The organism is Nonomuraea sp. 3N208 (genome assembly GCF_052245935.1).
GTDB lineage: Bacteria > Actinomycetota > Actinomycetes > Streptosporangiales > Streptosporangiaceae > Nonomuraea.
In genome coordinates, this window is sequence record NZ_JBQQBR010000016.1 from 110,106 (window position 1) to 224,025 (window position 113,920).

The window sequence follows — 113,920 nt, forward strand, 5'->3', positions numbered from 1 at the left end:
GCGTCCCCAATCGCGGGTCGACGTTGTAGAAGTCGGTGATGTCGTACCCGTCATCCCGGTTGGGGGTCGGGAAGAACGGCATGAGCCAGAGGCAGGTCACGCCGAGCCCGGCGAGATAGTCGATCTGCTGCGTCAGCCCGCGGAAGTCGCCCACGCCGTCGCCATTGCCGTCCTTGAACGTCTCCACGTCCAGGCAATAGACGACGGCGTTCTTCCACCAGACGTCAGAGGTGTACGTCAGTCGCATCCGCTCCCGCTACCCGCGACGGATGCGTTCAGGCGAGCACGCGGATCGAGTCCTCCACGAGCTGCCAGAACCGCTCGACATCCAGCCCGGTCGCCACGTGCGCGTTGGGCTCGCGCTTGAGCTTGTCGATCAGGTCCACGCTGGTCGCCCCCGCGGTCTCGGTGCCGTGCAGCTCGATGTCGAGCCTGGTCCGGACGGTGGTCACGGTCGCGGGCTCGGCCACCAGCGCCACCGCGATCGGGTCGTGCAGGGGCGCCTCCGGCATGCCCTGGTCGCTCTCGTACGTGGCGTTGAAGAAGGTCAGCAGTTCCATGCCGAACGCGGCCGTCTTGTTGCCGATCGCCCCGATCCGGGCGATGACGTCCTTGGTGACGAGGGCCTGGTGAGTGACGTTCAGGCCGATCATGGTGAACGGCGGCCCGGCGCCGAGCACGATGGACGCCGCCTCGGGGTCGCACCAGCAGTTGAACTCGGCATACGGCGTCACGTTGCCCCGCCCGGTGGACCCGCCCATCCAGACGATCTCGCCGATCTTCGACAGCCGGTCCGGATACGTGCGGACGAACATCGCGATGTTCGTCAGCGGCCCGGTGGCGACGATCGTAACGTGCTCGTCGGCCGCGTCCACGGTGTCCCTGATGAGCTCGATCGCGGGCCGGGGATCCGCCTCCACGGTCGGCGGTGGCAGCTCCGGCCCGCCGAGGGCGTTGCCGCCGTGAATCCACTCGGCCGGCGACAGGGCGCGGACGAGCGGACCGGGGGCGCCCGGCGAGATCGGCACGTCCGTGATGCCGGCCAGCGAGGTCACCACCCTGGCGTTGTAGGTGGTGTGGGCCAGCCGGCCGTTGCCGCCGACGGTGGTGATCGCGCGCAGGTCGATCTCCGGGTGCCCGGCGGCCAGCCAGATGGCGAAGACGTCGTCGTGTCCTGGGTCGCAGTCGAGGATGACCGGGATCGGCACCTGAGCCTCCCTGCTGTGCGGTTTCGGTCATGGTATAGATCGGCGTGTCGATCCCGGCAGACCTCGTTCGTGTAGGTAGGGAGTCACCTGGGAGGGAAGACATGTCATTCACCGACGAAGAGATCGCGTACCTGCAGTCGCAGCCGCTCGCCCGGCTGGCCACCGTGTCCGGCGGCGGGCAGCCGGACGTGGTGCCGGTCGCGTTCGAGTTCGACGGTACGGGCTTCTGGATCGGCGGCTCGGGCGAGGAGGTGCTGCGTACCCGCAAGTTCCGCAACCTGCGGGCAGGCAATCTCCAGGTCGCCCTGGTGGTCGATGACATGGTGTCGTTCGACCCGTTCATCGCGCGTGGCGTGCGGGTCTACGGCGAGGCCGAGCCGCCGGTCGAACGGGTCGGCATGGTCGGCCCGGGCCTCTACACCCGGATCACGCCGACCGAGTCGTGGAGCTGGAACATGGCGGGCGAGCCGGTGGGCGAGACGTGGTATCCGTCGCGGCGGGCCGTGCACATTAAGCCTGTCGGGGACGGCTGAGCGTCAGGCGACCTACTTGGCAGCGGCGGCACGATCCCCTTGCCGGGCAAACCCTGCCCGTGCTGACGTTTGGACCGATCCATATGCGAGCTCTCTGAAACCGGCCTAGCATCCCGGGGTCCGGGGTCGCCGCCGCGAAACCAAGGCCACGGACCGCGGCGGCGGCCCATTGCCCATCCGGGAAATCAGAGGAGCAACGTGACGATTTTAGTGACGGGCGCGACCGGCAACATCGGCCGTCGCGTGGTGCATGGGCTGGTGGGCGCCGGCCAGCGGGTCCGCGCCATGGTCCGCGACCCGCTGGCGGCCCGCCTCCGCCTCCCCGAGGGGGTGGAGCTGGCCCTCGGGGACTTCACGCGGCCGGATACCTGGCCGGGCGCGCTGGCCGGGGTCTCGCGCGTCTACCTGTTCCCCTTCGCTCACGGGACCGGGTTCGTGGAGGAGGCGGCCGCGGCGGGCGTGGGGAGGTTCGTGGTGCACTCTGCCGCGGCCGCCGGGTTCGCCCCCTCCGACGACCCCAGCGCGCTCGGCCGCCATCTAGAGGAGGAGCGGCAGGCCCATCGAGGGCTGGAGCTGGTGGTGGAGGCCACCGGCAAGGAGTGGACGCACGTGCGTCCCGGGCTGCTCGCCGCCAACGCTCTCGGCTGGGCGGAGCGCATCCGAGCCTCCCGGGTGGTACGCGAACCGTACGGCCGGTCCGGCTACCCCCTGGTCCACGAGGCGGACGTGGCCGAGGTGGCGGTCGCGGCCCTGCTGACCACCGACCACCTCGGCTCCGCGTACACGATCACGGGTCCGGCCAAGGTCACGCAGGTCGAGCAGGCAGCGGCGATCGGCGCGGCCATCGGTGCCGAGGTGCGCTTCGAGGAACTGACCCCAGCGCAGGCCCACGCCCAGTGGCTAGTGGACGGCTACCCACCGGAGGTCGCCGACTGGCTGATCGAGCTGCTCGCTGATGCGGTCGACGGTCCCGGCGCGCTGCCGCCGACCACCACATACGAGGAGATCATGGGACGTCCACCGCGCACGTTCGCCCAGTGGGCCCGCGACCACGCGGCGGACTTCATCGGGGAGGCGGCATGACGATCCTGGTGACCGGAGCGACCGGAGCCGTGGGCCGACAGGTCGTCGCGGAGCTGCTCAAGACTGGCCGCCCCGTACGCGCCCTGACCCGGCGCCCTGCCACCGCCGCTCTTCCGGGCGAAGTCGAGGTGTATGAAGGCGACCTGGAACACCCCGAATCGCTGCGGGCGGCCCTGGCAGGCGTGGAGCGGCTGTACCTGTTCCCGGTGCCGCATACCGTCGCCGAAGTCGTCGCCCTGGCCGTGGAGTCCGGGGTGCGACGGATCGTGGACCTGTCGGGCGCCGGGGCCGAGGACGAGACGTTCGAGGACGGGTACCACGTGGTGGAGCGGGCCGTGGAGGCGTCGGGCGTGGACTGGACCCACGTCCGCCCGGGCGAGTTCGCCGGTAATTGGCTGGACTGGGCGCCGTCGATCCGCGCCGAGCGGGTCGTGCGGCGTCCGTACGGCGCGGCGGTCACCCAGCCCACGCACGAGGCCGACGTCGCCGCCGTCGCCGCCACGGTCCTCGTCGAGGACGGCCACGCGGGGCAGACGTACACGTTCGCGGGGCCGGAGGCGCTCACCGTCGTCCAGCAGGTCGAGACGATCGGGGCGGCCATCGGGGAGCGGGTGCGCTTCGAGGAGCAGGATCCGGTGACGGCGCGGGAGCAGTGGGTTCGGGACGGCTATCCGGCGGAGGTGGTGGACTGGCTGTTCGGCATGTGGGCCGACGCGGCCCGCGATCCCGCTCCGGTCAACGAGGACTGGGCCGCGGTCGTCCCCCGCCTCACGGGGCGTCCGGGGCGGACCTTCGCGGAGTGGGCCGCCGAACGCGCCACGGCCTTCAGATAGGGCCTCCCGGCGGGGGTACGGAGGCGGAGGTTCACGCCTCCGTACCCCCGCCGGTAAGGTCGGCCGCATGTACTCGACGCGGGTCTCTCAGTACGTGAATGCGCCGCGTTCAGCCGTTTACCGGGCACTCGTGGACGCGGACGCGATCGCCAAATGGCGGGTGCCGGCGGGCATGAGCAGCCACGTCCACGAGTTCGACGCCCGCGAAGGCGGGTCGTTCCGGGTCTCACTCACCTACGACGTGCCGGGGCCGACCGGCAAGTCGGCCTCGCACACCGACACCTACCATGGCCACTTCGCGGAGCTCGTTCCGGATGAGCGGGTGGTCGAGGTGCTGGAGTTCGAGACCGCGGATCCGGCGCTGCGCGGGACCATGACGATGACGACGACGCTCACCGAGGCCGGTGCCGGCACCGAGGTCGTCATCGTGCACGACGGGATTCCCGACGGTGTGCCTGCGGCCGACAACGAGACGGGCACGCGGATGGCGCTGGCGAACCTGGCCGCCCTCGTCGAGGGAAGCCCTAGCCCCTGACCATTTCGGACTCCGATGACCGCCGGGTCGCGCGGGGAAGCGTCAGCGCGGCCAGCACGCCGGCCACACCGATCGCGGCGGCGACAAAGAGGGCCGACCGGAGCCCATTGGCGGTGGCGGCGCGTACCGCCTCCCCGGTCAGGCCGGTGAGGTCGCGGTCCGCCACGGCGACCAGGACGGCCAGGCCCGCGCTGCTCCCCGCCTGCAGGACAGTGGAGGAGAGCCCGGAGACCGCGCCCTGCTCACCCGGGGCCACGCCGGTCGAGCCGAGGATGAACATGGTGTTGAACGACAATCCCGCGCCCAGTCCGAAGCAGACGAGGCCGGCCAGCAGGCCCCCATAGGATCCGCCGACGGACAGGCTCAACGCCAGCACCACAGTCCCTGCCACGCCCACGAGCACGCTGAGGGTCAGTGTGCCGCGCAGTCCCAGGCGCGGGATCAGCCGCTCACTGATCAGATTGCCCGCCGTGATGCCAAGTGTCGGCCCGAGGAAGGCCAGGCCGGACTGCATGGCGTCGTAGCCGAGGACATCCTGGAAGTGGAGGGTCAGGAAGTACGGCACGCACTGCAAGGTCAGGCCGTAGACGAGGATCGCGCCGGCCGCGGCGCTCGTGTGCCTGTTGCCCAGCAGCCGCAGCGGCATCAGCGGATTGCGGCTGCGGGCCTCGATCGTCAGGAACGCGGCGAGCAGCGCTGCCGCGGCGGCGAAGGACGCCATGGCGCCTGCAGAGGTCCAGCCCCACTCGGCGCCGTGCGCGATCGCGAACACCAGCCCCGTGATGCCCGCGGTGCCGGTGAGTGCACCAGGCAGGTCGAACCTGCCCACCCGCCGGCCGGTGTCAGATGTCAGCACGGCGAACGCCGCCACGGCGCCCGCCGCGGTCAGCGGCACGTTCACGAAGAAGACCGCCGGCCACCCGAACACGGCGGTCAGCAGGCCGCCGAGCAGCGCGCCGAGGCTGAGTCCGCTGGCACCGCAGACCGCCCACACGGTCATCGCCCGGTTGCGGGCCGGCCCCTCGTCGAACATGGTGACCACCAGCGCCAAGGTGGCGGGCATCAGGACTGCGCCCCCGAGCCCCTGCACCGCCCGCGCGCCGATCAGGAGACCGGGAGAGGCGGCGAGCCCGCCGAGGAGCGAGCCGACGCCGTACAGCAGCATGCCCAGAACGAACATCCGCCGCCTTCCGACCATGTCGGACAACCGGCCCCCGAGTAGTAGGAAGCCGCCGAAAGGCACCGCGTAGGCGCTGACCACCCACTGCAGCGAGTAGGGGGAGAACCCCACGTCTCGTGCGATCTCCGGCAGCGCGACGTAGACAATGGTGAAGTCCAAGGCAGTGATCATGCTGCCGAGGCCCAGGAGTACGAGAGGGATCAGGGATCGCATGCCGGACAGCCTGATCGCGGTCCCGGATCCCAGCCAGTCTCGTGTCTTGACTACTCAAACTTTGCTTAGGCTGGGTTGATGTGGATCGTGAAGCCGAACTGAGCGAGTTCCTCAAGTCCCGCAGGGCGCGGCTGCGTCCGGAGGACGCTGGTGTGCCGTACAAGAACCACGGAACGCGGCGGGTGCGCGGGCTGCGCCGCGAGGAGCTGGCGCTACTCGCCGGGGTGAGCGTCGCCCACTACACCCGGCTGGAGCAGGGCCGCAGCCAGAACGTGTCGGCCGAGGTGCTGGATTCCATCGCCGACGTGTTGCGGCTCACCGCGGACGAGCGGACCTACCTGCACGCACTGGCCCACCCGGCACACCGATGCCGCGACTGCCCGCAGACCCCGGTGCGACAGGGGCTGCAGCGGCTGCTGGACTCCATGATCCTCACCCCGGCCTTCGTCCTGGGACGGCACGCCAACGTGATCGCCTGGAACAGGCTGGCCGCGGCGGTCTTCGCCGACTTCGCCGCCATCCCCGAAGATCGCAGGACGATCGCTCACCTGATCTTCCTGGATGCGGAGATCAAGCGCATGCACGGCGAGGGGTGGCCGCACCTCGCTCAGGAACACGTGGCTCAGCTCCGGCTCCTGGCCGCGCGTTACCCCAAGCACCCGCAGATCATGGAGCACGTCGATGTGATCTGCAGCCGAAGTCCCGAGTTTCGGGCCCTCTGGAACGAGCACCACGTGGCCGCCGCGACGCACCGCGACTACATCCTGGACCACCCGGTCGTGGGTGAGCTGCGGCTGTCCGCCGAGCTCGTCGGCCTGCCCGGCGACCCGGAGCTCCAAGGGATGGACCTGTTCGCCGCCGAGCCCGGCTCGGAATCAGAGGACAGGCTGCGTCACCTCGCCGCCACCACCACGCGCGAGCCGTCCAACGCTCCCGTCGCGTAAGTGCTAGTGGCCGTGATCCGAGGTCTGGCCTACGGAGGGGGAGGCGGGCTCTCCCACAGGACGCAGCCAGGAGCCCTCTTGCGCGCAGCGCCCCGTCGCGGAGACCCATGCGCTTAGAGAAGGGTGCGGCCGGTGACCTCGAACTTGGCGAGGGCCTCGTCGATCCTGGCCAGGGTGTCCGGGTGGAGGGTCAGGTCGGCGGCGGCCAGGTTCTCCTCGATGTGGGACGGGGTGCGGCTGCCGGGGATCGTGGCCACGTGCTCGTCCTGGTGCAGGAGCCAGGCCAGGGCGATCTGGGCAGGGGTGATCCCCAGTTGGGCGGCCAGGGTGCGGATGGGGGCGTAGCGGTCGTTGTTGGCCGCCAGGTTGTCCGCGGAGAAGCGAGGGGCGTTGTGGCGGAAGTCGCCCTCACCCAAGGACTGGACTGTGCCGGTCAGGAAGCCTGTGCCCAGCGGGCTCCAGGCCACGATGCCGACGCCGAGTTCGCGGGCCGTCGACAGGAGGTCGGGGTCCACGGGGCGCCACATCGACCACTCGTTCTGGACGGCCGTCACGGGGTGTACGGCGTGTGCGGCCCGCAGTTGCGCGGCCGTCACGTTGGACAGGCCGACGTGCTTGATCAAGCCGTCGCGCACCAGGTCGGCCATGGCGCCGACCGTGTCCTCGATCGGCACGCCCGGGTCCGGGTAGTGGGCGTAGTAGAGGTCGATCACGTCGGTGTCCAGGTTGCGCAGGCTGCGCTCCGCGTAACGGCGGACGAGGCGGGGCTCGGCGTTCACGCGTAGCTCGCCGAAGGCGAACCCGACCGGCTGGGACCGGCTCGGCTCCCCCTCCGGGATCGCCAGGCCGAACTTGGTCGCGACCACCACCTCATCCCTGCGGCCCTTGATCGCACGGCCCACCAGGCGCTCGTTGTGGCCGTCCGCGCCGTACGCGTCGCTGGTGTCCACGTGGGTCGCGCCGCCGTCCAGGGCCGCCTTCAGCGCCGCCGCCGCGCGGTTGTCGTCGATGTCGCCGTAGATCCCCGGAGAGAGCACCATGGCGCCATAGCCGATGGCGGGGACCTGCAGGTTTCCAAGCTGGCGTGTCTTCATGGGTCCGAGTTTGCGGCGGATGGAGGTGCGGCGTCCAAGACCTCTTGTGATAACCAGTGGTTATGGACGTGCATCTGCGGGAGTTGCGCTATTTCGTGGCGGTGGCCGAGGAGCTCAACGTGACGCGGGCGGCCGAGCGGTTGTTCGTGTCGCAGCCGGCCCTGTCCAAGCAGCTCAGGGTGCTGGAGCGGCAGCTCGGGTTCCAGGTGTTCGAGCGGGTGCACAGCGGGGTCGCGCTCACCCGGCAGGGTGAGGTGTTGCTGCCGATCGCCCGGGAGCTGCTCGAGCGGTGGGCGGCCGGGCTCGAGGACGCGCGGGCGGCCGCCCCCACGGGGACCTTGGTGATCGGGATGCAGACGGCCGTGGGGCGCGGGTTGCAGCAGGCGGCGTTGCGGCGGTTCAGGAAGGCGATGCCGGGGTGGGAAGTGTCGTTGCGGCTGGTCGGTTGGGACGATCCCAGCGGCGGGCTGCTCGACGGCTCCTCGGACGTGGCGTTCATCTGGTTGCCGGTGCCGGCGGGACTGAGCACGTACGTGCTGGCGACCGAGGGCAGGGGTGTGGCCATGCCCGCCGACCATCCGCTGGCCGAGCTGGAGGAGGTGCCGTTCGCGGCGCTGCGGGACGAGCCGTTCATCGCGTTGCCCGCGGCGGCGGGGCCGCTGCGGGACTTCTGGCTCGGGCTCGACGCGCGGGACGACGAGCCGGTCGTCGGGGTCACCGCCAACACGCCGGAGGAGGTGTTCGAGGCCGTGACCAGCGGGCTCGGCGTGGTGTTGGTGGCCGAGGGGAACGCGGCGCTCTACAACCGGCCCGGGATGGTGTACCGGCCGGTGGCGGGGCTGCCGCCCGGGGAGCTCGCGATCGCGTGGAGAGACGCGGACAAGAGTTCACAAGTCGCGGCATTCATCGACGCGCTACGGCAGGTCGCCACTAAGGTCTGACGCGACATCGGATCCCGCAGAAGGGCGACTCCATGAGCGACTACACGATCACCTTCGACCTTATCGACGCCGACAACGACGGCCGCATCTCCGCCGACGAGCTCGTCCGGCTGATGGAGGTGCTCGGCCAGCCGGTGACGTTGGAGGCCGCGCAGGAAGGGGTGCGCCGGCTCGACAAGGACGGTGACGGGCTGATCAACGTGGAGGAGTTCGGGGCCTTCATTCAGAAGTGACGGCGATAGCAACCAAGCATTTGCTCGAAAACCTCTGTCGCCTACGTCACAATGGCGACAGGAGGGACGATGGCCATCAAGAGTGACATCAGCGAAAGCCGTACACCCGCGGACATCGTGACAACGCTCAGGTCGGGCATCGGCCGGGTTTCCGACGAGGTGATCAAAGAGATCCAGACCCGAATCCCCGAGTACGACCGGCCGGACGACGAGCTCTACATCAAGGTCGTCAGGATGGCGGTCGAGCAGGCCATCGAGGGCTTTCTCGACCGCATCGAGCACCCGGGCGCCCCATGGGATCCGGAGCCGTTCCGCATGATCGGCAGAGGGGAGGCGGCCGAGGGGCGCAACCTGGAGTCGCTCCAGGCCGCGATGCGGCTCGGCGCTCGAGTCGGCTGGCGACGGCTGACGGAGATCGCCGGTCCGCTCGGGTTGTCCCCCCAATCCCTGTACGACCTGGGCGAGGCCATCTTCGTCTACCTCGACCAGCTGGCGGACGCGGCGGCCGAGGGGTTCGATGAGGCCAGGGCACATGCCGCGGGCGAGATGGAACGCCGCCGCAACCGCCTCCTCGACCTGCTGCTCAGTCAGCCGCCCGCCAGCCAGGAGGCCATCGCGGACCTGGCCAAGGCGGCTGGGTGGCGGCTGCCGAGAACGGTGGCCTGCGTGGCGCTCGACGACCGGCCACCTGGCGCCTCCGCGCTGAACGGCGTCCACCGCGCTCCCGCTCGGCCCGGCGACCGCCGGATGCCCGCGCTGCCGCCCTACGTGCTGGCGGGGCTGGAGCGGCCCGCGCCGTGCCTGCTGGTGCCCGATCCGAGTGGGCCCGGCCAGGCGCAGATGCTGGAGCAGGCGCTGCGCGGACGCTGGGGCGCCATCGGGCCGGCCGTGCCGCTGGCCGCCGCCGCGACCTCGCTGCGCTGGGCACGGGAGGCGCTGGAGTTGTCACGGCGCGGCGTGCTGCCGCGCGGGCTGCTGCGGTGCGAGGACCACATGTCGACGCTGGTGGTGTTCAAGGACGAGGAGCTGGTCAGCGCCCTGGCCGAGGTACGCCTCGCGCCCCTCGCCCATCTGCGGCCCACCCAGCAGGACCGGCTGGCCGAGACGTTGCTGGCCTGGTTGCGGCACGGCAGGGGCGCGGGCGAGGTGGCCGCCCGGCTGCACGTGCACCCGCAGACCGTGCGGTACCGGCTCCGGCAGCTCGAGGAGCTGTACGGCGATCAGCTGGCCGATCCGGACATTCGTTTCGAGCTGGAGATCGCGCTCCGGGCTCGGCAAGCGGTCATCGGGAGCCGCCGCTGAGGGCCCTCTGCCGTGAGTGGGCGCTGACCGAATGGTCGCGGAAGAGCCTCAGGCGGTGCTCGCCGATGCGCTCGCGCAACGCGTGGTCCTCGACGCCGAGATCCTCGCCTGGGGCGAGAGCCAGCACGCCGACCTTGCCGACGTGCCGGTTCAGCTGCACGGCACGCGCCGCCTCGGCGACCCGCTCCAGCGGGTAGACGGCCGACAGCGTGGGGTGGACCAGGCCGAGCGAGATGAGCCGGTTCACCTCGTGGCACTCCTGGTAATTGGCGCCGTGGGAGCCGATGATGCGCTTGAGCTTCATCCACAGGTGCCGGTTGTCGTACTCGTGGGCGTACCCGCTGGACGATCCGCACGTCACCACCGCGCCGCCGCGCCGGGCCACGTACACCGAGGCGCCGAAGGTCTCCCTCCCCGTGTGCTCGAACACGATCGCCGGGTCCTCGCCCACCTGCCGCCTGATCTCGGCGCCGAGCCTGCGCCAGCCCTTCTCCTCGCCCAGGTCCTCGACCTGCGACCGGTCCACGACGTGCGCGCAGCCCATCCGGCGCAGCAGCTCGGCCTTCTCCGGGGTGCTCACGACACCGACGGGGATGCCGCCGCCGTTCCTGACGAGCTGCACGCCGTATCCGCCGAGGCCGCCTGTCGCGCCCCACAACAGCACCACGTCGCCCTGCTTCATGCGCGCGCCGCGCTCGCCCACCAGCATCCGGTACGCGGTCGAGGCGCACAACATGTTGCAGGCCGCCTCCTCCCAGCTCAGATGCCGGGGCTTGGCGAGCAGCTGGGTGGCCTTGACCACGGCGAAGTCGGCCAGGCCGCCGAAGTTCGTCTCGAAGCCCCAGGCACGCAGGTCGCCGGCCAGCATGCCGTCGTGCTGGATGACCGGGTCCTCGCCGTCGATGTACGCGGGACTGGTGACCACCCGGTCGCCGATCCGCCAGCGCCGTACCGCCCGGCCGGTCCTGACGATCACGCCGGCCGCGTCCGAGCCGAGCACGTGGGCCGGCAGATCGTGCCGGGGATCGGTGCGCCCGAGCCGCTCCAGGAACGCGAACGTCGGCACCGGCTCGAACATCGCCGACCACACCGTGTTGAAGTTGATCGCACTTGCCATCACCGCGATCAGCACCTCGTCGTCGGCCAGCTCGGGCATCGGCACCTCGCCGACGTACAGCGTCCTGCGTACGTCCTTGTCCGGCTCCTCCTGGCCGAAGATCCCCACGTCGTCCTTGCGGATGTAGGCGGCCCGGTAGGCGGCAGGAACGTCCAGGCGCGCCAGTTCGGCGGGCTCCGCGCCGGCCACCACTGCCTCGGCGAGTGTCATAGGACTTCCTTCAGGTGCTCGGCGATGACCTCGACGTGCGGGGGGTCGAGCAGGTTGAGGTGGTGCGACCCGGGGATCCCGACGATCTGCAGATCGGTGGTGTACGGGGCGAAGCCCCTGGCCGGGTCGTTCTCATGCACGTACCGGGGGTCCTCGACCGTCCACGGGGTGGGGTCCGTGGAGCGGTACAGGACGACCCGGCCGGGGTACGGGCTGGGGCGATAGCGTTCAAGGGCCCTGGTGTCCTCGTGGGAGGTCAGCTGGTGGCGGAGGACGGCGGGGCTCAGCCGGTCGAGCACTCCTGATTCGGCTATCCGGGCTTCGGTGAGGTCCAGCTGGGCCTGTTCGTCCAGCGGGAGCAGCTCGGCCGGGTCCAGCTCGATCTCCGCGCCGTAGGTCCTCCGTAGATATGCCGCGAAATCCGCGTATCTCCGGGCGTTGATCTCCCGCTTCGCGGGCTCGGGGACCTGCTCAGGCAAGCCAGAGTCGATCATGGCGACGAGTTCGACGTCGTCCAGTCTCTGGGCGATCTCGAAGGCCAGAATGCCGCCGAACGACCATCCACCCAGCCGGTACGGCCCCGCGCAGGTGTCCCTGATGGCCTCGGCGTACCGGGCTGCGCGCTCGGGGATGTCCAGGGAACCGTTCAGGCGCTCCAGACCGAAGACGGGGACGGGGAGGCGGTCGGCCAGCAGGGCGTAGACGCCGGTGGTGCCGCCCGCTGGATGCGCCAGGAAGATCGGCCTGCCTGGTTTGCCGGTGGTCAGGGGCCGGACGACGCCGCGCGTGGCCTCCGCCTCGTCGGCCTGCCTGATGGCGTCGGCGATCTCGGCCGCCGTCCGCGGAGTGCCCGGACGTGGCGGGGCGGTGCGGAGTTCGCGGGTCAGGAGCTCGAGGACGGTCCGCGCCAGCGCACCGACGCTTGCCCCTTTGAGCAGCGGAGCCGTGGGGACGGTCACGCCGAAGTCGTGCTCGATGGTGCCGCGCAGGCGGGTCGCGGCCAGGGAGTCCAGGCCGAGGTCCGTCAGCACGCTGTCGCCTCCCAGGCGGGCCGCGTCGATCCCGAGCACGGCGGCCGCGCGGTCCCGCACCTTCCCCGACACGACGGCCAGCGCCTCCTCGGGCGGCAGGCCGACCAGGTCCGGTGCGTGCTCCACGGGGATGCCGGCGATTTCGGAGAAGTAGGGGATGCGGGAAAGGGCGGGGAACAGCGTGTGAGCTCGGGTGGGGTTCAGCTTGACGACACCGGCCGGCAGGTCGCGCTGGATCAGCGCTTCCAGGGCCTCCAGACCCTCTTCCGCCGTCAAAGGCTCCACGGCGGGCGTGACAGGGGCGGCGGTCCCGGCCCAGGGACCCCAGTTGATGCTGATCGCCGGCAGGCCATCCGCCCGGCGCCGCTCGCACAGCGCGTCCAGCCAGGCGTTCGCCGTCGCGTAGGCCGCCTGGCCGGGGGAGCCGAGCAGGCCTGCGGCCGAGGAGAACGCGACCCACCAGTCGAGCTCCAGATCCTTGGTCGCCTCGTGGAGGTGCAGGCCGCCGGTGACCTTGGCGGCACACACGTGTTCGAGACTGCCGGGGTCCAGGTCCGTGATCAGACGGTCGTCCAGGATCCCGGCCGCGTGTATGACGCCGCGCAGCCGTACCCCGCCTTCGGTGGCGGCGGCGACCAGGCGCTCGGCCGTGCCTGGAGCTGCGAGGTCGCCCGCGATCACCTGGGCGATCCCGTCGGCGGGCCGCTGCGCGCGGCCGTTGAGCACGATGCGCGTGGCGCCGCGTGCGGTCAGCCAGCGGGCGGCGATCCGGCCGAGATGGCCGTAGCCGCCGGTGATCACGTACGCGCCCGGTCCCACGACCGGGGCCGGGCGGGCCTGCGGGAGCGGGATGCGGCGCAGGCGGGCCGCGTAGCGTGTCCCGTCGCGCCAGGCCACCTCGTCGTCGGCCGAGTCGCCGGCCAGCTCCGCGGCCAGGTCGGCGAGGTCGGCGAAGTCCACGAGGGTGGCGCGGGTCTCGGGGTGCTCCAGCGCCAGCACCCTGACCAGGCCCCTGAGCGCGGCGGGACCTGGATCCGGCGGCTCACCGTCCCACACGGCCTGTGCCCGCTCTGTCGCGATCGTGATCCTGGAGCCCTGCCTGGCCAGTCCGGCCACCTGGAGCATGATCCGCTGGACGCCGGCCGGGTCGAGGTGGCGGGGCACCAGGACGAGGGTGTTCGTCGCGTCATCCGTCCCGGCCACGAGGGAACGGAGGCGGGCTGCCCGCGCATCCCCCTCATCGGCCAGAATGAGCCACGCGCGGGGCGCGCCCGCCTCCGCCGGTGGGGCGTTGACCCACGTGCGGGTGACGAGCTTGGCGTCCAGCCTCGTGGGGATGGGCCCAGCGGGCAAGTTCGCGGTCTCGGTCCCTGAGAAACTGCCGTCCAGCGCGACGGTGGCCGTGCCGTACACGGTCCAGGCGCCGGCGGCGTTCTTGGCGGAGAGCTCGATCGTGGCGTCCGACAGCGTGATCGTCACCTGGGCGGGCAGCGGGAGCAGGCCCAGGAGCGTGACGTCGCGCAGCTCGGCCTCCCCGTGCACGTCGGTGGCCGCCGCCTGGGCGAGCCTGGCCAGGGCGGCCGGCGGGAGCAGGGGATGGCCGTCACGGTGCCAGTCCTCTGGCGGCAGCCGCCAGGGGGCGCCGGTGAGGTCGTCGAGCGTGGTCGTCCATGCGTGCCCGGCCGGGGTCTCGACGTGGGCGCCGAGAAGGGGGTGCCCGGCCGGCGGGCGGTTCGGCGCGGCCCAGTGCCGTACGTGGTGCCACGGCGAGTGCGGCACGTCCACCACGCGCCCCTGAGTTCGCGGCACCACGGCCGTGGCCGCCGCCGCCACCTGGTCGTAGAAGTCGCCCTCCGTGATCAGGGCGGCCGGGGGAAGCGTGTCGCGGAGCGCACCGGACAGCAGGGGGCGCGGGCCCAGTTCCGTGAACAGGCCGTGACCGTCCTCGGCGGCCGCCCCTACGGCCTGCATGAGGCGTACGGGACGGCGCAGCCCGGCGGCCCAGTACGCGCCCTCGAACACCGGCACCTCACGAGGATCCTCAAAGACCGGGGAGTAGTACGAAATTTCGGGCTTGCCGCCCACGATCCCCGCCAACTCCTCCCTGAGCCGCGGAAGCAACGGCCCGACCTGCGGCGAATGCCCAGCCCCCTCGGCCGTGAGCGTGCGCGCGAACAACCCCCTCGCCGCCACCGACGCCGCGAACTCCCCCACCCGCTCCGGATCCCCGGTCACCACGGTCTGCGCCGGGGACGAGTACACGGCCACGTGCAGGTCATCCGGCACCGCGTCGGCCCCGACCTCGACGACGGCCATGGCCCCGCCTCCGCCCAGCTCGCCCAAGAGGCGGGCCCTCCGGCAGACGACCCGTACGGCGTCCCCGATCCCGAGCCCACCGGCCACCACCGCCGCCGCGACCTCCCCCATCGAGTGGCCGATCACCGCGGCAGGCTCGAACCCGTACGCCCGCCACGTCTCGGCCAGCGCCAGTTGCGCGGCGAAGATGATCGGCTGGAGTGCTGCCACGCCCTCTGCGGGCGCGTGCACGTCGATGCCCGCCTCGGCGCGCAGCAGGGGCGCCAGCAGGTCGATTGTCCTGCGGTAGGCGGGCTCGGAGCCGTAGAGGTCCAGGGAGGGCGGGTGTGGGCTGTAGCCGCTGAAGACCCAGACAGGACCGGCGCTCCGCCGCCGGCATGGCTCGGCCCGGACATCGGTGACCACTCGCGGCCGGATGTTACGGAGCTTGCCGGCGAACTCCCTGCCGTCCCCGGCGACCACCGCGGCGGCCACCCGCCCGCGAGGCGCCCGCCTGGCCAGCGTGTGGGCGACGTCCGCGAGATCGGCGGGAGGCCGCCAGGCGGCCAGGGCGCGGGCGTGCCGCTCGACGCGTTCCGGGGTGGTGTCGGTGAGCAGGAAAACGTGTTTGGCCCGGTCGTCCGGGCGCACCACGGGGGCGGATGTCCAGGCGTCGAGGACGACGTGCGCGTTCGTGCCGCCGAACCCGAAAGCGGACACCCCTGCCCGGGCGTCTGCCCGTGGCCACGGGGTCGGTGCCGTGACCACCTGCAGCCGATCCCATGAAATATGTGGGTTCGGCCGCCGGAAGTGGAGGCTCGGCGGGATCACGCCGTGGTGCAGGGCAAGGACGGTCTTGATCAGCCCGGCGACCCCGGCGGCGGCTTCCAGGTGGCCCAGGTTCGTCTTGGCCGAGCCCAGCAGCACGTGCGACGGGATGGCGGCGGCGATCGCCCGCGCCTCGATCGGGTCGCCGAGCAACGTCCCGGTACCGTGGGCCTCGATGTGGTCGGGCCCCCGATCCAGGCCGCCGTAAACGTGCTTGAGCAGGGACTCCTGGGCCTCGGGGTTGGGCGCGACGAGGCCGTTGGACCGCCCGTCCTGGTTGATCGCGCTCTCGCGGATCACCGCCAGCACCCGGTCCCCGTCTCGTACGGCGTCGGAGAGCCGCTTGAGCACCACGACCCCGCATCCCTCGGCCCGCACCATCCCGTCCGCCGAGGCGTCAAACGCCTTGCACCGGCCGTCGGAGGAAGTGCCGCCGCCCCGGTCGAAGGCCACCGTGACCAAGGGCGACAGCAGCAGGTTCACGCCGCCGGCCAGCGCCAGGTCGCACTCGCCCGAGCGCAGGCCGCCGACCGCCAGATGGACGGCGACCAGGGACGAGGAGCAGGCGGTGTCCACGGCCATGGAGGGGCCGCGCAGGTCGAGCAGGTACGACAGGCGGTTCGCGGCGATGCTGAGCGCGGCGCCTGTGGCCGTCCACGCGTCCACGGCGGCCAGGTCCGCGCCGGTCAGGTAGGCGTACTCGGTGGCGGACAGGCCCGCGTACACGCCGGTCCGGGTGCCGGCCAGCGACCTCGGCGCCACGCCCGCGTGTTCGAGCGCCTCCCAGGCCGTCTCGAGCAGCAGCCGCTGCTGTGGATCCATGGCCGCCGCCTCGCCCGGCGCGATGCCGAAGAACTCCGCGTCGAACCCGGCCACGTCCTCCAGGAACCCCCCATGGCGGGTCGTGCCCGCCAGCACCTCGCGCGTGCGCGCCGACCCGTCGTCGAACGCCTCCCACCGCCCCGCGGGCACCTCGCCGACCGCGTCACGCCCCTCGATGAGCAACTCCCAGTACGCCTCCGGGTCGTGCGCGCCGGGCAGCCGGCAGCCGATCCCGACCACGGCCACCGGCTCCCCGACCGCGGCCGGCGGCGTAGGTGTCTCCTGGGGTGCGGACAACGCGCGAGCGAGCAGGTTGATCGTCGGGTGCTCCCACACGATCGTCGGACTCAGCTCGCGGCCGAGCAGCTCGCCCAGCTCACCGGCCACGGCCACCGCCTCGCGCGAGGACAGCCCGTGCTCCTCCAGCGGCCGGTCCGGATCCACCTGCCCGCCGAGCCGGTCGGTGAGGAAACGCCGGATCTCACCTTCATCAGGTACGTCCACGCAACACTCCCCTGCTGCCGAGGCCGGAGTGATCGGTCAACATACCCACCGGCGGACGGCGGCGGGCAGGCCCGTACGGAACAATCCTCGGTCGGGATTTGTCACGCCGGTGATAACCACAGCGGGATTTGTCCGGCAGGGCACAACGGGCGGCGGGATTTCGTTGCGCCACGTCATAGCCGCCCGGTCGCGCACGCCCCTACCCTCGCCTGCACCCACAGCGAAGGGACCCTCATGCGTGCCCTCCTGGCACTGGTGACACTGCTCCTGGTCAGCGCGAGCCCGGCCCACGCCGCCGACCCTGACAGAGAGGGGGACTGGTCGTTCGCCCCCGACGATGAGCGGCCGTCCACCGGGCAGAAGGCGCCGCCGGGCTACGCCCCCGGACAGCCGGCGCTGCCTGGGCCCGCCCGCGTGGTGAGCGAGCGCCGCCTCGACGCCCGCACGCTGGACCTGCTCATCTCCTCGCCGTCCGTCGGCCGGCTGACGCCGGTCCGCCTGCTCCTTCCCCAAGGCTGGGCGCGGGGCGCGAAGCGGATGTGGCCGGTGCTGTATCTGCTGCACGGCGGCGCCGACGACTACACGTCGTGGACGCGCATGACGGACGTGAAGACGTTCACCGCGAACCTGGACGCCCTCGTCGTCATGCCGGAGGCGGGCCGCGCGGGCAACTACTCGGACTGGCACAACGGCGGCAGGGGCGGCAGCCCGGCATGGGCGACGTTCCACACCTACGAGGTGCGGCGGTTGCTCGAGATCGGCTATGGGGCCGGGAACCGCCGGGCGGTGGCGGGCCTGTCGATGGGCGCTTACGGCGCGATCAAGTACGCCGCCCGCTACCCCGGCATGTTCCGCTTCGCCGGGGCGTACAGCGGCATCCTGGCCACCCGGCTCCCCGGCATCCCGGCGCTCATCATGAACGCCCAGTCCGCCGAGAAACAGGACCCGCTCGCTCTATGGGGCCACCCGAAGCGCGACAAGCAGGTGTGGGCCGCCAACGACCCCGTGGCCCTCGCCCCGAACCTCAAGGGGGTGAGCATCTACCTCTCCAGCGGCACCACCAGCTTCCAGGGCCCGCTGGACCCGCCGGGCTCGCCGTGGCATCCCGCGCATCTGGGCGAGCCGGTCTCCGCCTACACCGGCAAGGCTCTGAGCAGGCGGCTCAAGCAACTGGGCATCGAGCACACGATCCACCTGTACGGGAACGGCACCCATACCTGGCCGTACTGGATCAGGGAGTTCAAGAGGTCGTATCCCATGATCGTGGCGGCGCTGGGGCTGCGTTCCGGGTAGGGCCAGGGCGCGTGACACCGCGCTCCCGGCCCGGTCATGCTAAGCGGCGTGCAGGTACACCTGGCCGAATACCTCGGACAGGTTCTTGAGGTCCGTGGCCAGGTCGACCTCGGGGTTGGCCGGGTCGTAGATGGTGGCCAGGCGGGCGCGGACCGAGCCGAGCTTCTTGAGCTGGTCCCAGGTGGCGTTGGCGGCCCACTTCTCGCCGTATACCCGGGTGACCTGGCCCTGGTCGTTCTGCCAGCGGGTCCACAGGGTGACCGTCTCCGCGGCGTCGTCCTGGAGCGGGGCGGCGATGCGGTCGGTGATGGCCTTGGTGGCCTGCTCCTCGGTCAGCGGGGCGCCGGCGAAGCTCGCGTCCTCGATGGCGATGTGGGCGTAGGCGTCCCAGGCGCGGCCGCGTACCTGGATGGCCTGGTTACGCTGGGCCTCGGCGGCGTCGATCTTCCAGGTGGCGTACTCGGTGCCCAGGTGGCCGCCGTCGAGGGCGAGCTGGTCGAGGTAACCCTTGGCCAGCCAGACGCCGATACGGTCAGGGTCGAGCAGCGGGTACTTCTTGGCGATCTCGGCCTTGCAGCCGTCGCTGGCGCCGCAGCCGAGAACCGGCACCAGCGTGTGCGCGGCCAGCTTCTTGCCCGGGGCCAGGCCGCGCAGCGCGGTCGCGGCCTCGACGACGAACTTGTCGAGCTCGTCCGCCGTGGCGAACGTCTGGTTGTAGCCCAGCTGCGAGGTGAAGCGGATGCCGATGACGCCGGGCTGCGCGGCGGCCAGCGCGGCGACCTTCTTGGCGGCCTCGGTGAGGTTGCCGGCCTTGTAGTCGTCGGCCAGCTCGGTCTCGATCCACAGGCGCATGCCGGTCTGGGCGGCGGCCTGCGCGGCCTGACCGGCCGGCGTCTGCTGCGCGGCGCTCTTATCGGCGGCGGTGAGGCCGTCGGGGTCGACGTAGCAATCCTCGCCGTTCTGGCATTCCGGCGTGCCGCCGTCCTCGGCCCCGTCAACGTCCGGTGCGCCGCCGTCGCGAGGCTCGCCGTCGCCTTCGGCGCCGGTCTCGCACTGGTTGCCCGGCTCGGTGCAGTCCACGGTGATCGGGCCCATCGGGCCGGCTTCCTTCAGGTTCTCGCCGTCGTTGCCGAGCCAGAACTTCGCGATGTCCGCGGCTTCCTCGGGGGTGGCCATCCAGGTGCAGACCACGTACGCGGGGGTGTCGTCGGCCAGCAGGTCGTTACAGCTGCGCGGGTCGTCCGCCGACCACGCTGGAACGCCGACGCCCAGGAACGAGAGGGCGAGTCCGATGACGAGGAGCTGCCGCAGCCGCTTTCGCATGGCACCTTACTTCCAGGGGGTGATCGTGGGCATATGCACCATATCCGGACGATCAACAACGTTCAATCAGATCGACGGCCTTCTTCACGCCGTTCTCAACGCGCAGTAGCCGACCCAGTTGCGCTGATTTTTCGCGATATTTCGGTACGGCGCGTAGCCGTACCGACAGCGCGCCCCGGCTGAGCCGCCCGATCGGCAACGGCGGCGGCCCGGCCCCGAGCGCGGCCACCCTGTGCCCCCAGAAGGGCTGGTCGGAGAAGAACGGGCACACCACGCTCGGCACCCCCGCCGCCAACGCGGTCGCCGTGGTCCCGGCCCCGCCGTGGTGCACGACGGCCGCCATCCGCGCGAACACCGCGTCGTGCGCCACCTCCCCCACCGGCAGGATGTCGTCGGACGTCGCGACCGGCAGCCCCTGGACGACGCCCCGCACGCCGGCCAGCCGGAGCCCCGCGACCACTTCCTCGGCCACCCGCTCGGGCTCGCCCGGCACCATGCTGCCGAACCCGACGAACACGGGCGGCGGCCCGGCCGCGAGAAAACCCTCGAGGTCGCCGGCCCCTCCCGTCCCCGCAATCCTCCAGTAACCGGTGAGGTGCACGTAAGCGGGCCAGTCCCTGGGCCGGGACACGACCAAAGGGCTGACCCCGCACAGGACCGGCACCCGATCCCGCCGGTCGGCCGCGAACGGGCTGCCCCGCATCGGCCCCAACCCCAGCACACCGGCCCGCAGCCGGTTGACCATGCGCCCGAGCACCAACCAACCAAGCCGCTCGACGACCGCGTAGCTGGCCCGGTTGCCCAGCCGCCCGAGGGAGACGAGCGGCACGAGCGGGTTGGGGAACTCGCCGGTCGGCTCGCTCGGCTGGAACTGCACGATCAGGTACGAGATGCCGTAGCGCTCCCGGAGATGTCTGCCGAAGGCGCCAAGGGAGGGGGCGAGGACCAGGTCGGCGCCGGCGCAGGCGGTGTCGACCTCGGCGACCAGCTTGGCTGCCAGAGGCTCGAGGACGGCCCTGAGGCCGCGGACGAACCCTATGGGCCCGCTGCCGAGCCAGGCCTGCCCTTCCACGCTCTCCAGGACCGCCATGGGATCCACGCCCAGCGGGGCGAACGACACCTCGGACCCGGCCAGCGCGGCGTAGCGGCCGGAGGCCACCAGCGTCGCCTCGTGCCCGCGGCCGGCCAGCTCCCGGGCCAGCGCGGCGCACGGCTGCGTGTCCCCACGCGACCCGAGCGCCAACACCGCCACCCTCATCGCGCCACGTCCCCGTGCGATCCGAGCGCCACCCTCATCGCGCCGTGTCCCCTTTTCGGTCCGGAGGCCGGCGTCTCCGCGCTCATGGCAGCGTCGCCCGGCTGACCAGCGCTCCGACCAGTACCAGCCCGGCCGCGACCAGCAGCCCGGTGGCGTACCCGGTGGCGAAGCTGCCGGCGGCGTGCACGATCACGCCGACACCGGCGATCCCGAACAGGCCGGAGATCTCCCGGCTCACCGAGAAGACAGCACCCGCGACCCCTGCCCGGGCCTGCGGCACCGCGCCCAGCACCGCGGACCCCAGGGGCATGGTCAGCGCCGAGCCCACCCCGATCGCGCAGACCGCGGGCAGCAGCCGCTCCCACCCGTCGCCCACCTCCAGGGTGGCCGCGACCGCCATCCCGCCGGCGACCAGCGTGAGCCCCAGCGCGACCGTGCGCCCGGCGCCCAGCCGCCGCTCCACCGCCGGCGCCACCGGCGTGACCAGCACCACCAGCAGGGCCAACGGCACGAAGGCCAGCCCCGAGCCGGTGGGCGTGAACCCCAGCACGCCTTGCAGGAAGATCGCCGTGTAGAAGAACACGCCGTTGACGCCGAGCCCCCAGAGCACCTGCGCCACCACACCGCCCGCGAACGCCCCGACCGTGAAGAGCCGCAAGTCCACCATCGGATCGGCGGCCCGCCGCGCGGCCACCGCGAACACCGCTCCGCTGCCCGCGCAGACCAGCAGGGCGGCGACGACGGCCGGCGAGTCCCAGCCGTGCTCCCCGCCGTGGATCAACGCGAACGTCCCCGACGCCAGGAACGCCACGGAGGCCACCACCCCGGGCACGTCCAGCGCCCGCCGGACCACGTCCGACGCGGGCACCGCCACGGCGGCCAGTGCGATGACCGCCACGCCCATGGGCACGTTGACGAGGAACACCCAGCTCCAGTGCGCGTGCTGGCTCAGGTACCCGCCCACCACCGGCCCGAGGGCCAGCGCCCCCGCGCCGGACGCCATCCACACCGCCACGCCCATGGACCGCTGCCGCTCTTCCCGCCCGGCCAGCACGGCGAGCGTGGCGGGCAGGATCATCGCCGCCCCGGCTCCTTGGGCCAGCCGGGCGGCGACCAGCAGGTGGATCGTGGTGGCCAGCCCGGCCCCGAGCGAGGCGGTGGTGAACGCGGCGAGCCCGGCCAGAAGCACCTTCCTGTGCCCATAGACGTCGGCGAGCCGGCCGCCGGCCGGCATGAGGCCCGCGAACGTCAGCAGGTAGCCGGTCGCCACCCATTCCAGGGCGGACAGGCGGGCGCCCAGGTCGTGCTGGATGCTGGGGAGCGCGACGGTGACGACCGTGTTGTCCAAGGTGGTCAGGAAACCGGCCAGCCCGACGACCAGGAACAGCGGTCCTGCCGTGGCCGGTCCCCGCCGCCGGGTGACGGCCGGCACGCTCACGAGTCCACCTCCACCCACGTCCAGCCGCGGCCGTCCGCAGTGGCCCGCACCACCCGGGTACGCCCCGCCGTGACCTTGACCCACCGCGGCCCGTCCTCGCCTTTGGCGGGCGTCTGCTCAGTGGGGGTGGAGTAGGGGTGCTTGCGGAAGGGCTTGACCGGGACCAGCTCGGGCCCGTCGTGCGCCACCAGCGGCTCGTGCCGCGCCGCCGATGGCTCGTGCTCTGCGGCCAGCGGCACCGGATCGGTGTCCACGCCGAAGACGGCCGGCCGCCCGTTGACGGTCACCGCCGGCCCCGCGTCATCCGAGTCCGCCACCGGACCAGCCCATCCGCCGCCCGTTCCTGGCTCGAGCGCCCGCCGGGACACACGCGCCTCCTGGGGCACCTCGGCGGCGGGCGGCGGGAGGGCGGAGCGGCGTGGGGAGGATGGCGGCGGGACGGCGGGAGGGCCCGCGACCGGTCGCGCAGGCTGCTCGCGGAGCTCCACACGCCGGTGAAAGGCACGCAGCGGGCGGGGCAGCCACCAGTTGGCGCCGCCCATCAACCGCATGGTCGCGGGCACCAGCAAGGCCCGCACGAGCGTGGTGTCCACCACGATCGCCACGAACAACCCCACCCCGAGCAGCTTCACGATCGTGATTCCCGCCGTGGCGAACGCCCCGATGACCACCAGCAGCAACAGCGCCGCACTGGTGATCACCCCGCCGGTCTGCTGCAGCCCGGCGGCCACGGCCGCCGCGTTGTCCCCCGTACGCAGCCATTCCGCCCGCACCCGCGACAGCAGGAACAACTCGTAGTCCATGGACAACCCGAACACCACGGCCAAGATCAGCACCGTCACCGTCGCCTCGATGGACCCGGTGGAGGTGAACCGCAGCACGGATGCCAGATGCCCGTCCTGGAAGGCCCACACGATCACCCCGAACGACGCGCCGATGGACAGCACGTTCATCAGCAGCGCCTTGAGCGGCAGCACCACCGACCCGAATGCGGCGAACAGCAGCACCCCCGTCACCGACGCCACCACCAGCGCCATCCATGGCAACGTGGCGCCCAGGCTGTCCATCAGATCCAGCTGGGCGGCGGTCGGCCCGCCGACCACCACCCGCCGCACGTTCGGCTCGGGTGCCAGCTCCCTGATCGACTTGACGAGCGCCTGGGCCGCGTCCGACATCGGGTCGGCGTCGTAGCGGACGGCGAGCCGCACGGCCCCGTTGTCCTGCGACAACCCCGCCACATCGACCCCGGTCACGTGCGGCAGCCGCCGCAGCCGGTCGGCCAGCGGCTTCACGTCGGACGGCGTCACGGGCGTGACCGCGCTGATGGGCGAATGGCCCTGGCCGAGCGGCCCCGGGACGGCGGGCGACTCGGTGAAGGAGCGCTCGACCAGGACGTGGACGTCGACCGCCGCCATGGAGTTCCTGGCGAAGTCCCCGTCCACGACCTCGGCCACGCGTCGGCTCTCGGAGGCGGCGGGCAGCACCCGATGATCCACGTTGCCGAACTTGACGTGCAGGAACGGCAGCGCCAGGGACACCAGCACGACGGCCACGGCGAGCAGGTACAGCACCGGCCGGCGCATCACGCTGGACGCGAGGGCGTGCCACATGCCGCTGTCGCGCCGCCCGTACCCGAACTGCGGGGTGATGCGGAGGGCGTCCACGCGCCGCCCGAGTATGCCGAGCACGGCAGGCAGCACGACCAGCGCGGCCCCCATCGCCACCAGCACGACGGCCGCCGCCCCGAGGCCGATCGAGCGCAGGAACATCTGCGGGAACAGCAGCAGCCCCAGCAGCGCCGTGGCCACCGTCAGCCCGGAGAACGCCACGGTGCGCCCGGCCGTGGCCATGGTCCGCACCACGGCCTGCTCGCTCGACGCCCCGCCCCTGATCTCCTCCCTGAACGCCTTGAGCACGAACAACGAGTAGTCGACGGCCAGGCCGAGCCCCAGCATGGTGACGACGTTCAGCGAGAAGACGGAGACCTCTGTGACCTCGGTGAGGAGCCGCAGCAACACCAGCGCGCCGAGCACCGCGAACAACCCCACGAGCAGCGGCAGCCCGGCCGCCACCAGGCTCCCGAACACGATGACGAGCAGCACCAGCAACACCGGCATGGAGATGGCCTCGGCGCGAGCCAAATCTGCGGCGGTCTGGTCGTTGAGCTCCTTCAGCAGCGGCACCGACCCGCCGACCTCGACGTAGAGGTTCTGGACGCGCCTGAGCCGGTCCGCGACGGCGGCGTAGGCGGCCTGCTTGTCGCCTTCGAGCGTGACCAGCGCATACGTCGACCGCCCGTCCTCCGACACCATCCGCTTCGACCCGGTCGTCCAGTACGTGGCCAGCCTGCGCACGTGCTCCCCCGGCAGCGCCCGCAGCGAGTCGTGCACCGCCTTCTTGTACCGCGGGTCCCGCGCCTTGACCGTCGGGTGCCGGTAGAGGACGACCACGTCGGCGGCGTGACCGCCGTACCAGTCGTCGTTCCAGCGGGCGGCGGTCGTGGAGTCAGCGCGCGGGTCCTCGAAGCCGCCGTCGGCCATCCGCCCGAACAGCTCCAGCCCCAGCGGCGCGGCGAGGACGGCCGCCACCAGGCTCAGCACCAGCAGCGTCCACCTGCCGCGATAGACCAGCCGGCCCCACCGGCACAGAGCGGATTCAAACAAGGGCGCCCTCCAGGTACGCCCGCAGGCACGCGCGCCGGGCGATCTTGCCGCTCGACGTCCGCGGCACGGCTCCGGCCTCGGTCAGCACGAAGTCATGCACTGATAAATCGTGCTTCGCCCGGACGGCCGCCCGCACCGCCCGCCCGACCTCGACCGCGTCGGCCGCCACCCCGCAGCGGGCGGACCGCTCGGCCACCACGACGAGCCGCTCGGTCTCCTCCCCCGGCACCGCGAATGCCGCCACACGGTCCCGCCGCACCGCCTCGTGGGCCTCCTGCACGGTGACCTCGATGTCCTGCGGGTAGTGGTTGCGCCCGTCGACGATGACCAGGTCCTTGATCCGCCCGGTGACGTACAGGTGGCCGTCGTGCAGCACGCCGAGATCGCCGGTCCGCAACCACTCGCCGCCGAAGACCTCCGCGCTGCGCTCAGGGTCGCGCCAGTAGGCGCGGGCCACGTTCGGCCCCCGCACCCAGATCTCGCCCACCCGCCCGCCGGGCAGCTCGCCGGCCGAGCCGACGATCTTGATATCCTGCCCGTACGGCCGCCCGCAGGACACCAGTCTGCTTGGCTCCCCGTCCACGCACGGCACGGCGATGCCCTGGCGCAGGGCGTCACGGGAGAAATCGCGCACCAGGGGCGGTTCGTCGCGGCCGATCGCCGACACGAACACCGTCGCCTCGGCCAGCCCGTAGGCCGGCGTGTGCGCTTCCGGCCGCAGCCCGCACCCGGCGAAGGCGGCGTTGAACACCTCGATGGCGGCCGGCCGGACCGGCTCGGCACCGTTCAGCATCACCCGCACCCCGGACAGGTCCAGCCCGCTCTTGTCCTCGGGCCGCACGCGGGCGGCGGTGAACTCGTAGGCGAAGTTCGGCGCGCCGGTGAACACGTCGTCGTACTCAGACAGCAGCCGCAACCACCGCACGGGGCTCATGACGAACGCCACCGGGTCCATGAACACGGCCTGGTTGCCGCCCATCATCGGCATCGCGATCGTGGCGACCAGCCCCATGTCGTGGAAGAGCGGCAGCCACAACACCGCCACCGACGTGCTTGGCCGGGCGCGGAACGCTTCCCAGAGCTGGGCGGCGTTGGCGGTGAGGTTGCCGTGGGTGATCTCGACGCCGGCGGGCGCGCGGGTGGAGCCGGAGGTGTACTGCAGGTAGGCCAGGTCGCCCGGCCTGATCGCCTCCGGCTCCCACTCGTCGGCGAGCAGGTCGGAGACGGTGTCCACAGTGATGACAGGCACAGAGGCGGCGGGCATGCGGGCGGCGGGCTCGGGCGCTGTGAGCATGGCGGCGGTGGACCCCGGCCCGGTGGCGAGGAAGTCCGTGACGCCGGGCAGCGCGGCCGTGGTGGTCAACACGACGGCGGGGTCGGCGTCGGAGAACGCCCTGACCAGCCGCTCGGCGTGCCCCGGCAGGCCGGGCGCGAACAGCGGCACCGCGACAAGCCGTGCGTACATGGCGCCCAGCACGGCGACCACGTAGTCCAGCCCTGAGGGGGCCAGCACCGCCGCCCGCTCGCCCGGTCCGGCGAACTCGCGCAACCGCACGGCCAGCGCCCTGGCCTTGAGGTCGGCCTGCCCCCAGGTGTACGTCCGGCGGGAGCCGTCCCCCAGGAAATCGGCGAACGTGTACGCGGGCGCGCGCGGAACCTCCCGCGCCCACCGCGCCACCTGGGCGATCAACGTGTCCGGCATGCCGAGTCCCCTCGTTTCAGGGACCTAGCAAATTACGGGAGAAGGACGGCTGGATTCTTGCCCAACGCCTGCACATTCCTCATTCGGTCTTGTTACGGGGTGACAAGAAGTACGGCAAAATAAGGGAGTTTGCCTGTCCTAGGGGGTTCACGCAGGTGCACAGCTATGTACGCGATCTCGGCCTGCTCCGGGATCGCCGGTTCACGCTGCTCCTGACCGCCAGGACGATCTCCGTCCTGGGCAGCGCGTTCGCACCCGTGGCCCTGGCGTTCGGCATCCTGAACCTGCCGGGCGCGGACGCCACGACCCTGTCGATCGTGCTCACCGCCGAATCGCTCCCCATGATCGTGTTCATGCTCGTCGGCGGCGTGATCGCGGACCGGCTGCCGCGGCAGCGGGTGATGATGGCCGGTGAGTTCATGATGGCGGCGGCGTTCTTCGCGCTGGGGGCCATGCTGCTGGCCGGCTGGACCCCGCTGCCCGCGCTGGCCACGGCGGCGGCGGTGGCCGGTGTGGCCACGGCGATCACGTTCCCCGCGCTGACCGGGATCATCCCCGAGGTCGTGCCGCAGGACCGGCTGCAGACCGGCAACGCGCTGCTCGGCCTGGGCGCGAACGCCTCCCGGGTGGCCGGGACGGTGTTGGGCGGCGGCACGGTGGTGTTGTTCGGCGGTGGCTGGGCGCTGACGGTCAGCGCCGCCATGTTCGCGGTGGCAGGCGTGCTGATCGCGCTGCTGCGGCTGCAGCAGGGCGTGCGGGCCGCGGGCGCGGGGCACTCGGTGCTGGCGGACCTGCGCGACGGGTGGCGGGAGTTCCGCTCGCGGCAGTGGATCTGGGTGGTGGTGGCGCAGTTCTCGCTGCTGGTCATGGCTCTCCAGGCCGGGCACGGTGTGCTCGGGCCGCTGTGGGCCAAAGAGAACATGGGTGGCCCGGCGGTATGGACGGCATTCCTCGCGGGCGAGGCCATCGGCATGATCGCCGGAGTGCTGGTGTCGATCCGGCTGCGGCCGAGCCGGCCGATCCTGGTGGCGGTGCTGCTCTGCCTGCCGACCGCGTTGCCGTACGTGCTGCTCGGGGTCGACGCGCCGATCTGGGCGATCGTGGCGGGCGCCTTCGTCCTCGGGGTCTGCTTCGACGTGTTCGGCGTGTTGTGGCAGACCACGATGCAGCGGGAGGTCCCGGCCGAATCGTTGTCGCGGGTCAGTTCGTACGACATGCTCGGGTCGCTGATGTTCGGGCCGATCGGGCTGATGCTGGCCGGTCCGGCGTCGGAGCTGTTCGGCACCCAGGAGTCGCTGCTCGGCTGCGCCGTGCTCATCGTGGTGAGCACGCTGGGGGCCCTGCTGGCCCCCGGGGTGCGCAACCTGCGCGCCGAACCTCGACCGCGACTCGGGCCGGTTCAGACAGAGGCGAAGTAGGCGTTGGCCCTGGGCTGGAACATCAGCGCCATCGCCCCGAGCACGGCCGCCACGTGCAGGATCCGGCTGGCCGCGAAGACCCACCCCACAGCGTCCAGGCCGGCGGCGGCCTCGGCGATCGACCCTCCGTCCAGCAGCCACCGAGCGGGCTCGATCACCAGCGACAACGTGCCGAACACCCCCAGCGTGCCGGCGAGCGTCCACCTCGCCCAGTTCTGGCCGCGCCGGAGCCGCAGCGCCAGGAAGATCGCGCCGGCGAAGACCGCCAGCCGGAATCCGACGCCCGGCAGCAGGCCGGCCAGGGCGGACGTGCCTTCGAGCAGCTCTCGGGTGACCATCAGGGCGGCCTCGAACACGCCGAGCGCGACCGCCGACAACCAGAGCATGGCCGCCGCGTGCACGACGGGCGGCGGGCCGGCCGGCGCGGGGTCGCTTCTGCGCAGCCCGGTGACAGTGCTCATGACAGGTACCTCCATAGGTCCGGGACGTGTACCTCGAAGTCTCCGCCGCCGAGCCGCACCGATCATGCCCGCCGTCCCCCCAGTTCAGGTGGGGTGCGCCCTACCCGCCGTCAGACGATGATCAGCCGTACGACGACGCCTGCGCAGTTGCCCGCCACGCAGATCCGCACCGGGACCTCGGAGATGCCCGGCGTGGCGGGCACGCCGCCCACGTGGCCGTCAGGGCCGATGGTCACGCCCTGGGGCAACCTGGTGTGGTCGTTCACGGAGAAGGTGGCCACGACGCCGGGCGGGCCGCCGCTGATGCCGATCTCGCCGTCCAGCGGGGCGCCGACCTTGCCGGGGAAGGTCAGCTGGCGCGGCACCCACGGCACGTTGCGGAGCACCACGAGGGTGACCTCCTGCTCGCGGCACGTCTGCCCGGCGCACAGCTGAACGGGAACGACGTAGGTGCCCGAGCGCTGCGGCGTGCCGGACAGCCGGCCGCCCTGGTCGACCTGGACCCCGACGGCAAGGTACTTCGCGCGGAACGCCAGGCCCTTGGCCGTGGGCAGCAGCCGGCGGCTGACCTCGATGCCCTCGGTGACGTAAATGGTGTCCTCGACCAGGTGGCGTTCTGGGGGTTCCGTAGGAGTTTGCTGCGCTGTGAGCGTCATGGGGATGGAGATCGACGGCACTGCGGCGGTCAACACGCACACGGCAAACCCGGCAAGCAGAAACACCCACCTTTGCCGCATCGCTACCCCCTGGCTTAGCTACTCCCCTACGTACCCCCTTCACCGCGTGTTCATGGCCTCACTCCGCGAGACGGGCTCGGTCGCCAGACGCCGCGTCAGAGATAAGTCACAGATAATCAGTCACATGGCAGCTGAATCCGCTCAGACCCTCGAGCGCGGGCTTCGCCTGCTCAGACTGCTTGCCGACGGCAAGGGCGGGCGGACGCCCACTGAGCTGAGCGGCGAGCTGTCGCTGAGCCGGCCCGTGGTCTATCGGCTGCTGACGACGCTGATGAACGAGGGCTTCGTGCGCCGGGACGCCGAAGGGCGGGTGCATCTCGGGTTCGGGGTGCTCGTGCTGGCCCAGGCCGTGCAGCCGCTGCTGCGGGCGGCGGCGCTGCCGACGTTGCGGCGGCTGGCCGAGGAGGTGGGCGCCACCGCGCACCTGACCGTGGCCGAGGGCGACGACGGGCTCGCCGTCGCGGTGGTCGAGCCTTCCTGGACCGATATGCACGTGGCCTACCGGGAGGGCGCGCGCCATCCGCTCGCGAAAGGCGCGGCGGGCCAGGCGATCCTGGCGCTCCGCGGCGGGCGTGACAACTACGACGACTACTTCGTCACGGAAGGGCAGTTGCAGGAGGGTGCGCGGGGCGTCGCCGCCCCGGTGACCGGGCTGCCGTGGCTTGAGGCCTCCGTGGGGGTGGTGACGTTCGGGCCGCTGGAGGAGTCGACCGGGCCGCGGGTGGTGGCGGCCGCCGCCGAGCTGTCCGCGGCGCTGGGTTGACATCTCCCTACCCATGGCGGACGGTAGTCACATATAAAGGACACCTTCGTCCGATAAGCGGACACGCAGGGGAGGGGCCGATGCCGTACTACCGGGTCGTTGGGGAGGTGCCGCGTAAGCGGCACGTGCAGTTCAGGCGGCCGGACGGCGGCCTCTACGCCGAGGAGCTGATGGGCGAGGAGGGCTTCTCGTCCGACTCCTCGCTGCTCTACCACCGCTATCTGCCGACCGCGATCGTCAAGGCGGAGGCGGTCGAACCCGGCACGGAGACGCGCCTGGAGCCCAACCTGCCGCTCTCGCCGCGCCACTTCCGCACCCAGGAGCTCGCCAGCGCCGGCGACCTGGTCACGGGCCGCATGGTGCTGGCCGGCAACGGCGACGTCCGATTGTCGTACGCCACCAGCGACCGGCCGAGCGAGCTCTACCGCAACTCCATGGGCGACGAATGCGTCTACGTGCAGCGGGGGCGCGTGCGTTTCGAGTCCACCTACGGCGTGATCGAGGCCGGTGAGGGCGACTACATCGTCGTCCCGACCGGAACGATCCACCGGTGGGTGCCGGAGCCCACGGGCGGGCCGGTCAACGTGCTGGCCATCGAGGCGGCCGGGCACATCAGGCCACCCAAGCGGTACCTGTCGCAGTACGGGCAGTTCCTTGAGCACGCCCCTTACTGCGAGCGCGACCTACGCGCCCCCGCCGAGCCGCTCGTCGTCGAGGGCGAGGAGGTGCCAGTGCTGGTGCGCACGCGCGGCGGGCTGACCAGGCTCGTCTACCGCAACCACCCGTTCGACGTGGTGGGCTGGGACGGCTACCTCTATCCGTTCGCGTTCAATATCAACGACTTCGAGCCGATCGTGAAGAAGACGCACGCGCCTCCGCCCGTGCACCAGACATTTGAAGGGCCCGGGTTCGTGGTGTGCTCGTTCTGCCCGCGGCCGCTCGACTACCACCCCGAAGCCATCCCGATCCCATACAACCACCACAACGTGGACTCCGACGAGTTCATGTTCTACGTGGGCGGTGACTACTCCGCGCGCGCGGGCTCGGGCATCGATGTCGGCTCGATCTCGCTGCATCCGGCCGGGTTCACGCACGGGCCGCAACCCGGCGCGGTGGAGGCGGTGATCGACGCGGTCGCACGGGGCATCACGACCACGAGCGAGATGGCGGTGATGGTGGACACGTTCCGCCCGCTCGACCTCGGCCAGGGCGCGCTGTCCTGCGAGGATCCCGGCTACGCGTGGACATGGGCACGATGACTCTCTACACGGCATTGGTGGACGACGCGGGCCTGTTCCCGCCGACGTCCCTGCACATGGACGAGGCGCTCGCCCGCTACCAGCGGGACGTGGAGCGCGGCAACCCGGTGCTCACGCACCGCTTCCTGTGCCCGGCCAGCCGGCTGGACCGGCTGCGCGGCAAGGACTACCGGCCGCGGCGGATCGGGCTGATCGTGGACACGCCCGAGTTGCCCCCCTTCGACGACCTGCCGGTGGACATCGTCGAGATGCCGCTGCCCGACGGCACGTCGGTCGCGGCGCTGGCCGATCGGCTCGGGCTGCCTGACGGGGTGCGGCTCTTCGCCGAGGTCGCCCCGGGCAAGATGGCCATCACCGTGCCCGACGGCATGGGGCTGAAGGTCCGCTGCGGCGGCCTGGCGGCCGACGCCTTCCCGCCGGTGGAGCATCTCGCGATGTTCCTCAAGTTCTGCGCGGACAACGAGGTGCCGTTCAAGGCCACGGCCGGGCTGCATCACGCCGTACGCCACTTCGACCCGTCGCTCGGCGTGGACCGGCACGGGTTCCTCAACCTGGCGCTGGCGGTGTGCGAGGCCGTCGAAGGACGCGATCCCGCACCCGTGCTGCGCGCCACCGACGTGGGGCATCTCGTACGCGTGGCGCAGGCCGTACCGGAGGAGACCGCGAAGCAGGCGCGGCGGCTGCTGGTGAGCTACGGCTCGTGCAGCACCAACACGCCCGTCGAAGACCTGCGCACGCTTGGACTGATCGAGGAGGATTCGTGAGTTGGGGTGTCGGCAACTTGCCCTACGGGGTGTTCTCCTCGCCGGGAGAATCGCCCAGGGTGGGCGTACGGTACGGCGACCGAGTGCTCGACCTGACCGCCGCGCTGCACGACGAGGTGTTCGCCGCCCCGTCGCTCAATCCGTTCCTGGCCAGGGGCCGCGCGGCCTGGCACGACACCCGGACGCTGATCAGGAACAAGCTCACCGATGACCTGGCGGTGACCGAGCGGCACCTGATCCCGCTTGAGCAGGTGCGGTTGCACATGCCGTTCGAGGTGGCCGACTACGTCGACTTCTACTGCTCGCTCGACCATGCCAGCAACGTCGGCAGGATATTCCGGCCCGACACCGAGCCGCTGCTGCCGAACTGGCGGCACCTGCCCGTCGGATACCACGGCAGGTCGGGCACGGTCGTGGTGTCCGGCACGCCGGTCAAGCGCCCGCACGGGCAGCTCGGGGCAGGCAGGTTCGGGCCGTGCGAGAAGCTCGACTTCGAGGCGGAGCTGGGGTTCGTGGTCGGCGTGCCGACCGAGCTCGGCACGCCTGCCGGGGCGTTCGAGGACCATGTGTTCGGAGTGACGCTGGTCAACGACTGGAGCGCGCGTGACGTGCAGGCGTGGGAGTACCGGCCGCTCGGGCCGTTCCTGGCCAAGTCGTTCGCCACGTCGATCTCGCCGTGGGTCACCCCGCTGGAGGCGCTGCCCAGGATCCCAGGACGCCCGCAGGATCCGGAGCCGGCCGCTTACCTGCGCAGACAGGGCGACTGGGGGCTGGACATCTCCGTCGAGGTCCTGCTCAACGGGGAGGTCGTGTCGCGACCGCCGTACGCGACCATGTACTGGACACCCGACCAGATGCTCGCCCACATGACCGTGAACGGGGCCTCGCTGCGTACCGGCGACCTGTTCGCCAGCGGCACGATCTCGGGGCCCAAGCGCGGCGATCGCGGCTCACTCATCGAGCTGACCTGGAACGGGACCGATCCGATCAAGCTGGCGAGCGGCGAAGTCCGCTCGTTCCTGCAGGACGGCGACACGGTGACCATCCGGGCCACGGCTGGCGACCTGACTTTGGGGGAAGTTTCCGGAACTGTCGTATAGGTGACTCAGTGTGCTCGATCGAGGACTGAACGCTACCCTTGGAACGCCTCCCCGGTCCATCGGAAAGCAGGATTCACCACATGCGGCGTGTCGGAGCTCGGGCGATACTCTGTGTCGCCTTCCTCCTGATCTGCGGCTGCAGCCCCGTGACGGCAGAGGCGCCCGTCACGGCGCCGGTCGTGCACATCTCCCCAGCGCTCGACAGCAAGCGGGCCCGGCCCGACCGCGGCCTGATGATCAGCGCGTCCGGCGGCACGCTCAGCAACGTCCAGGCCTATGAGGGCGGGGAGCCCGTGCCGGGCAGGCTCGACGGTTCCCGTACGATCTGGCGCTCCGACTGGACGCTCAAGCCCGCGGCCGAATACACGGTGACCGCCACGGCCGCGGCCCCGCGCGGCCCCGCCACGGTGGCGATGGGCCGCTTCCGCACCCGCCCGGCCGAGCGCACCTTCGGGATCGTCGCGACCACGCCCCTGCCCGGTGAGACCGTCGGCACCGGCATGCCGATCATCATCGACTTCGACACGCCCATGACGGACAAGGCGGCCGTCGAGCGGGCACTGGAGGTCAAGAGCGGGCAAGCGGTCGAAGGCGCATGGCGGTGGACAAGTGACACCCAGGTGGTCTACCGCACCCGCCGCTTCTGGACGCCCAGGCAGCGGGTCACCGTCACCGCCCACCTGGCCGGCCTGCGTCTGCCCGGCGGCGTCTACGGCGCCACCGACTCCACCTTCGCCTTCACCGTCGATCGCGAGCAGACCAGTGTGATCGACACCAGGACACACCAGATGGTCGTCGAGCGCGACGGCGCGCTCGCGCAGCGCATGGCCATCAGCGCCGGCATGGCGACCACCCTCGAATACACCACGACCAGCGGCGTGCACCTGACCATGGACAAAGACAACCCGGTCCGCATGGTCTCCCCCGGCCGGCGAAAAGGCGAGCCCGGTTACTACGACCTGATGATCGACCACGCCGTACGCATTTCCAACAGCGGCGAATACGTGCACGCCAAGGGCAATGTGTGGGCCCAGGGCCGGGAAAACGTCAGCCACGGCTGCATCAATGCGCGGCCTGACCAGGCCGCCTGGTTCTACGCGACCTCCCTGCGCGGCGACCCGGTCACGATCACCGGCACCGACCGTGAGCTCGGATGGAACAACGGATGGGGTTTCTGGCAACTCCCGTGGGAGAAGTGGATACAAGGCAGCGCGCTGAGTGTCGCCGATTCCCCAGGTGGGTGGGTGCCGTAGGGCTGAAACCAGGATTACGGTAGAGGAAGGGGAACCACCCACGCGCATAGGCCCGTTTACCCATCAGGAGGGCCGGACATGGATGAATGGATCATCTGGGTAATCCTCGCGGTCGTGCTCGGCGTGGCCGAGTTGTTCACCTTCACGGCCGCGCTGGGGCTTCTCGGCGCCGCGGCTCTCCTGACCGCCGCGACCGCCGCCATCGGATTGCCCGTCCCCCTGCAGTTACTGTTCTTCGCCGTCTCATCCACAGCCGGTCTGATCATGATCAGGCCGCTGGCGATGCGTCATATCAGGCAGCCGCAGTTGCAGCGGTTCGGCGTGGATGCACTCGTCGGCAAACCCGCCTACGTCGTCTCGGAAGTCACCGGCCGTGACGGGCGGGTACGCGTCGGGGGCGAGGAGTGGTCGGCGCGCGCCTACGACGAAACCCTGGTGATTCCCACGGGGGCGACCGTCGACATCATCGAGATCGAGGGCGCGACAGCCCTCGTCTATCCCCGGGAGTGAGTCATGGATGCGCTCTTGCTGGTCGGACTATTCGTCATCCTCTTCGCCGTGCTCACCGTGCTCAAGGCCGTACGGATCGTCCCGCAGGCCCGGGCGCGCAATGTCGAGCGCCTCGGGCGCTACCATCGCACGCTCAAGCCTGGGCTCAACTTCGTCATCCCGTACATCGACCGCGTCTATCCCATGATCGACCTGCGTGAGCAGGTCGTGTCGTTCCGCCCGCAGCCCGTCATCACCGAGGACAACCTGGTCGTCGAGATCGACACGGTCCTCTACTTCCAGGTCACCGATCCGCGGGCGGCGGCGTACGAGATCGCCAACTACATCCAGGGCGTCGAGCAGCTCACCGTCACCACGCTGCGTAATGTCGTCGGCTCCATGGACTTGGAGAAGACCCTCACCTCGCGCGACACCGTCAACAGCCAGCTGCGCGGCGTCCTCGACGAGGCCACCGGCAAGTGGGGGCTGCGCGTCAACCGCGTCGAGGTCAAGGCCATCGATCCGCCCAAGACCATCAAGGACGCGATGGAGAAGCAGATGCGCGCCGAGCGGGACAAGCGGGCCGCGATCCTCAACGCCGAGGGCCAGCGCCAGTCGCAGATCCTCACGGCCGAAGGCGACAAGCAGAGCCGCATCCTGCGCGCCGAAGGCGGCCGCACCGCGGCCATCCTGGAGGCCGAGGGCCAGTCGCGCGCCATCGACCAGGTCTTCCAGGCCGTGCACCGCAACGACCCGGACCCGAAGCTGCTGGCGTACCAATACCTGCAGATGCTGCCGCAGCTGGCGCAGGGTCCGGGCAACACGTTCTGGGTGATCCCGAGCGAGGTCACCTCAGCGCTGCAGGGCGTCTCGAAGGCGTTCACCGAGGCGCTGCCGCAGTCAGCGGCCACGAGGCAGGAGGCCCCGGAGAGCACAGCTGCCGAGGAGGAGGCCGCCAAGGCGGCGGAGGCCGCGGCCGAGGCGGTCGCGGACGCTCAGGAGGCGGAGAGCCCGAACGGGCCGCGCCAGCTCACCCAGGGCGTCCAGGAGCCTTCCCCGTTCCCCGACCTGGAGCGGGAGACGAAGGAGTCCGAGCGCTGAGGTTCGGATGAAGGAGCGTCTGGCACGCGCATGGTGCGCGTGCCAGACCGCGTTCTCGGTCGGGCGGTTGGTCGACGCCGTGGCGGCGCAATGGGCGGTCAGACCTGCCCGGCGTCGAAGTACGCGGCCAGCTCCGCGTCCAGCGGCGGCACGTCGTACGGCATGCCCTCGTTCCGCAGCGACATCGTGGCCATATAGCCCGCCGCCACGCTCATCCTGGCCGCCACTGGAGAGGTGTCCGTCGCTCCGCCTTCCCGGACGAACCTGCAGAACTCCGCCACGATCTGCGCGTCCGCGCCGCCATGCGACCCCTGCGCGGGAGGCACCTGGTACGCGATGTCGCTGTCACCCCGGTAACCGGAAGGTCCCGTGTTCCAGACCTTCACCACGTCGCCGGGCCCGTCACCGAAGTTCTCCAGCCGCCCCTCCGTGCCGATGACCGTGTAGTTGCGCACGTAGTCGGGCGTGAAGTGGCACTGCTGGTAGGCGGCGATGACGCCGTTGTCGAGGCGCATGTTCATCACCGACACGTCCTCGACGTCGATGACGTGGTGCAGGTCGGTCCGTGAGGTGGGCGGCCACTCGTACTCCTGGAGCCATCCCTCGGGGCGCGGCGTGCCGGGCGGGCGGCGGGGCAGGTCACCGTAGACCATCAGGTCGCCGAACGCGTTCACCCTGGTCGTGTAGCCGCCGGCGAGCCAGTGGATGACGTCCAGGTCGTGCGCCGCCTTCTGCAGCAGCAGGCCGGTGGTGCGGGTGCGGTCCGCGTGCCAGTCCTTGAAGTAGTAGTCGCCGCCGTAGGACACGAAGTGGCGTACCCAGACGGTCTTCGGCTCGCCGATGACGCCCCTGCGGATGATGTCGCGCATGATCCGGACCACGCCCATGTGGCGCATGTTGTGCCCCACGTACAGGCGGGACCCGGTGTCACAGGCTGCGCGCAGGATGGCGTCGCAGCCCTCCACGGTGATCGCCATAGGCTTCTCCAGGTAGACGGCCTTGCCTGCCTGGAGGCAGTCGATGGCGAGGCGCTCGTGCGTGTCGTCGGGGGTGTTGACGACGATCGCGTCCAGGTCACGCCGGTCGAGCAGCTCGCGGTAGTCCCCGGTCAGGAACTCCGCCTCGAACCTCCCTGCCTGCCTTTTGAGCACCGCCGGGTCGGAGTCGCACAGCGCGGTCACGATCGACCCCTTGCCCGGCCGGTGCGCGGTCAAGGCGAGGCTCTTGCGCAGGCCGAGGCCGATGACTCCGATGCGCAGGTCTTCCACTGGTGTCCCTTCCGAGAAAAACCATCAAGCGCGAACGGGGACAGCGGCCCCTCGCACGCCTCCGGTTCGTACCAGGCCGATCTGGAGGCTAGTCCTCATTTGTGCAAATAACTAGGCTGGGTCGCGCAGTTCTGCGCATGATTCGTGCATCATGCCAGTCGACAACCAAGGCGTGACAGAAGATCGATCTGATTGACCAAGGGATCTTCGTAGAGAGCAAGCGCGCGGTGTGGTCGAGCGCGAGGCGCACTGCCCCGAGCGTGATGTACTCGCTGCGCGGCGGAGCCGCGTGAAGCTTAGCTGTGGGGGCACTTAAGAACTCCTCGATGGACATAGGCCAGGGCGTGCGGGCACAGTGCGTTAGGTTCGTCCTAGGGGGAAAGGGAGCCATGAAAGCACTGGTCAAGGAGAAGGCCGAGCCTGGCCTGTGGCTGGTCGACGTGCCGGAGCCGGAGGTGGGTCCCGGCGAGGTGATGATTCGGGTCCTGCGGACCGGTATCTGCGGCACCGACCTGCATATCCGTAAATTTGATGACTGGGCGCGGCATACTCTGAAGCTCCCGCTCATCGTCGGGCACGAGTTCTCCGGCCATGTGGTGGACGTGGCGCCGGGCGTCGAGGACATCCGCGTGGGCGACCTCGTCAGCGGCGAGGGGCATCTCGTCTGCGGCAAGTGCCGCAACTGCATGGCGGGCCGCAGGCACCTGTGCCGCAACACGGTCGGCCTCGGCGTCAACAGGAACGGCGCGTTCGCCGAATACGTCACGCTGCCCGCCTCGAACGTATGGGTGCACCGCGTCCCCGTCCACCCCGACGTGGCGGCCATCTTCGACCCGTTCGGCAACGCCGTGCACACCGCGCTGTCCTTCCCCCTGGTCGGCGAGGACGTGCTGATCACCGGGGCCGGGCCGATCGGGCTGATGGCGGCGGCCGTGGCCGCGCACGTCGGCGCGCGCAACGTGATGATCACCGATGTCCACGACGAGCGCCTGGACCTGGCGGGCAAGCTCGGCGTCTCCCTCGCGCTGAACGTCACCAGGTCCTCCATCGAGGAAGGCATGCGCCAGCTGCACATGCGCGAGGGCTTCGACGTGGGGCTGGAGATGTCCGGCAACCCCGCGGCGGTACGCGACATGATCGCGCACATGACGCACGGCGGGAAGATCGCCATGCTCGGGCTGCCGGCCGAGGAGTTCGCCGTCGACTGGGCCACCATCGTGACCTCGATGATCACCATCAAGGGCGTGTACGGCCGGGAGATGTTCGAGACCTGGTACAACATGTCGGTCCTGCTGGAGAAGGGCCTCGACCTCAGCCCGGTGATCACGGACCGGTTCTCGTACGAAGACTTCGACGCCGCCTTCGACACGGCCGCCAGCGGCCGTACGGGCAAGGTCATTCTGGACTGGAGCAGAGGAGCTCAGTCCGAGACAGCGAGTAACGAGGGAACGAGGGCCGAAGCGGCCGCGACCATGAACAGGAGCGCCTGATGTTCACGAACGTGCGCGAGCAGCTGCGGACGACGCTCGACGAGATCACCGAGGCCGGGTTGCTCAAGCCCGAGCGCGTGCTCAGCACCCCGCAGAGCGCCCAGGTCGGCGTGGCCGGGCGCGAGGTGCTGAACTTCTGCGCCAACAACTACCTGGGCCTGGCCGACCACCCGGAGGTGGTCGAGGCGGCCAAGGAGGCACTGGACCGGTGGGGATTCGGCATGGCCTCCGTGCGGTTCATCTGCGGGACCCAGGAGGTCCACAAGGAGCTCGAAACCCGTCTGTCGGACTTCCTCGGCATGGAGGACACGGTCCTGTACAGCTCATGTTTCGACGCGAACGGCGGCGTGTTCGAGACGGTGCTCGACGCCCAGGACGCGGTGATCTCGGACGCGCTCAACCACGCCAGCATCATCGACGGCATCAGGCTCTCCAAGGCCCAGCGGTTCCGGTACGCCAACCGCGACATGGCCGAGCTGGAGGCCAGGCTGAAGGAGGCGGCGGAGGCGCGACGGCGGCTGATCGTGACCGACGGCGTGTTCTCCATGGACGGATATGTCGCGCCGTTGCACGACATCTGCGACCTGGCCGAGCGGTACGACGCCATGGTCATGGTCGACGACTCCCACGCCGTCGGCTTCGTCGGCCCGACCGGCCGCGGCACGCCCGAGCTGCACGGCGTCACCGACCGGATCGACATCATCACCGGCACGCTGGGCAAGGCACTCGGCGGGGCCAGCGGCGGCTACGTGGCCGCCCGCAAGGAGATCTGCGAGCTGCTGCGCCAGCGCTCCCGGCCATACCTGTTCTCCAACTCGCTCGCCCCCGTCATCGCCTCGACGTCGCTCCGCATCCTCGACCTGCTCGAGACCTCGAACGACGCCCGCGAGCGGCTGCGGGCCAACACCGCGCGCTTCCGGAGTGAGATGACCAAGGCGGGGTTCGACATCCTGCCCGGCGATCACCCGATCGTGCCCGTCATGATCGGGGACGCGGCCGCGGCTGCCGCCCTGGCCGAGCGCCTGCTCGAGCAGGGGATCTACGTGATCGGCTTCTCGTACCCGGTCGTGCCGCACGGCCAGGCCAGAATCCGCGTCCAGCTGTCGGCCGCCCACTCGGAGGAGGATGTCGACCGCGCCGTGCAGGCGTTCATCCAGGCCCGCGGCTGATCGCTCACCATCCGAGTGTGTGCGCGATCACGGCTTGCAGGTGAGTATTCTCCGCTGGGTGATAGACACGCGGCGGCTACGCACGCTGCGGGCGGTCGCCGACCACGGCACGGTCACCGCCGCGGCGGCCGCCCTGCACCTCACCCCCTCCGCCGTGTCCCAGCAACTCGTCGCGCTGGAGCACGAGGTGGGGCACCGCCTGTTCACGCGGGACGGGCGCGGCGTGCACCTCACAGCCGTCGGCAAGATCATGCTCGACCACGCCAACGAGGTCCTCGCGCAGCTCGAACGCGCCCAGGCCGAGGTGGCCGCGTACACGGCAGGCGAGGCCGGCGAGATCACCGTGGCCTGCTTCGCCACCGCGATCAGCGCCGTGCTCTCCCCCGCGATCAGCGTGCTGCGCGAGAGCGCACCCGGGGTCCAGGTACGCGTGCTCGACGCCGAAGGCGACCACAGCCTGGCCATGCTGCTGGACTCCGAGGCCGACCTGGCGATCACCGTCGAGTACCGCGGCGCCCCCGACGCCTCCGACCGCCGCCTGTCCCGCATCCCGCTGTACGCCGAGCCGTTCGACCTGGTGCTCCCCCATGACCATCCCCTGGCCGAATCGGCCATCCTGACCTCGCTCGCCGCCGAAACCTGGATCGGCCCCTATCCCGGCAATCCGGTCCACGACGTGATCACGTTCGCCTGCCGGCAGGCCGGCTTCACCCCGAACCTGGCGCACTGCTCCGACGACTTCCGCGCCGTGGTCGCCCTGGTCGGCGCCGGTGCGGGGGTGGCGCTGGTGCCGCGGCTGGCCCTGCGCGACATGGCGCTGCCCGGAGTCGTGATACGCCACACGCCGGGGCCCGAACGCCGGGTCTTCGCCGCCGTACGCAGGGGCGCGGACTCCCACCCCCTCGTACGCCCGCTGTTGTCAGCCCTCCGCACGGTGGCGGCCTCCCTCGGACCGGCATGAAACACCCCGCTTTATCCGGACATCTCCTCAGGTGTGTTCGCCCACTGGAAGGACCGTCGCATGGGGCCACCCGAGCCCGCACAGCGCTTCGAGGAGATGTATATGGCGCACTATCCCGCCATCGCCACGTATGTCCGGCGGCGCGCCGGCTCGCCCGACGACATCGCGGACGTGATCGCGGAGACGTTCACCACCGCCTGGCGCCGCCTCAACGACGTCCCGGCGGGCAACGGCGCCCGGCTCTGGCTGTACGGCGTGGCCAGGCGCGTGCTCGCCAACCACTTCCGCGCCGAGGAACGCCGGGCCGCCCTGGCGCTGCGGCTCCGCAAGGAGATCACGACTTGGGCGGCGTCGGCCGCCGGCCAAGACGTGGCCTACCAGGCGTTCAAGCGACTCTCCGACGACGACAGGGAACTGCTCGCGCTGGTCGCCTGGGAAGGACTCAACGGACCCGAGATCGCCAAGGTGCTCGGCTGCTCTCGCGGCGCCGCCAGGCTGCGGCTGCACCGCGCCCGCAAGCGGCTGGCCAAGGAGCTCGCCGACCTCGACATCGACCTGACCACGTACGGCTCACGAGCCGTCTCCCTCGCGGAGGGCCGCTCATGAACCAGGAGCTCGACCACATCGTGGCCCGATTCGCGGCCGAGCCCGTCGCGGACGTCAGCGAAGGTGCCCGCGAACTGCTGCGGGAGATCATGGAGAACGAGCCCGCGCCCGCCCTGCGGCGGACACCGCGATGGCCACGGCTTCGACCGGCAATCCCCGTGGTCGCCCTGCTGAGCGCCGCCATCGTGGCGGTGACCTGGGTGATGCCGAACGCCACCGCCACGGCGCTCGACATCAGGAAGGAAGACGGCTACTACGTCATCGAGATCAAGGACCTCTACGCCAACCCGAAGCTCTACGAGACCCAGCTGCGGACGATCGGCCTGGACATCACGCTCAGAGTGACGCCCACAACGACCGCCTTCGAGGGCCAGGTCTTCCCCGTCGGGCCGAACCACGCGTACCTCACCGAGATCAAAGGCATCTACCCGCCGGGCCCCTGCGACAAGCTGGACGGCTGCGCCATCGGCGTGAAGATCCCCGTCGGGTTCAAGGGCACCGCCGACGTCAGCGTCGGCCGCAAGGCCCGGCCGGGCGAGCGTTATCAGAGCACCACCTCGTGGGACGCCAAGGGCGAGCCGATGCAGTGTGTCCCGTTCGTCAACAAGACGGTCGCCGAGATCCGGCCCATCATGCGGGAGCGCGGGGTGAGCATCGAAGAGTTCATGATCATCGATCCGAACGGCAAGCCCGGCGACTTTTCGTTGAAGGAATCCGTGCCGGACTCGTATTACGTCGTCGGCGGCTCACTCAACGAACCCGGCAAGGCCATGGTCATGGTGCACTCGTCCCCGGCACCGCAGAAACGGGTGGACAACGCCGCCAAGCGGTGCGCGTCTCCTGATCTTCCCGGGCTCGATCGATCTTGACGATACCGTGAGCGCATGGGCCGAGGGACGCCGTACCGCATGCTGCTCGGGATGCCCGGGGTGCGTGCGCAGGCCGTGTTCGGCTTCCTCGCCCAGCTCACGCAGCAGGTTGCACCGGTGGGGATGGTGCTGGTCGTGCAGTCGGCGACCGGATCCCTCGCGCTCGCGGGGCTCTGTGTCGCGGCGTTCTCGGTCGGCGCAGGGGTGGCCAGGCCCGTCCAGGGCCGTCTCATCGACCGGCGCGGGTCGCGGTCGGTGCTGGCAGGGGCGGCGTTCATGCACGTCGCCGCGCTGGTCGCCCTCGTTGCCTGCGCGTCGGCCGGCTGGCCCGCGTGGACGTTCGTGTCGCTGGCGTGGATCGCGGGGGCCGGCCTTCCGCCAATCTCCGTAAGCATGCGGTTCGAGTGGGGCCGCCGCGTGGCGGACGAGGGGCGCACGGCCGCGTACAGCCTCGTGTTCCTGGTGCAGGAGCTGGCCATGCTCGTCGGGCCGCTGGTGTTCGGGCTGATGATCGCGGTGGCCTCGTCCTCGCTGGCGCTGGGCGTCGTCGCCGTGGCGGCCGGGTCGGGGACGCTGGCCTTCTCGCGGGCATTGCGGGCCGGGCGGACGCCGGGGGCGCGGCAGCGGGGGCGGGTCTTCGCCGATCGCCGGATGCTGGTGCTGCTGGCGGTGGTGCTGCTGCTCGGCGGGGCCTTCGGGGCACTGCAGGTGGGGGTGCCCGCGCTGGCCATCGCCCGGGACATTCCGGTGGCGACCGGGGTGCTGGTGGCGGCGCTCTCCTTAGGTGGTATCGCGGGGGCGGCCGCCTATGGTGCTCGTTCGTGGGGCTCGGCGGTCCAGGTGCGGCTGGTGGCGCTGATGCTGGCGCTCGGGGTCGCGCTGGCACCGCTGGCGGCCATCGATGCGCTGCCGGTTTTCTGGGTGGTGCTATGTGCGAGCGGGATGATGCTCAATCCGGCGCTGACGACGTCGTCGCTGCTGGTGGACGAGTACGCGACGGGGGCGCAGGCAGAGGCCTTCGGATGGGTGTCCACCGCCGTGAGTATTGGGAGTGCGGTCGGGTCGGGGGTGGCAGGGGTGGCCGGGGAACGGTTCGGCACCTCGGCCCCGTTCCTGGTGGCCTCGGTGTCCGCGCTGCTGGGCGCAGGCATGGCGACCGTCCTGCTGAGGCGCCGTCGCCGTTGAACGCGCTTCCTGCATACACAATCTGTTTACACATGGAGTAGACTCGCCATATGGCTATCGTGCGCACCTCAGAGGCGGCCCACGCCGGGCTCCAGCGGCTCGCCCAGCGGCGCCACCGCAGCATGGCCGCCGTCCTGGAAGAGCTGGTGGAGCGGGCCGAGACCGAAGAGTTCTGGGGCAGTCTCGGACGCTACTGGGAGGAGACTCCTGGCTATCTCGACGACGACGAGATCAAGTCCTGGATGGAGACCCCCGCCCCCGAGCCCGCCGACACTGAGGCGGAGCAGGCGTGAAGCGGTTCTACCGTGGCGAGATCTGGTGGGCCGACCTGGGCCAGCCTGACGGGCGCGTGCAGGGCTACCCCCGGCCCGTGCTGGTCGTCAGCTCCAACGCCCTGCACGCCCGCACTCGCGGAGAACTGGCCTGGATCGTGCCCATAACCACGCGCAAACGCGGCTGGGACGGGCACATCCATCTCGCGCCGGGAGCCGACACCGGCCTTGAGTCCGACAGCTACGCCATGACCGAGCAGCTCCGTGTGTTCAACGCCCGAGACTGGCTGGTGCGCCGCGTGGGCGCGGCACCGGCCGCCGCCATGGGGGATGTGTCGGCCGCCATCCGGATGCTGGCGGACCTGGTGTAGCGCGCCATCTGCTCAGGCGGCGCGGGCGCGGTTGAGCGCGTCGGTGAAGCGGGCGTACCTGTCCAGTTCCGCCTCCACGGGGTCCAGCACGTGCTCCTTGGCGACCTCTCCGATGGCCGCACGCAGGGCTCTGGCCGTACGCCGGGCCCGGCGCCTGCCGCCGGCCCAGGCGGCCAGCCGGGACAACACCGCGATCAGCACGCCGGCCAGCGCCCCGCCCGCCAGCAGCACCGTCGGCCACGGCACCGCACCGGCGGTCGGGAGCGGCGGCTGGGGCAGGCGCAGGTAGTCCATCCCGAACAACACACCCAGCCACAGGGCGCCGGCCGCCATACCGCCGAACACCAGCCACTGCAGGACGTTCACGGCCCGCCACCACTTGGGGCGCCTGGTGGCGACGACGGATGTCGTAGCCACGGCCCGATCCACCGCGTCCGCCAGATCCTCGGAACGGGAACGCGCCGCCTGCCGCACCGCCGCTGCCCACGGCCCCAGCAGCCCCTCCGCCGCCGCCTCGCCGACGTCCCTGATCGCCGTCTCGGCCTGCGCCCGCTGCATGGCAGACGCGGCCGGCACCGAGGTACGCCCCACAACCTCCCCGGCCTGCCTTCCCATCAGCTCCTTCGACGCCCGGCCGGCCGACCCGCGCGACGGGGCGATGCTGCCGATGCGCAGCCTGCGAAGCGGATCCGGCCGGAAGCGCCGGACCCACCGGGTCACCGGCCATCCAGTCGCGACGACGGCCCGATGCCGGTGGCCCTTCGCCACGGCCTCCACCACCAGCGGCACCCCCGCTGCCTGGGAGAGCGCGGCGGTGAGCGCCCGCCCCCATCCTGCCGTCCGCTTGGCGCGCCCGTTCTCCGCACGGCCGCTTTGCGCACGGCTGCCCTCCGCACGGCCGCCCTCCGCACGGCCTCGCTCCGAGCGAGCCCCCGCATCGGCGCGAGACGCCGCGCCCTCACCGGCCCTATCAAAGACCCCGCCTCCGCCGACGGCACCGGACACCACGACTTCCGCCGCGTCTGCGCCGGACACGGCCGACCCGGTCGCGAGATGATCGGCGGCGGCCGTGATGTCCGCAGCCAGGCGGGCGGACCACGCCTTACGGTGGGCGACGCGGTCCGCCAGCACGGAGCGGAGTTCGGGCAGGCCGGTGCCGGTGCGGGCCGAGACGGCGAGCAACGGCACACCGCCGAGACCGTCGTCGTCCAGCAGGCGGCGCAGGTCGCGTACGCACCGGTCGACGGCCCGCGGGGGCAGGCGGTCCACCTGGTTGAGCACCACCAGCGTCACGTCCCGGTGTCCGGCCAGCGGGCGCAGGTAGCGCTCGTGGAGTGCGGCGTCGGCGTACTTCTGCGGATCCACCACCCACACCAGCAGATCGACCATCTCGACCAGACGGTCCACTTCCAGGCGGTGGGAGAGCCGGATGGAGTCGTGGTCCGGGAGGTCCAGAAGTACAAGGCCGGACAGATCGGACAGGGTGGAGGTGGCGGCGTGGCGTTGCGGGATCTCGAGCCAGTCCAGCAGCGGGCCCGCGCCTTGTCCGTCCCAGAGAGCCGCCTGAGCGGTCGAGGTCGTGGGCCGGGTGACGCCGACGGTCGCCAGGTCCTCGCCGGCCAGGGCGTTGTAGAGGGACGACTTCCCGCTGCCGGTCGCGCCGGCCAGCGCGGCCACTGTGTGGTCGATGGACAGGCTGCGGCGTACGCCGGCTCGTTGGGCGACCGCCCGCGCGCCCGACACCACCTGCTCGGCCAGCCGTCCCTCACCCAGGGAGGCCGCCTCCAGGAGGGCGGCCAGCCTGGACTCCAGCGAAGGGCCCTCCTTACGGCGCAGCAGCTTCACCGGCCCTCCTCCGGTGCCGTGCCGCCATCCGACGGCCGCGGCGGCCCTTCGGACGGCTCACCATCGGCGGGGTGCTGCGGCCCTTCGGACGGCTCACCATCGGCCCGGCGCTGCGGCACCTCATCGGCTGGGTGCTGCGGCACCTCGTCAGCCTGGCCCTCAGTCGAGCTCCGCGCCGTCCTGTCCCCCGGGCCATCGGCCGGGCGCCGCGCCGACCCGTCGGCCAGGCGCTGCGCAGGTGCATCGGCCGGACGTCCCGCCGTCTCCCCGCCCGGACGCCGCCCAGGCACATCGGGCGGACGCTCCGTCGCCTCCTCGGCCGCAGGACGTAGCGCGGAGTCGGAGTCACCGCCTGCGGGTGAGGCACGGCCGTGGTCGGACGTCAGGCCCGGGTCGCCCGCCGGGCCGGGGCCGGTGCCCGGGCTGGGGCCGGTGGCCGAGCCAGGGCCGGAAGCCGAGCCGGTGGCCGGGGTTTGGGCTGGGAGTTCGGTTGTGGGATGGGGATGTGAAGCGGGCGGTGCCGCCGTTGGGAGGTCCGCGCGGTGGGCACGCACCGACCGCAAGGCCGCGTGCAGCGCGCCCGCCGCGTCTCTCGGCGGCTCGATACGCTCCAGAAGATCGGTGAACCGGGCGGACTCCGCATCCAGCACCCCCCGCACCCGCTCACGCAGGTCTTCCCGCGCCCGCACCGTCAGCGTACGCACCGCCTGGTCCCCGAACACCGCCTCCAGCAACTTCTGCGACAACACGCTCGTCCCGCCCGCGATCCCCACCTCGATCCCGGTCAGCCCGCCGGTGGAGGCGAACACGGCCAGCATGAGCAGCAGCCCCGCCCCGTTCACCCCGAACGACGCCACCCGCGCCGTGGTCCGCTTCTCCGCCCCTTCGGCCCGCACCAGGTCCAGGACGTACCCCTGCCACCCCCGCACCACAGCCTCGGCCCGCTTGCCGAGGTCCGGCGAGGCGCGGCCGAGCCGGGCGGACTCGACGGCGCCGAGCCGTTCGAGCAGGCCGGGCCCGCCGGGGGCGGCCGACCAGCCTTCCAGCGCGCGCTCGGCGGCCCCGTCGGCGGCGCCCCTGATCAGGGTCTCGACGCCGCTCTCCAGGGCCTGCTTGAGCTGGACCTCCGGCACCCGCCCCGTGAAGAAGCCGACGATACGGTCGCGGAGCCAGCCCACCCGGGTCTCCAGGGAGCGCATGAGGTCGCCGGTGCCGATGAAGTCCTGCCAGCGGGCCAGCACCTCCCCCCGCAGCAGTGACCCGTCCCGCATGCCCTCGTCGAAGTCGGCCATCCCGCCGGCGTACGCGCCCGACACGATGGACCGCAGCCCGTCGAAGGCGGCCTGCTGGCGCGAGACGGCCGTGGCCAGCGCGGGCACCCTGGTGTCGAGGCTGTCGAGCGCGCCCGACAAGGTCTGGCGTACGACCCGGGCTCGTTCCGCGGCGTCGGCGGCCAGCCCAGCCAGCCAGGAGGCGATGGGCTGGACCGACGCGACCGGCAGCCGCGCCTTCTCGGAAGGCAGAGCCGCTTCGGGGACGGTGAACAGGCGGCTGCCGTCGAGGCCGTTCTCGGTGAGGAGGCGAGCGAGGTCGCGGGCTACCGGCTCGAGGGCGTCCGGCGGCACCCGATCGAGTACGACGGCCAGCGCGGTGCTACGTTCCCGTGCCGAACGCAGGAAGCTCCACGGCACCTCGTCGGCGTACCGGGCGGCGGTCGTGACGAACAGCCACAAATCAGCGGCGGCCAGCAGTTGGGCGGCGAGCTCCCGGTTCGAGGTCACCACCGAGTCGATGTCAGGGGCGTCGAGCAACGCGAGACCGTCGCCCAGAGCAGTCGACGTCACCACGCGCAACGCGCCGGGACCGGAGCCGGTGGCGCGGGACAGTCCCGGCAGCACGTTCTGGCCCATGAACCAGGCGCGGTCGGCGGGGCTGACCACGAGCGTGGGCACCAGCGTGGTGGGCCGCAACACGCCCGGCTCGGCCACGTCGGCCCCGACCAGCGAGTTGACCAGCGTGGACTTGCCCGCTCCTGTGGACCCGCCGACGACGGCCAGCAGCGGGGCGTCCAAGGCGCGCAGCCGGGGCAGCAGGTAGTCGTCGAGCTGGCCGGTCAGCTCCCGCAGCGCGCGCCGATCCGCCGACGTCTCGCCGATCGTCAGCGGGAACAGGTCACGATCGAGCGGCCGGCGCAGCGACTCCAGGGCGCCCAGCAGGTCCATAAGCCCACGTTAGCCCTGTTCTTCGCACGATCGGGATCGCGCCGCCCTTCCATGGCATTTCATGGGCATTCGGGGCTAGCCTGCGGGCGGCTCCCGCAGCACGTAACCGACGCTGCGCAGGGTGTGGATGAGCCGCGGCTCGACGTCGTCCACCTTGCGCCGGAGGTAGGAGACGTACGATTCGACGACCCCGGTATCGCCGCCGAAATCGTAGTTCCACACGTGGTCGAGGATCTGCGCCTTCGAGAGCACGCGCCCGGCGTTGACCATGAAGTAGTGCAGCAGCTTGAACTCGGTCGGCGACAGGCGGATCTGACGCCCGGCCCGCCACACCTCGCCGGCGTCCTCGTCCAGCTCCAGGTCGGCCACCTTCAGCTTGCTGGCGGGCGCGCCGTCCGAACGGGTACGCCGCAGCACCGCCCGGATCCTGGCCTGCACCTCCTCCAGGCTGAACGGCTTGGTCACATAGTCGTCCCCCACCCGCAGCCCGGCGATCTTGTCCTCGGTGGCGTCACGGGCGGTCAGGAACAACACGGGCGCGTCGATCCTCTTGGCCACCTCCAACCCGTCCAGGTCGGGCAGCATCACGTCGAGCACCACGAGGTCGGGCGAGGCCCGCTCGGCCACCTCCACGGCCTCCTGCCCGTCGGCGGCGGTCAGCACCTCGAACCCGGAATAGCGCAGGCTGGCGGAGAGCAGGTCCCTGATGCTGGGCTCGTCGTCCACCACCATGATCAGCGCCTCGCGGAGCTCGGGTTTCATCACCTACTTAGAGTGACGCAGCCACCTGAGGGTTAGCTGAAGGCTCACTCCAAGGCGAGTGGGAGTTCCACGCGGAAGGTGGAGCCGCGCTCTGGCGAGCTGTCGACGGTGACCGTCCCGCCGTGCGCCCGCACGAGGGCCCGCACGATGGCGAGACCCAGCCCGCTGCCCCGGTCCTCGGCCGAGCGGCGGCGGGACCTGGCGGAGTCGGCTCGGTAGAAGCGTTCGAAGACGTGCTCGACCTGCTCGGGGGTGAGGCCGGGCCCGCTGTCGACGACCTCGAGGAAGACCTTGTCCGTGCCGGCCCCGACTCTGACGATGATCGGCGAGCCGGCGTCGGTGTGCACGATCGCGTTGGTGACGAGGTTGCTGATGACCTGGCGCAGGCGTACCTCGTCGCCGGAGACGATCAGGGCCGCGCCCCCGACGACGTCCAGCTTGATCAGCCGGTCGGGCGCGAGAATCCTGGCATCCTGTACGGCGTCCGCGGCGAGCGCCAGCATGTCCACGGGCCGCATCTGCAGCGGCCGCTGCTGGTCCACCCTGGCCAGCAGCAGCAGATCGTCGACCAGGAGGCTCATCCGCCCGGCGGCCTTCTCCACGCGCTGCATCAGCTCGGCGGGGTCGGCGCCGGGGTTCTGCCTGGCGTACTCGGCGAAGCCCCGGATGGAGGTCAGCGGGGTACGCAGCTCGTGCGAGGCGTCGCCGACGAATTGGCGCATGCGGTCCTCGGAGCGCCGGGCCGCCGTCTCGGACGCCGACCGGGCGGCGAAGGCGGCCTCGATCTGGGCCAGCATGCCGTTCAGCGACTTGGCCAGACGGCCGACCTCGGTGCGAGCGTCGCCGTCCGGCACCCGCCGGCCGAGCTGGCCGCCCGCGATGGCCTCGGCCGTGCGCTCGATCTGGCCGAGCGGGCGCATGCTGCGCCGTACGATCGTGATGCCCACGACGCCCAGGATGAGCAGGATGCCGCCGCCACCCAGCAGCTCTATGAGCACCAGGCGCCGGGTGATCGCGTCGACCTCCTCCAGGTCCACCGCGACCACGAGCGTGCGTCCATCGACCAGGCTCTCCAGCACCCGCCACTCGCCGCGGCCCCTGACGGCGGACGTGGTGTAGGGCTCGTGGTCCGGGATGGGCGACAGGACCGGCTTGGGCTTCAGGTCGACGTCACGGTCGGTGAGCATGGGCACGAACTCGCCGCCGGGCTCCTTGACCAGGACGATCGCGTCGGACTCGATGAGGATGGGCCGGTCGGAGATCTCCAGGTCCTTCTTCCCGATCGCGATGACCTTCTTGTACATGCGCACGCTGAGGAGTTGGAGCTGGCCGTCCACGCGGTCGAGGAGATAGCCGTGCAGCACCGAGACGCTCACCAGGCCGATGAAGATCATGCCGAAGCCCAGCAGCGCCAGCATCGACGCGATCAGCTTGATCCTCAGCGGCAGGCCGCTCATCAGGGACTCGGCGGCAGGCGAAGGACGTATCCGACACCACGCAGGGTGTGGATGAGCCGGGGGCTGCGGTTGTCGATCTTCCGGCGCAGCACGGACACGTACGACTCCACGATGCCCACCTCGCCCCTGAAGTCGTAGTCCCACACGTGGTCGAGGATCTGCGGCTTGGACAGAACCCGCCCTGCGTTCGTCATGAAGTACCGCAGCAGCTTGAACTCGGTCGGCGACAACGCCACCGCGTTGCCCCCTCGCCACACCTCGTGGCTCTCCTCATCCAGCTCGATGTCGGCGAACGTCAGCCGCGGCGGCGCCGCCTGCTGCTCCCCGGACGTCCTGCGGAGCACCGCATGGATCCTGGCGACCACCTCCTCCAGGCTGAACGGCTTGGTGACGTAGTCGTCACCGCCGATCGTGAGCCCGCGGATCTTGTCCTCGGTCTCGTCACGGGCGGTCAGGAACACCACCGGCGTGTGCACTCCGCCGCCGCGCATCCGCTTGACGATCTCGAAACCGTCCAGGTCGGGCAGCATGACGTCGAGCACGACGAGGTCAGGGCGGTGCCGTTGCACGGCGGCGACGGCGTCGAGGCCGCTCTTGGCCGTGGTCACGTCGAATCCCGCGAACCTCAGGCTCGCGGCGAGGAGTTCGAGGATGTTCGGATCGTCCTCGACGATTAGCAGGTGTGATTCCATCACACCCAAGGATGCCCTCATCGGACGAGTGCTGGGACAATTCCGGCAATATGCCGGGCAATGGCCAGGCTGGACGTGGCGGCCGGGGAGGGCGCGTTGCGTACCAGGACCACGTTGTCGTGCACGTCGACCACGAAGTCGTCGACCATGCCGCCATCCCTGGCCACGGCCTGAGCACGGACGCCGCTGCGCGCCCGGATCAGATCGGCGGCGGTGAGCTCGGGAACGTAGCGCTGCGCGCCACTGAGGAAGGCTCCCTTGATCAGGGACCCGCGGACCTCCTTGAGCCCGGTACGCCAGTGGCGGCGGGCCAGACGCATGGTGCCCGGCCAACCAAGAATCTGCCGGAAATTTCGGATATTTCGCCACCCATAGCCCTCGTAGGCCAGCGCGAGCACCGCATTCGGCCCTACCAGCACCTCGCCATCCGTCTGCCGGGTCAGGTGGACTCCCAGGAACGGATACCGCGGATCGGGCACCGGGTAGATCAACCCGCGAACGAGATCCTTCGCCGCACCCCTCAGCGCATAGAACTCCCCGCGGAACGGGACGATCCTGACGTCCCCCGGATGCCCGGCCATCCTGGCCACCGAATCCGTCCCCAGCCCTCCGCACACCACCAGCCGGTCGAAAGTGAACCGCCGCCGCCCTGCCAGCACCTGCACGCCTGCCGGCCGCTGCCTGATCGCCCGTACCGGGTGCGAGAGCCGTACGGACCCGCCCAGCTCCACCACGTCCAGCGCGAGCCGGCGGGCGACGGCGGCGAAGTCGCAGATCGCGGTGTGCGGCGAGTGGATCGCGCCCACGCCGACCGCGTGCGGCTCGATCTCGCGCAGCGCCAGCGCGTCCAGCTCGGCGATGCCCGGCACCCCGTTGGCGCGGGCCCGCTCGGCCAGCGCGCTCAGCTGCGGCCGCTCGGCCCGCGTACTGGCGATCACCAGCTTGCCGACCTCGTCGTACGGCAGCTCGTTCGCGGCGCAGTAGTCCTTGAGCAGCGCCACGCCCTCCCGGCACAGCCTGGCCTTGAGCGAGCCCGGCGGGTAGTAGATGCCCGCGTGCACGACGCCGCTGTTGTGGCCGGTCTGATGGGCGGCGACGCGACCTTCCTTCTCCAGCACCGTCACCTCGGCGCCTCTGGTGGTGGCGAGCTCGCGCGCCACCGCCAACCCGACGATGCCCGCGCCTACGATCCCGATCTTCTCCGTCACATGACGATTTTCCGGCTAACCGGCCGTCCCCGCCATATCCAGGCCAATCGAACACCACCGCTCAGTCCCATGTGGGGTCCTGTGCCAGCTTCTCAGCGATCCGGTCGTGGAAGCTCTTGCGTGCGAGGGCCTGCTCGATGTCGGTGACGACCTGGGAGAGCGGATAGGGAATCTCAGCCTCGATGTCGGCGATGGCGGCCTCGGTGGCCCGCCACTCCGCCGCCAGGCGGCCGACGATGCTGCGGGCCTTGTCGGTGAGCGTCACCTTCTTGCTGCGCGCGTCGTCGCCTGCGACGGTCTCCACCCAGCCGGCCGCACGCATCGCGGCCACCTTCTGGCTGAGTGCCGAATGCGTCCGGTTGACTGACTCGGCCAGTTCGGTGATGGTCATCGGTCCGTAGGCGTGGAGCCGGAGCAGCTCCATCACAAAGCTCGGCTTGAGCTCTTTGATGCGCTTCTCGGAGTAGATCCGGGCGATGTCCCCGTCCATCGATTCCTGAAGAAGCCGCAGGGGCCGCCAGAGGCTCTCCTGAGTGGGATCGGGCGTATCAGCGTCGGCCATGAGGCCAATATATCAGTACTTATATAAGTGCTGTTGTTATATCGTGACCGTCTTTCCGGGACACGAGCTTTCCGGGATGCGAGCTTTCCGGGATGCGAGCTTTCCGGGATGCGAGCCTTCCGGGACACGAGACGAAGCCCCTACTAGGCCGTCAATCGAACGTGAGTACGATGACGATATGTATCTCCCGCCGGAGTGGCCGCCCGAGGTCCGTCCACCCAGCGTTCCCGACTGGGAGACCTCGGCCGTGGCCTGGCTGCTCGACGCCGTGCCCCCTGACTATAGGGCCCATGAAATTTTGAAACGCTACCCAATCGCCTTGGCCAGGATGGCTCTCCACCACGTGAACGCGGCGGTTGAAGCCGCTCGGGCGGGATACCGGAGCGCCGCGGTGGATCTCAAAGGCCAGCTCCCTCCTCATGCTGTCGAGGCGGTGCTCGACGTCTATCGCGAGGAGGGGCCACGTCTGGTCCGTCTGGCCCGCTCCATCACCGTCGTCGAGCAAGCCTTGCGGGGCGACATGTTCACCGCAACTATGCGCAACTTCCGATGAGGTAGCGACGCGGTCATCTCCGGGCAACGAACTTGATCAGGTAGAGGGTCTGAGCGGCCTGATGGACGAGTTCCTCTTTTCACGTTCCTTGCGGAGGTTGCCATTCTCAATCGTGAGCACGTTCATGGCGCGGGCGAAGACTTCCCCACGGGATCTAAGGTCTGTGGTCATGGCCTTCTCCCGTGCCCGGACCAAGGCGATCACCTATACGCGTGTCTGGGGTGGATCGCTGATCCTGGGGCTGATATGCATGATTCCCTTCGCCCGAGCCCACTCCTCGGGTATCCCGACGACAGCGAAGGTAGAGGATTGCCGCCTCGTCGATAGTGATGGCGCGGGCCCTGGAGACTCTGATCCGGTCTGCACCGGCTCCTGGGAAGTTGATGGTCAACAGCGCTCCGGGGAGGTCACCGGCCTGGGAGTGAGCGACCATGAGGGCAGCACCGTCCGAGCACGCGTGGTCGGTGACACGGCATACGTCGAAACCACGCGGGCCAGCCTGCTGGTTGGGTTCGCCCTGGTGGGAGGGGGTGTGGGGATCGTCCTTCACGTGGGTGTCTGGTTCACCTTCCGGAAGCATGAGAAGGAATCGTGAACCACGAGAAGCACGGGTTCCTGTCGCTTGAACCGCCGGGTGGACGCCCTGGCCCCGGACGAACAGATGCTGACCGTTCCGGAGCCGTAGGAACGCTACCGGCGCTCCTACGGCTCCGGCCGTCTCCCCACGTGCCGCCGTGTGCCGGCTCTGAGGTTTCGGCCGAGCCACCGCCGGTAGGCGATCACGGTGAGGGGCATTGCGTACGAGGCCATCCGTGAGTTTTGAGATCCGCCCCTTCCGTACCGAGATTCCCCAAGCCGACACCGATCACCTGCGCGACCGGCTGCGCCATACCCGCTGGAGCGGTGAGATCTTCTTGAGTTTGAGTGTGATCGGGCCGGGAGCGTCAGAGGTCGCGGTGAAGTTGGTGGTAGGTGCGAAAGTCGAAGAAGCGCAGGCCGTCGATCACGGTCCCGGACTTGATTTCCTGCAGCGTCCAAGGGTGGGCGGAGTAGTCGTCCACTGCAGCGCCGCCCTGTTGAAGGAGAAGCGTGACCAGTTGGTGAACCTCTGCGGTGCCGTCGATCCGCCCGGATATGTCGATCTGCACTGCCCAGGTGGGGCGGTGACCGAGGGCCGCTTCGAGAACCGTCACGTCGTCGGGATCCCAGTCGGAGAAGAGCCAGCCGGTCTGCTCGTCATCGATGTCGATGTAGAGGCCGGCCAGAGTCCACGGATCACGCTGCTGAGGCAGGTGTTGATCGAGTGTGGCGATGGTCTCGGCTCGCGCACCTGAGGGGAATACGAACACGCTGCGCATGAGCGAATCGTAGGCGCTTGGGCTTGTCGGCAGGAGTCCTGCTCACCCCCGCGGTCGCCCGTTGACCAAGGCGCCACTGGGCAGCTGAATACTTACCAATGTGGTGGTTATGGATGTAGTTCTGGAGACCTACGACGTGGTGGACTTCACGGCTTGGCCGATCGCTAAGCCACCCAGCGACCGCCTTCTGGTGCTCTCTAGCCAGATGTCGTCGGCCGAAGTCGGGACGGCTATAGCAGTCATCGTCAGCTACAACGGAATCTCGGTCGACTCTATCGGTGATCTGACCGCGGATCTCTTGGAAGAGCACCTGGCCGAAACCGGAGGCCTGATCGCTCCGGGCGGGCTACGTTTCCGCGACACCGCCACCAACATCCAGGTCGCGCCCGGCTGCTGCTTCGGCCTGGAGAGCTGGCGCGACTGGTGGGACGTCGTCCTCGGACAAGACCTCTGGCTCGGGCACGACCCAACGCCCCAGCTCGAACGCGGTGATCGGGTCATCTGGCTCCGGCAAAGCGACGAGGATGATTCCCAGCCCATCGAGGTCACCCTCGACGAACTCGCGACCCTGCTGATCGCAGCCCAACAGCAGCTCAGCGACTTCCTCAGGCTCGTCCAGCAGTGGACTATCAGCACCGCTCCCGACATAACCGACAGGCTCGTTTCGGCCCTCGATGAATACCTGAGAATCAACCAGTAACCCGTAGCCCGTTGCACACTTGTCCCTGGCACAGTGGAGCCGCATCCATCACGAGATGGAGACATGGGGCCAGATCCAGGGTTCGCGTCGACGGCGTCATCCAACGTCCGTTCAAGCACGGCCTCGTCCAGCGCGGGCTGCAGATCATCCGGGACGACCTGCACGCTCCGCGGTGCGCCTGATCGGCGACGACCTGGACCGCCTGTTCAACAGCGGGTTCCTGCACGGCGGCGGCCTTCGGGAACGGACCGGCGGGCTGCTCCAGCGCCGGCCGGACACCACGTCGAAGCCCCAGCCCTGTCCGTAGTGATCGGCGGCACGGCGCGGCCAGCCGGACGCGCCGGGGCCAGTGGTGTACGCCGTGGTCGAGCTGGTGTCGAGCGAACGGTTCAAGCCGGAGCATCGCCTCGACCACCACGATCCGCGTGCTGGTCTACGGCTTGCCCAGGTGCCCGAAGGGCTCGCCACCCGAACGCCCGGGCCGGCGGCGCTGGTGACTAGATCGGCTCCACGTACTCTGGCAGCATGCAGATCCCCGGCCTCGGCCCACTCCTCGAGGACAACGACCTGGGCTGGTATCAGAGCGAACCTATTCCCGTGCCGGTACTGGGCGGTGCGCCACGCCGCATCATCGTCGACGGCTATGTCGATGACCCCTCGCCTGAGGACTTCCACGCCGCGATTCGCGCATTCCTAGCGCTCAACCACTCGGCGCTGACCGCGGCGGCACCGTCGATCTTCGCCTACTACCGCGATGTCACCGACGACATCCTGGCCGCCGGCGACGACGACTGGTACGTCGAGATCGAAGGCCCACACCAGGTGCTCGACCACATCCGGTTCGGGAACGAACCCATGGTCTCCCGCGATTCGCACGGCGACCGGCACGTCTACGTGTCGCTGGAGTGCGAATGCGACTGGGAGCCCGAGCACGGCCTGCAAATCGTGTTCAGAGACGGTCGCACGGTGACCAAGGTCGGCCCCTACGACGGCCACCTGACCAACTCAGCCGCCTACGCCGATGACACCCTCGACAGGGTCGTGTACCACGCACCGCGCTGACAATCCCACTGCTCACCGGGAGCACGGCGCTCCGTACACCAGACCCGACATCCGCACGCCACGACGCACACCCTGACATCGGCACGAGTGCGCGGTCTGCGGCATGAGCGGATACTCGTCCTGTGAACATTCGAGCTGGTGAGGGTGCAGTAGAGATCCGGTTGGATTACGCCGAGGCGGAACGCCTCTGGAGTGCTATTCAGGTAGGAACCGAGCTCTCACGGGCCGAGTACTACATCCGGACCGGTCTATCCCAGCCCAACGTGCTTGAGATTCTGGACGTTCTCTGGGCGCGCGTTGACGAGTGCGTCGGCGAGGTATCGGTTCCGCTTGCTCCGGGACTCGAAGCTGAAGAGAACCCCCGGAGACCGAGACCACCTCGCCGACCAACGCCCCTCGCGGAGTAACGACCATCGGCACGACTGCGCGGACGGGCGGCAGATCCGGACGTTCAGCGGTGGTGCCGCGTGTGTTCGAACTCGGCGGGCGGGGAGCCTGCGCTGCTTGTCCCTTACCCGCCGTTCGATGCGATCGGGCATCGTGATGTGGTCGACTTCGCCAGGTCCACGAAATGACCTTGCTGGCGAAGTGGGAGGAACCGTTCACTCCAGTTGGGGCCAGTGCGCGGTGCCGTGCACCGGCAGGACGCCCTTGACGCGGCAGCCCATGGCGTCGATCGCGGCGAGCAGTGCGTTGCGTACCCGCGTGTCCTCCCCGGGTGGGTAGGCGACCCGGATCTGGTGCCCGTAGGCCGTCTCGTAGGTCAGCCTCCACTGGTCGCCGGCCGCGGCGAAGTGGTCCTGCCGGGCGCCGTCTGCGCCTTTGAAGCTGCCACGCGCGCTGGTCGGTGCCAGGTTTTCGCGCAGGATGCGGAGTCGCTCCTCGTACGGTGGCGCGCCTTCCGCTTCCGCCAGCTGCAGATATACGTGGACATCCTTGCGGTAGGGGTCGAACCAGGGACCGTCGACGTCCGCGCCGTTTTCCCGCTTCCTCGCCAGCAGATCCTCGATGAGCCCGGTGAGTACGGCGGCCACGCCACCTTCGGGGTACTCGAACTCGTCGTCGCGCGTCCAGTAGACGGTCTTCCAGCGTTCGGGGGAGCCGGCGGGCTCGGTCAGCCAGCACAGCGCCCCGCCGATCGAGTCGGATCCCCACAGGACCAGCCCACCGGGCTCGGGGTAAACGGGATGCGGGCTGTCCGCGCCCGCGTCGCCGAGGATCAGCTGCAGATCCTCCAGCCGCCCGGGGTTTTCCTTGATCATCTCCTCTGGGGCACAGCAGGAGAACTCGTCACAGAACGCGCCGCGCCCGTACCGCCGGGCGATCTCGGTGAACTCGCGGGGAAGGATCAGCCCGAGCGCATCCTCCACCCGCGTCCAGTCAGCATCGGTATCGATCGGCGCCGCGGGCGGCGGTACGAGCGCGAACAGCCTTTCGAGCTCCGTCATGACCGCAGACTATAGCCGCGGGATCTTGTCCAGCTTCAGATCATGGACGCACCGTGGGCTGCTGAAGTCGCAGTGGCCGGGCTCGGAGGCGTAGGCCGCGGCCCCCTCGGGCAGTGCCGCGCGCCCTGCCTATGGCCCAGGAGGGCTGCCCGGCCGCTTGGGGCTTGGCTCAGTTCGGCTGGCCTGGTTCACGTTCTCGGCCAGGAGGCCAGCGCCATTTCGGCAATCTGGGCCAGTTCGGCCGCGTCGGCCCCGTCCCGGGCGCGCTGTGACATTCCCTGGATGATGACGGCGAAGTAGCCGGCCAGCGCGCGGGGGTTGGCGTCGGCAGGGAGTTCACCTTCCTGCTGGGCCTTGTGCAGGCGGTCGCAGAGCACCACGAGGTTGGCGTTGCGCAGGTCGCGCAGGAAGGCCGCTATCTCGGCGTCCTGGACGGTGACGTTTGTGGCGGCGCTGATGGTCAGGCAGCCTGCCGGGTGGGAGGGGTCAGGGTAGATCGCCGCGGCCTCGCGCAGCATGCGGGTGAACGCCTGGTAGGCCGTGGGCTCCTCGCGCAGCGCGACGCCGATGAACGCGCCGACGGGTGAGCGGGCGTAGGCGTGCACCGCCTCCTTGAACAGCGCCTTTTTGTCGCCGAAGGCTGCGTACAGGCTGCCCGGCCGGATGCCCATCGCCTCGGTGAGCTCGTTGAGCGAGGTGGCCTCGTAGCCCCGCTCCCAAAACAGCCGCATGGCCGCGGCGAGCGCGGCGTCGCGATCGAATGTGCGCGGACGTCCCCGTGCCGCACTTGCCTGACCCATGCCCCACATTCTAGAGCGTTCACTCAAAAAGCCGTGCTAGCCTCTTTGTTGAGTAACCACTCAACAAATGGAAGGCGGACAGACTCATGGGCGCACGCGCACTTGACAACAAGGTCGCGCTGGTCACCGGCGGAAGCAGGGGAATCGGCCGGGCCATCGCCGAGCGGCTCGGCCGGGACGGCGCCGTCGTCGCCGTCGCCTTCGCCCGCGACCAGGCCGCGGCCGACGAGGTCGTGGAAAAGATCGGCAAGGAGGGTGGCCGGGCCTTCGCGATCCAGGCCGAGCTGGGCCGACACGGCGACACGGCCGCGCTCTGGTCCGCCTTCGACGATCAGATCGAACTGCACTCGTCCCGGGCAGGCGTCGACATCATCGTCAACAACGCCGGCATCGGCCGCAGCGTGGGCCTGGCCTCGCTCACCGAGGAAGGATTCGACGAGGTCTTCGCGGTGAACGTCCGGGCGCCGTTCTTCATCGTGCAGCAGGGGCTCAAACGGCTGCGCGACGGTGGGCGCATCATCAACATCTCCAGCGGCGCGGCCCGCCTCGCCATGCCCGAGATCATCGCCTACGGCTCCACCAAGGGCGCCCTGGACACCTTCACCCTCAACCTGGCCAAGCAACTGGGCCCGCGAGGTATCACTGCCAATTCGGTGTCCCCCGGGATCGTCGACACCGACATCAACGCAGAATGGCTGCGCGGCAACCCAGAAGCCCAGGCCCACGCCGCCTCACTGGCCGCCCTCGGCCGCCTCGGGCAGCCCGAGGACATCGCCGACATCGTGGCCTTCCTCGCCTCTGACGACGCCCGCTGGGTAACCGGCAGGGCAATCGACGCGACCGGCGGCGCCGGACTGTGATCCCGTTCTCGGGCGGGAAGTGCCCGCCCTACCGTTCCCGCCCGAGATGACCAGCCACCCCATAGCGACGAAAGCTCAAGGACGGGGGCTCTGTGCGGTTACCGCTCTGCGCATCAAGGGACTGTCCTGGACACCTACCAGGCGGAGGGGCCGCGCTGGTGCGTCTGTCCCGCGCCATCCAGGTCGTCGAGCATGCCCTTCGCGGCGACATGTTCACGGCTCTGCGCCCCAGATAAATCTCCATATTTTACGGTCGCCCAGCTGGGCTCCACCCACCGACGCCAGTGACCGGCCCTCCAGGGGGACGCTTACCAGCTTCACCGGTGCGCCGCCGTCACGGCGCATACTTGACCGGGTTCCAAGGCGAGGTGGTCACCGGGTGCGGCGGGCGATGAAGGTGATCACTCCCGTCGCCATCACCGCCGCCGCCAGCCAGATGAGGACGTCCTTGGCTGTCAGGCCTCCCCCGCTGTTGTCGGCCGCGGCCTGTGGTGAAGGCTCTGGCGTGATCTCCGCGCCGGCCGGGCTGGGGGTCACCGTGGGCTGGGCGCGGGCCGGGAGCGGGACCCGGTAGACCGGGCTCTTCGGGCCCTCCGTGCCGGTGAGCAGGGCGGTGCCGTCAAGGGTGTAGGTGATGGACTCGGCCTGCTTCAGGTCCGGCATCGTCACCTTGGAGATCGACTCGCCGGAGGGCTTGTAGAGGGTGGCGGAGAAGTAGGTGCGGATGACGTAGGAGGAGCCGTCGGGGGCGTAGGCGGCGTCCGTGGCCATGATGGGGGCACTCGCGACCTTGCGGAGGATGTTCGTCCGGTCTGTGCGGAGCTTCTTGGGAGCGGCGTAGACGGATCCCGAGAACTCCTTGGACACCACGTAGAGCCGGCCGGTCTTCGGATTGATCATTATGCCTTCGGCGTTGCGGGCGCCGTCCGCGTACCGGAAGCGGTAGCGGGTCGCGGGCACGGTGGCGTCGCCGAGTGTGCGAGGCTCCATCACCTTGTAGATGGAGATGTCCGGCCATGCCCCGTCCAAGTTGTCGCCGATGTCGGCGAACCAGAGCACCCCGCGGCCGGTGGCCGGGTCCTTCGTCGCGGCCATCGCCTCCCAGTCCCTGGCCTGCGCCCCCCGGACTTGGTAGGTGGCCCGCGTGCGCCCGTTCTCGTCGACCGCGTAGAAGGTCGGGGTGGCGGCGCTGTCGTTGTGCGTGTAGTAGACGCCGTCGTGCGTCGGTGAGACGGCCAGGCCGCTGGACTCCGTGATCTCCGGGTCCTTCAAGGTGAAGAGTTTCTCCGTCCCGTCGTCCGCCGCATGGGCGGGTACGGCGGCAAGAAAGCAGGTCGCCGCGGCGACGGCCAGCACCCTGATCACAACATCCCCCACGCAGTCATCATGCCTCACACGCCGCCTTCCAACGCGGACGTCCACGGGCGACGGCAGGGCGGACCGTGGTCGCCGACTACACCTTCCGCGCCTGGGAAGGCTCAATACGCCGCCGGCCGACCCTGGCGCTGTGGCGGTGGAAGCCGAGGCCCTGGAGCACCATCAGCAGCCCGTTGGCCGCCGCCATCGCCACCCACAACCCGGTGATCCCCCAGGTCCTGGCCACGGGCACGGCGGCCAGCACCAGCAGGCCGTACCCGACGGCGAAGTACCACAGGCTCGCGCTCGACCGCTTGAGCGCGGTGAGCCCCGTGCCCTTGACCGCCTGCGCGGCGTCGCACAAGGACGACAACAACATCAGCGGCAACAACGCCAGCGCCCGCTCACGAACCGCCTGGTCGTCGCTGAACAACGTCAGGACCTGAGTGCCGAACCCCAGCAACAGCAGCGCTCCCACGCCCGCCCCCAGCATCGCGAGCAGGGTGGCCGTCCGGCTCGCGCGCCGGGCCTCGGCGGCGTCGCGGGCGCGGGTCACGTCGGGCACCGACGCCTGGGCGACGGAGACCGAGGCCACCAGCATGATGCCGGTGAGCGTGGTCAGCACCGCATGCGCGGCGGTGTCGCGGGTGCCGGAGGTGCTCGCGGCGAAGGTGACGACGCCGAGCACGCCGAATTTGATCAGTACGGCCGCCGCCAGCGGGATGCTGACCCGGGCCAGCCGGACGATCTCCCCGATCCTGGGCCACGCCCACCCGACGGCCCGCCCGAACGCGCGACGCTGGTTGAAGACCGACACGATCGCCGCCGCCGTCCCCGAGACCACCCAGGCCAGGCCGACCCCGGTGAGCCCGAGCGGCGGCACCAGCACGACGGCCAGCACGCTCAACACCACCGCGGAGGTCAAGCTCGCCCACAACACGTGGGGGTTGCGCCCGAGCGCGATCAGTATGGTGCTCGTGCCGCCGGTGGAGGCGAAGACCATCACCGAGACGGCCAGGAAGTACGGCAGCAGGCCCAGCTCCCGCACCACCTCGCCGGGCACCCCGGTGGCCCCGGCCAGCAGCGGCACGCAGAGCACCACCAGGGCGCCGACCGCACCGGTGGCGAGACTGAGCCAGCGGGCGTCCCGCACGATCGGCACCGCCGCTCCAGGCTCCTCCCGATGCGGCGCGACGAACGGCCCCAGCCCGCGTAACGCGCCCTGGACGGCGGCGGTCGCCGGATTGACCACGGCGATCATGACGGCGAACGCGGCGAGCGTGACGGTGTCGTGTTTGCCCAGCACAGAGGTGACCACCACCGAGCCCACCAGGCCTGTGACCATCGCGACGAACAGCGGCACCGCGGCACGAAGCAGAGCGATCACCCAACAACCCTATGGCCTGGAGCGCACTCCAGGTCTTTAGGGTTGGAACCATGGAATACGTCAACCTCGGACGCAGTGGCCTACAGGTCAGCCCGCTCTGCCTCGGCACCATGAACTTCGGCCCGCAGACCTCGGAGGAAGACTCCTTCGCGATCATGGACAGGGCCCTTGAGCTGGGGATCAACTTCTTCGACACCGCCAATGTCTATGGCTGGAAGATGGGCGAGGGCATCACCGAGCAGATCATCGGCCGGTGGTTCGCCCAGGGCGGCGGCCGCCGGGAGAAGACTGTCATCGCGACCAAGCTGAACGGCGCGATGAGCGAGTGGCCCAACGACAAGAAGTTGTCCGCGCTCAACATCCGCAAGGCTTGCGACGCCTCGCTGAAGCGGCTGCAGACCGACTACATCGACATCTACCAGGCCCACCACGTCGACCGGGACACCCCGTTCGAGGAGTTCTGGGAGGCCATGGAGATCCTGCGCCAGCAGGGCAAGATCATCTACGTCGGCGCGTCGAACTTCGCCGGCTGGCACCTCGCCAAGGCCCAGGAGACGGCGGCCAAGCGCAACTTCAACGGATTCATCAGCGAGCAGTCTCACTACAACCTGCTCACCCGCACGGTCGAGCTGGAGGTGCTGCCCGCGTGCGAGGACTACGGCCTCGGCGTGATCCCGTGGAGCCCTCTGGCCGGCGGGCTCCTCGGCGGCGTGCTCCGTAAGATCGACAAGGGCCGCTCGGCCGCCGACCACATGGTCGTGCAGCTCGAGAAGCACCGCGACAAGATCGAGCAGTACGAGAAGCTCTGCGACGAGCTCGGCGAGGAGCCCGCGTACGTGGCCCTGGCCTGGCTGCTCAAGCAGCGGGCGGTCACCGCGCCGATCATCGGCCCGCGCACCTTGGAGCAGCTCGACGGCAGCATGCGGACCCTGGAGATCGAGCTGGACGAGGCCGCTCTGGCCCGCCTGGACGAGATCTTCCCCGGCCACAAGACGGCCCCGGAGGACTACGCCTGGTAGATCAGGTCAGCAGCGCGCCGATGACCACGATCAGCAGGAGCAGGCCGAGCACGACAGGCAGCAACCAGGGGCGAGGACGATCCACGACCTGGAGCCTAGCTCCGCTCGACGGGTGCGAGCGCCCATTCGGCGAGTGACTCGTACCTCACGTGGGGTCCCGGATAGCTGCGGACGAGACGGACGTGCTCCGCCCGCCACGGGGAGCCGCTGAACCCGGACAGCGACTCGACCAGCGGGCGGAGGTCTGTCTCGGTCTTGGCGCGGGCCAGCGTGAGGTGCGGGTGGAAACGTTTCTCGTCGGTCTGCGTGGCTCCGGCGCGGCGGGCGCCTGCCTTGACCGAGTCGGCCAGCCTGGTCATGGAGTCACCGGTCACGCCGATCCAGAAGACTCTGCCCCGGCTGGCGGACGAGAAGGCGCCGAAGCCCTCGAAGGCGAGATCCAGCGCGGAGTGCCGGCGCACGGCCCGGGCCAGCCGCACCTCCAGCTCGGGCAGCACCTCCTCGGGCACCTCGCCGAAGAAGCCCAGCGTGATGTGCCAGGTGGTCCGGTCCGGCCAGCGCAGCCCCGGCACCTGCCCGACGTACGGCGCGATCGCGCGCGAGATCTCGTCCAGCACCTCGTCGGGCGGCACCAGGGCCGCGAATAGCCTCATACAAACCGATTATCACGCCATGGCGAGAACGGGTTTCCTCCCGACCCGGCGGCCGATCAGTCGTGTCATGAGCACCGCCAGCCCGGTGCCGGCCAGCACCAGCACGCCGGACAGGATCACGCCCGCACGCGGCCCGCCCAGCTCGGACAGCCAGCCGATCAGCGGTGCGCCGAGCGGCGCGCCACCGGTGAAAACCAGCATGTAGATGCCCATGACCCGGCCCCGCATCTCGGGGGACGTGGCGAGCTGGACGCTGGCGTTCGCGGCCGTGTTGATGGTGATCAGCGCGATCCCGGTCGGGATCAGCAGCAGCAGGTAGGCCGGGTAGAAGGGCGCCAGCCCAGTGGCGATCTGGAACAACCCGAATCCGATCGCCCCGGCGAACAACACCTTCTTCGACAGCCTGGCCCGGCGCGCCGCGAGCAGGGCACCGCCCAGCGCACCCACCGCGAACATGCTGGAGGCCAGCCCGAACGAGGACGCGCCCGCCTTGAACACCTCGCGGGCCATGAGCGCGATCGACATCGAGAACGACTGCGAGAACATCGACACGAACCCGATCAGCAGCACCGGCATGAGCAGCTCCTCGCGCCGGATGACGTACTTCAGGCCCTCTCTGAGCTGTCCCTTCGCTCTCGGCACCGGATCGGTCGGGTTGAGCTCGGCCTTCCTCATGAAGATCAGGCTCGAGATGACCCCGCCGAACGTGAGCGCGTTGATCAGGAAGAGCGGCCCCGTGCCGCCGAACACGTAGATCAGCACGCCGGCCAGCGCCGGGCCGACCACGCGGGCGAGGTTGAAGATGGAGCTGTTGAGCGCGATCGCGTTCGGCAGGTCCCGGCGGCCGACCATCTCGACCACGAACGCCTGCCGGGTCGGCACCTCCACGCAGGAGATCATGCCGAGCACGAACGCCATCACGTAGACGTGCCACACCTGGGCGGTGCCCGTCATCGTCAGGATGCCGATGGTGAGCGCCAGCGTGGCCATCAACGTCTGTGCGGCGATGAGAATGGGGCGCTTGGGGTAGCGGTCGGCTAGGACTCCGCCGAACATGCCGAACAACAACATCGGCAGGAACTGCAGTGCGGTCGCCGTGCCGAGCGCCGCCGCGCTGCCGTGGGTCAGATCGAGCACCAGCCAGTCCTGGGCGGTGCGCTGCAGCCAGGTGCCGACGTTGGAGACGGTGCCACCGGCCGCGAACATGCGGTAATTGTGAATCCTGAGCGACCGGAACATCCCGGTCTTGCGTTGCTCAGGCTCTATATCTTGCTGAGCTTCTCCAGAATCGGCGCGGCCTGCCTGAGGATCGACCTCTCCTCCGGCGAGAGCTCCTTCAGCCGCTGCGTCAGCCACGCCTCCTTGCGGCGTCGCTCCTCCTTCAGCAGCTTCTCGGCGGCCTCGGTCACGGTCACGGTCACCTGACGCCGGTCGGTCGGATGCGGGGTACGGGCGAGCAGGCCGCGTTCCTCGAGCGCGGCGATCACGCGCGTCATCGAGGGCGGCTGCACCTTCTCGAGCTCGGCCAATTCGCCGGGGGTTATCCCGGAATGGCGTTCCACGTCCGCGAGCGTCGCGAACTGTGTGGGCGTCAGCGAGTGCGCCGCCGCCTGTCGTCGGAGGCGCCTGGTCAGCCTTGCCAGTGACACGCGCAGGGCCGAAGCCAGGCCTGCGTCGCTGCGCAGGTCCATCTTGTGCTGGGTGTTGGTTAGCATGAGTCATTACCTTTGCTAACTATAGAGCACAGCAAGATATTTCCCAATCGTTTAGGGACGTCTCACCCTTTGATACCCCGAAGCCGCCCCGCTCGCGCGGGACGGCCCCGTTCCTGCGTACTCAGATTCCCAGCAGTGCCCGGATCGGGCCGATGGCGAAGTAGAGCGCGAACAGGATGGCGACGCCCCACAGCAGCGGGTGGATCTCCCGCGCCTTGCCGCGGACGACCTTGATCAGCACGTAGGCGATGAAGCCGGCGCCGATGCCGTTCGAGATCGAGTAGGTGAACGGCATGATCACGATGGTGAGGAACGCCGGGATCGAGATCTCGTAGTCGTTCCAGTCGATGTCGCGCACCGCGGTCATCATCAGGAAGCCGACCAGGACCAGCGCGGGAGCGGCGGCCTCGTACGGGACGATCTGGACGAGCGGCGCGAAGAAGATCGCCACCAGGAACAACAGTCCGGTGACGACGCTGGCGAGGCCAGTGCGAGCGCCCTCGCCGACGCCTGCGGCCGACTCGATGTAGGTGGTGTTCGAGGAAACGGAGCCCGCGCCACCGGCCGCCGCGCCCAGCGAGTCGACGAGCAGGATCTCCCTGGTACGCGGCAGCGTCCCGTCCTCCTGGACCAGGTTGGCCTGCCGGCCGACGCCCACGATCGTGCCCATGGTGTCGAAGAAGTCCGTGATGAGCAGCGTGAACACCAGCAACGCGGCCAGCAGCACATCGACGCGGATGAACCCGCCGAACGGGTCGAACTCGGTGAACAACACGAGCGGGTTGTGGAACCCGAAGATCTGCTCGGGGACGACGGGGCGGTTCAGCTGCCAGCCACCGGGGTTCTGTGCCGAGAAGTTGCCGGCCTTGGCGAGCAGCTCGACGATGATCGCCAGGATGGTGGTGCCGATGATGCCGATGAGGATGGCGCCCTTGACCTTGCGTGCCACCATCGCGGCCGTGGCCAGCAGTCCGATGATGAACACGAAGATCGGCCACGAGGTCAGGGTGCCCGCGATGCCCATCTCCAGCGGCGGCCCGGCGGGCACCCGGCGCACGAAGCCCGCGTCCACGAAGCCGATCAGCGCGATGAACAAGCCGATGCCGACGCTGATGGCGGTCTTGAGCTGGGCCGGGATGGCATGGAACACCGCTGTCCTGAGCCCGGTCAGCACCAGGATGGCGATGATGACACCTTCGAGGAAGACCAGGCCCATGGCCTCCTCCCAGGTCATCACCGACGCGATGCTGAAGGTGACGAAGGCGTTCAGGCCCAGCCCGGCGGCCATGGCAAAAGGCACTTTGCCGATGACCCCCATGAGGATCGTCATCACGCCGGCCACGAAAGCGGTGCCGGCGGCGACGAGCGCCACGTTGGGCGCCGTACCGTCGCCGATGTACTGGCCGGTCACGTCCTTGCCGGTGCCGATGATGAGGGGGTTCAGCACCACGATGTACGCCATGGTGAAGAACGTGGCCAGGCCGCCCCGGATCTCACGGGAGAATGTCGACCCTCGTGCGGAGATTGCGAAGAATCGATCTATTGCGTTACGTGTGTCGCTCACGCGCGAAGAGTGACAGCATGCGTGAACTGCGAAAAGTGGCAGTAATGAGATCGAGACCCGATTGAAGCTAGGCTGGATCCGTGAAGCAGCAGTGGCACCCCAACCCCGAGCCGATCAAGACCAACGACGTGGCAACCATCGCCGTGGGCACCGCTCTTTGGGCCGTCGCCCTGGTGGTTCTGCTGATCTTCCGCCCCGCCCCGGAGAACGAGTGGTGGATCTGGACCTGCGCGACCGGGGTCGGCTTCGGCTTCTTCGGCATGTGGCTGGTACGCCGCCCCAGAAGCTGACATTCGTCATCTCCGGCACTTCACCGAAGTCACCCTCAAGCGGTGTTATCACCCACTACATCGACATATCCCCGTGCGACCATGCTTGTCAGCATGAAGAAGACCATCGTGACACTCCTCCTGGGGGCCACGGTCCTCGCCGGCTGCGGCACCGGCAATAAATCGGCGGACACCCCTGGCCCCACGGACGCGGGCACGGTTGCGTGGACCCGGTGCACCGACCTGACCGGCGCCGACGGCAAGCCGGCCACCCCCGGCCCCGGGGTCGAATGCGGCAAGATCCAGGTGCCGCTCGACTACGCCAAGCCCGACGGCGAGAAGATCGACCTCGCCCTGATCCGGATCAAGGCCACCGGCGACGACCGCCTCGGCTCGCTCGTCTTCAACTTCGGCGGTCCCGGCGGGTCGGGCGTGGACACGCTGGCCCTGGCCGCCACGGCGTTCGTCAGCCTGGGCACCCGGTACGACCTGGTCAGCTTCGACCCGCGCGGCGTCGAGCGCAGCTCCGGGGTCAAGTGCGGCGGCCAGGTCGAGAAACTGCTGGAGGCAGAGAACGACGCCGACGCCGACCGGCTGGCCAAGGAATTCGCGGCGGCCTGTCAGAAGGACTCCGGCAAGATCCTGCCGCACGTCGGCACCGTACAGGCCGCCAAAGACCTCGATCTGCTCAGGACCGCGTTGGGGGACGCACGGCTCAACTACTTCGGCCTCTCCTACGGCACGCACCTCGGCGCCGTGTACGCCACCCACTTCCCCAAGAACGTCGGCCGCTTCGTCCTCGACAGCGCCTACGACCCCACGGTCTCCTTCGAGCAGCGGGCGATCACCCAGGCGACCGGCTTCGACCAGGCCTTCGAGGCGTTCGCCAAGGACTGCGTGGCGCAGAGCTGCGAGCTGGGCGCCGACCCGGCCGCCGTCGAGCAGACGGTCGAGCAGCTGCTCGCCAAGCTGAAGGACCAGCCGCTCAAGGTGGGAAACCGGGAGCTCACGTACGGGCTGGGCCAGCTCGCCGTCATCACACCGCTGTACGCCAAGGCCACCTGGCCGATGCTCGAGCAGGCCGCCGCGGCCGCCGTCAAGGGGAACGGCACCGCGCTGCTCGCCCTGGCCGACTCCTACACCGGCCGCAAGGCGGATGGGACGTACACGACGGCGATGACGAGCCTGCAGGCCATCAACTGCGCCGACACCGCCGAACGCCCCACCGTCGCCGAGACCGCCCAGATCAACGAGCGGATCAAGGAGATCTTCCCGATCCTGGCGACGGAGGCGTCGAGCGGCGTCTGCGCCCACTGGCCGGTGCGGGGGGACGATGCGGCCAAGCGCATCGACGCGACCGGCTCGGCGCCGATCGTGGTGATCGGCGGCAAGGGTGACCCCGCCACCCCGTACCAGTGGGCCGAAACCCTCACCCGGCAGCTCAAGACCGGTGTCCTGGTCACGTACGAGGGCGAGGGGCATGGGGCTTACCTGAGCGGGAGCGGGTGCGTGATGAAGGCGGTGGACGCGTACCTGCTGGAGGGCAAGCTCCCCACCCCGAGCACCACCTGCCCCGCCTGACCCACCGGCTCCGGGCACAGCAACCAGGGTGTCCACGCCCCACCGCCCCACATCTCGCCAACGCGGTGCGCCAAGGGACGCTCGCCTCGCCGACGCGCGCCGAACCCGGCGCGGCCGGTGGGGCAGGCGGACCGCCAGAGGGCGCACGACAGAGCCGTGGACAGGTGGCTGGTCGTCAGGACAGGTCGGCCTCCGCCAGGAGGAGCGGCACCGACTCAGGGTCGCGGAGCAGGGCAGCCACCGCGAGCCGGTCGTTCCACTGGCCCGTCGCCCAGGCCAGCCCGCGGGCCAGCCCGTCGACCCCCGTGCAATGGACGGCGCCCTCGAAGTAGCGCCACGCGCACTCCACCCCGTCCACCAGCAGCTTCTCGTGCGCCACATACGTCGAGGGCGCCGTGGGCAGCAGGGACCGCACCTCGGCGGGCACCTCCCGTGTCTCCCCCTGCGAGGTGACCTCCCCCGCGGTCAGCTCCCCGGCCAGCGGCAGGTCGAGCAGTTCGGACAGGGACTCGGCAAGATCGTAAGGGGCCAGCACCAAAGGCCGGTCCACAACGAGCTGGAGCAGGTCAGGCGCCTCCACGACGACCACATCCTCGGCCGCCGCCACCACGATCGGCCCATGGAGCACGGCCCGCACCCGGGACGGCGGCGCCACCCGCGAGGGATCCACGACGGCCAGGGCGACCCACAGCGCACGCAGCTGGGCCCGGTCCACCTCGATCGACTCGTCCGCCATCAGGTCCAGGAGCTCCTCCGGCCCGCCGTGCGAGGCCAGCAGCTCGGTCAGGGTTGTACGGACTCCCAGCATCGACAGCGCGCCCTCGTCGAACCCGGGGGGCGCGTCGGCGTACAGGCCCTGGAGCAGCGGGTCGGCCCCGGGCAACCGCAGCTCCAGAGGCTTGCGCCCGCCCAGCACCGGATGGTTGGCCAGCCACCACGCCGTGTAGGACGGCACCTCCACACCCTCGATCCGCAGCGGATGCAGGGCGGCCCGCAGCGGCGGCCTGGTGAGCAGCTCAAGCGCGGCCCGCCAGTCAGCCACCAGCTCCAGATCCCGCACGGCCGTGAACTCTGGCACCAGGGGCGGCACGTCCAGCTCGGGCAGCAGGTCGAGCACGTGGTCGAGCCACTCGTCCTCGCCGTCCAGATCGTGGTCGCAATCGTCGGGATCGAGCAGCACGTCCGCGTCCTGCACCATCGCGAACCCGTCGAGCACCCCCGCCGCGGCCAGCACCCGAGCGCCGTAGGTCTCCTCCAGCTCGGCCGCGGCCACGCCGATGTGCGTGCCGGACTCCAGGATCCCCGCCAGCGCCCCGTCGGCCAGCATGAGCTCCCCGGCCGGGTAGAGCTCGCCATCGGTGCCCGGCAGGGCCAGCTCGGCCAGCCACGGCGCCTCGCCAGGCGCCAGCCCGGCCGCGTCGACGAGGGACAACACTGCCCGCGCCACCAGCTCAGGATCCGGGCTGTCGAGCGACTGCGCGACGGCGGCCTTGGTCAGCGGGTCCTCGAGGACGGTGCGCGGTGTGGCCTCGGCGGCGCCCAGCCTGAGCAGCGTGGGATGGGCGGCGTCCGGGTGCACGATCCGCAGCCCGAGCGGGGTCAGGTCCAGCTCGGCCCCGCCGTCTTTGAGGATCAGCGTGCCGCGCGGCCCGCGTACGAGCCGCCCGTCCGCCAGCGGCACCGGCAGGGCGCCGAGCGACTCGGGGTCGTCGGCGGGCAGCACCTCGTACAGCGAACGCCACCACGACGGCTCGCGCGCCTCCACGACCTCGCCGGACAGCAGGTCCACCACGTCTGACAGCTCCACCTTGCGTACGCCGAGCGCCGTGACGGCGGGATGCCGCGGCGGCCACCCCGCGGGCAGCAGCCCGGGTACGAAGTCGGCGACCGTCTCCAGCAGCTCTCCCGACCCCGACGCGAGCACTGCCGCCTCACGGCCGGAGACCACCCACCCTTCGGCACCTGGCTCCGGCGCCGAGTGCTCGACCTGCCACTCGGCGTCCGGCTCGTAGACGTCGGCGTCGGCGAACGACGGTGTCTGCACAACCGGCGGGGGCGCAGACAAGGCGGGCAACAGGGGCGTGCCGGGCAGCCGGCCCAGCACGGCCCGGCGGATCCTGGCGTCCAGCTCCCCCTTGCCCATGAGGGAGGGCACCAGGTCCAGCAGTTTGGGCGTGCGCGGCAGCTCACGCAGAAGCTTGATGTACGTGTCCGCGGCCCGTTCGACGAGGAAGTCGGTCAGCGGCCCCTTCGCGACGTGCCGCCGGTCGGTGGCCATCGGGAACGACGCGATCAGCAACGCGGGCAGGTCGAGCGGCTCGTCGCTGGGCGTGGGCGCGTGGACGACGGGCGGCACCGTGCCGGGCAGCGGCCCGGGCTCCCCGGTGCCGGTGACGGGCACCGCCCAGCGCAGCGACCAGTGGGGGCGGGCGCGCTCCTCGGTGGGCCGGTCGGCGAACAGCCTGCTCACCTCGTCGGGGGTGAACACGCCCGACTCCGACACCACGTGCCAGCCGTCGGCGACCACCCTGCGGGCCGAGCCGTCGAGGTCGATCTCGATGGTCTCCAGCGCGGGCATGCCGAGCAGCAACGCGGGGCTGGTCTCGGCCAGCATGCGCCGGACCGACTCGACCGCGCCCTGGTCGCGCAGCGGCAGACGGACGAGCGTGTCGAACCCCTCCGGAATGTCGACCATGGGGGGCTCGTCGAACGGCAACCTGAGCAGCGGCACGTGCCCGGACCGGTCGGCGAGCTCGCCCGCCAGCGCGTGGATCTCGCCGACCAGGGCGGCGGTCTCCGTACGCGACCAGCGCACGGCGCCGCTCGCGCGCGAGCCGATGGACGGCGCGTCGGTGACCGAGACCACCGCCGCGAACCCGACGCCGAACCGCCCCGACGCGCCGGTCTCGTCCCGTTTGCCGGAGGCACGCAGCGTGGACAGGCTCTGCACGCCGGTGGCGTCGAGCGGGGCGCCGGTGTTGGCGGCCGTGAGCACGTCGCCGCGCAGCGTCAGCCGCAGCACCCCTGGCACGCCCGCGCGCAGCGCCGCGTCGGCGGCGTTCTGCGCGAGCTCGACGATCAGCCGGTCGCGGTAGCCGCCGAGCGCGAAGTCCTCCTCGGCGTTGGCGTCCTCGCGGAACCTGGCCGGCGAGGCCGTCCAGGCGGCCAGGACGGCGGCTCGCATCCGGTCACAGCCAAAGGTGTCGGTCATCGATCACGATCCAGTGTTGAGGAGTAGGGGCCAGGGTAGGTTAGCCGCCCTGGCCGACAACGATCGCCGACTTCGTCCGACCACCCGGCCGGCCGCTGAGGCGGCGCCTCCGCCCCACCGCCCGGCCAGGCCGCAGGCCCGGCCACCCGGTCAGGTTACGCGCCCCAGCGGACCGCTGACGGCCCTCCCGGCCGCGGGTGTGACGCGTTCCGTCCTGGGCTCCCTGCCAGGTCCGCGTTCCGACCGACTGCCGCGCCAAGTCGCACGCCCAAGCCGATCGCCAGGACTCCTGCGCGCGGGGCCGACAGCCAGCATCGCCACCGACCCAGCGTGCGCCACCGACCCGGCGTGCGCTGCCCGCCTGAAGCGGACCGCTGGCCGGAGGGGACCTGCCAGCGGGAAGCGAGCCGACCGGAGGCGGACCGCCGGCCGGAGGTGGCGCCGACCGGCGGCGGTGCTTGTCATGGGCGCGAGGTCCAGGAAGTCGACCCGGGTCAGGAGTGGCCGAGCTCCTCGGCGGCGGATTCGTCGACCGACCCCGCCGCGACCTCCTCCTCCATCAGGTCATACCCCAGGTCGTCAAGGATCGGGATGGCCTGCTCCACAGGCGGCGGCAACACCGCAGCCTCGGAATGGGCACCGCAGCCGTGGTCGGCGGCCACCACCTTGCCGTCGTCCGGCGCGTACTCATTGGTGCAGACCCCGAACATCTGCCGCAGCGAACCCGCGAGCAGCCAGTAAAACCCGCAGGTGGAGCACTGCGCGGGAGCGGCGTGTGCGATCGGAGTGTGCGGCCCGTGCTCGCCCGAGTGCCAGCGTCTGGCAGCCCGGTCTTTGCCAATGGCCGAGAGCACACGGGCTCGGCCCAGGCCGTACTCGAAAACCGCCTGGTGGTCGGCGTCGTCGCCGGCTTCGGTGAATCCAGGCGCGAGCCTGTCGTCGTCTTCCGGGGTGGGCAGCAGGTCACCCACGCCGAGGTCGCCGGGGCGCAGGCGCTCGCTCCACGGCAGCCATTCGGGGGCCAGCAGCGCTCCGGAGCCGGGCAGCAGGACGGCCTCGCTCACCGTGACCTTCTTGGCACGCGAGGCACGCGTGACCGTGACGGCCCAGCGCCAGCCGTGGTAGGCCCGATCGAGGCAGGCGAAGTAGTGGGTGACGATCCGGTCGCCCTCGCTCTCGAAGCCGAGGTGCTCGCCGGGCCGACCCGGGCGCGCGAGCTCCTCAGCCGCGGCGCGCGCCAGATCGACCGCGGCCGCGCAGGCCTCGTCGGGAGCGGAGACGCGGGCCCTGGTGCGGCTCATTGGGCCGCCTCCGGCGAAAGGTGCTGTTCGCTCACACTTCATTCTCACCCATGAGAGGACCTGGACGGGCACACAACCGGGGATCCTCCCCCGACTCGGTGGATTAATCGGGTAAGACTGGTAGGCGTGGAGGGAGGCTGGGAGCGGGCTCGCCAGATCACGCGGCGCGTAGGGCGAGGAGTCGCCGACGCGGGTCGCGTAACTGTGCGTGCCGGAAAGGCCACGGCCAGCGGCACCGCGCGGGCCGGCAAGGCCACCGCCAAGGGCGCGCAAAAAGTCGGCAAAGCGACGCGCCGGCTCACGTACGCCAACGGCGCGGACCGCACCGGGCTCGGCCGGCTGATCGAGTTGTCGGCGGGCAACAGCGCCAGTGACGCGGTGGTGACGGTGGCGCTGGCGAGCACGGTGTTCTTCGGCGTGCCCGTCGGCGAGGCCCGCGGCTCGGTGGCGCTCTACCTGGTCATCACGATGTTGCCGTTCGCGCTGCTGGCGCCGTTCGTGGGGCCGATACTCGACAGGTTCAGGTCGGGGCGCCGCTACGTGATGGCGGGCACGTTGTTCGGGCGGGGCCTGCTGTGCTTCGCGATGGCCGCCGCGGTCGGCCCCGGCGACCTGCCGACGTTGTTCATCGGGGCGCTGGGCGTGCTGGTGTTGTCGAAGGCGTACAACGTGTCACGGGCGGCGATCATGCCGAACGTGCTGCCCGCCGACATCACGCTGGTGTCGGCGAACGCGCGGGTGGCGCTGTTCACGCTGGTCGCGGCGGGGGCGGCGGTCCCCATCGGGGCCGGCATGACCGCGTGGCTGGGCAGCGCGGCGGTGTTGCGCATCGCGATGGTGGCCTTCCTGCTGCTCGGCGTCGCCGCGGTACGCCTGCCGCGCCACGTCGACTCCCCCGACCTGGAGGAAGAGGGGGCCCAGCCGTCCCGCTGGCGCACCCTGCTCAAGGTCGGCCCCGCGGTCGCCGAGGCGGTCTGGGCGAACGTGGCCATCCGCGTCTTCTCCGGCTTCCTGCTGTTCTTCCTGCTGTTCCTGGTGCAGGACAAGGCGGTGCCGTGGCTGGCGGTGAACCAGGCGTGGGCGCAGGACCCCTTCTTCGACATCCCCAAGACGATCGCGCTGCTGGCGGCGGCGGCCGGGCTGGGCGGCCTATTGGGCGCTGCCGTGGCCAACTGGACGCGTAACCACGCCCCTCAGCTGATCGTGCTGGTCACGCTGGCCGTGACCGTCGTGACGACCATCGCGACCGCGGTCTTCTTCGGGCTGTGGACCGCGCTGGCGATCTCCCTGGTCACCGCGTTCGCGCAGGAATTGGGCAAGCTCGCGCTCGACGCGATCGTGCAGCGGGAGATCGGCGAGGAGGTGCGCTCGTCCACGTTCGGCGTCGTCGAGGCGGTGCTCCAGCTTGCCTGGGTGTCCGGCGGCCTGATCGGGCTGGTGCTCTCGCTGACCCAAAGCAGCCAGGCGGGGCTGATCACGCTGGCCGTCGCGCTGACCGCCGCACTCGGCTGGCTGCTGGTCGCCAGGAGGAAGCGAGTACGCGCCACCAAGGCCAAGCTGGCCAGGCAGCGGGCCGAGGCCGGCGAGCACGACCGGCAGCAGGCCGAGGCCGAGACGGATGAGCAGGACCCGCGGTGGCCCCAGGCGAATGACCACGATCCTCGGCACGCGGGGACGGATGACCACGACCAGCGGCGAGGCGACACGCTGGACTCGACCAAACCGCTGACCAACCCCTTCGGCTGAGCAACTCGCGGTCAGGCCATGGCGGGCCGCGCCCGGCGACCCACCGCGCCCTCAGTTCCGCCCTACGCGTCGACGTCGTCGGCGACGGCCCTCAGCACCTGCGCGATCTTCTTGGCATGCGCCGCGTCCGGATGCTTGCCCCGCTGGTACGAGGTCGAGATCTCATCGAGCAGCTTGATCAGATCCTCGACGATGACGACCATCTCGTCCGGCTTCTTCCGCTTGGCCTTGGGCTTGGGCTTGGCCAGGGTCGGCGGCTGCTCCAGGATCCTGACGGAGAGCGCCTGCTGGCCGCGGCGGCCCTCGGCCACCCCGAACTCGACCTTTTGGCCGGGCTTGAGCGGGCCTGCGCCGGTGGGCAGCGCGGAGGAATGCACGAAGACCTCACCGCCGTCGTCGCGGGTGAGGAAGCCGAATCCCTTGTCGGCGTCGTACCACTTGACCTTGCCACTCGGCACAGGAGGACCTCGTTCAAACAGTCGAAAAGCTGGATGGATGTAGGTTATGCCCCGATGAGCACTGGAGCGAGCGCATAAATGCCGGTGAATTACCGGAGTTCGTCGCGCTGGGACCAACCGGTGTACCACGTGGCGAATTCGGTCAGGTCAGACAGGGCCACATCGGCTCCGTGCTCACGCAGCTCTCCCACGGTGTAGGGACCGGTCGCGACGGCCACGCTCACGGCGCCGCCCGCGCGTGCAGCCTCGATGTCCGCGACATGGTCACCAACATAGGCCGCGGCCCCGAACCGCGCGAGTGCCGATCCCTTGTCGGCGCCGAAAAGCGAGCCGACCACCTCGTCCACGACCAGGCCGAGCGCTTCGACCGTGCCGACGGCGTCCCGCGGGTTCTTTCCGGTCACCACGATGACCCGGCCGCCGGCCGCGCGTACGGCGGCGATCGCGTCGTACGCGCCCTCCATGGCGGTGTGCACCGGAACCCCCATCTCCGGATAGATCTCCCGATACAGGTCCGCCGCCGCGGCGACCTCCTCGGCAGGCAGCCAGTTGGCCAGCTCTACCTCCAGCGGCGGCCCCAGCCGCGAGACTACGGCTGCGCTGTCGATCGGCACGCCCAACCGCACGGACAGCTCGTCGTAAACCGCCGCGATGCCCGTCCGCGTATCCGCCAATGTCATGTCCAGGTCGAATCCCACCGAAGTCGTCACACGTGCAGGATGCCAAACCCGCTTCTACTCTGCGTAACGCCCCTTGTTGTGGGACCGTTGGAATGGGAAGAAAGGAATTACTTATCGGAGAGGAGCGGCCGTGACCGACACCCCCAAGCCGCCGCAGACCGGAGACCGCCTCGTCGCCTCCTCCGCTCCCGCCCGCCCGCACAGGCCCGCGAGACATCTCGGGTCGCCCGTCACGGCATGGCAGCGGGTCGTGGCGTCCCTGGCCTCCCTGGTGAGGCTGGCCTCCAGGGTGGCGGCGCTCTCCTTAGTGCTGTACGCGCTGTTCACGGTCTTCCGTGCCAACCCCGCCAACGTCTGGTACCAGTTCGTCGAGTCCCTCGCCGCATCGCTGTCCCTGGGCCTGGCCAACCTGTTCCAGCTCGCCGAGCCACGCTGGACGACGCTCGTCAATTACGGACTCGCCGCGATCGTCTGGTTGATCATCGGCTCCGCGCTGGCGAGCCTGATCCGACGCGCCGCTCCGTAACGACTACTCTCGATGCGGAGGTATCAGGATAGACATGACCAGATCCACCCGTGAGCGGATCATCGATGAGTCCCTGCGGCTGTTCGCCGAGCGGGGATACTCCGCCACGTCCGTGGCCGAGATCGAGGCCGCCTCAGGGCTGTCTCCCGGCGCCGGCGGCCTCTACAGGCACTTCAAGTCCAAGTACGAGGTGCTCGCCGCGGCGATCAACGAGCACGCCGCCCGCACCAGGACGCAGGTGGCCGAGAGCCTCGCCGAGCTGAGCGGCATGGAAGCCTCCGTGGATCTGGAAGAGCGCCTGTCGCTCCTCTGCCGTGCGGGGCTGGCAAAGGTACGCGAGGAGTCGGAGCTGACCCGGGTGTTCTTCCGCGACCTGAGCCAGTTCCCCGAGCTGGTCGCCGTCGTCCGCGAGGGGCTGCTGCAGCCCATGTTCGACGCGATCGTCACCTGGTTCCGCGCGCAGCCCGAATACCGCGACGCCAAACTCGACTGGACGGGCATCTCGGCGGTGCTCGGCGGCGCCGTCGTGCATTACCGGCTGTTCCAGGAGACCGTGGGCGAGCTCCCCGGCCACGCGGAAAAGGACCAGTTCGTGGCGGCCTGGGTACGCCTGGCGGTCGGTCTGCTCCCGAGCCCGGCGCCGGTCAGCTGACGTCGAGCAGCCGGTACGCCAGCCACACCACGCCGATGCCCGTACCGATCATGAACATGATGCCGCTCACGGCCCAGAACTGCGTCAGGAACGCATTCAGCCCCGGCTCGCTCCCCACGCGCAGGCCGCCGACGAGCACCCCGCCGACCGAGTAGCCGAGCAGCGGCGCGCCCACCCCGAGGAACCGGTCACGAGCCGCCCAGCTCTCACCGAACAGCACCATCACCGCACCCCCCGCCCACACCATGAGCGGAACCGGGAAGATCGCCAGCAGTGGCAGGTCGAACGGCACCAGCAACGCCGCCACCACCAGGATCACCATCGCGGCCGTCTCGCGCGGGTGTTCCTTGACGATCGTCCTGGCGTCCCTGCCGCCCGTGGCCATCGGGTTCGCACTGGCCATGGCCGCGCGTCGCAGCCCCGCGAACGGCATACCCCGGCCTGGCGACCTCGCGACGCGCTCCTGAGCGATCCGACGGTACGCCCGCACGCCCGGCGGCGTGTCCTGGTCGTCGACGATCGCGGGGAAACGCATCGTGGATCCCGTTCCCTGACCCGCCTCGGCCCCGCGACTACCACCGGCGCCTGAGGCCTCACCCGTGCCGGAAGCGCCGGCCCGGTCAGCGGCGTCCGCCGCGGCCTCGGCCAGCCTGCGGGCCTCACGCTCGACCAGCGCCACCGGATCGCCGAACCTGGCCAGCACCTTCGCCACTTCTCGGGCGTTCTGGCTGCCGCCCCGCTCGGCCTCGATCCTGGCTCGCAGCCGCCTGGCGAAGTCCAGCCGCTGGTCGGCCCGCAGCACGCCGTGGGCCGCGTCAGCGGCCTTGGAGACGTAGTTCAGCACGAGCTGGTCCGCGCGCTCTATCACGTCAAGCCATGCTGCCCCAATCAGGGGGGACATACCATGGCAACGATGGAGTTCACGGAGTGGATCAGGGGGCGTACCGACGAACAGCTGCGGGCGCTCGTCTCCGCGCGTCCCGAGCTGATCACCCCGGTGCCCGCCCACCTGGAAGGTTTGGCGTCGCGAGCGGCCAGCCCTTCGGCGATCGGCAGAGCGCTCGACCGGCTCGACCGTTTCACGCTCGCCGTCGTCGAGACGCTCGCCGCGCAGGACGGCCCGGTGCCGAAGGAACGCCTGCGCGAGCTTGTCAGCGCGGCCTTGGAGGACGGCGACGCCGAGCCCGCGCTGTCCACCGCGCTCGACAGGTTGTGCGACCTCGCCCTGGTCTACGGCCCTGAGGACGCGCTCGACCTCGGCCCCGGCGTACGCAAGGTCCTGGAGGACCCGGCCGGGCTGGGGCCCAGGGCGGTGGACGCGTTCCGGCACCATCCGCCCGAGCAGCTCGACGAGATGGCCGACGACGTCGCGCCGGGCACCGCGGGCTCGGGCAAGGAGCGCCTGGCTGCCGTGCTGGCCGCGCCCGCCGCCCTGATCGAGGAGGTGTCGCCCGGGGCCAGAGCTGCGCTCGACCAGCTCACCTGGGGCCCGCCGACCGGCCGGGTGCCCAACGCCAGGCGCGAGGTGCGCCGTGACTCGGCCCGTTCCCCCATCGAGGAGCTGCTGGCCCGCGGCCTGCTGGCGGCGACCGGCGAGGAGAGCGTGACACTGCCCCGCGAGGTGGGGCTCTACCTGCGCGGCGGGCGGGTACACCGTGGCCTGCTGGCCGTGCCGCCACCGCTCGAGGGTGCCGTCCGCGACCGGAAGCTGGCCGACCGGACGGCGGCCGGGCAGGCGTTCTCGTTCGTCAGGTCGGTCGAGGAGCTGTGCGAGCGGTGGAGCATCGAGCCGCCGGGCGTGTTGCGTACCGGCGGGCTGGGCGTGCGGGACCTGAAGCGCACGGCGAGCGAGCTGGACCTGCCCGAGTGGGTGGCGGCCCTGGTCGTCGAAGTGGCGCACGCGGCCGGGCTGATCGCGGCCGGCGGTGGGGTGGACGGCGAGTGGCTGCCGACCCCCGGCTACGACCTGTGGCGGGTCAGGGGGACCGCGGACCGGTGGGTCACGCTGGCGGCCACATGGCTGCATATGGACCGGATGCCCGGGCTGGTGGGCGAGCGGGACGAACGCGACAGGCCGCTCAACGCCCTGCACACCGACCTACGCCGCTCTTCCGCGCCCGGCGTGCGGGCCGCCACGCTGGGCGTGCTGGCGGCGGCGCCGGGCCTGGCGCCCGCGCGCGACTCCGTGCTGGAAAGGCTGGCGTGGGAGAAACCACGCCGCCGCGGCCCGCTGCGCGAGCAGTTGACCGAGTTCGCGTTGCGGGAGGCCGAGCAGGTCGGCGTGACCGGCCTGGGCGCGCTGTCCGGGCACGGGCGGGCGCTGATCGAGGGCTCGGACGCCGCGGGCCTGCTCACGCCGCTGCTGCCAGAGCCGGTCGATCACGTGCTGCTCCAGGCAGACCTGACCGCGGTCGCGCCGGGGCCGCTCACGAGCGAGCTCAACCGCTGGATGACGCTGACCGCCGACGTCGAGTCGAAGGGCGGGGCCACGGTCTACCGGTTCAGCGAGGGTTCCATCCGGCGGGCGCTGGACGCCGGGCACGGCGGCGAGGAGCTGGTGGCCATGCTGGCCAGGCACTCGGCCACGCCGGTGCCGCAGGCGCTGTCCTACCTGGTGACCGACGTGGCACGGCGGCACGGGCGCATCCGTGTGGGCACCGCGAGCGCGTACATCCGCTGCGACGACCCCGCGCTGCTCGACCAGATCACCGCCGACCGGCGCTCGGCCGCGTTGCGGTTGCGCAGGCTCGCGCCGACCGTGATCGCCTCACGATCGTCCCGGGCGGCGCTGGTGGACTCGCTGCGGGCGATGGGGTACGCGCCCGTGGCCGAGTCGCTCGACGGCGACGTGATCATCTCGCAGCTCGACAGCCGCCGCACCGAGGCGGCGGCGCCGGTCCGCGCTGCGTCCACGGCCAACGGCATCGACCCCGGGGTGGTCGCGGCGGCCGTCCGCGCGCTGCGGGCGGGCGACGCGGCGCATCTGGCACGGCGCGAGCCCGTGGAGGCCCCAAATGGCCAGGTGCCGCGTGGGCCCGCGACCGACACGATCTCGGCCCTGCAGGAGGCCATCAAGCAGGGCGTACGCGTGTGGATCGGCTACCTCGACTCGCAGGGCAACGCGACCTCGCGCATCCTGGAGCCGGCCAGGATGGAGGGCGGCTACCTGACCGCGTACGACGAGACCAGGGCCGCCGTCCACCGCTTCGCCCTGCACCGCATCACGGGCGTGGCCGGACTCTAGCGCGTTCGGCCGTCTGTCTGACCAGCAACCGATCCGCCATGGTCGCCGTGGTCCCGGTGCCGGCGGCCAGCCGTCGCAGGCCACTCAGCGCGTCGGCCGGGTACCTGATCGACAGCCCGCCGGCCAGTGCCAAGGCCGCCGCCGTCGACCTGGCCGGGTCCGTGGCCCAGGCCAGCGCGAGCCTGAGCGCCTCGGGCGCCAGCGTGTCGTCGGCACACATGAACGACAACGTCTCGGCCGCCGCCAGCCGCTCCGCCGCCGTCCCGGGTGCCCAGACCTCGAGGAACTCCTGCTGGGCGTCCTTCAGCGCGTACGCCGCCAGCGCCGCCACACCCTCCGCGGCCCGTACCCGGATGTCGAGTCCTTCACCGGCCAGCGACCTGACCCATTCGCGCAGCGGCTGCCACAACCAGAACCCGTACCGCGCGACCAGCTCGGCGAGCACCTGCTCGCGGTGGCGCGGCACGCGGAAGGTCACCAGGCCGCCGGAGACGGCGATGAGCGGATGAGGGCGGGCAGGCGCGTGCGGCCCGCGCTCATGCGCCTGCCAGATGCGCTCCAGCCGGGCGCGCTGGGCCTCGAAGGCCGGCTCGGCCAGCGAGTGCGTGAACGCGAGCGCCGCCGCGGCCAGCACCTCCCGCATGGCGGGCTTGGTGTCGAACCAGGCCGCCACCTCTTCCCCCGCCGGCTCTTCAGCCGGCCCCAGCCCGGCGGCCAGCCGCACGACCTGCGCGGGGGTGGCCAGGGTCGGCGCCCGGTCCCTGGCCCGGGCGAGCACCTCGGGCGCCAGCCCGGCACGCAGGTCATACGTGCTCAGGCACAGCTCGAACAGCTCACCGGGATCGGGCGCGCCCCACGCCTGCTCCACCTCGACGACCTGCGAGGGGGCGCCGTTCCTGGTGATGACCAGGTACGAGCCGAGCTCGGCCAGCTTGCGCGCCAGGTTGACCAGCTCGGTCCTGTCGGTGCTGGCGGCGATCCAGTCGTGCAGCAGGTACGCCCTGCCCGGCGCGTACTCGGTCCTGGAGAGCAGATCGGCGGCGGTCCTGGCAGGCGACAGGACCGTGATCGTGCCCTCCGCCAATGACATGCGCGACAGCAGGGCGATGGCCCCCAGGCGTTTGCCCGCCTCCTCCTCGCCCACCAGGACGAGCAGGTGGTGCGCGGCCAGCCGGCGCACCGCGTCGGGGAAACCGGGCGGCTCCAGGTAGGAGCGCAGGAGGGTGTCGGCCTCCCGCCGGGTCAGGTCCCGGGTGACCGGTGGGACCGTCGCCCGCAACCGGTCGTTGATATGCGTTATGTAGTCGAGGTCGATCTCGCCCGCTTCAGGCGTATCGGTCACGAAGTCACCTCGGTGCCTGACGAGAAAATTTCCTACAGAAAATATCTTGACCCAACGAGTTTCTTCTTTTTATACGAGAGAGTTGCACTGCGTTACCATGCCGCCTGACCAGGCACTTCGCGCGTTCTCGCATCCAGAGCCGCTCACACTCCCCTAGATCTTCCACCTTTACACGATCTAGTACAACAAGAAAACACGAACGGCCACAGAAGCAGATATAGGCCTATTTACCACGCAGTAGCACACCATCCACAATGACTAGTCAACCTGGCCGAGGCTTGACGACGAGTCCCCCGTCGCATCAGGTTGAGCATGTGACCGAGCAAACGCTGGGCCGACTGGCCGAGGAGTCATGGGACCGTTTCGACGATCATGACGCGACGTTCTACGAAGGCGTCTGGCACCGCCATCGCGGGCTCGCCGAGCGGGCGCGCCGGATGTGCGGCGGGTTCGCGGCGGCGGGCATCAGGCCCGGCGACCGGGTGGTCGTGATGATGGCCAATTCGCCCGAGGTGCCGCTGATCTACCAGGCGCTGTGGGCGGCGGGCGCGGTCGTGACGCCGGTGGTGTTCCTGGTCGGAGCCGAGGAGCTGCGGCACATCCTCCTCGACAGCGGCGCGGCGGCGATCGTCACCTCCCCTGAGCTGGAGGAGACCGTGCGGGCCGCCGGTGTCGACATCCCCTTCTACGTGGACACGGCCGAGCTGGAACAGGCGTCAGAGCACGGACCGGTCCGCAGGGACCCTGGTGACCTGGCCGCGCTCATGTACACCGGCGGCACCACAGGCAAGGCGAAAGGCGTCATGCTGAGCCACCGCGGCCTCTGGCAGGTCGGCAAGGACGCCTGGGACATGTCCCACCAGGAGGGCAAGAACCGCGCGATCGTGCCGGTGCCGCTGTCCCACGCGTACGGGATGATCATCACGGTGGCCTCGATGCACGCCACGGAGCCGCAGCAGGGCGTGCTCATGCGCTGGTTCGATCCGAAGGCGTTCCTCCAGCTGGCCGCCGAGCAGCGCGTCCAGTACGGCACCGTCGTGCCCGCCATGCTCCAGATGCTGCTGGCCGAGCCGCTGGAGTCACACCCGCTGCCCGACCTGTCCTACCTCACCTGCGGGGCCGCGCCGCTCGGCAAGGACCTGCTGGAGGAGTTCGAGCGCAGGATGCCCGGCGTGCAGATTCTCGAGGGGTACGGCCTGACCGAGACCAGCGCCGTCACCACGTTCAACCCGCCGGGCCGGCGCCGGACCGGCAGCGTCGGCCTGCCGCTGCCGGGCTACACGATCACCATTCGCGACGGCGAGGGCGAGCCCATGGAGATCGGGGACGTCGGCGAGATCTGCGTGTCAGGCGAGTCGCTGATGCTCGGCTACTGGGGCGAACACGAGCCCGACCCCGACGGCACCGCGCTGGTCGGTGAGGAGCTGCGGACCGGCGACATCGGCTGCGTGGACGACGACGGCTACCTCTACATCGTGGACAGGAAGAAGGACCTGATCATCCGCGGCGGCTTCAACGTGTTCCCCCGCGACGTCGAGGACGCGCTCAACCAGCACCCCGACGTGGTGATGTCGGGGGTGGTCGGCCGCCCCGACCCGCGCATCGGCGAGGAGGTCGTGGGGTTCGTGCAGCTCAAGCCGGGCGGTACGGCCACGGCCGAGGAGCTGATCGAGTGGACCCGCGATCGGGTCGGCCGGGTGAAGTACCCGCGCGAGATCCGGTTCGTCGATGCGATCCCGGTCACGAGCGTGCTCAAGCTCGACCGCAAGGCGCTGCGGGCCCTGCTGACCTGACGATCTATCGCAGGATCGCGAACCGAGGTCAGGCACGTCTCCATTCCGTGATAAGTGTTGACGTGTCTGGAGGTGAAGATGAGTCAGCAAGATCCGTCGGGGTATCCGTACCAACCCTATGGCGCCCCCTACGGTGAGCAGCCTCCCCCGGGATACGGCTACGGATATGGCTATCCCCCGCCCCGGCGCGACGAAGGGCCCAGCGCCAACGCCATCGTCTCGCTCGTGCTCAACATTCTCGCCGTCGTCTCCTGCTGCAACATCTTCGGCGTGCCCGGCGCGATCCTCGCCGGGCTGGCGATCAGCCGTGCGCGCACTGAGCCCGAGCGCGCACGTACCATGGTGATTTGGAGCTGGGTCCTGCTCGGGCTCGGCTTCGCGCTGGGGGTCGTCCTCTTCCTCTTCCTCGGCCTCAGCGGAGCTCTCGACGATTGATTGCCCGATCGGGGACTGTTCCTGCCGTCGTGTGTGTTGGATAAGGGTCACCCGTAGGAAGGATGTCCGTGAACGACGGCCCGCTCATCGTCCAGTCGGACAAAACGCTGCTGCTCGAGGTCGACCACGACAAGGCCGGCGATTGCCGTAAGGCGATCGCCCCGTTCGCCGAGCTCGAGCGCGCTCCCGAGCATGTGCACACCTACCGCGTCACCCCGCTGGCCCTGTGGAACGCCCGCGCCGCCGGCCACGACGCCGAGCAGGTCATCGACGCGCTGATCAGCTACAGCCGCTACCCGGTGCCGCACGCGCTGCTCGTCGACGTCGCCGAGACCATGGCGCGCTACGGCCGGCTGCGGCTGGAGAAGGATACGGTCAACGGCCTGGTCCTGACCTCCAGCGACCGCGCCGTGCTGGAGGAGGTGCTGCGCTCCAAGAAGATCCAGCCGATGCTGGGCGAGCGGCTCGGCCCCGACTCCGTCATCGTGCACCCGAGCGACCGCGGCAACGTCAAGCAGGCTCTGCTCAAGCTGGGCTGGCCCGCGGAAGACCTGGCGGGCTACGTCGACGGCGAGCAGCACCCGATCAAGCTGGTGCAGGACGGCTGGGCGCTGCGGCACTACCAGCAGGAGGCCGCGGACGCCTTCTGGCACGGCGGCTCCGGCGTGGTCGTGCTGCCGTGTGGCGCCGGCAAGACCATCGTCGGCGCGGCCGCGATGGCCCACGCGCAGGCCACCACGCTGATCCTGGTGACCAACACCGTCTCGGCCCACCAATGGAAGACCGAGCTGCTCAAGCGCACCTCGCTGACCGAGGACGAGATCGGCGAATACTCCGGCTCGAAGAAGGAGATCCGCCCGGTCACCATCGCCACCTACCAGGTGATGACCACCAGGCGGAAGGGCGTGTACAGCCACCTGGAGCTGTTCGACGCACGTGACTGGGGCCTGGTCGTCTACGACGAGGTGCACCTGCTGCCCGCGCCGATCTTCCGGATGACCGCCGACCTGCAGGCCCGCAGGCGGGTCGGGCTGACCGCGACGCTGGTGCGCGAGGACGGGCGCGAAGGCGACGTCTTCTCGCTCATCGGTCCCAAGCGCTACGACGCGCCCTGGAAGGAGATGGAGAACCAGGGCTGGATCGCGCCCGCCGACTGCGTCGAGGTACGCGTGACACTGACGGATGAGGAGCGGCTGGCGTACGCGATGGCCGAGTCGGAGGAGCGCTACCGCTTCTGCGCCACCACGCCGTCCAAGACCCACGTGACCGAGGCACTGGTCCGGCGGCATCTGGGTGAGCAGGTGCTGGTCATCGGGCAATACATCGACCAGCTCGACGAGCTCGGCGAGCACCTCAACGCGCCGGTCATCAAGGGCGAGACCAGGGTCAAGGAGCGTGAGCGGCTCTACCAGGCCTTCCGCGACAAGGAGATCCAGGTGCTGGTGGTGTCGAAGGTGGCCAACTTCTCCATCGACCTGCCGGAGGCGGCCATCGCGATCCAGGTCTCGGGAACCTTCGGCTCACGGCAGGAGGAGGCCCAGCGGCTCGGGCGGGTGCTGCGGCCCAAGGCCGACGGCGGGGGTGCCCGGTTCTACACCGTGGTCAGCAGGGACACGGTGGACCAGGAGTTCGCGGCGCATCGGCAGCGGTTCCTGGCCGAGCAGGGGTACGCGTACTCGATTATCGACGCCGACGACGTGCTCGACGGCGTGTGACGAATGACCCGGCCGCTCACCGGAGCGGCCGAGCATTCAGCGTGGTGTCACGTCCACGAGACTCCGCGGGCCGTCAACAAGCGAACCACCCCCCTCACCTGCGTACTATCACGCCGCCTGCGACATACCCCCATGATCCGGCAAATCCACCTGATATGCCCGATTTTTTCGGTATTCGCGGGGTTGCTTCCATACGCGAGGGTTCTGTCACATTTCGTTACGTTGACGGAGGTCGCGCCTACCGGACCAGCATCCCGCCGAGGAACAGCACACCCTCCGCGACGATCCACGCGACCACGCCGGCGCCCATGATCTGCCCGAACGCCCGCTCGTCGCGCCTCGCCCACGGGAGCAGCCACGCGGCGGCCGTACAGCAGGCGGCGAGCGCGGCGAACAGGCCGGACACCGTGGAGACCGTGCCCAGGCGCTGGGAGCAGGTGGACGAGTCCTCGCCGCCCGCGCAGAACGCCTCCAGGCCCCAGCCCGCGAACACCGACAGGGCCCACAGCGCCGCGAGGAGGAAGCTCGCGATCGTGGGGATGATCGGGGAGAACCGGAGCTGTAGCCGCGCCACTTCCCATCCCTACCCATTCCACCCTCCCGACAATCGACGGGCAGCACCCCGGTCGACCTTCACCACCACGGGCCGGTAAATGCGTTGGAAGCCCGCGGCGCGCGCTATTAAACTGGTCGATTCGCTGCCTTAACCACCTCCGTCACCGACCCGGGAGGCACTTTCGCATGCCCGCACACCAGCTGGCCCCCGACATACCCGCCGACGTCCTGACCGCCGAGCAGGCCCACCTGGCCGAGTCCAGGGCCGCACTCGCCGCCATGCGGGCCCACGCCCAATCCCTGTCCGCGGATGCGGCCGGCGACTGGGTGTCGCAGCAGATCCTCCAGTCCCTCCTCGACCAGCGGGTCGCCGCCCTGGCAGACCACCCGGACACGCCGTTGTTCTTCGGCCGCCTCGACCGTGCGTCACCCGAGCGAAGGAGCTCGCGACGAGAGAGCGACGAAGGAGCCAACGAGGAGCGAAGCGGTCGCGACCATGAGCAGGCCGATCTGCCCGGCACGATCTACGTCGGCCGCCGCCACGTGCACGACGGCCACAGCCAGCCTCTGGTCATCGACTGGCGCGCGCCGGTGTCCCGCGCGTTCTACCAGGCCAGCCCCGCGGAGCCCATGGGCGTCGTACGCCGGCGCCGCTTCGGCTACCACGGCGGCACGCTCACCGCGTACGAGGACGAGCCGCTGGGCGAGGGCGTGGAGATCGGACCGTCGAAGATCCTCACCGAGGAGATCGAGCGCCCGCGCTCCGGCCCCATGCGCGACATCGTCGCCACGATCCAGCCCGACCAGGACGAGATCGTCCGTGCCACGCTGGCCCAGACGGTGTGCGTGCAGGGCGCCCCGGGCACCGGGAAGACCGCGGTGGGCCTGCACCGGGCGGCGTACCTACTGTTCACCCACCGTGAGCGGCTCGCCAGATCCGGCGTGATGATCGTCGGCCCCAACCGGGCGTTCCTGTCCTACATCTCCTCGGTGCTGCCCGCGCTCGGCGAGGTCAAGGTGGAGCAGACCACGGTGGCGGGCCTGCTCGGCGACCACGTGGCTCCGGAGGACCCGATGGTGGCCGCGGTCAAAGGCGACGCCAGGATGGCCGCGGTGCTCGAACGCGCACTCTGGCTGCACATCGTGAAGCCGGAGGAGGGCCTGGTGTTCAGCAAGGGCGCCTACCGCCACCGGGTGGCCGACTACGAGGTACGCGAGATCGTGGCCTCCCTGCGCGGCACCACCCGCTATCTCCCCGGCCGGGCGGCATTGGCGCAGCGACTGGCCCACATGATCCTGGTCCGCATGGAGCAGCGCGGCGAATCGCCCGACGACCGGGTACAGGACGCCGTGGCCAGATCGAAGCCGGTCAAACAACTCGTGGACGCGGTCTGGCCGAAATTGACGCCGGAGCAGGTCCTTTATCGTCTGCTCTCGGATCCGGAATTCCTAGCAAAAGCCTCTAAATCCGATTTGTCGCCTGACGAGCGAGAAATGCTTATCTGGCGGAAACCGTACCGGAGCTGGAAGTCCGCCAAATGGTCTGCCGCGGACGCCGCGCTCCTGGACGAGCTGCGCGACCTGATGGAACGCACGCCCTCGCTGGGCCACCTGGTGGTCGACGAGGCCCAGGACCTCTCCGAAATGCAGCTGAGGGCGCTCGGCCGCCGCTGCCGCACCGGCTCGGCCACCGTACTCGGCGACCTGGCCCAAGGCACGACGCCCTGGTCGACGAGCTCCTGGGAGTCCGTGCTCGAGCATCTGGGCCAGCGCGAGGGCGAGGTGACCGAGCTGACGCTCGGCTTCCGCGTGCCGAGGGAGGTCCTCGACTACGCGGCCCGCCTGCTCCCCTCGATCGCACCCGACCTGGCCGCCCCTCGGTCTCTGCGCCCCGGCCTGGGCTCGCTCTCCGTACGACTGGGCGGCTCGGTCGCCGAGGCCGCCGCGGAGGCCCTCGCCAAGGAGGGCTCGATCGGCGTCATCGCCCCCGACACGCTGGTCGGCGAGGTGTCCAGCGCCCTGGCAGCGCTCCCGCACGCCGTGCTCGACCCGGACTCCACCGAGGAACACCGCCTGCTGATCGTCCCCGCGACCCTCGCCAAAGGTCTGGAGTACGACCACGTGATCGTCGTCGAGCCCGCGGACATCGTCGCGGCGGAGCCGCGCGGGCTGGCCCGGCTGTACGTGGTCCTGACCCGCGCGGTGACCTCGCTCACGGTCCTGCACGACAAGGCGCTGCCGGCGCAGCTGGCGGCCTGACAGGCGGCGGGCACGGCCACTTCTAGGATGGCGGGCAGGAAGCTCTCTACCAAGGAGGATGCCGTGCCAGCACCGCTGCCACATGAACACCTGCCGTCGGTTCCCGCGCTCGTGGTCGAGAGCGACGACATCCAGGACGGCGAGCGGCTGAGCGACCTGCACGTCTTCAACGACTGGGGCATGCAGGGCCAGAACCTCTCGCCCCACCTCCGCTGGTCAGGCGCGCCCGCCGAGACCCGGGGCTACGCCGTCACCTGCTACGACCCCGACGCCCCCACGGGCAGCGGGTTCTGGCACTGGGTGCTGTTCGACCTGCCGGCCTCGGCGGCCGAGCTGCCCACGGGCGCGGGCACCGCCCCGGACTTCAAGGGGCTGCCCGCGGGCGCCGTCCATGCCCGCAACGACTACGGTGCCAAGGAGTACGGCGGGTCGGCCCCGCCGCCCGGCGCCCCGCACCGCTACGTCTTCACCGTCCACGCGCTGGGCGTGGACAAGCTGGGCGTGGACAGCGATGCGAGCCCGGCGGTGGTCGGCTTCAACATCACCGCCAACACCCTGGCCCGCGGCCACATCATCGCCCACTACGGGATCTGACGGAGCACCGGCGCGACGGCGCTCCGAGGCGGCGGCCGCCTCGAGCGCCGCCGCCGGATCCGCCGCGAGGCCGGCGTTCCCGAGGCCGGCGTTCGCGAGGGCCGGTGTTCGCGGAGGCGGCCATTGCCGGCAGCGCGGGTCAAGGCCGGAAGAGCGATGCCGAGAATACGTTTACTGCGAGAAAGTATCCGCCACTCCTTTGGTGAGTCGTGTGCGGCACCACATTTCCTCACTCCGAGTAACGGGTCAATTGTGCATCGTAATGCCTGAGGAAACGAAAAAGAGCGGCCCGGAAAACCCGGGCCACTCTTCGTCGCTGCGCGAAGAAAGGACCTAGAAGTCCATGTCGCCGCCGCCCGGCATGGCCGGAGCAGCGGGGGTCTTCTCGGGCTTCTCGGCGATGACTGCCTCGGTGGTGAGGAAGAGCGCCGCGATGGATGCGGCGTTCTGCAGCGCCGAGCGCGTCACCTTGGCCGGGTCGATAATGCCCGCCTCGAACATGTTGACGTACTCGCCCGAAGCGGCGTTCAGGCCCTCACCCGGGGTGAGGTTGCGAACGCGCTCGACCACGACGCCGCCCTCGAGGCCGGCGTTGACCGCGATCTGCTTCAGGGGCTCCTCGAGCGCCTTCTTCACGATCGCGGCGCCCGTGGCCTCGTCGCCGTTGAGCTCGAGCTTGTCGAACGCCTTGGCGCCGGCCTGCAGCAGCGCCACGCCGCCACCGGGGACGATGCCCTCCTCGACGGCCGCCTTGGCGTTGCGGACGGCGTCCTCGATGCGGTGCTTGCGCTCCTTGAGCTCGACCTCAGTGGCCGCGCCGGCCTTGATGACGGCCACGCCGCCGGCCAGCTTGGCGAGGCGCTCCTGGAGCTTCTCACGGTCGTAGTCGGAGTCGGTGCGCTCGATCTCGGCGCGGATCTCATTGACCCGGCCGGAGATCTGCTCGGCGTCACCGGCACCGTCGACGATCGTGGTCTCGTCCTTGGTCACGACGATCTTGCGAGCCCGGCCGAGCAGGTCGAGGGTGGCGTTCTCGAGCTTGAGACCGACCTCCTCGGCGATGACCTGGCCACCGGTCAGGATCGCGATGTCGGCGAGCATGGCCTTGCGGCGGTCGCCGAAGCCCGGGGCCTTGACGGCCACGGAGCGGAACAGGCCGCGGATCTTGTTGACGACCAGGGTGGCCAGGGCCTCGCCCTCGACGTCCTCAGCGATGATCAGCAGCGGCTTGCCGGACTGCACGACCTTGTCGAGCAGCGGCAGCAGGTCCTTGTTGGCGGAGACCTTGCTGTTGACGATCAGGATGTACGGGTCCTCGAGCACGGCCTCCATGCGGTCCGAGTCGGTGACGAAGTACATCGACGTCATGCCCTTGTCGAAGCGCATGCCCTCGGTGAGCTCAAGCTCCAGGCCGAAGGTGTTGCTCTCCTCGACGGTGATGACGCCTTCCTTGCCGACCTTGTCCATCGCCTCGGCGATGAGTGCCCCGATCTCGGGGTCGGCGGCGGAAATGGAGGCGGTGGAAGCGATCTGCTCCTTGGTCTCCACGTCCTTGGCCAGCTTGGAGAGCTCCTCGCTGACGCGCTCGACGGCGGCCTCGATGCCCTTCTTCAGAGCCATCGGGTTGGCGCCGGCGGCCACGTTACGCAGGCCCTCGCGGACCAGCGCCTGGGCGAGCACGGTGGCCGTGGTGGTGCCGTCACCGGCGACGTCGTCCGTCTTCTTGGCGACTTCCTTGACCAGCTCGGCGCCGATCTTCTCCCACGGGTCCTCGAGCTCGATCTCCTTGGCGATGGAGACACCGTCGTTAGTAATCGTGGGGGCGCCCCACTTCTTCTCCAGCACGACGTTGCGCCCCTTGGGGCCCAGGGTCACCTTGACGGCGTCGGCGAGCTGGTTCATACCGCGCTCGAGACCGCGCCGGGCGTCCTCGTCAAACGCGATCATCTTGGCTGCCATAAGGCTAGACCTCCCAGATACAGGGTGGCTTGTCCTGGACCGAGCCGACGCCCGCGACGGCATGAGCCTGCATCTCCTTCGGCAGACCCCATCGTCTCGATCCGAGTTGCTGGCACTCTGATGCACAGAGTGCCAACGAACTGTTTAGCACTCTACCCTGCCGAGTGCAAGCGAACGTCTACCATCCTGCGGTTCCCGCCCTGGTCAGTCCGTCTGTACGGCGAGCCGCTCACCGTGCGGCTCGCCGTAGATCGACGAAAGGAAGGTGGCCGGCTCGCCCGGACTGCGTTGCCGTGCGATGCCACCGGGTGCATACCAGTGATGTAAATCAGACCGCCCGGACAGACTCCGCCTGCGGCCCCTTCTGGCCCTGCGTGATCTCGAACTCGACGCGCTGCCCCTGTTCGAGAGCTCGGTACCCGTCCATCAGGATCGCTGAGTAATGGACGAATACATCCTTACCACCGTCTACCGCGATGAAGCCGTAGCCCTTGTCCGCGTTGAACCACTTGACGGTGCCCTGCGCCACTTCCGACTCCTCTTACTGGGCTTACAGATCTCGCCCATTCCACCGCGAGACCGTAATCGCATGACTTAACTGAAAATCAGCCAGACGATCGCCTCGACCATACCTGTGGCAAGGGGTTTGGCAACAGAGTCAATCCGCAAACAACGCATTTCCTCGCAGAGAGGCTGGTTCAACGTTGAATTAGTCAGGAAAAGGAGAAGGCGCCCACTAGGGGCGCCTTCCAATGATGTGATCTATCGCACTCAGCCGCCGGCGACTGCCGGGATGATGGAGATCTGAGTGCCCTCAGGGGCAGGAGTGTCGAGGCCCTCGGCAAAACGGACGTCCTCTTCCCCAACGTAAACGTTGACGAAACGTCGAATCTTGCCCGATTCATCCAGAATTCTCGCGCCGATCCCCGGGTAGTCGGAGTCGAGCTTGGCGAGCACGTCACGAAGCGTCGCACCCTCGCCACTGACTTCCGCGTTCCCCCCGGTGTACGTGCGCAGGATCGTGGGAATCCGCACAGAAACGCTCATGGTTATCTTGCCTTTCCTGGTTGTCAGACAGCCGCGCGGAACGCGTCGAGAGAGGGCCGGATCACGGCGGTGGGCTGGGCGTCGTCGCCGGTGATGGCGTCGAGCGTCTTGAGCCCGTCACCGGTGTTGAGCACCACGGTCTCGGCCTCGGGATCGAGCCGCCCGCTCTCGGCGAGCTTCTTGAGCACGCCCACGGTAACCCCGCCCGCGGTCTCGGCGAAAATGCCCTCCGTCGAGGCCAGGAGCTTGATGGCGGCCACGATCTCGGGATCCGTGACGTCCTCGACGGCCCCTCCGGTGCGGCGGGCGATGTCGAGCACGTACGGGCCGTCTGCGGGGTTGCCGATGGCCAGCGACTTCGCGATGGTGTCCGGCTTGACCGGCTGGACGACGTCGTGCCCGGCCTTGTACGCGGTGGAGACCGGCGAGCACCCGGCCGCCTGCGCCCCGAAGACCTTGTAAGGCGTGTCCTCGACCAGCCCCAGCGCCACCAGCTCCTTGAAGCCCTTGTCGATCTTCGTGAGCTGCGAGCCGGAGGCGATGGGAATGACGATCTGCTCGGGCAGTCGCCAGCCGAGCTGCTCGGCGATCTCGTACGCGAGCGTCTTGGAGCCCTCGGCGTAGTAGGGCCGCAGGTTGACGTTGACGAACCCCCACTTGTCGCCGAGCGGGTCGCCGATCAGCTCCGAGCAGAACCTGTTGACCTCGTCATAGGTCCCGTCGATCCCGATCAGCTTCCCGCCGAACACCCGGGCCATGGCGATCTTGGCGGCTTCAAGGTTGGCCGGGATGAACACGCACGCGTCGAGCCCGGCCCGCGCCGCGGCGGCCGTGACCGCGCCCGCGAGATTGCCCGTGGAGGAGCAGGAAAGCGTGTGAAAACCGAAGTTGCGTGCCGCCTCGACGGCAATGGCCACCACCCGGTCCTTGAAGGAGTGAGTGGGGTTGCCGGAGTCGTCCTTCACGTACAGGGATTTGAGGCCGAGCGCCTGCCCGAGGTTGCCCGCCTTGACCAGCTTGGTCCAGCCGGGGTTCATGTTGGGCTTGGTGGCGACGTCGACCGGCACGGGCAACAGCGAGCGGTAGCGCCAGATGTTGGCGGGACCGGATTCGATGTCCGCGCGGGTCACGGTGCCGAAGTCGTAGGCCGCTTCGAGCGGCCCGAAACACTCCAGACACGCGAAGCTGGGACCCAGTGGGTAGCGTGCGCCGCACTCGCGGCAGGACAGACCGACAGCAGGACCAAAGTCGAGCGACATGAAGCGAGGCCTTCCCTCATCTTCGCCCGCGGCCACCTTGACCACGAACCGGAATTGGCACCTTGTCCCGGTCGGCCTCGCCAGGTCGCGAGTCTCAAGCCGGGAGGGTTGCCGGGGCTTCGCAGGGCCGGTCCCTCCACCCCTCTGGATGAGCAATATGCAGTTGTTGAAAAGGACTCTACCCGCTTAAGTAGCCGTAATTACCACCTGTCTCAGTATCTGAGACGAGCGGTCTCAGCGATAGTCCTCACCGAGCACTCCCTGCACGTATTTCCTGGCCTGGTGAATGCGCGATTTCGCGGTGCCCAGGGGGATGCCGAGCTGCTCGGCCACCTCGTTGTAGTCGAGCTGGACGATGTCGCGCAACACCAGCGCCTGCGCCAGGTCGGGCTTGTCGGCCTCCAGCGCCTCCATCGCGTCGAGCAGGTCGAGCCGGGACCCGGCGATCACGCTCACCCGGCGGACGTCGGGCTTCTGCATGGGCAATTCGTCCGACGTCTGCTCCGCCGCTCGCCGCTTGAGCGACCGGTACGTGGTCCGCGCGCAGTTGGCGGTCACGATGTGGAGCCAGGTGCTGAACCTGGCCCGCCCCTCGAAGCGGCCGATGTTGCGGGCCACGGCCAGCAGAGTGTCCTGGGAGGCTTCCTCAGCATCCTGGTGATAGGGCAGGATCCGCGCACAGTGCCGCATCACATCCGGTTCGATCCTGGCCAATAGCTCGCCAAGCGCGCGATGATCTCCGGCTGCGGCGGATCGGGCGAGTTCCTCGGTTAGCTCATCAAGCGCCATAGCTGGGATCCTATGATCGAAGGGAGCCATGATGAACAGCGTCCTGGTGGCCTCCAACAGAGGGCCTGTCTCCTTCACCGTCTCCGACGACGGCGAACTGACCATGAAACGCGGCGGGGGCGGGCTGGTGTCCGGGCTGTCCGGAGTGGCCAAGGAGGACGGCGTCCTGTGGGTTTGCGCGGCGCTGTCCGACGACGACCGCAGTGCCGTGCGCCTGTCTCCGGGCGGCCGGATCGACCAGGCCGGCTACGACACCGGTCCGCTGCGGATGCTGGACATCCCGCCGGCCACCTTCCACCGGGCGTACAACGCTGTGGCCAACTCCACGTTGTGGTTCGTCAACCACCTGCTCTACGACATCCCCAACGCGCCCAACTTCGGCACGAGGTTCGCGCGCGAGTGGGAGTCCTACCGTGATTACAACGGCGCGTTCGCGCTGGCCCTGGCCGAGGAGGCCGGGCACGGCGCGCGGGTGATGGTGCAGGACTACCACCTGACGCTGACCCCGGCGATGCTCCGGGCCGAGCGACCCGACCTGCGCATCGCCCACTTCAGCCACACCCCATGGGCGCCGCCGGAATACTTCTCCCTGCTGCCCGACGAGGTGGTCGGCGAGGTCCTGGAGGGCATCCTGGGCGCCGATCACGCCGGGTTCCTGACAGGCAGGTGGGCGGGCGCGTTCATGGACTGCTGCGAAGCGCTGCTCGGCGCCGAGGTCGACCGGGTGGCCCACAGCGTCACGCACGAGGGCAGGACGACCAGGGTCGGCGTGCACAGCCTCGGCGTGGACGGCGCGGCGTTGTGGGATCGGGCCTGCGAGCCCGATGTCGAGTCCTACATGACCGCGATCAGGGATCAGGTCGGCGACCGCAAGCTGATCGTCCGCATCGACCGCACCGAGTTGTCGAAGAACATCGTGCGCGGCCTGGTCGCCTACGGCGAGTTCCTGGCCGCGCATCCCGAATGGCACGGGCGGGTAGTGCACCTGGCCTTCGCCTACCCGAGCCGGCACGACCTGCCTGAATACCGCGAATACACCGCCTCGGTGCAACGCTGCGCCCAGGAGATCGAGAACCAGTTCGCCACTGAGGACTGGGACCCGCTGATACTCAACGTCAACGACGACTACCCGCGATCGCTGGCCGCGTACCGGATGGCCGACGTGCTGCTGGTCAACCCCATCCGCGACGGGATGAACCTGGTCGCCAAGGAGGGCCCGGTCCTGTCGGACAACTGCGCGCTGGTGCTCTCGCGCGAGGCGGGGGCGGCGGCCGAGCTCGGGCCCTACGCGATCACGGTGAACCCCTACGACATCAGCGGCACGGCCGCCGCCCTCCACGAGGCGCTCGTCATGCCCGAGGACGAGCGCAGGTGGCGCCGCGACAAGCTATGCGCGGCCGCCACCGCCCTGCCGCCCCAGAAGTGGTTGGCCGCCCAGCTCGACGCCCTGGAGTGAGCTCTACTTCCAATCCGCGTACTTGAGCGCGTCCGCCAGGCCCGGCGTGTTCCACTGGTCCACGACGAGGATCTTGCTCTTCGGCAGATACCACTCGCGCTGCGTGAAGCGGGCGTACACCTTGGTGCTCGAGTAGCTGACGCACTTGGCCTGCCAGGCGTTGTAGGCCGCCTTGTGGCCCTCGCCGACCTGGCGCAGCCCCCTGGCCACCTTGGGGCCGATCAGCTCGCCATATTTCTGGTTGAACGGGCAGGGCTGCACGTCGCTGGCCGTGTAGAAGGGGTTCTTCCCGGTGTAGGGGCCCCAGCCCTCCGCGCCTATCTTGATGTACTTGGGGCCGAGGAGGTAGAAGGCGTCGCACTCGGGCGTGCTCCAGCCCTGGGGCTTGCCGCACTTGCCGGTGACCACCTGGACCACGTCGGCGCCGAAGCGGTACACCTTCCACTGGATCGGTATGTAGAGGGTCAGGCCGTTGCGGAATTTCAGCGGCTGGGCGGGCGCGGCGGCGTTCGCGGGCAGGGCGGCGGTCAGGACGGTGGCCGCGGCGACGACCGCGACGGCGAGGTGGCGCTTGGACATGCGCCTGACCCTAGGGGCCGCGACTTGCAGTTCACTCATGAACGACTGAACGCGGACGCGAGCTCCTCCAGCAGCGCCACCACCCCTTCGGGGCCGTCCACCACGATGTCGGCGCGCTCGGCCAGCTCGGCCACCTCCGCCGACCCGCTGCACACGGTCACCCCGGGCAGCCCGGATACGCGTACGGCCTCGAATGCGGCCAGATCCCCCAGATCGTCGCCGGCGAAGAGGACGGACCTGGCCGCCCGCTCGGCCAGGAACAGGCTGAGCGCGTGCCCCTTGTCCATGCCCGGCGGCCGGAGCTCCAGCACCATGCGGCCGGGCTCGACCACCAGCCCGTGCTTGTCGGCCAGCCGCGCCAGCGGCTCGCGCAGGGCGTCCAGCGCGCCTTCCGAGTCGGGGCTGCGCCTGGTGTGCACCGCCACGGCCCGGCCCTTGTCCTCGATCGTCACGCCCTCCAGCTCGAGCTCCTCGAGCAACAGCTGCAGCTCCGCCTCGGCCCGTGGCACGCCCGGTGGGGGCGGCGGTGCGGAGATCCGGCCGTTCTCCCAGCGCTCGAAGCCGTAGTGTCCGAGTATGACCAGCCCGGGCACCTCGGCCAGCCCCGGCCCCAGCTCCAGTGCGGTGGCCGGGGGGCGGCCCGTCACGATGGCGACGGCCAGGACGTGCGCGCCCAGCTCGGCGAGGACCGCGGGCGCCTTCGGGTGGATCACGGCGGCGGCGGGATCGGCAACGATGGGCGACAGCGTCCCGTCGAAGTCCAGCCCGATCACGGCGCCCGCCGGATCCTTCAAGATCGCTTCCATTCCAGGGATGTTCCTCACGCGGCTGCCGTACCCAGCCGGTCAGGGGCGCATGCCAAGCCTTCTTGCCGCGCGGTCGCGCTGGCGGGTCGAGCGCAACCTGCGCAGCCGCTTGACCAGCATGGGATCCTGCTCGAGCGCCTCCGGCCTGTCGATCAATTCGCCGAGCAGCTGGTAGTACCGCGTGGCGGAGAACCCGAAGGTCTCCTTGATGGCCTGCTCCTTCGCACCCGCGTGGCGCCACCATTGGCGCTCGAAGGCGAGGAGCTCGAGATCGCGTTCTGTCAGGGGATGGTGGGACGGTTCCTGGGCAGCATTGTCACCGCTGAGCGGTGCTCCCATGGTGTCCTCCTCGAAAGGGGCGTGCGACGATCTCGTCACACGCACGCGGCCCGAGCCAATCGTAATGTGCGGAGTGCGGCTGTTCACGGCGGATTGAGAGACGTACAGTCACCAAATGTGACCTCAGTAATCACCCTCCTCACCGACTATGGGCTCGAAGACGGCTATGTGGCGGCATGTCATGGCGTGATTGCCGGGATCGCCCCGCAGGCGCGGGTGATCGACGTGTGTCACCTGATTCCTTCCGGGGATGTGCGGCGCGGCGCGGCGGTTCTCGCCCAGACCATCCCGTATCTGCCGGCCGGCATTCACATCGGCGCGGTCGATCCCGGCACGGGTGGCGCCAGGCGCGCGGTGGCGGTCGATGCCGGCGACCGGGTGTTCATCGGCCCGGACAACGGGCTGCTGTCGTGGGCCGTGCACGCCAGCGGTGGTGCGCGGGCCGCGTACGAGCTCAGCAACGAGGAGCACTTCCTGCGGCCGGTCTCGCCGACCTTCCACGGGCGTGATGTGTTCGCGCCGGTCGCGGGGCGGCTGTGCCGAGCTCCGTCGGGCTCCGGCGGGCTGCGGCTCGCGGATCTGGGGCCCGAGGTGCCGGTCGACCGGCTGGTGACGCTGCCCGAGCCGACGTCGCTGCTGCGCGAGGGGGCGGTGGAGGGCGAGGTGGTCTCGGTCGACCGCTACGGCAACACCCAGCTCTCGATCGCGGCCGGGGATCTGCAGGCGCTAGGGGTCCGGGTGGGCGACACGCTCGGGGTGTGGCTGGGGCGGCGGCAGTTGTCGCTGCCGTTCCGGGAGACGTACGCGGCGGTGCCGCCGGGCGAGTTGGTGGCGTTCGCGGACTCGGCCGGGTTGATCGCGATCGCCATCAATTCAGGCGATGCGGCGCAGCGGCTGGGGCTCCCACCGGGGGCGCATGTCCGACTTTCGCCCACTCGATAGGACGAAAGCGACAGATAGGAATTACTCCTCGTATCGGTCTGTTTACCGAAGCGTCGCATGCGATGGGCAGTCGCGTGCCAGAATGCACATCGGCGTCCCCTCCTTCCCGCTCGAGGTTGACGTGTACGACCTGCCCGATGTGCCGCCCTCCCCCATGTCCCTTCTCCCACCCATGCCGCCCCGCCCGCCCGCGCCCCGCCTCAGCGACGCCGCACGGGCACTGACCCGATGAACAGGATCATCGTCCCCGTTCTGCTCGCCGCGCTCGTGGTCGGGGTCGCCGCGCCGAGCGCCTCTGACGACATGGGCGAGGCCGCGCGCGCCGGTCAATGGCAACTGGACGCGCTGCGCCTGCCCGAGGCATGGCGGGCGAGCAAGGGCGCCGGCGTGCTGGTCGCCGTGCTCGACACCGGCGTCAACGGCCGCCACCCAGATCTGGAGGGCGCCGTGGTCCAGGGGCCCGACCTGACCGGCGCGGGCCGCAGCACGGGACTCTGGGGCCGGCACGGGACCGCCATGGCCAGCCTGATCGCCGGGCGCGGGCACGGCGACCGGCACGGCGTCATCGGCGTGGCGCCCGCGGCCAAGGTGTTGTCCATCAGGGTCACGCTGGAGAACGGCGACCCGCTGCGCCGCAAACAATCCTCCGGCGGGCGCCACGCGCTGGCCAAGGGCATCCGCTACGCGGCCGACCACGGCGCCGAAGTCATCAGCATGTCCCTGGGCGGCGGGAGCGGCGCGTGGGAGGGATCGGCCGACGAGGAGGAGGCCGTCAGGTACGCGATCGGCAAGGGCGCAGTGCTGGTCGCCTCGTCGGGCAACGACGGCGAGACGGCCAACAGGAAGAACTTCCCCGCCGCCTATCCCGGGGTGATCGCCGTGGGTGCGGTGGACCGGCGGCTCAAGGTGACGGGCTTCTCCAACCGGCAGGACTACTTGTCCGTGGTCGCGCCCGGCACGCAGATCGTCACGGCCGACGGCGGCGACTCGTACGTGGTCGGCGACGGCACCAGCTCGGCGGCGGCCATGGTGGCGGGGATCGCGGCCCTGATCAAATCCGCCTATCCCGATATGTCGCCCTACCACGTGCGCACGGCCATCGAACTCGGCGTCCTGAAGCGGCCGACGGCCGGCTACAGCCGCACCTACGGGCACGGGGTGGCCAACGCGCTGTTTGCCCTACGCGCTGCCGAACAGCTGTCCACGCCCGCGCGCCCGCCTGCCCCCTCCATCGCGGCCGCCCCCGGCCCACCGTCCAGGGCGGCGGTGGTGGCGGGCATGCTGGCGCTGGTGGCGGCGATGGCGGTCTGGGTGCTGGCGACACATCGGGGGCACGGAAGGGATGTAACCTAGCAAGCGCTTGTGTGATACTCCGGCTATGACGCATGCGATCGAGGGCTGGTTCGCCGTCGACGCCGACGGGGTCTTCCTGCTGGGCACCCGGTGCACGGCCTGCGGCACCGTCTGCTTCCCGCCCTCCCCCCACGGGTTCTGCCCCAATCCGCGCTGCGAGGGCGAGGAGATGGAGGTGACCAGGCTGCCGCGGCGCGGGCGCGTCTGGTCGTACACGAACGCCTGCTATCCGCCGCCGGCGCCGTTCGTGGCGGCGGAGCCGTACGAGCCGGTCACGCTGGCCGCGGTGGAGCTGGACGGGGCGGGCATCGTGGTGCTCGGACAGGTCGCCGGCCTCACAGTGGATCAGCTCGAGGTCGGAATGGAGCTGGAGCTCACCAGCGGGCCGCTGGCCGACGGGCCGCTGGTGTGGATGTGGAGGCGGGTGTCGTGACCGAGCGGAGCGAGGGAACCAATAGACACGGCAGTGTGGTGGTGCTGGGCACGGGCATGCACCCGTGGGGCAAGTGGGGGCGCTCCTTCCTGGAGTACGGCGTCGCCGCCGCCCGCGCCGCGCTGCGCGACGCCGGGATCGCGTGGACGGACGTGGAGTACGTGGTCGGGGCGGACACGATCAGGAACGGCTACCCGGGCTTCGTCGCCGGCGCCTCCTACGCCCAGGCACTCGGCTGGACGGGGGCGCGGATCGCCTCCTGCTACGCGGCCTGCGCGTCGGGAGCCCAGGCCCTGGACATCGCCCGTACCCGGATCTTGGCCGGCCTCTGCGACGTCGCCCTGGTGGTGGGGGCCGACTCGACCCCCAAGGGCTTCTTCAAGCCGGTCGGCGGCGATCGCCCCGACGACCCGGACTGGCTGAGATTCCGCCTCCTGGGCGCCACGAACCCCGCCTATTTCGGCCTCTACGCGCGCAGACGCATGGCCTTGTACGGCTCCACGCCCGATGACTTCGCCGCCGTCAAGGTCAAGAACGCCCGCGCCGGATCGCTCAACCCCATGGCCCGCTACCGCAAGCCCGTCACCGCCGAGGAGGTGCTCGCCTCCCCCATGGTGGCCGACCCGCTGCACCTCATGGACATCTGCGCCACCTCGGACGGGGGCGCGGCGGTGGTGCTGGCCTCGGAGTCGTACGCCCGCCGCCGCGGTGTCCGGGACCTCGTCTTCCTGTCCGCGGTCTCCACCGTCACGCCCACCTTCCCCAACACGGTCCTGGAGCTGCCGAACTTCGCCACCGACTCCTGCGCGGCCGTACCGGCGCCTGAGAGGCCGTTCCGGGCGGCGATCGCGTACGCGGCGTACGAGGAGGCGGGGGTGGGTCCGGAGGACCTTTCGCTGGCCGAGGTCTACGACCTGTCGACGGCGCTGGAGCTCGACTGGATGGAGGACCTCGGGCTGTGTCCGCCTGGGGAGGCGGACAAGCTGCTCCGCGAGGGCGACACTGCGCTGGGGGGCCGCATCCCGGTCAACCCGTCGGGCGGCCTGGCCTCCTTCGGCGAGGCGATCCCCGCCCAGGCCATCGCCCAGCTCTGCGAGCTGACGACCCAGCTACGGGGGCGCGCGGGCCCCCGCCAGGTCCCGGCCCCCCGCACCGCCCTGGCCGCCAACCAGGGTCTCTTCGGCCACGGCTCCGCCCTCATCACCACCCGCTGACGGGGTGGTCACGGCACACGGCACCATCCACGCCCATGCAGGGCGAAGGGCGGGAAAGGCGAAGGCCCTCCGAAGGTGCAGCTTCGAAGGGCCTTCGTACGACGGAGCGGTCAGCCGATGTGAACCACGTCGTGCGTCTCGGCGAAGTGGCAGGCGCTTTCGTGCCCGGTCCCCGGCCGGATCTGCAACAACGGCTCCTCCTCCGCGCAGATCTCCTGCGCCTTCCAGCACCGCGTCCGGAACCGGCACCCCGACGGCGGGTTGGCCGGCGACGGCGGGTCGCCCTGGAGGATGATCCGCTCACGCTGCTCCCGCCCCTCGGGGTCGGGAACGGGCACGGCCGACAGCAACGCCTGCGTGTACGGATGCGCCGGCTTGTCGTAGATCTCGGCGTCCTTGCCGAGCTCCACGAATTTGCCCAGGTACATCACCCCGACCCGGTCGGAGATGTGCCGGACCACCGACAGGTCGTGCGCGATGAAGATGTACGCCAGATCGAACTCGTTCTGCAGCCGCTCCAGCAGGTTGATCACCTGCGCCTGGATCGACACGTCCAGCGCGGACACCGGCTCGTCGCAGACGATGATCTCAGGCTGGAGCGCCAGCCCTCGGGCGATCCCGATACGCTGCCGCTGACCACCGGAGAACTGGTGCGGATACCGGTTGATGTGATCGGGATTGAGCCCGACCACCTCCAGCAGCTCCTGCACCTTCTTGCGGCGATCGCCCTTCGGCGCCACCTCGGTGTGGATCTCGTACGGCTCCCCGATGATGTCGCCCACGGTCATCCGCGGGTTCAGCGAGGTGTACGGGTCCTGCATGACCATTTGGATGTTGCGGCGCATGCGCTTGAGCTCGCCGCCCTTGGCCCGCCCGATGTCCCTGCCGTTGACCAGCACCGAGCCCGAGGTCGGCCGCTCCAGCGCCATCAGCACCTTGGCCAGGGTGGACTTGCCGCAACCCGACTCGCCCACGATGCCCAGCGTCTCGCCCTTGTGCAGGTCGAACGACACCCCGTCGACGGCCTTGATGGCGCCGATCTGCCGCTTGAAGAGGATGCCCTGGGTCAGCGGGAAGTGCTTGACCAGGTCGCGCACCTCGAGGATGCGGTCACCGTTCGCCATCGAGGACCTCCCTCCAGTAGTGGCAGGCGCTGCCGCGCGTGCCGCTGATCTGATAGAGCGGGGGGCTGTCGGTCACGCAGTTGTCCTGCCGGTAAGGGCACCGGGGGTGGAACGCGCAGCCGGTAGGCAGTTCGAGCAGGTTGGGCGGCAGCCCCTTGATGGCGTACAGGTCCTGGCCCTTGAGGTCGACCCGGGGGATCGACTCCAGCAGCCCCTTCGTGTACGGATGCGCGGGAGAGCGGTAGATGTCGTGGACGGGGGCGTTCTCCACGATGCGCCCTGCGTACATGACGGAGATCTTGTCGGCCACGTCCGCGACGACGCCCAGGTCGTGCGTGATCAGGATGAGGCCCATCTGGCTCTCGCGCTGCAGCTCGGCCAGCAGCTCCATGATCTGCGCCTGGACCGTCACGTCGAGCGCCGTGGTCGGCTCGTCGGCGATGAGCACCTCGGGGTCCAGCGCGATCGACATCGCGATCATGATGCGCTGCCGCATGCCGCCGGAGAACTGGTGCGGGTAGTCGTTGACGCGCTGCCTGGCGGCAGGGATGCGGACCCGGTCCATCAGCTCGATGGCCCGCCTCATGGAGTCGCTCTTGGACATGCCACGGTGCACCCGGAACATCTCGCTGATCTGCCAGCCCACGGTGAACACCGGGTTGAGCGCCGAGAGCGCGTCCTGGAAGATCATCGCGATGCGCTGGCCGCGCACCTGCGTACGGGCCTCCTCCGACAGCTTCAGCAGGTTGGTGCCCCTGAAGCGGATCTCCCCCATGGGGATGTACGCGGGCGGCATGTCCAAGATGCCCATGATCGCCTGAGCGGTCACGGACTTGCCGGAGCCCGACTCGCCCAGCACCGCCAGCGTCTCGCCGGGGTTCACGGAGTAGCTCACGCCGTTAACGGCCCGCACGATGCCGGCACGGGTGCGGAACTCCACGTGCAGGTTGTCGACGGCGAGCAGCGGCTGGTCGCCGTACCCTCCCTCGGTCGGCAACACATCCGGTGACGTTCCTTTCACTGATCCCCCCTTCTACCTGAGCTTCGGGTCGAGCGCGTCGCGCACGGCGTCGCCCAGCATGATGAACGCGAGCACGGTGATGCTCAGGAAGACGGCCGGGAAGATCAGCGGCAGCGGCGCCTCGAGGAACCTGCGCTGCGCGTCCGCGATCATCAGACCCCAGGAGATCTCCGGCGGCTGCACGCCCACGCCCAGGTAGGACAGCGCGGCCTCGGCCGCGATGAACCCGCCGAGGTTGATCGTCGCGACGACGATCACCGGAGCGAGCGCGTTGGGCAGCAGGTGCCTGAACATGATCCGCACGGGACCCGCGCCGAGCGCCCTGGCCGCGATCACGAAATCTTGGGACTTGGCGGTGATGACCGCCGCTCTCATGATCCGGAACGTCATCGGCCAGCCCAGAAGGGTCAGCGCGAAGACCACCAGCCAGATGCCCAGCCCGCTGTCGCGGAAGGTCGAGCCGATGAGCAGCGCGCCCAGGATGCTGGGGATGGCGAAGAAGATCTCGGTGATGCGCGAGGCCACGCTGTCGGTGGCGCCGCCGAAGAACCCGGCGATCAGTCCCAGCAGGCCGCCGATGATGGCCGCGAAGACCGAGGTGCTGATGCCGATCTTGAGCGAGTTGGCCGCGCCGTAGATGGTGCGGGCGTACAGGTCGCAGCCCAGGTTGTCGCGGCCGAACGGATGTCCGGCGCTGGGCAGCTGCCTGGCGGTGGCCAGCTCGCAGGTCCTGGCGTTGAACGGGTCGACCGAGCTGAACAGCGACGGCACGATCGCCATCACCACCAGCACGGCGATGATGCACAGCGAAGCGATGAAGATGGGCCGGCGCCGCAGGTCGTACCAGGCGTCCGTCCACAGGCTGGCCGGCTTGGACGCCTTGGTCTTCTCCTGCGGATTCCTGATGAGACTTTCCTCTGGGGCGATTACGGGCCCGCCCGGCCGACTGTCACTCATAGCGGATCCTCGGGTCGAGCACTGCGTACATCACGTCCACGGCGAGGTTGGCCAAGATGTAGATCAGCACCAGGATGGTCACGATGCCGACGACCACCGGTTGCTCTCGGAGATACACCGAATTGAAGAGCTGGAGGCCGATGCCCGGCAGGTTGAAGATTCTCTCGGTGATGACCGCCCCGCCCATGAGGTTGCCGAGGTCCGCGCCCAAGAACGTGATGAGCGGGATCAGCGCGTTGCGCAGGGCGTGCCTGCCGACGACCCGCCGCCGTGGCAGCCCCTTGGCGGTGGCCGTTCTGATGAAGTCGGCCCGCAGTGTCTCCGCCAGACTGGTTCTGGTGAGACGGGTGAGATAGGCGATCGACACGCCGGCGAGCACGAAGCCGGGCAGCAGGTAGCTGCGCAGGCCGTTGGAGATGCCCGCGATCGGGAAGATGTCGAGTCCCGTCCATTGCTTCAGCTTCACGCCGAGGATGAACTGCAGGATGAAGCCGGACACCAGGGTCGGCACCGAGATCAGCAGCAGCGTCGAAGCGAGGATCATGGTGTCGATGGCCGTGCCGCGGCGCAGCGCCGCCCACAATCCCAGGCCGACGCCGATGAGCGCCTCGATCATCAACGCGGTGATGGCCAAGTTGATCGTGACCTGGAACTTGCCGGCCATGATCTGGGACACGGGCACGTCGGCGAAGGTGACGCCGAAGTCGGCCCGGAAAAGCACTCCGCTGATGTAGTGCCAGTATTGGAGCAACAGCGGATCATTGAGGTGGTACTGCTCGCGAAGGATCGCGACGATGTTGGGGTCCGCCCGCTTCTCGCCCGCCAGCGCCGCGATGGGATCACCAGGCAGCGCGAAGACGATGGAGAAGATCAGCAGGGTGGCACCCAACAACACGGGGATCGACTGGAGCAGACGTCGGATGATGTAACGGCCCATTTAAGCCTCCCGTACATGCGAAGAAGGCCACCCCTCGACCTTATTGGTTCCGGCCGAAGAGCCGCCTCCTCGCTAACCCCTGCTGGGGCGGGCGCGGCGCCCGCGCCCGCCCCAGGGAACGACCGTCAGACCTTCTCGACGTCGGCCCACTCAACCTGGTTGAGCAGGTTGATCTTGACGTTCTTGACCTTCGTGGAGTAGCCGGAGTTGTTCCGGTAGAAGTACACGGGGATGTACGGCAGTTCCTCGTTCAGGATGTCGTCGGCCTGCTGGTAGAACTTCAGGCCCTCTTCGACCGTAGCGGCCTGGTCACCCTGGGAGATCAGGTCGTCGAACTTCTTGTTGGAGTACCCGCCGTAGTTCGAGCCGGTCGCGCGGGCGCCGCTGCTGAAGATCGGCGACAGGTAGTTCTCCGCCGACGGGTAGTCGATGGCCCAGCCCATGCGGAACAGGCCCTTGTACGTCTTGGCGTCCAGCTCGTCCAGGATGCTGGCGAACTTCTCGAACGGCTTGGCCTGGGCGTCGATCCCCAGGTTGGCGCGCAGGTTGTTCGCGACGGCCTCGATCCACTCCTTGTGCGGACCGTCGGCGTTGTAGCCGATCTCGAGCTTCGCGGGGCCGCCGGCTTCCTCGTACAGCTTCTTGGCCTCGGCCGGGTTGTACGTGCAGGCCTTGCAGGCGCCCTGGCGGTAGCCGGCGATGGCCGGGTTGATGAAGTCGTCGGCCGGCGCGCGGGTGCCGGAGAAGACCGTCTCGGCGATGGTCTTCCTGTCGATGGCCATCGAGATGGCCTTGCGAACGTCGACCTTGTTCAGCTCGGGGTTGTAGGCGAGCGGAACGCCGATGTAGCCGACGCCGGCGTCCGGCTGGTCCTGGTACCGCTCGCCGAGGGTGGACTTGGCGGTGGAGATGGCCGCCGGGCCCAGCGAGTCGTGGATGTCAAGGTTGTCGGCCTGAAGGTCGTTGAACGCGACGTCCGAGTCGGTGTAGAGCTTGAACTGGAGCTTGGTCCAGTTCTTCGGCTTCCTACCCGGGTACTTGTCGTAGACCGTCATATCGATGGTCTGGTCAGTGCCCTTCTTGTAGGGCTTGTCCATCTTGAACAGACCCTGGCCTATGGGCTGCTCACCATACGCCTGCGTCACCTTGCCGTCGGGGCCGAAGGCGGCCTTGGGCAGCGGGTAGAAGGCGGTGTAGCCGAGCATGACCTTGAACTGCGAGAACGGCGACGTGAGGGTGACCTTCAGCGTCGTGTCGTCGACGGCCTCGAGGCCCTTCATGGTCTTGGTGGTGACCGTCTTGCCCTCGCCGGGGTTCAGATCGGCGAAGCCGTCGACGCGGCCGAAGAAGTAGCCGGCGCTCTGCGCGTTCTCCTGGTTGGCCGCGTAGTTCCACGCGTCCACGTAGTTCTGGGCGATGAGGGGCTCGCCATTGTGCCAGGTGAATCCGGACTTCAGCTTGATCGTCCAGACCTTCTGGTCATCGCTCGTGATCGACTCGGCTGCGGCCTCGACGGCGTTCTTGTTCTCGTCGTAGGCGACAAGCGGCTCGAACAGCGCGGCAAGGGTCTCGGAGCCCTCGGTCTCAGTGGTGTTCGACGGCACAAGAAGCTCCTGGGGTTCCCCGAGCTCCATGCGGACCGGCGTTTCTGCGGAGCCGCCACCCGCGGCAGTGCCGCCGTTGTCCGAGGCACCGCCGCCACACGCGGCAACCGCGAGGGCGAGCAGCGCGGTACCGGCGACGATCTGTGCGCCCTTAGTAACACGCATAGTGAAAGAAATTCCTCCCTCTACAGTGGGCGTACAGCACTGAGCTGCGGTGGTGTGCGCAGCCTGACGGGAGAGTCCTGGTATCTCCCCCGGGTTTGGCTGACATGGTCAAGCCAGCTGAACGCCCTGCCAGTCGATCGCGACTATCCCTTACTACTTGCCACCAGCGAGTCTCTGGCGCGTTGCAGTTCGGTCACACGTGCGCCTATCCAACGTCACAGACATTCGGCGCGATCGGCTCTAAAGCGTACAAGCTTCAGCAATCGGTCAAGTCTGGACATGAACAGTCGATGAAAATTACCCCCTACACGGCAGTGCTCGCGCCTTGCCACCACACCGTGCCCCCGCTGGGCTACGGTTGAGCAGGTCTTGACGACGCCTTGGAACCCAGCGTCCCAAAGCTCCGTCCAACTGACTGTCGCCGTCCCGTGCGACAGGCACCCCACCGACCGGGATCCAATAGAGTCCTTGCCATGAGCCAGCCGGAATCCGCTGTCGCGGACGCCCAGGCGGGCGGCCGAAGCGGGCAGGAGCCGCTGGCCAAGCTCGCCAAGCGATATGGGCTTCGCCGTGCCATCGCGCGGCCGAGGTTCCCTGTCTACCTGCGCCAGCTGTGGCAGCGGAGACATTTCATCCTGACGTACGCGACCTCACGCAACGTCACGAAATACTCCAATTCGGCCCTGGGCCAGCTGTGGCAGGTGCTGACTCCCCTGCTCAACGCCGCGATCTACTTCCTGATGTTCGGCCTCATCCTGGGCGGCAGCAAGAACATCGAGAACTACCCGGCGTTCCTGCTGACCGGGATGTTCATCTTCACCTACACGCAGCGGACCGTCACCGCGGGCGCCAAGTCGATCTCGGGCAACCTCTCGATGATCCGGGCCCTTCACTTCCCGCGCGCCTCTCTGCCGCTTGCCTACACGATCCAGGAGCTCCAGCAGCTCGCCATCTCCATGGGCGTGCTCTTCACCCTCGTGGTCGCCACCGGGGAGTGGCCGACCTTCTACTGGCTCATGATCCCGGTGGTGCTGCTCCTGCAGACGCTGTTCAACGTCGGAGCCGGTCTGGTCATGGCCAGGCTGGGCGCCTCGCTGCGCGACCTCAACCAGCTGCTGCCGTTCATCACGCGCACCTGGCTCTACGCGTCGGGTGTCTTCTTCTCGATCCAGGACAAGGTCGTCGGTTCTGCGGGCCTACCCCAGTGGGTAGCCGATCTGATGTACCTCAATCCCGCAGCTTCCTACATCGAATGGATGCGCGAGATCCTGATCAAGACGCACAATCCCGGGTACGGTCACCACCCGCCGACGATGGTGTTGGTGTCTTGCGTATTCTGGGCGGTGTTCGCTCTCGGCTTCGGCTTCTGGTACTTCTGGCGGTCCGAGGAGAGGTACGGGCGTGGCTGAACTGACCAAGGAGCTGTCACAGGTGATGGGCGAGAAGCCCGCCGTCCCCGGCAAGGACGTGAGGGTGCATCCCAACCCGGAACCCTCGGGCAAACGGCCGCTCGACGTCCCCACGGGCACTCCCACCGTCATCGTCGACGACCTCCACATCGTCTACCGCGTCTACGGCGCGGCCTCGGACACCGAGAAGGGCAACGCGGTCAACGCCCTCACGCGCATTCTGAGGCGCCAGGGCCGCCCGCAGATGAAAGAAGTCCACGCGGTCAAGGGCGTCACCTTCGTGGCCTACCACGGCGACGCCATCGGCATCGTGGGCCGCAACGGCTCGGGCAAGTCCACGCTGCTGCGCGCCATCGCGGGCCTGCTGCCGCCGCACGAGGGCGCCGTCTACACCGACGGCCAGCCCTCGCTGCTGGGCGTCAACGCGGCCCTCATGCGCGAGCTGACCGGCGAGCGCAATATCGTGCTCGGCTGCTACGCCATGGGCATGACCCCGGCCGAGGTCCGGGAGAAATACCAGGAGATCGTCGACTTCTCCGGCATCGATGAGTTCGTCCAGCTGCCCATGTCCACCTACTCCTCCGGCATGGGCGCCCGCCTGCGCTTCGCCATCTCCTCCGCCAAGACCCACGACGTCCTGCTCATCGACGAGGCCCTGGCCACCGGAGACCGCGAGTTCCGCAAGAAGAGCGAGGAACGCATCCGCCAGATCCGGGAGTCGGCCGGCACCGTCTTCCTCGTGGCCCACGACCTCAGGGTCATCGAGGAGACCTGCAACCGCGTGATCTGGCTGCACAAGGGCAAGATCAAAATGGACGGCGACCCGAAGGAAGTCATCGCCGCCTACAACAAAGGCTGACCGGATATTTTGATCATCGCTTGACCCGGCGCCACAACCCCCACCCGCCGCATTTCCGCTGATGGCCCTCCGGGGACACGCCCCCTGACACAGTCGACAAGCCCATCCTTTACGCGCTGCCGTGGCTCCCTACCACCGCACTTCGGCTGATGGCCCTCCAGGGGAACGGCCTCTGACCCTTCACCGGCTGAGCGCCGCTACGCGAGCCCACGTGGACCGGCTCCATGGTTCGGCTTACCTCCGGCCGTTCGATCTCGTGTGCGAAACCAGCGTGGCTCTAGGGACAAAAGACTGACATCGGGGGTGGCGTTCCGATAGGATTCGAACGTCGTTTCGATCCGAGGATCGGTGATGGAGTGGGGGCGCGCGATGGGAGAGCTTTCGGCCGCGATCGACCACCTGGCCACCGAGGAGGTGTCCGAGATTCCGCGGATGCAGCTCGCTGAGCAGCTCCTCGAGCTGCACTGGCAGATGGCCAGACTGCAAGCACAAATAGCCCGCCGCACAGGCGTCCGCCTACCCTGAGCCGACGGCAGGGGCGTTGGAGCCCTGGGCCGACGGGCGTTGGAGCCACAGGCGGCCTACGCCTCAGGCCTTGAGCGGCTGACGCCTTGAGCCTTAGGGGGCCAACAATGCGCTCCGTAACGGCGCTCAGCCGGTGAAGGGTCAGAGGCCGTGTCCCTGGAGGGCGCTCAACCGGAGTGCGGCGGGTGGGAAGCCACGGCAGCGCGTAAAGGATGGGCTTGATTTGAGGGTCCTCGCCGGAAGCGCCGGCCACGGCGGCGAAGAAGGCGGGCAAGGGAAAGTGAGAAGGAAGCGCATAAGCGAAGTGGAGAGTGGCGTGTGCCGCGCCGCCACCCTGCGAGAAGAACGGCGCGGCACACGAGACCGGCTATTTGATCACCGCCATACCCGGTTCCCGAGCGTTGGCACCTAGGACGCCCGCGAACCGCCATGCCGGCTCTCGGTCAGCCGCTCTCCGCCTGCACCTCGCGTCTAGTCGTGAACCCAGGAGTCCTGCACCGAGCTAGTCAGCGCGTTGGAGCTCCACCCGAGAGCGGTCATCAGTTCGCCGTAGGAGCCGGTGGCCCCGGGCAGCATCTCGACGACCGGGGCGACCTCGGCGGGGGCGACTTGCCCGACCATCGTGGGCAGCTCGCCGGTCGTGAGGCCGGGCAGCGCGTTCCTGGCCGCCTCTGCGAGGCCGGCCAGCGTGGATTCGCTGGTCAGGACCTCGAAGCCCTTCAGAGCGCCGTTCATGGTGTCGGCGGCGGTCGTCTCGCCCTGGCTCTGCCTGGCGGTCTCGACCGACGAAGTCGCCGGCTGCGCCAGGCGGGATGCGCCCGACAGGCCGGGCAGGGACTTGGTCACGCCGCCCCCGCCGAGCGGCTGCTGGCCTGCGATGGGCGACAGCTCGGGCAGCGGTCCGCCGAGGCGGGTGACGTCCTCGGCCGCGTTCGGACCGCCGACGCCGCCCCCGCCCTGAGTCGCGATGGCGGCGTCGCGCTGCGCCTCGGTCAGCTGGCCGGCGTCGGGCGCCGACTGAGCAGCGGACTTGGCCTTGGTGACGCCGCCGAGCAGCCCGCCGAGCAGGCCACCGCCGGTGACCCCGCTCAGGAGACCGCCGAGCGGACTGCCTGCCAGATTGGTGACGTCGCCCAGGCCACCGGTGGGAGCGTACCTGGCGGTGTTGTATTGGACTTCCGCTTGAGCTGGCACGGCCAAAGCCGCCGCCAAGCCGAATGCTGTGACGGCGACCGCCGCCTTGACTAGTCGATTCATGTTGCCTTCCCGGCTCGTGATCGATCGCTCTCGAATGCGGTGGAAATGCGAATCGATAACCCCCGTATGCCGCGGCGTACACGCTATGGGCACCACACGGAGCGTGGCATCGCGGCTGAGCTACGCCAGCAGTTCTATCACTCGCGGTGATCGGCCGCAGGCGCATGAATGCCCATGTAACTGGGGTTTGCAGCCTGGTTACCCAGTAAGGGGGGAGCGTTGATCGGAAGACAAAACGGGAATAGGAGGGTCTTATTTCCGATATAGCGCAGGCGATTGATGCGTCCGCGGGAAGCCGCGGACGCATCCCCCGGTCCGTGCACAATGGGTCGCTAAAACAATTGTGCCGGACCGGGGGCGCGGGTTTTCCGGTCGCGTGGACGCGCGGGACCGGTCAGACCGGCAGGAGTGCTTCGGCCGGCTCGAACGGAAAACGATCGGCGAAGGCCGGACGCAGATCCGTCAGCCAGACCGCCGTCGGGTCGTAGCGCGCGAAGAACGGCCGCCCCACGAGGGAGGGGTCGCGCGCCTGGATGAAGTGGAGCATGAAGACCTGCTCCCCGGCGATTTCCGTGACGCCGTCGACGCACACCTTGCCGGGCGTGGCCGACATGGACGGGCCCCGGACCGTGCGGCAGAGCCCGGACACCGTCGAGTAAGCATCCCGGAAGATCTCGTAGGCGCGCGCCAGTGGAACAGCGAAGTAATCCTGTGGCCCGGTGTCGCGTTCGACGAACATGTAGTAGGGGATCATCCCCATTCTGAGCTGCCGCCGCCACATGGAGGACCACACGGCGGGATCGTCGTTGATGGATCTGATCAGCGGCGCCTGGGTCCTGATCGTGGCGCCGCTGCCGAGAATACGCTTGACCGCTGATTCGACCAGCGGCGACTCCAGCTCGCGCGGGTGCGAGAAGTGGGCCATGAACGCGAGGTTCTTACCCGCGTTCACCACCTCCTCGAACAGGCCGAGCGTGGCGTCCGCGTCGGGGTCGGTGGTGAAACGCTGCGGCCAGTAGGCCAGCGCCTTGGTGCCGATCCTGATCGACTCCAGCTGCTCGAGTTGGAGCAGCGGGTCGATATATCGCCTGATGACGGACTCGCCCATGATCATGGCGTCGCCGCCGGTGATCAGGACGCTGGTGACCTCCGGATGATGGCGAATATAGGACACCAGCTGGCCGATGTCGTCGGAGGCGAACTTCAGGTCCGCGTCACCGACGAACTGCGCCCATCGGAAGCAGTAGGTGCAGTAGGCGTGACAGGTCTGCCCCTGCTTGGGGAAGAACAGCACGGTCTCGTCATATTTATGCTGCATGCCGGGCACGGGCTCGTCGTCCATCTTCGGAACGTTGAGCTCCTTCTGGCCCGCGGGGTGCGGGTTGAGCTGCGCGCGTACCCGATTCGCTTCGGCCTGGATCTCGGCGTTGGGCGCTTCGGCCTTCAGCAGATCGGCCAGCCTGGCGACGTCAGCAGCGGGAAGCATGTCCTCCTGAGGGAAGACGAGCCGGTAGATGGGGTCGTCGGGCGCTGCCGACCAATCTATGAGTTCATCCACGACATAGGCGTTCGTCCGGAAGGGCAGCACCGTGGCCACGGCGCGAACCTTCAGCCGCTCCTCGTCGCCGAGCCCCGCACGCTGGAGGAGCTCGTCGAGGTGCTTGGACGTGTACGCCTTGAAGCGTCGTGTGCCAGCTTGGTTCAAGATCACTAGGCCTTTCCCATCTTTTTTGTTCGATCGGGTGTAAACCTCACGACCCTGTCGCGCGTCTACGGTCCTTAATACCCGGACGCTCCTCGCCGCGTCAGCGGTTCCGCTGGCCTCCAAGTTTTCCTTCAGGTTCACGGAAAGGATCAGCGTTCGGTTCACGATACTCGCGACATATCGCGATTTGGCCTACACTGACTCTTCGTGACCGACGATCCGGACCTGCGCGCCTCGGACGGCGACCGCGACCGCGTGGCCGCTGTGCTGAGCGAGGCGCTCGCCACAGGAAGACTGACCAGCGTCGAGCACGCGGACCGCCTGGACATCGCCTACACGGCGAAGACCGTCGGCGAGCTCGTCCCCCTGACCCGGGACCTGCCCGAGGTGTCCGCATCCAGCGTGCCGGTCGCCATCGAGCGGCAGATGATTGACTCGAAGTTCAGCAAGATCGTACGCAAGGGCCGCTGGGTGGCTT

Annotated in this window: 104 protein-coding genes and 1 riboswitch (2 of these 105 only partly in view); of the genes, 52 read left to right on the forward strand and 52 right to left on the reverse strand. The window is 69.7% G+C overall.

Annotated elements, in window-relative coordinates; all coding sequences use genetic code 11:
* Positions 1–247 carry the beginning of an alpha-amylase family protein gene (locus ACTWPT_RS24825; RefSeq protein WP_443179834.1) on the reverse strand. 1,415 nt of this gene lie to the left of the window's left edge, so only the first 247 of its 1,662 coding nucleotides appear in the window; it begins with the start codon at positions 245–247; its stop codon lies off the left edge, out of view.
* A gap of 28 nt (positions 248–275) precedes the next feature.
* Positions 276–1,208, reverse strand: coding sequence for a nucleoside hydrolase (locus tag ACTWPT_RS24830; RefSeq protein ID WP_443179835.1), 933 nt, complete (start codon positions 1,206–1,208; stop codon positions 276–278).
* 101 nt (positions 1,209–1,309) lie between these two features.
* Here ACTWPT_RS24830 and ACTWPT_RS24835 point away from each other — a divergent pair, with 101 nt between their 5' ends.
* The 4 genes from ACTWPT_RS24835 (at position 1,310) to ACTWPT_RS24850 (ending at position 4,192) form a co-directional block, all read left to right on the forward strand.
* A complete protein-coding gene (locus ACTWPT_RS24835) occupies positions 1,310–1,741 on the forward strand; it encodes a PPOX class F420-dependent oxidoreductase (protein WP_443179836.1) in 432 nt (143 codons plus the stop codon).
* Between the two features lie 198 nt (positions 1,742–1,939).
* Complete coding sequence (locus ACTWPT_RS24840; protein ID WP_443179837.1) at positions 1,940–2,824, forward strand: NAD(P)H-binding protein; 885 nt, start codon at positions 1,940–1,942, stop codon at positions 2,822–2,824.
* Positions 2,821–3,657, forward strand: coding sequence for an NAD(P)H-binding protein (locus ACTWPT_RS24845; RefSeq protein WP_443179838.1), 837 nt, complete (start codon positions 2,821–2,823; stop codon positions 3,655–3,657). The genes ACTWPT_RS24840 and ACTWPT_RS24845 overlap by 4 nt, the downstream gene beginning before the upstream one ends.
* Before the next feature lie 67 nt (positions 3,658–3,724).
* Positions 3,725–4,192 carry an SRPBCC domain-containing protein gene (locus ACTWPT_RS24850; RefSeq protein WP_443179839.1) on the forward strand — a complete coding sequence of 156 codons (468 nt, stop codon included), beginning with the start codon at positions 3,725–3,727 and terminating at the stop codon, positions 4,190–4,192.
* On the opposite strand, the gene ACTWPT_RS24855 is transcribed toward ACTWPT_RS24850, so the two are convergent.
* Positions 4,182–5,585, reverse strand: coding sequence for an MFS transporter (locus tag ACTWPT_RS24855; RefSeq protein WP_443179840.1), 1,404 nt, complete (start codon positions 5,583–5,585; stop codon positions 4,182–4,184). The two genes, ACTWPT_RS24850 and ACTWPT_RS24855, sit on opposite strands and share 11 nt — an antisense overlap.
* Positions 5,586–5,665: 80 nt before the next feature.
* Between ACTWPT_RS24855 and ACTWPT_RS24860 the strand changes: the two genes are divergently transcribed.
* On the forward strand, positions 5,666–6,529 hold the full coding sequence (locus tag ACTWPT_RS24860; RefSeq protein ID WP_443179841.1) for a helix-turn-helix domain-containing protein: 864 nt from the start codon (positions 5,666–5,668) through the stop codon (positions 6,527–6,529).
* A gap of 113 nt (positions 6,530–6,642) precedes the next feature.
* On the opposite strand, the gene ACTWPT_RS24865 is transcribed toward ACTWPT_RS24860, so the two are convergent.
* Positions 6,643–7,623 (reverse strand): aldo/keto reductase, encoded by a 981-nt coding sequence (locus tag ACTWPT_RS24865; RefSeq protein WP_443179842.1) that lies wholly within the window; start codon positions 7,621–7,623, stop codon positions 6,643–6,645.
* 62 nt (positions 7,624–7,685) lie between these two features.
* Here ACTWPT_RS24865 and ACTWPT_RS24870 point away from each other — a divergent pair, with 62 nt between their 5' ends.
* The 3 genes from ACTWPT_RS24870 (at position 7,686) to ACTWPT_RS24880 (ending at position 10,099) form a co-directional block, all read left to right on the forward strand.
* Complete coding sequence (locus ACTWPT_RS24870) at positions 7,686–8,564, forward strand: LysR family transcriptional regulator (protein ID WP_443179843.1); 879 nt, start codon at positions 7,686–7,688, stop codon at positions 8,562–8,564.
* Positions 8,565–8,596: 32 nt separating this feature from the next.
* On the forward strand, positions 8,597–8,797 hold the full coding sequence (locus tag ACTWPT_RS24875; protein WP_443179844.1) for an EF-hand domain-containing protein: 201 nt from the start codon (positions 8,597–8,599) through the stop codon (positions 8,795–8,797).
* Positions 8,798–8,866: 69 nt separating this feature from the next.
* Entirely contained in the window at positions 8,867–10,099 is a 1,233-nt protein-coding gene (locus ACTWPT_RS24880) for a helix-turn-helix domain-containing protein (protein WP_443179845.1), read from the forward strand.
* Here the strand turns inward: ACTWPT_RS24880 and ccrA are convergent.
* Together ccrA and ACTWPT_RS24890 are read right to left on the reverse strand one after the other, a co-directional pair.
* On the reverse strand, positions 10,080–11,426 hold the full coding sequence (gene ccrA, locus ACTWPT_RS24885) for a crotonyl-CoA carboxylase/reductase (protein ID WP_443179846.1): 1,347 nt from the start codon (positions 11,424–11,426) through the stop codon (positions 10,080–10,082). The genes ACTWPT_RS24880 and ccrA overlap by 20 nt on opposite strands.
* Positions 11,423–16,906 carry a beta-ketoacyl synthase N-terminal-like domain-containing protein gene (locus tag ACTWPT_RS24890; protein WP_443179847.1) on the reverse strand — a complete coding sequence of 1,828 codons (5,484 nt, stop codon included), beginning with the start codon at positions 16,904–16,906 and terminating at the stop codon, positions 11,423–11,425. The genes ccrA and ACTWPT_RS24890 overlap by 4 nt, the downstream gene beginning before the upstream one ends.
* A 234-nt stretch (positions 16,907–17,140) precedes the next feature.
* On the opposite strand from ACTWPT_RS24890, the gene ACTWPT_RS24895 reads away from it, so the two are divergent.
* Positions 17,141–18,199 (forward strand): alpha/beta hydrolase, encoded by a 1,059-nt coding sequence (locus tag ACTWPT_RS24895; protein WP_443179848.1) that lies wholly within the window; start codon positions 17,141–17,143, stop codon positions 18,197–18,199.
* A 39-nt stretch (positions 18,200–18,238) separates the two neighbouring features.
* On the opposite strand, the gene ACTWPT_RS24900 is transcribed toward ACTWPT_RS24895, so the two are convergent.
* From ACTWPT_RS24900 to ACTWPT_RS24920, 5 genes are all read right to left on the reverse strand, one after another.
* Positions 18,239–19,522: a hypothetical protein gene (locus ACTWPT_RS24900; RefSeq protein ID WP_443179849.1), complete on the reverse strand. Its 1,284-nt coding sequence runs from the start codon at positions 19,520–19,522 to the stop codon at positions 18,239–18,241.
* A gap of 52 nt (positions 19,523–19,574) precedes the next feature.
* A complete protein-coding gene (locus ACTWPT_RS24905; RefSeq protein ID WP_443179850.1) occupies positions 19,575–20,780 on the reverse strand; it encodes a glycosyltransferase in 1,206 nt (401 codons plus the stop codon).
* Positions 20,781–20,862: 82 nt separating this feature from the next.
* On the reverse strand, positions 20,863–22,218 hold the full coding sequence (locus tag ACTWPT_RS24910; protein WP_443179851.1) for an MFS transporter: 1,356 nt from the start codon (positions 22,216–22,218) through the stop codon (positions 20,863–20,865).
* Positions 22,215–24,881 (reverse strand): MMPL family transporter, encoded by a 2,667-nt coding sequence (locus ACTWPT_RS24915; protein WP_443179852.1) that lies wholly within the window; start codon positions 24,879–24,881, stop codon positions 22,215–22,217. Before ACTWPT_RS24915 ends, ACTWPT_RS24910 begins: the two co-directional genes overlap by 4 nt.
* On the reverse strand, positions 24,874–26,583 hold the full coding sequence (locus tag ACTWPT_RS24920; protein WP_443179853.1) for a fatty acyl-AMP ligase: 1,710 nt from the start codon (positions 26,581–26,583) through the stop codon (positions 24,874–24,876). The genes ACTWPT_RS24915 and ACTWPT_RS24920 overlap by 8 nt, the downstream gene beginning before the upstream one ends.
* Positions 26,584–26,738: 155 nt before the next feature.
* On the opposite strand from ACTWPT_RS24920, the gene ACTWPT_RS24925 reads away from it, so the two are divergent.
* Positions 26,739–28,001 carry an MFS transporter gene (locus tag ACTWPT_RS24925; protein ID WP_443179854.1) on the forward strand — a complete coding sequence of 421 codons (1,263 nt, stop codon included), beginning with the start codon at positions 26,739–26,741 and terminating at the stop codon, positions 27,999–28,001.
* Here ACTWPT_RS24925 and ACTWPT_RS24930 read toward each other — a convergent pair.
* The gene (locus ACTWPT_RS24930) at positions 27,983–28,462 is read right to left on the reverse strand and encodes a hypothetical protein (protein ID WP_443179855.1); all 480 of its coding nucleotides are present in this window, start codon (positions 28,460–28,462) and stop codon (positions 27,983–27,985) included. The genes ACTWPT_RS24925 and ACTWPT_RS24930 overlap by 19 nt on opposite strands.
* A gap of 110 nt (positions 28,463–28,572) precedes the next feature.
* Positions 28,573–29,151, reverse strand: a complete 579-nt coding sequence (locus ACTWPT_RS24935; RefSeq protein ID WP_443179856.1) for a hypothetical protein — start codon at positions 29,149–29,151, stop codon at positions 28,573–28,575.
* Between the two features lie 172 nt (positions 29,152–29,323).
* Here ACTWPT_RS24935 and ACTWPT_RS24940 point away from each other — a divergent pair, with 172 nt between their 5' ends.
* The 7 genes from ACTWPT_RS24940 (at position 29,324) to ACTWPT_RS24970 (ending at position 35,928) form a co-directional block, all read left to right on the forward strand.
* Positions 29,324–29,962 carry an IclR family transcriptional regulator gene (locus tag ACTWPT_RS24940; protein ID WP_443179857.1) on the forward strand — a complete coding sequence of 213 codons (639 nt, stop codon included), beginning with the start codon at positions 29,324–29,326 and terminating at the stop codon, positions 29,960–29,962.
* A gap of 80 nt (positions 29,963–30,042) precedes the next feature.
* The gene (locus ACTWPT_RS24945) at positions 30,043–31,221 is read left to right on the forward strand and encodes a homogentisate 1,2-dioxygenase (protein WP_443179858.1); all 1,179 of its coding nucleotides are present in this window, start codon (positions 30,043–30,045) and stop codon (positions 31,219–31,221) included.
* Positions 31,218–31,985: a hypothetical protein gene (locus ACTWPT_RS24950; RefSeq protein WP_443179859.1), complete on the forward strand. Its 768-nt coding sequence runs from the start codon at positions 31,218–31,220 to the stop codon at positions 31,983–31,985. Before ACTWPT_RS24945 ends, ACTWPT_RS24950 begins: the two co-directional genes overlap by 4 nt.
* Entirely contained in the window at positions 31,982–33,085 is a 1,104-nt protein-coding gene (gene fahA, locus ACTWPT_RS24955) for a fumarylacetoacetase (protein WP_443179860.1), read from the forward strand. Before ACTWPT_RS24950 ends, fahA begins: the two co-directional genes overlap by 4 nt.
* Before the next feature lie 80 nt (positions 33,086–33,165).
* A complete protein-coding gene (locus ACTWPT_RS24960) occupies positions 33,166–34,338 on the forward strand; it encodes an Ig-like domain-containing protein (protein WP_443179861.1) in 1,173 nt (390 codons plus the stop codon).
* A gap of 78 nt (positions 34,339–34,416) precedes the next feature.
* Entirely contained in the window at positions 34,417–34,848 is a 432-nt protein-coding gene (locus ACTWPT_RS24965) for an NfeD family protein (protein ID WP_443179862.1), read from the forward strand.
* Positions 34,849–34,851: 3 nt separating this feature from the next.
* On the forward strand, positions 34,852–35,928 hold the full coding sequence (locus ACTWPT_RS24970; RefSeq protein WP_443179863.1) for an SPFH domain-containing protein: 1,077 nt from the start codon (positions 34,852–34,854) through the stop codon (positions 35,926–35,928).
* 98 nt (positions 35,929–36,026) lie between these two features.
* Here ACTWPT_RS24970 and ACTWPT_RS24975 read toward each other — a convergent pair whose 3' ends face one another.
* Positions 36,027–37,196, reverse strand: coding sequence for a Gfo/Idh/MocA family protein (locus tag ACTWPT_RS24975; RefSeq protein WP_443179864.1), 1,170 nt, complete (start codon positions 37,194–37,196; stop codon positions 36,027–36,029).
* 389 nt (positions 37,197–37,585) lie between these two features.
* Here ACTWPT_RS24975 and tdh point away from each other — a divergent pair, with 389 nt between their 5' ends.
* Genes tdh through ACTWPT_RS25015 form a run of 8 tightly spaced genes read left to right on the forward strand, consistent with a single transcriptional unit; the run spans position 37,586 to position 44,119 of the window.
* A complete protein-coding gene (gene tdh, locus ACTWPT_RS24980) occupies positions 37,586–38,686 on the forward strand; it encodes an L-threonine 3-dehydrogenase (protein WP_443179865.1) in 1,101 nt (366 codons plus the stop codon).
* A complete protein-coding gene (locus ACTWPT_RS24985) occupies positions 38,686–39,855 on the forward strand; it encodes a glycine C-acetyltransferase (RefSeq protein WP_443179866.1) in 1,170 nt (389 codons plus the stop codon). The genes tdh and ACTWPT_RS24985 overlap by 1 nt, the downstream gene beginning before the upstream one ends.
* 58 nt (positions 39,856–39,913) lie before the next feature.
* A complete protein-coding gene (locus ACTWPT_RS24990; protein WP_443179867.1) occupies positions 39,914–40,816 on the forward strand; it encodes a LysR family transcriptional regulator in 903 nt (300 codons plus the stop codon).
* 60 nt (positions 40,817–40,876) lie between these two features.
* A complete protein-coding gene (locus ACTWPT_RS24995; protein ID WP_443179868.1) occupies positions 40,877–41,422 on the forward strand; it encodes an RNA polymerase sigma factor in 546 nt (181 codons plus the stop codon).
* On the forward strand, positions 41,419–42,291 hold the full coding sequence (locus tag ACTWPT_RS25000) for a hypothetical protein (protein ID WP_443179869.1): 873 nt from the start codon (positions 41,419–41,421) through the stop codon (positions 42,289–42,291). The genes ACTWPT_RS24995 and ACTWPT_RS25000 overlap by 4 nt, the downstream gene beginning before the upstream one ends.
* Positions 42,292–42,306: 15 nt before the next feature.
* Positions 42,307–43,476 (forward strand): MFS transporter, encoded by a 1,170-nt coding sequence (locus ACTWPT_RS25005; RefSeq protein ID WP_443179870.1) that lies wholly within the window; start codon positions 42,307–42,309, stop codon positions 43,474–43,476.
* A 50-nt stretch (positions 43,477–43,526) separates the two neighbouring features.
* Entirely contained in the window at positions 43,527–43,769 is a 243-nt protein-coding gene (locus tag ACTWPT_RS25010) for a hypothetical protein (RefSeq protein ID WP_443179871.1), read from the forward strand.
* On the forward strand, positions 43,766–44,119 hold the full coding sequence (locus ACTWPT_RS25015; protein WP_443179872.1) for a type II toxin-antitoxin system PemK/MazF family toxin: 354 nt from the start codon (positions 43,766–43,768) through the stop codon (positions 44,117–44,119). Before ACTWPT_RS25010 ends, ACTWPT_RS25015 begins: the two co-directional genes overlap by 4 nt.
* 12 nt (positions 44,120–44,131) lie before the next feature.
* Here the strand turns inward: ACTWPT_RS25015 and ACTWPT_RS25020 are convergent, their stop codons facing one another.
* From ACTWPT_RS25020 to ACTWPT_RS25050, 7 genes are all read right to left on the reverse strand, one after another.
* Positions 44,132–45,964, reverse strand: coding sequence for a YfjP family GTPase (locus tag ACTWPT_RS25020; protein WP_443179873.1), 1,833 nt, complete (start codon positions 45,962–45,964; stop codon positions 44,132–44,134).
* Positions 45,961–48,186 (reverse strand): ABC transporter, encoded by a 2,226-nt coding sequence (locus tag ACTWPT_RS25025; RefSeq protein WP_443179874.1) that lies wholly within the window; start codon positions 48,184–48,186, stop codon positions 45,961–45,963. Before ACTWPT_RS25025 ends, ACTWPT_RS25020 begins: the two co-directional genes overlap by 4 nt.
* A 75-nt stretch (positions 48,187–48,261) precedes the next feature.
* The gene (locus tag ACTWPT_RS25030) at positions 48,262–48,948 is read right to left on the reverse strand and encodes a response regulator transcription factor (protein ID WP_443179942.1); all 687 of its coding nucleotides are present in this window, start codon (positions 48,946–48,948) and stop codon (positions 48,262–48,264) included.
* Positions 48,949–48,992: 44 nt separating this feature from the next.
* A complete protein-coding gene (locus ACTWPT_RS25035) occupies positions 48,993–50,405 on the reverse strand; it encodes a sensor histidine kinase (RefSeq protein WP_443179875.1) in 1,413 nt (470 codons plus the stop codon).
* On the reverse strand, positions 50,405–51,097 hold the full coding sequence (locus ACTWPT_RS25040) for a response regulator transcription factor (protein ID WP_443179876.1): 693 nt from the start codon (positions 51,095–51,097) through the stop codon (positions 50,405–50,407). The genes ACTWPT_RS25035 and ACTWPT_RS25040 overlap by 1 nt, the downstream gene beginning before the upstream one ends.
* 17 nt (positions 51,098–51,114) lie before the next feature.
* Complete coding sequence (gene lhgO / locus ACTWPT_RS25045) at positions 51,115–52,305, reverse strand: L-2-hydroxyglutarate oxidase (RefSeq protein ID WP_443179877.1); 1,191 nt, start codon at positions 52,303–52,305, stop codon at positions 51,115–51,117.
* A 61-nt stretch (positions 52,306–52,366) separates the two neighbouring features.
* Positions 52,367–52,867: a MarR family winged helix-turn-helix transcriptional regulator gene (locus tag ACTWPT_RS25050; RefSeq protein WP_443179878.1), complete on the reverse strand. Its 501-nt coding sequence runs from the start codon at positions 52,865–52,867 to the stop codon at positions 52,367–52,369.
* Positions 52,868–53,045: 178 nt separating this feature from the next.
* Between ACTWPT_RS25050 and ACTWPT_RS25055 the strand changes: the two genes are divergently transcribed.
* The gene (locus tag ACTWPT_RS25055; RefSeq protein ID WP_443179879.1) at positions 53,046–53,420 is read left to right on the forward strand and encodes a hypothetical protein; all 375 of its coding nucleotides are present in this window, start codon (positions 53,046–53,048) and stop codon (positions 53,418–53,420) included.
* A 112-nt stretch (positions 53,421–53,532) separates the two neighbouring features.
* Positions 53,533–54,015, forward strand: a complete 483-nt coding sequence (locus ACTWPT_RS25060) for a hypothetical protein (RefSeq protein ID WP_443179880.1) — start codon at positions 53,533–53,535, stop codon at positions 54,013–54,015.
* A gap of 349 nt (positions 54,016–54,364) precedes the next feature.
* Here ACTWPT_RS25060 and ACTWPT_RS25065 read toward each other — a convergent pair whose 3' ends face one another.
* Positions 54,365–54,778 (reverse strand): hypothetical protein, encoded by a 414-nt coding sequence (locus ACTWPT_RS25065; protein ID WP_443179881.1) that lies wholly within the window; start codon positions 54,776–54,778, stop codon positions 54,365–54,367.
* Between the two features lie 109 nt (positions 54,779–54,887).
* Here ACTWPT_RS25065 and ACTWPT_RS25070 point away from each other — a divergent pair, with 109 nt between their 5' ends.
* From ACTWPT_RS25070 to ACTWPT_RS25080, 3 genes are all read left to right on the forward strand, one after another.
* A complete protein-coding gene (locus ACTWPT_RS25070; RefSeq protein ID WP_443179882.1) occupies positions 54,888–55,478 on the forward strand; it encodes a hypothetical protein in 591 nt (196 codons plus the stop codon).
* 172 nt (positions 55,479–55,650) lie between these two features.
* A complete protein-coding gene (locus ACTWPT_RS25075) occupies positions 55,651–55,785 on the forward strand; it encodes a hypothetical protein (RefSeq protein ID WP_443179883.1) in 135 nt (44 codons plus the stop codon).
* 218 nt (positions 55,786–56,003) lie between these two features.
* Positions 56,004–56,540, forward strand: a complete 537-nt coding sequence (locus ACTWPT_RS25080) for a DUF6985 domain-containing protein (RefSeq protein WP_443179884.1) — start codon at positions 56,004–56,006, stop codon at positions 56,538–56,540.
* 602 nt (positions 56,541–57,142) lie between these two features.
* On the opposite strand, the gene ACTWPT_RS25085 is transcribed toward ACTWPT_RS25080, so the two are convergent.
* Entirely contained in the window at positions 57,143–57,988 is an 846-nt protein-coding gene (locus ACTWPT_RS25085; protein ID WP_443179885.1) for an SMI1/KNR4 family protein, read from the reverse strand.
* Positions 57,989–58,176: 188 nt separating this feature from the next.
* Complete coding sequence (locus tag ACTWPT_RS25090) at positions 58,177–58,788, reverse strand: TetR/AcrR family transcriptional regulator (RefSeq protein WP_443179886.1); 612 nt, start codon at positions 58,786–58,788, stop codon at positions 58,177–58,179.
* Positions 58,789–58,874: 86 nt separating this feature from the next.
* On the opposite strand from ACTWPT_RS25090, the gene ACTWPT_RS25095 reads away from it, so the two are divergent.
* Positions 58,875–59,648 (forward strand): SDR family oxidoreductase, encoded by a 774-nt coding sequence (locus tag ACTWPT_RS25095; RefSeq protein WP_443179887.1) that lies wholly within the window; start codon positions 58,875–58,877, stop codon positions 59,646–59,648.
* A 372-nt stretch (positions 59,649–60,020) separates the two neighbouring features.
* Here ACTWPT_RS25095 and ACTWPT_RS25100 read toward each other — a convergent pair whose 3' ends face one another.
* Positions 60,021–61,025 (reverse strand): hypothetical protein, encoded by a 1,005-nt coding sequence (locus tag ACTWPT_RS25100; RefSeq protein ID WP_443179888.1) that lies wholly within the window; start codon positions 61,023–61,025, stop codon positions 60,021–60,023.
* 76 nt (positions 61,026–61,101) lie between these two features.
* Positions 61,102–62,391, reverse strand: coding sequence for an MATE family efflux transporter (locus ACTWPT_RS25105; protein ID WP_443179889.1), 1,290 nt, complete (start codon positions 62,389–62,391; stop codon positions 61,102–61,104).
* A 50-nt stretch (positions 62,392–62,441) separates the two neighbouring features.
* Between ACTWPT_RS25105 and ACTWPT_RS25110 the strand changes: the two genes are divergently transcribed.
* On the forward strand, positions 62,442–63,410 hold the full coding sequence (locus tag ACTWPT_RS25110; protein ID WP_443179890.1) for an aldo/keto reductase: 969 nt from the start codon (positions 62,442–62,444) through the stop codon (positions 63,408–63,410).
* 95 nt (positions 63,411–63,505) lie between these two features.
* Here the strand turns inward: ACTWPT_RS25110 and thpR are convergent, their stop codons facing one another.
* The 4 genes from thpR to ACTWPT_RS25130 all read right to left on the reverse strand — a co-directional run bounded on the left by thpR (position 63,506) and on the right by ACTWPT_RS25130 (position 67,342).
* Entirely contained in the window at positions 63,506–64,063 is a 558-nt protein-coding gene (gene thpR, locus ACTWPT_RS25115) for an RNA 2',3'-cyclic phosphodiesterase (protein WP_443179891.1), read from the reverse strand.
* A gap of 12 nt (positions 64,064–64,075) precedes the next feature.
* Positions 64,076–65,302, reverse strand: coding sequence for an MFS transporter (locus tag ACTWPT_RS25120; protein WP_443179892.1), 1,227 nt, complete (start codon positions 65,300–65,302; stop codon positions 64,076–64,078).
* Positions 65,303–65,325: 23 nt separating this feature from the next.
* Positions 65,326–65,778, reverse strand: coding sequence for a MarR family winged helix-turn-helix transcriptional regulator (locus tag ACTWPT_RS25125; protein WP_443179893.1), 453 nt, complete (start codon positions 65,776–65,778; stop codon positions 65,326–65,328).
* A 121-nt stretch (positions 65,779–65,899) separates the two neighbouring features.
* Complete coding sequence (locus tag ACTWPT_RS25130) at positions 65,900–67,342, reverse strand: NCS2 family permease (protein WP_443179894.1); 1,443 nt, start codon at positions 67,340–67,342, stop codon at positions 65,900–65,902.
* Between the two features lie 80 nt (positions 67,343–67,422).
* Between ACTWPT_RS25130 and ACTWPT_RS25135 the strand changes: the two genes are divergently transcribed.
* Positions 67,423–67,632, forward strand: coding sequence for a DUF2530 domain-containing protein (locus tag ACTWPT_RS25135; protein WP_443179895.1), 210 nt, complete (start codon positions 67,423–67,425; stop codon positions 67,630–67,632).
* Positions 67,633–67,725: 93 nt separating this feature from the next.
* Entirely contained in the window at positions 67,726–69,192 is a 1,467-nt protein-coding gene (locus ACTWPT_RS25140; protein WP_443179896.1) for an alpha/beta hydrolase, read from the forward strand.
* 175 nt (positions 69,193–69,367) lie between these two features.
* Here ACTWPT_RS25140 and ACTWPT_RS25145 read toward each other — a convergent pair whose 3' ends face one another.
* Positions 69,368–72,403, reverse strand: coding sequence for a sacsin N-terminal ATP-binding-like domain-containing protein (locus tag ACTWPT_RS25145; RefSeq protein ID WP_443179897.1), 3,036 nt, complete (start codon positions 72,401–72,403; stop codon positions 69,368–69,370).
* 494 nt (positions 72,404–72,897) lie between these two features.
* Entirely contained in the window at positions 72,898–73,704 is an 807-nt protein-coding gene (locus ACTWPT_RS25150; protein WP_443179898.1) for a DUF3027 domain-containing protein, read from the reverse strand.
* Positions 73,705–73,908: 204 nt separating this feature from the next.
* On the opposite strand from ACTWPT_RS25150, the gene ACTWPT_RS25155 reads away from it, so the two are divergent.
* Complete coding sequence (locus tag ACTWPT_RS25155; protein WP_443179899.1) at positions 73,909–75,450, forward strand: MFS transporter; 1,542 nt, start codon at positions 73,909–73,911, stop codon at positions 75,448–75,450.
* Between the two features lie 62 nt (positions 75,451–75,512).
* Here ACTWPT_RS25155 and ACTWPT_RS25160 read toward each other — a convergent pair whose 3' ends face one another.
* Together ACTWPT_RS25160 and ACTWPT_RS25165 are read right to left on the reverse strand one after the other, a co-directional pair.
* Positions 75,513–75,908, reverse strand: coding sequence for a cold-shock protein (locus tag ACTWPT_RS25160; RefSeq protein WP_443179900.1), 396 nt, complete (start codon positions 75,906–75,908; stop codon positions 75,513–75,515).
* Positions 75,909–75,997: 89 nt separating this feature from the next.
* On the reverse strand, positions 75,998–76,618 hold the full coding sequence (locus ACTWPT_RS25165; protein ID WP_443179901.1) for an HAD family hydrolase: 621 nt from the start codon (positions 76,616–76,618) through the stop codon (positions 75,998–76,000).
* Between the two features lie 100 nt (positions 76,619–76,718).
* On the opposite strand from ACTWPT_RS25165, the gene ACTWPT_RS25170 reads away from it, so the two are divergent.
* Together ACTWPT_RS25170 and ACTWPT_RS25175 are read left to right on the forward strand one after the other, a co-directional pair.
* Complete coding sequence (locus tag ACTWPT_RS25170; protein WP_443179902.1) at positions 76,719–77,114, forward strand: hypothetical protein; 396 nt, start codon at positions 76,719–76,721, stop codon at positions 77,112–77,114.
* A gap of 34 nt (positions 77,115–77,148) precedes the next feature.
* Positions 77,149–77,766 carry a TetR/AcrR family transcriptional regulator gene (locus ACTWPT_RS25175; protein ID WP_305919670.1) on the forward strand — a complete coding sequence of 206 codons (618 nt, stop codon included), beginning with the start codon at positions 77,149–77,151 and terminating at the stop codon, positions 77,764–77,766.
* Here the strand turns inward: ACTWPT_RS25175 and ACTWPT_RS25180 are convergent.
* Complete coding sequence (locus tag ACTWPT_RS25180; protein WP_443179903.1) at positions 77,759–78,634, reverse strand: hypothetical protein; 876 nt, start codon at positions 78,632–78,634, stop codon at positions 77,759–77,761. The two genes, ACTWPT_RS25175 and ACTWPT_RS25180, sit on opposite strands and share 8 nt — an antisense overlap.
* Positions 78,635–78,679: 45 nt before the next feature.
* Between ACTWPT_RS25180 and ACTWPT_RS25185 the strand changes: the two genes are divergently transcribed.
* Entirely contained in the window at positions 78,680–81,010 is a 2,331-nt protein-coding gene (locus ACTWPT_RS25185) for a helicase-associated domain-containing protein (protein ID WP_443179904.1), read from the forward strand.
* Here ACTWPT_RS25185 and ACTWPT_RS25190 read toward each other — a convergent pair.
* Positions 80,988–82,352, reverse strand: coding sequence for a hypothetical protein (locus ACTWPT_RS25190; protein ID WP_443179905.1), 1,365 nt, complete (start codon positions 82,350–82,352; stop codon positions 80,988–80,990). The genes ACTWPT_RS25185 and ACTWPT_RS25190 overlap by 23 nt on opposite strands.
* 314 nt (positions 82,353–82,666) lie before the next feature.
* On the opposite strand from ACTWPT_RS25190, the gene ACTWPT_RS25195 reads away from it, so the two are divergent.
* The 3 genes from ACTWPT_RS25195 to ACTWPT_RS25205 all read left to right on the forward strand — a co-directional run bounded on the left by ACTWPT_RS25195 (position 82,667) and on the right by ACTWPT_RS25205 (position 86,295).
* A complete protein-coding gene (locus ACTWPT_RS25195) occupies positions 82,667–84,145 on the forward strand; it encodes a class I adenylate-forming enzyme family protein (RefSeq protein ID WP_443179906.1) in 1,479 nt (492 codons plus the stop codon).
* 78 nt (positions 84,146–84,223) lie between these two features.
* Complete coding sequence (locus ACTWPT_RS25200; RefSeq protein ID WP_443179907.1) at positions 84,224–84,580, forward strand: hypothetical protein; 357 nt, start codon at positions 84,224–84,226, stop codon at positions 84,578–84,580.
* A gap of 62 nt (positions 84,581–84,642) precedes the next feature.
* Entirely contained in the window at positions 84,643–86,295 is a 1,653-nt protein-coding gene (locus tag ACTWPT_RS25205; protein WP_443179908.1) for a DNA repair helicase XPB, read from the forward strand.
* Positions 86,296–86,533: 238 nt separating this feature from the next.
* On the opposite strand, the gene ACTWPT_RS25210 is transcribed toward ACTWPT_RS25205, so the two are convergent.
* Positions 86,534–86,869 carry a hypothetical protein gene (locus tag ACTWPT_RS25210; RefSeq protein WP_443179909.1) on the reverse strand — a complete coding sequence of 112 codons (336 nt, stop codon included), beginning with the start codon at positions 86,867–86,869 and terminating at the stop codon, positions 86,534–86,536.
* 167 nt (positions 86,870–87,036) lie between these two features.
* Between ACTWPT_RS25210 and ACTWPT_RS25215 the strand changes: the two genes are divergently transcribed.
* The gene (locus tag ACTWPT_RS25215; protein WP_443179910.1) at positions 87,037–89,109 is read left to right on the forward strand and encodes a HelD family protein; all 2,073 of its coding nucleotides are present in this window, start codon (positions 87,037–87,039) and stop codon (positions 89,107–89,109) included.
* A 27-nt stretch (positions 89,110–89,136) separates the two neighbouring features.
* Complete coding sequence (locus ACTWPT_RS25220; RefSeq protein WP_443179911.1) at positions 89,137–89,703, forward strand: YbhB/YbcL family Raf kinase inhibitor-like protein; 567 nt, start codon at positions 89,137–89,139, stop codon at positions 89,701–89,703.
* Between the two features lie 333 nt (positions 89,704–90,036).
* Here ACTWPT_RS25220 and groL read toward each other — a convergent pair whose 3' ends face one another.
* From groL to ACTWPT_RS25245, 5 genes are all read right to left on the reverse strand, one after another.
* Positions 90,037–91,662, reverse strand: a complete 1,626-nt coding sequence (gene groL / locus ACTWPT_RS25225) for a chaperonin GroEL (protein ID WP_443179912.1) — start codon at positions 91,660–91,662, stop codon at positions 90,037–90,039.
* Positions 91,663–91,990: 328 nt separating this feature from the next.
* The gene (locus tag ACTWPT_RS25230) at positions 91,991–92,191 is read right to left on the reverse strand and encodes a cold-shock protein (protein ID WP_127936975.1); all 201 of its coding nucleotides are present in this window, start codon (positions 92,189–92,191) and stop codon (positions 91,991–91,993) included.
* Between the two features lie 242 nt (positions 92,192–92,433).
* Entirely contained in the window at positions 92,434–92,709 is a 276-nt protein-coding gene (locus tag ACTWPT_RS25235; RefSeq protein ID WP_043633550.1) for a MoaD/ThiS family protein, read from the reverse strand.
* 23 nt (positions 92,710–92,732) lie between these two features.
* Positions 92,733–93,968, reverse strand: coding sequence for a threonine synthase (gene thrC, locus ACTWPT_RS25240; protein ID WP_443179913.1), 1,236 nt, complete (start codon positions 93,966–93,968; stop codon positions 92,733–92,735).
* A 13-nt stretch (positions 93,969–93,981) separates the two neighbouring features.
* Positions 93,982–94,123: riboswitch (SAM riboswitch) on the reverse strand.
* A gap of 79 nt (positions 94,124–94,202) precedes the next feature.
* Entirely contained in the window at positions 94,203–94,757 is a 555-nt protein-coding gene (locus ACTWPT_RS25245) for an RNA polymerase sigma factor (RefSeq protein ID WP_188197597.1), read from the reverse strand.
* 31 nt (positions 94,758–94,788) lie between these two features.
* On the opposite strand from ACTWPT_RS25245, the gene ACTWPT_RS25250 reads away from it, so the two are divergent.
* The gene (locus ACTWPT_RS25250; protein WP_443179943.1) at positions 94,789–96,213 is read left to right on the forward strand and encodes an alpha,alpha-trehalose-phosphate synthase (UDP-forming); all 1,425 of its coding nucleotides are present in this window, start codon (positions 94,789–94,791) and stop codon (positions 96,211–96,213) included.
* A gap of 3 nt (positions 96,214–96,216) precedes the next feature.
* Here ACTWPT_RS25250 and ACTWPT_RS25255 read toward each other — a convergent pair whose 3' ends face one another.
* From ACTWPT_RS25255 to ACTWPT_RS25265, 3 genes are read right to left on the reverse strand one after another with little or no spacing between them, the layout of a single operon-like run.
* A complete protein-coding gene (locus ACTWPT_RS25255) occupies positions 96,217–96,792 on the reverse strand; it encodes a hypothetical protein (RefSeq protein ID WP_443179914.1) in 576 nt (191 codons plus the stop codon).
* A 35-nt stretch (positions 96,793–96,827) separates the two neighbouring features.
* On the reverse strand, positions 96,828–97,598 hold the full coding sequence (otsB, locus tag ACTWPT_RS25260; protein WP_443179915.1) for a trehalose-phosphatase: 771 nt from the start codon (positions 97,596–97,598) through the stop codon (positions 96,828–96,830).
* Positions 97,599–97,637: 39 nt separating this feature from the next.
* Positions 97,638–97,937, reverse strand: coding sequence for a DUF3263 domain-containing protein (locus ACTWPT_RS25265; protein WP_443179916.1), 300 nt, complete (start codon positions 97,935–97,937; stop codon positions 97,638–97,640).
* Positions 97,938–98,054: 117 nt separating this feature from the next.
* Here ACTWPT_RS25265 and ACTWPT_RS25270 point away from each other — a divergent pair, with 117 nt between their 5' ends.
* The 4 genes from ACTWPT_RS25270 (at position 98,055) to ACTWPT_RS25285 (ending at position 101,879) form a co-directional block, all read left to right on the forward strand.
* Entirely contained in the window at positions 98,055–98,879 is an 825-nt protein-coding gene (locus tag ACTWPT_RS25270) for an SAM hydrolase/SAM-dependent halogenase family protein (protein ID WP_443179917.1), read from the forward strand.
* Between the two features lie 228 nt (positions 98,880–99,107).
* A complete protein-coding gene (locus ACTWPT_RS25275; RefSeq protein ID WP_443179918.1) occupies positions 99,108–100,232 on the forward strand; it encodes a S8 family serine peptidase in 1,125 nt (374 codons plus the stop codon).
* A 25-nt stretch (positions 100,233–100,257) separates the two neighbouring features.
* Positions 100,258–100,665, forward strand: a complete 408-nt coding sequence (locus ACTWPT_RS25280) for a Zn-ribbon domain-containing OB-fold protein (protein ID WP_443179919.1) — start codon at positions 100,258–100,260, stop codon at positions 100,663–100,665.
* A complete protein-coding gene (locus ACTWPT_RS25285; RefSeq protein WP_443179920.1) occupies positions 100,662–101,879 on the forward strand; it encodes a lipid-transfer protein in 1,218 nt (405 codons plus the stop codon). Before ACTWPT_RS25280 ends, ACTWPT_RS25285 begins: the two co-directional genes overlap by 4 nt.
* A 110-nt stretch (positions 101,880–101,989) precedes the next feature.
* Here ACTWPT_RS25285 and ACTWPT_RS25290 read toward each other — a convergent pair whose 3' ends face one another.
* The 5 genes from ACTWPT_RS25290 to ACTWPT_RS25310 form a co-directional block, all read right to left on the reverse strand.
* Positions 101,990–103,003 (reverse strand): ABC transporter ATP-binding protein, encoded by a 1,014-nt coding sequence (locus ACTWPT_RS25290; RefSeq protein WP_443179921.1) that lies wholly within the window; start codon positions 103,001–103,003, stop codon positions 101,990–101,992.
* The gene (locus ACTWPT_RS25295) at positions 102,990–104,024 is read right to left on the reverse strand and encodes an ABC transporter ATP-binding protein (protein ID WP_443179922.1); all 1,035 of its coding nucleotides are present in this window, start codon (positions 104,022–104,024) and stop codon (positions 102,990–102,992) included. Before ACTWPT_RS25295 ends, ACTWPT_RS25290 begins: the two co-directional genes overlap by 14 nt.
* Positions 104,025–104,036: 12 nt before the next feature.
* Positions 104,037–104,981: an ABC transporter permease gene (locus ACTWPT_RS25300; RefSeq protein WP_443179923.1), complete on the reverse strand. Its 945-nt coding sequence runs from the start codon at positions 104,979–104,981 to the stop codon at positions 104,037–104,039.
* Positions 104,974–105,918, reverse strand: coding sequence for an ABC transporter permease (locus tag ACTWPT_RS25305; RefSeq protein ID WP_443179924.1), 945 nt, complete (start codon positions 105,916–105,918; stop codon positions 104,974–104,976). The genes ACTWPT_RS25300 and ACTWPT_RS25305 overlap by 8 nt, the downstream gene beginning before the upstream one ends.
* Positions 105,919–106,043: 125 nt before the next feature.
* Complete coding sequence (locus ACTWPT_RS25310) at positions 106,044–107,687, reverse strand: peptide ABC transporter substrate-binding protein (protein WP_443179925.1); 1,644 nt, start codon at positions 107,685–107,687, stop codon at positions 106,044–106,046.
* Positions 107,688–108,160: 473 nt separating this feature from the next.
* On the opposite strand from ACTWPT_RS25310, the gene ACTWPT_RS25315 reads away from it, so the two are divergent.
* From ACTWPT_RS25315 to ACTWPT_RS25325, 3 genes are all read left to right on the forward strand, one after another.
* Entirely contained in the window at positions 108,161–109,096 is a 936-nt protein-coding gene (locus tag ACTWPT_RS25315; RefSeq protein ID WP_443179926.1) for an ABC transporter permease, read from the forward strand.
* The gene (locus tag ACTWPT_RS25320; protein WP_443179927.1) at positions 109,089–109,955 is read left to right on the forward strand and encodes an ABC transporter ATP-binding protein; all 867 of its coding nucleotides are present in this window, start codon (positions 109,089–109,091) and stop codon (positions 109,953–109,955) included. The genes ACTWPT_RS25315 and ACTWPT_RS25320 overlap by 8 nt, the downstream gene beginning before the upstream one ends.
* A 351-nt stretch (positions 109,956–110,306) precedes the next feature.
* Complete coding sequence (locus ACTWPT_RS25325) at positions 110,307–110,480, forward strand: hypothetical protein (protein WP_443179928.1); 174 nt, start codon at positions 110,307–110,309, stop codon at positions 110,478–110,480.
* 471 nt (positions 110,481–110,951) lie between these two features.
* Here ACTWPT_RS25325 and ACTWPT_RS25330 read toward each other — a convergent pair whose 3' ends face one another.
* On the reverse strand, positions 110,952–111,737 hold the full coding sequence (locus ACTWPT_RS25330) for a hypothetical protein (RefSeq protein ID WP_443179929.1): 786 nt from the start codon (positions 111,735–111,737) through the stop codon (positions 110,952–110,954).
* A 394-nt stretch (positions 111,738–112,131) separates the two neighbouring features.
* Positions 112,132–113,448: a KamA family radical SAM protein gene (locus tag ACTWPT_RS25335; RefSeq protein ID WP_443179944.1), complete on the reverse strand. Its 1,317-nt coding sequence runs from the start codon at positions 113,446–113,448 to the stop codon at positions 112,132–112,134.
* 201 nt (positions 113,449–113,649) lie between these two features.
* On the opposite strand from ACTWPT_RS25335, the gene ACTWPT_RS25340 reads away from it, so the two are divergent.
* On the forward strand, positions 113,650–113,920 hold the 5' portion of the coding sequence (locus ACTWPT_RS25340; RefSeq protein WP_443179930.1) for a DUF1707 SHOCT-like domain-containing protein. 287 nt of this gene lie beyond the right edge of the window; only the first 271 of its 558 coding nucleotides appear in the window; its start codon is at positions 113,650–113,652; its stop codon lies beyond the right edge, outside the window.

Excerpts from the sequence above, each read along its gene's own strand:
- ACTWPT_RS24835 (WP_443179836.1), top strand. The coding sequence starts at position 1,310 with ATGTCATTCACCGACGAAGAGATCGCGTACCTGCAGTCGCAGCCGCTC.
- ACTWPT_RS24845 (WP_443179838.1), top strand. The coding sequence starts at position 2,821 with ATGACGATCCTGGTGACCGGAGCGACCGGAGCCGTGGGCCGACAGGTC.
- ACTWPT_RS24850 (WP_443179839.1), top strand. The coding sequence starts at position 3,725 with ATGTACTCGACGCGGGTCTCTCAGTACGTGAATGCGCCGCGTTCAGCC.
- ACTWPT_RS24855 (WP_443179840.1), bottom strand. The coding sequence starts at position 5,585 with ATGCGATCCCTGATCCCTCTCGTACTCCTGGGCCTCGGCAGCATGATC.
- ACTWPT_RS24865 (WP_443179842.1), bottom strand. The coding sequence starts at position 7,623 with ATGAAGACACGCCAGCTTGGAAACCTGCAGGTCCCCGCCATCGGCTAT.
- ACTWPT_RS24870 (WP_443179843.1), top strand. The coding sequence starts at position 7,686 with ATGGACGTGCATCTGCGGGAGTTGCGCTATTTCGTGGCGGTGGCCGAG.
- ACTWPT_RS24875 (WP_443179844.1), top strand. The coding sequence starts at position 8,597 with ATGAGCGACTACACGATCACCTTCGACCTTATCGACGCCGACAACGAC.
- ACTWPT_RS24880 (WP_443179845.1), top strand. The coding sequence starts at position 8,867 with ATGGCCATCAAGAGTGACATCAGCGAAAGCCGTACACCCGCGGACATC.
- ccrA (WP_443179846.1), bottom strand. The coding sequence starts at position 11,426 with ATGACACTCGCCGAGGCAGTGGTGGCCGGCGCGGAGCCCGCCGAACTG.
- ACTWPT_RS24895 (WP_443179848.1), top strand. The coding sequence starts at position 17,141 with ATGCGTGCCCTCCTGGCACTGGTGACACTGCTCCTGGTCAGCGCGAGC.
- ACTWPT_RS24900 (WP_443179849.1), bottom strand. The coding sequence starts at position 19,522 with ATGCGAAAGCGGCTGCGGCAGCTCCTCGTCATCGGACTCGCCCTCTCG.
- ACTWPT_RS24905 (WP_443179850.1), bottom strand. The coding sequence starts at position 20,780 with ATGAGGGTGGCGGTGTTGGCGCTCGGGTCGCGTGGGGACACGCAGCCG.
- ACTWPT_RS24920 (WP_443179853.1), bottom strand. The coding sequence starts at position 26,583 with ATGCCGGACACGTTGATCGCCCAGGTGGCGCGGTGGGCGCGGGAGGTT.
- ACTWPT_RS24930 (WP_443179855.1), bottom strand. The coding sequence starts at position 28,462 with ATGAGCACTGTCACCGGGCTGCGCAGAAGCGACCCCGCGCCGGCCGGC.
- ACTWPT_RS24940 (WP_443179857.1), top strand. The coding sequence starts at position 29,324 with ATGGCAGCTGAATCCGCTCAGACCCTCGAGCGCGGGCTTCGCCTGCTC.
- ACTWPT_RS24945 (WP_443179858.1), top strand. The coding sequence starts at position 30,043 with ATGCCGTACTACCGGGTCGTTGGGGAGGTGCCGCGTAAGCGGCACGTG.
- ACTWPT_RS24950 (WP_443179859.1), top strand. The coding sequence starts at position 31,218 with ATGACTCTCTACACGGCATTGGTGGACGACGCGGGCCTGTTCCCGCCG.
- ACTWPT_RS24960 (WP_443179861.1), top strand. The coding sequence starts at position 33,166 with ATGCGGCGTGTCGGAGCTCGGGCGATACTCTGTGTCGCCTTCCTCCTG.
- ACTWPT_RS24965 (WP_443179862.1), top strand. The coding sequence starts at position 34,417 with ATGGATGAATGGATCATCTGGGTAATCCTCGCGGTCGTGCTCGGCGTG.
- ACTWPT_RS24970 (WP_443179863.1), top strand. The coding sequence starts at position 34,852 with ATGGATGCGCTCTTGCTGGTCGGACTATTCGTCATCCTCTTCGCCGTG.
- tdh (WP_443179865.1), top strand. The coding sequence starts at position 37,586 with ATGAAAGCACTGGTCAAGGAGAAGGCCGAGCCTGGCCTGTGGCTGGTC.
- ACTWPT_RS24985 (WP_443179866.1), top strand. The coding sequence starts at position 38,686 with ATGTTCACGAACGTGCGCGAGCAGCTGCGGACGACGCTCGACGAGATC.
- ACTWPT_RS24995 (WP_443179868.1), top strand. The coding sequence starts at position 40,877 with ATGGGGCCACCCGAGCCCGCACAGCGCTTCGAGGAGATGTATATGGCG.
- ACTWPT_RS25000 (WP_443179869.1), top strand. The coding sequence starts at position 41,419 with ATGAACCAGGAGCTCGACCACATCGTGGCCCGATTCGCGGCCGAGCCC.
- ACTWPT_RS25005 (WP_443179870.1), top strand. The coding sequence starts at position 42,307 with ATGGGCCGAGGGACGCCGTACCGCATGCTGCTCGGGATGCCCGGGGTG.
- ACTWPT_RS25010 (WP_443179871.1), top strand. The coding sequence starts at position 43,527 with ATGGCTATCGTGCGCACCTCAGAGGCGGCCCACGCCGGGCTCCAGCGG.
- ACTWPT_RS25025 (WP_443179874.1), bottom strand. The coding sequence starts at position 48,186 with ATGGACCTGCTGGGCGCCCTGGAGTCGCTGCGCCGGCCGCTCGATCGT.
- ACTWPT_RS25030 (WP_443179942.1), bottom strand. The coding sequence starts at position 48,948 with ATGAAACCCGAGCTCCGCGAGGCGCTGATCATGGTGGTGGACGACGAG.
- ACTWPT_RS25035 (WP_443179875.1), bottom strand. The coding sequence starts at position 50,405 with ATGAGCGGCCTGCCGCTGAGGATCAAGCTGATCGCGTCGATGCTGGCG.
- ACTWPT_RS25040 (WP_443179876.1), bottom strand. The coding sequence starts at position 51,097 with ATGGAATCACACCTGCTAATCGTCGAGGACGATCCGAACATCCTCGAA.
- ACTWPT_RS25050 (WP_443179878.1), bottom strand. The coding sequence starts at position 52,867 with ATGGCCGACGCTGATACGCCCGATCCCACTCAGGAGAGCCTCTGGCGG.
- ACTWPT_RS25055 (WP_443179879.1), top strand. The coding sequence starts at position 53,046 with ATGTATCTCCCGCCGGAGTGGCCGCCCGAGGTCCGTCCACCCAGCGTT.
- ACTWPT_RS25065 (WP_443179881.1), bottom strand. The coding sequence starts at position 54,778 with ATGCGCAGCGTGTTCGTATTCCCCTCAGGTGCGCGAGCCGAGACCATC.
- ACTWPT_RS25070 (WP_443179882.1), top strand. The coding sequence starts at position 54,888 with ATGGATGTAGTTCTGGAGACCTACGACGTGGTGGACTTCACGGCTTGG.
- ACTWPT_RS25080 (WP_443179884.1), top strand. The coding sequence starts at position 56,004 with ATGCAGATCCCCGGCCTCGGCCCACTCCTCGAGGACAACGACCTGGGC.
- ACTWPT_RS25085 (WP_443179885.1), bottom strand. The coding sequence starts at position 57,988 with ATGACGGAGCTCGAAAGGCTGTTCGCGCTCGTACCGCCGCCCGCGGCG.
- ACTWPT_RS25090 (WP_443179886.1), bottom strand. The coding sequence starts at position 58,788 with ATGGGTCAGGCAAGTGCGGCACGGGGACGTCCGCGCACATTCGATCGC.
- ACTWPT_RS25095 (WP_443179887.1), top strand. The coding sequence starts at position 58,875 with ATGGGCGCACGCGCACTTGACAACAAGGTCGCGCTGGTCACCGGCGGA.
- ACTWPT_RS25110 (WP_443179890.1), top strand. The coding sequence starts at position 62,442 with ATGGAATACGTCAACCTCGGACGCAGTGGCCTACAGGTCAGCCCGCTC.
- thpR (WP_443179891.1), bottom strand. The coding sequence starts at position 64,063 with ATGAGGCTATTCGCGGCCCTGGTGCCGCCCGACGAGGTGCTGGACGAG.
- ACTWPT_RS25120 (WP_443179892.1), bottom strand. The coding sequence starts at position 65,302 with ATGTTCCGGTCGCTCAGGATTCACAATTACCGCATGTTCGCGGCCGGT.
- ACTWPT_RS25125 (WP_443179893.1), bottom strand. The coding sequence starts at position 65,778 with ATGCTAACCAACACCCAGCACAAGATGGACCTGCGCAGCGACGCAGGC.
- ACTWPT_RS25140 (WP_443179896.1), top strand. The coding sequence starts at position 67,726 with ATGAAGAAGACCATCGTGACACTCCTCCTGGGGGCCACGGTCCTCGCC.
- ACTWPT_RS25145 (WP_443179897.1), bottom strand. The coding sequence starts at position 72,403 with ATGACCGACACCTTTGGCTGTGACCGGATGCGAGCCGCCGTCCTGGCC.
- ACTWPT_RS25150 (WP_443179898.1), bottom strand. The coding sequence starts at position 73,704 with ATGAGCCGCACCAGGGCCCGCGTCTCCGCTCCCGACGAGGCCTGCGCG.
- ACTWPT_RS25175 (WP_305919670.1), top strand. The coding sequence starts at position 77,149 with ATGACCAGATCCACCCGTGAGCGGATCATCGATGAGTCCCTGCGGCTG.
- ACTWPT_RS25185 (WP_443179904.1), top strand. The coding sequence starts at position 78,680 with ATGGAGTTCACGGAGTGGATCAGGGGGCGTACCGACGAACAGCTGCGG.
- ACTWPT_RS25200 (WP_443179907.1), top strand. The coding sequence starts at position 84,224 with ATGAGTCAGCAAGATCCGTCGGGGTATCCGTACCAACCCTATGGCGCC.
- ACTWPT_RS25205 (WP_443179908.1), top strand. The coding sequence starts at position 84,643 with ATGTCCGTGAACGACGGCCCGCTCATCGTCCAGTCGGACAAAACGCTG.
- ACTWPT_RS25215 (WP_443179910.1), top strand. The coding sequence starts at position 87,037 with ATGCCCGCACACCAGCTGGCCCCCGACATACCCGCCGACGTCCTGACC.
- ACTWPT_RS25220 (WP_443179911.1), top strand. The coding sequence starts at position 89,137 with ATGGCGGGCAGGAAGCTCTCTACCAAGGAGGATGCCGTGCCAGCACCG.
- groL (WP_443179912.1), bottom strand. The coding sequence starts at position 91,662 with ATGGCAGCCAAGATGATCGCGTTTGACGAGGACGCCCGGCGCGGTCTC.
- ACTWPT_RS25235 (WP_043633550.1), bottom strand. The coding sequence starts at position 92,709 with ATGAGCGTTTCTGTGCGGATTCCCACGATCCTGCGCACGTACACCGGG.
- thrC (WP_443179913.1), bottom strand. The coding sequence starts at position 93,968 with ATGTCGCTCGACTTTGGTCCTGCTGTCGGTCTGTCCTGCCGCGAGTGC.
- ACTWPT_RS25245 (WP_188197597.1), bottom strand. The coding sequence starts at position 94,757 with ATGGCGCTTGATGAGCTAACCGAGGAACTCGCCCGATCCGCCGCAGCC.
- ACTWPT_RS25250 (WP_443179943.1), top strand. The coding sequence starts at position 94,789 with ATGAACAGCGTCCTGGTGGCCTCCAACAGAGGGCCTGTCTCCTTCACC.
- ACTWPT_RS25255 (WP_443179914.1), bottom strand. The coding sequence starts at position 96,792 with ATGTCCAAGCGCCACCTCGCCGTCGCGGTCGTCGCCGCGGCCACCGTC.
- otsB (WP_443179915.1), bottom strand. The coding sequence starts at position 97,598 with ATGGAAGCGATCTTGAAGGATCCGGCGGGCGCCGTGATCGGGCTGGAC.
- ACTWPT_RS25265 (WP_443179916.1), bottom strand. The coding sequence starts at position 97,937 with ATGGGAGCACCGCTCAGCGGTGACAATGCTGCCCAGGAACCGTCCCAC.
- ACTWPT_RS25275 (WP_443179918.1), top strand. The coding sequence starts at position 99,108 with ATGAACAGGATCATCGTCCCCGTTCTGCTCGCCGCGCTCGTGGTCGGG.
- ACTWPT_RS25280 (WP_443179919.1), top strand. The coding sequence starts at position 100,258 with ATGACGCATGCGATCGAGGGCTGGTTCGCCGTCGACGCCGACGGGGTC.
- ACTWPT_RS25290 (WP_443179921.1), bottom strand. The coding sequence starts at position 103,003 with ATGGCGAACGGTGACCGCATCCTCGAGGTGCGCGACCTGGTCAAGCAC.
- ACTWPT_RS25300 (WP_443179923.1), bottom strand. The coding sequence starts at position 104,981 with ATGAGTGACAGTCGGCCGGGCGGGCCCGTAATCGCCCCAGAGGAAAGT.
- ACTWPT_RS25305 (WP_443179924.1), bottom strand. The coding sequence starts at position 105,918 with ATGGGCCGTTACATCATCCGACGTCTGCTCCAGTCGATCCCCGTGTTG.
- ACTWPT_RS25310 (WP_443179925.1), bottom strand. The coding sequence starts at position 107,687 with ATGCGTGTTACTAAGGGCGCACAGATCGTCGCCGGTACCGCGCTGCTC.
- ACTWPT_RS25315 (WP_443179926.1), top strand. The coding sequence starts at position 108,161 with ATGAGCCAGCCGGAATCCGCTGTCGCGGACGCCCAGGCGGGCGGCCGA.
- ACTWPT_RS25325 (WP_443179928.1), top strand. The coding sequence starts at position 110,307 with ATGGAGTGGGGGCGCGCGATGGGAGAGCTTTCGGCCGCGATCGACCAC.
- ACTWPT_RS25330 (WP_443179929.1), bottom strand. The coding sequence starts at position 111,737 with ATGAATCGACTAGTCAAGGCGGCGGTCGCCGTCACAGCATTCGGCTTG.